The sequence below is a fragment of the uncultured Shewanella sp. genome (genome assembly GCF_947501225.1).
GTDB lineage: Bacteria > Pseudomonadota > Gammaproteobacteria > Enterobacterales > Shewanellaceae > Shewanella.
The window spans coordinates 1-115,343 of record NZ_CANMUW010000009.1; the positions used below are offsets into that span (position 1 = coordinate 1).

Annotated in this window: 103 protein-coding genes, 10 tRNA genes and 2 riboswitches (1 of these 115 running past the window's edge); of the genes, 77 read left to right on the plus strand and 36 right to left on the minus strand. The window is 46.9% G+C overall.

Features of this window, described 5'->3' with window-relative positions; all coding sequences use genetic code 11:
* Positions 1–128: 128 nt before the first annotated feature.
* Positions 129–213: transfer RNA gene (locus Q1B47_RS13545), tRNA-Tyr, on the minus strand.
* A gap of 124 nt (positions 214–337) precedes the next feature.
* On the opposite strand from Q1B47_RS13545, the gene Q1B47_RS13550 reads away from it, so the two are divergent.
* The 3 genes from Q1B47_RS13550 (at position 338) to Q1B47_RS13560 (ending at position 3,593) form a co-directional block, all read left to right on the plus strand.
* Complete coding sequence (locus Q1B47_RS13550; protein ID WP_299794640.1) at positions 338–829, plus strand: VC2046/SO_2500 family protein; 492 nt, start codon at positions 338–340, stop codon at positions 827–829.
* A 139-nt stretch (positions 830–968) separates the two neighbouring features.
* On the plus strand, positions 969–1,256 hold the full coding sequence (locus Q1B47_RS13555) for a DUF406 family protein (protein ID WP_299794643.1): 288 nt from the start codon (positions 969–971) through the stop codon (positions 1,254–1,256).
* Positions 1,257–1,424: 168 nt separating this feature from the next.
* Positions 1,425–3,593, plus strand: coding sequence for an EAL domain-containing protein (locus Q1B47_RS13560; RefSeq protein ID WP_299794646.1), 2,169 nt, complete (start codon positions 1,425–1,427; stop codon positions 3,591–3,593).
* Between the two features lie 43 nt (positions 3,594–3,636).
* Here Q1B47_RS13560 and Q1B47_RS13565 read toward each other — a convergent pair whose 3' ends face one another.
* Positions 3,637–4,122, minus strand: coding sequence for a YchJ family protein (locus Q1B47_RS13565; RefSeq protein WP_299794648.1), 486 nt, complete (start codon positions 4,120–4,122; stop codon positions 3,637–3,639).
* Complete coding sequence (locus Q1B47_RS13570) at positions 4,112–4,681, minus strand: DUF4440 domain-containing protein (RefSeq protein ID WP_299794650.1); 570 nt, start codon at positions 4,679–4,681, stop codon at positions 4,112–4,114. The genes Q1B47_RS13565 and Q1B47_RS13570 overlap by 11 nt, the downstream gene beginning before the upstream one ends.
* A 103-nt stretch (positions 4,682–4,784) precedes the next feature.
* Between Q1B47_RS13570 and smrA the strand changes: the two genes are divergently transcribed.
* The gene (gene smrA / locus Q1B47_RS13575; RefSeq protein WP_299794653.1) at positions 4,785–5,372 is read left to right on the plus strand and encodes a DNA endonuclease SmrA; all 588 of its coding nucleotides are present in this window, start codon (positions 4,785–4,787) and stop codon (positions 5,370–5,372) included.
* A 79-nt stretch (positions 5,373–5,451) separates the two neighbouring features.
* On the opposite strand, the gene Q1B47_RS13580 is transcribed toward smrA, so the two are convergent.
* The 3 genes from Q1B47_RS13580 to Q1B47_RS13590 form a co-directional block, all read right to left on the minus strand.
* Positions 5,452–7,287: a M2 family metallopeptidase gene (locus Q1B47_RS13580; protein WP_299794655.1), complete on the minus strand. Its 1,836-nt coding sequence runs from the start codon at positions 7,285–7,287 to the stop codon at positions 5,452–5,454.
* Positions 7,288–7,458: 171 nt separating this feature from the next.
* A complete protein-coding gene (locus tag Q1B47_RS13585) occupies positions 7,459–8,685 on the minus strand; it encodes an FAD-dependent oxidoreductase (RefSeq protein ID WP_299794657.1) in 1,227 nt (408 codons plus the stop codon).
* A gap of 43 nt (positions 8,686–8,728) precedes the next feature.
* Positions 8,729–10,258: an NAD(P)/FAD-dependent oxidoreductase gene (locus Q1B47_RS13590; RefSeq protein WP_299794659.1), complete on the minus strand. Its 1,530-nt coding sequence runs from the start codon at positions 10,256–10,258 to the stop codon at positions 8,729–8,731.
* 240 nt (positions 10,259–10,498) lie between these two features.
* On the opposite strand from Q1B47_RS13590, the gene Q1B47_RS13595 reads away from it, so the two are divergent.
* The 4 genes from Q1B47_RS13595 (at position 10,499) to Q1B47_RS13610 (ending at position 13,208) form a co-directional block, all read left to right on the plus strand.
* Complete coding sequence (locus Q1B47_RS13595; RefSeq protein WP_299794661.1) at positions 10,499–11,101, plus strand: protein-disulfide isomerase; 603 nt, start codon at positions 10,499–10,501, stop codon at positions 11,099–11,101.
* Positions 11,102–11,331: 230 nt separating this feature from the next.
* Positions 11,332–11,556 (plus strand): hypothetical protein, encoded by a 225-nt coding sequence (locus tag Q1B47_RS13600; RefSeq protein WP_299794663.1) that lies wholly within the window; start codon positions 11,332–11,334, stop codon positions 11,554–11,556.
* A gap of 151 nt (positions 11,557–11,707) precedes the next feature.
* Entirely contained in the window at positions 11,708–12,646 is a 939-nt protein-coding gene (locus Q1B47_RS13605) for a cation transporter (protein WP_299794665.1), read from the plus strand.
* A 94-nt stretch (positions 12,647–12,740) separates the two neighbouring features.
* Positions 12,741–13,208 carry an OsmC family protein gene (locus tag Q1B47_RS13610; protein ID WP_299794667.1) on the plus strand — a complete coding sequence of 156 codons (468 nt, stop codon included), beginning with the start codon at positions 12,741–12,743 and terminating at the stop codon, positions 13,206–13,208.
* A 130-nt stretch (positions 13,209–13,338) separates the two neighbouring features.
* Here Q1B47_RS13610 and Q1B47_RS13615 read toward each other — a convergent pair whose 3' ends face one another.
* Positions 13,339–14,712 carry a DASS family sodium-coupled anion symporter gene (locus Q1B47_RS13615; protein ID WP_299794669.1) on the minus strand — a complete coding sequence of 458 codons (1,374 nt, stop codon included), beginning with the start codon at positions 14,710–14,712 and terminating at the stop codon, positions 13,339–13,341.
* Between the two features lie 462 nt (positions 14,713–15,174).
* On the opposite strand from Q1B47_RS13615, the gene Q1B47_RS13620 reads away from it, so the two are divergent.
* On the plus strand, positions 15,175–15,810 hold the full coding sequence (locus Q1B47_RS13620; protein ID WP_299794671.1) for a TetR/AcrR family transcriptional regulator: 636 nt from the start codon (positions 15,175–15,177) through the stop codon (positions 15,808–15,810).
* Between the two features lie 20 nt (positions 15,811–15,830).
* Positions 15,831–18,110 (plus strand): acyl-CoA dehydrogenase, encoded by a 2,280-nt coding sequence (locus Q1B47_RS13625; RefSeq protein ID WP_299794964.1) that lies wholly within the window; start codon positions 15,831–15,833, stop codon positions 18,108–18,110.
* 220 nt (positions 18,111–18,330) lie between these two features.
* Here Q1B47_RS13625 and pyk read toward each other — a convergent pair whose 3' ends face one another.
* A complete protein-coding gene (pyk, locus tag Q1B47_RS13630; RefSeq protein ID WP_299794673.1) occupies positions 18,331–19,770 on the minus strand; it encodes a pyruvate kinase in 1,440 nt (479 codons plus the stop codon).
* 184 nt (positions 19,771–19,954) lie between these two features.
* Entirely contained in the window at positions 19,955–20,809 is an 855-nt protein-coding gene (locus tag Q1B47_RS13635; protein ID WP_126505221.1) for a MurR/RpiR family transcriptional regulator, read from the minus strand.
* Between the two features lie 310 nt (positions 20,810–21,119).
* Between Q1B47_RS13635 and zwf the strand changes: the two genes are divergently transcribed.
* From zwf to Q1B47_RS13655, 4 genes are read left to right on the plus strand one after another with little or no spacing between them, the layout of a single operon-like run.
* Complete coding sequence (gene zwf / locus Q1B47_RS13640; RefSeq protein ID WP_299794682.1) at positions 21,120–22,592, plus strand: glucose-6-phosphate dehydrogenase; 1,473 nt, start codon at positions 21,120–21,122, stop codon at positions 22,590–22,592.
* A gap of 12 nt (positions 22,593–22,604) precedes the next feature.
* The gene (gene pgl, locus Q1B47_RS13645) at positions 22,605–23,303 is read left to right on the plus strand and encodes a 6-phosphogluconolactonase (protein WP_299794684.1); all 699 of its coding nucleotides are present in this window, start codon (positions 22,605–22,607) and stop codon (positions 23,301–23,303) included.
* Positions 23,304–23,312: 9 nt separating this feature from the next.
* On the plus strand, positions 23,313–25,139 hold the full coding sequence (gene edd, locus Q1B47_RS13650; protein WP_299794686.1) for a phosphogluconate dehydratase: 1,827 nt from the start codon (positions 23,313–23,315) through the stop codon (positions 25,137–25,139).
* Between the two features lie 17 nt (positions 25,140–25,156).
* A complete protein-coding gene (locus Q1B47_RS13655; RefSeq protein WP_299794688.1) occupies positions 25,157–25,798 on the plus strand; it encodes a bifunctional 4-hydroxy-2-oxoglutarate aldolase/2-dehydro-3-deoxy-phosphogluconate aldolase in 642 nt (213 codons plus the stop codon).
* A gap of 84 nt (positions 25,799–25,882) precedes the next feature.
* Here Q1B47_RS13655 and eco read toward each other — a convergent pair whose 3' ends face one another.
* A complete protein-coding gene (gene eco, locus Q1B47_RS13660; protein WP_299794690.1) occupies positions 25,883–26,458 on the minus strand; it encodes a serine protease inhibitor ecotin in 576 nt (191 codons plus the stop codon).
* Between the two features lie 456 nt (positions 26,459–26,914).
* Between eco and dmeF the strand changes: the two genes are divergently transcribed.
* The 3 genes from dmeF to Q1B47_RS13675 all read left to right on the plus strand — a co-directional run bounded on the left by dmeF (position 26,915) and on the right by Q1B47_RS13675 (position 29,788).
* A complete protein-coding gene (dmeF, locus tag Q1B47_RS13665; RefSeq protein ID WP_299794692.1) occupies positions 26,915–27,955 on the plus strand; it encodes a CDF family Co(II)/Ni(II) efflux transporter DmeF in 1,041 nt (346 codons plus the stop codon).
* A gap of 27 nt (positions 27,956–27,982) precedes the next feature.
* Positions 27,983–28,402: a MarR family transcriptional regulator gene (locus tag Q1B47_RS13670; protein ID WP_299794694.1), complete on the plus strand. Its 420-nt coding sequence runs from the start codon at positions 27,983–27,985 to the stop codon at positions 28,400–28,402.
* A gap of 354 nt (positions 28,403–28,756) precedes the next feature.
* Positions 28,757–29,788 carry a GGDEF domain-containing protein gene (locus Q1B47_RS13675; RefSeq protein ID WP_299794696.1) on the plus strand — a complete coding sequence of 344 codons (1,032 nt, stop codon included), beginning with the start codon at positions 28,757–28,759 and terminating at the stop codon, positions 29,786–29,788.
* Positions 29,789–29,867: 79 nt separating this feature from the next.
* On the opposite strand, the gene Q1B47_RS13680 is transcribed toward Q1B47_RS13675, so the two are convergent.
* Positions 29,868–32,558, minus strand: coding sequence for an acetate--CoA ligase family protein (locus Q1B47_RS13680; protein WP_299794698.1), 2,691 nt, complete (start codon positions 32,556–32,558; stop codon positions 29,868–29,870).
* 381 nt (positions 32,559–32,939) lie between these two features.
* Positions 32,940–33,884 carry a lipid kinase YegS gene (gene yegS / locus Q1B47_RS13685; protein ID WP_299794700.1) on the minus strand — a complete coding sequence of 315 codons (945 nt, stop codon included), beginning with the start codon at positions 33,882–33,884 and terminating at the stop codon, positions 32,940–32,942.
* A 254-nt stretch (positions 33,885–34,138) separates the two neighbouring features.
* Positions 34,139–34,316, plus strand: a riboswitch (cobalamin riboswitch).
* Between the two features lie 145 nt (positions 34,317–34,461).
* Here yegS and Q1B47_RS13690 point away from each other — a divergent pair.
* The 19 genes from Q1B47_RS13690 to Q1B47_RS13780 all read left to right on the plus strand — a co-directional run bounded on the left by Q1B47_RS13690 (position 34,462) and on the right by Q1B47_RS13780 (position 52,172).
* The gene (locus tag Q1B47_RS13690; RefSeq protein ID WP_299794701.1) at positions 34,462–35,577 is read left to right on the plus strand and encodes a cobalt-precorrin-5B (C(1))-methyltransferase; all 1,116 of its coding nucleotides are present in this window, start codon (positions 34,462–34,464) and stop codon (positions 35,575–35,577) included.
* Positions 35,577–36,233 (plus strand): precorrin-8X methylmutase, encoded by a 657-nt coding sequence (locus tag Q1B47_RS13695; RefSeq protein WP_299794703.1) that lies wholly within the window; start codon positions 35,577–35,579, stop codon positions 36,231–36,233. Before Q1B47_RS13690 ends, Q1B47_RS13695 begins: the two co-directional genes overlap by 1 nt.
* On the plus strand, positions 36,230–37,486 hold the full coding sequence (cbiE, locus tag Q1B47_RS13700) for a precorrin-6y C5,15-methyltransferase (decarboxylating) subunit CbiE (protein WP_299794705.1): 1,257 nt from the start codon (positions 36,230–36,232) through the stop codon (positions 37,484–37,486). The genes Q1B47_RS13695 and cbiE overlap by 4 nt, the downstream gene beginning before the upstream one ends.
* On the plus strand, positions 37,483–38,241 hold the full coding sequence (gene cobI, locus Q1B47_RS13705; protein ID WP_299794708.1) for a precorrin-2 C(20)-methyltransferase: 759 nt from the start codon (positions 37,483–37,485) through the stop codon (positions 38,239–38,241). Before cbiE ends, cobI begins: the two co-directional genes overlap by 4 nt.
* Entirely contained in the window at positions 38,241–39,767 is a 1,527-nt protein-coding gene (locus Q1B47_RS13710) for a cobalamin biosynthesis protein (protein WP_299794710.1), read from the plus strand. The genes cobI and Q1B47_RS13710 overlap by 1 nt, the downstream gene beginning before the upstream one ends.
* Positions 39,764–40,261: an NAD(P)-dependent oxidoreductase gene (locus tag Q1B47_RS13715; protein WP_299794712.1), complete on the plus strand. Its 498-nt coding sequence runs from the start codon at positions 39,764–39,766 to the stop codon at positions 40,259–40,261. The genes Q1B47_RS13710 and Q1B47_RS13715 overlap by 4 nt, the downstream gene beginning before the upstream one ends.
* Positions 40,239–41,054: a sirohydrochlorin cobaltochelatase gene (locus tag Q1B47_RS13720; protein WP_299794714.1), complete on the plus strand. Its 816-nt coding sequence runs from the start codon at positions 40,239–40,241 to the stop codon at positions 41,052–41,054. The genes Q1B47_RS13715 and Q1B47_RS13720 overlap by 23 nt, the downstream gene beginning before the upstream one ends.
* A complete protein-coding gene (gene cobJ, locus Q1B47_RS13725) occupies positions 41,051–41,896 on the plus strand; it encodes a precorrin-3B C(17)-methyltransferase (protein ID WP_299794716.1) in 846 nt (281 codons plus the stop codon). The genes Q1B47_RS13720 and cobJ overlap by 4 nt, the downstream gene beginning before the upstream one ends.
* Positions 41,893–42,666, plus strand: coding sequence for a precorrin-4 C(11)-methyltransferase (gene cobM, locus Q1B47_RS13730; protein ID WP_299794718.1), 774 nt, complete (start codon positions 41,893–41,895; stop codon positions 42,664–42,666). Before cobJ ends, cobM begins: the two co-directional genes overlap by 4 nt.
* Positions 42,663–44,030: a uroporphyrinogen-III C-methyltransferase gene (gene cobA, locus Q1B47_RS13735; protein WP_299794720.1), complete on the plus strand. Its 1,368-nt coding sequence runs from the start codon at positions 42,663–42,665 to the stop codon at positions 44,028–44,030. Before cobM ends, cobA begins: the two co-directional genes overlap by 4 nt.
* Complete coding sequence (cbiB, locus tag Q1B47_RS13740; RefSeq protein ID WP_299794722.1) at positions 44,020–44,925, plus strand: adenosylcobinamide-phosphate synthase CbiB; 906 nt, start codon at positions 44,020–44,022, stop codon at positions 44,923–44,925. Before cobA ends, cbiB begins: the two co-directional genes overlap by 11 nt.
* Complete coding sequence (gene cobD / locus Q1B47_RS13745; RefSeq protein WP_299794724.1) at positions 44,922–45,992, plus strand: threonine-phosphate decarboxylase CobD; 1,071 nt, start codon at positions 44,922–44,924, stop codon at positions 45,990–45,992. The genes cbiB and cobD overlap by 4 nt, the downstream gene beginning before the upstream one ends.
* Before the next feature lie 248 nt (positions 45,993–46,240).
* Complete coding sequence (locus tag Q1B47_RS13750) at positions 46,241–46,978, plus strand: LuxR C-terminal-related transcriptional regulator (protein ID WP_299794727.1); 738 nt, start codon at positions 46,241–46,243, stop codon at positions 46,976–46,978.
* 391 nt (positions 46,979–47,369) lie between these two features.
* Positions 47,370–47,555, plus strand: a riboswitch (cobalamin riboswitch).
* A gap of 97 nt (positions 47,556–47,652) precedes the next feature.
* On the plus strand, positions 47,653–48,423 hold the full coding sequence (locus tag Q1B47_RS13755; protein WP_299794729.1) for a DUF4198 domain-containing protein: 771 nt from the start codon (positions 47,653–47,655) through the stop codon (positions 48,421–48,423).
* Between the two features lie 9 nt (positions 48,424–48,432).
* On the plus strand, positions 48,433–49,038 hold the full coding sequence (cbiM, locus tag Q1B47_RS13760) for a cobalt transporter CbiM (protein ID WP_299794731.1): 606 nt from the start codon (positions 48,433–48,435) through the stop codon (positions 49,036–49,038).
* Positions 49,031–49,591 (plus strand): hypothetical protein, encoded by a 561-nt coding sequence (locus Q1B47_RS13765; protein WP_299794733.1) that lies wholly within the window; start codon positions 49,031–49,033, stop codon positions 49,589–49,591. Before cbiM ends, Q1B47_RS13765 begins: the two co-directional genes overlap by 8 nt.
* Complete coding sequence (locus tag Q1B47_RS13770) at positions 49,588–50,349, plus strand: energy-coupling factor transporter transmembrane protein EcfT (RefSeq protein WP_299794735.1); 762 nt, start codon at positions 49,588–49,590, stop codon at positions 50,347–50,349. The genes Q1B47_RS13765 and Q1B47_RS13770 overlap by 4 nt, the downstream gene beginning before the upstream one ends.
* Before the next feature lie 34 nt (positions 50,350–50,383).
* Positions 50,384–51,061: an ABC transporter ATP-binding protein gene (locus Q1B47_RS13775; RefSeq protein WP_299794738.1), complete on the plus strand. Its 678-nt coding sequence runs from the start codon at positions 50,384–50,386 to the stop codon at positions 51,059–51,061.
* A 208-nt stretch (positions 51,062–51,269) separates the two neighbouring features.
* Positions 51,270–52,172: a helix-turn-helix domain-containing protein gene (locus Q1B47_RS13780; RefSeq protein WP_299794740.1), complete on the plus strand. Its 903-nt coding sequence runs from the start codon at positions 51,270–51,272 to the stop codon at positions 52,170–52,172.
* A 113-nt stretch (positions 52,173–52,285) separates the two neighbouring features.
* Here the strand turns inward: Q1B47_RS13780 and Q1B47_RS13785 are convergent, their stop codons facing one another.
* The 4 genes from Q1B47_RS13785 to Q1B47_RS13800 form a co-directional block, all read right to left on the minus strand.
* Positions 52,286–53,215, minus strand: coding sequence for a transporter (locus Q1B47_RS13785; RefSeq protein WP_299794742.1), 930 nt, complete (start codon positions 53,213–53,215; stop codon positions 52,286–52,288).
* Positions 53,216–53,981: 766 nt separating this feature from the next.
* Positions 53,982–54,257: a tetrachloroethene dehalogenase gene (locus tag Q1B47_RS13790; RefSeq protein ID WP_299794744.1), complete on the minus strand. Its 276-nt coding sequence runs from the start codon at positions 54,255–54,257 to the stop codon at positions 53,982–53,984.
* A gap of 12 nt (positions 54,258–54,269) precedes the next feature.
* A complete protein-coding gene (locus tag Q1B47_RS13795) occupies positions 54,270–55,694 on the minus strand; it encodes a reductive dehalogenase (protein WP_299794746.1) in 1,425 nt (474 codons plus the stop codon).
* A gap of 126 nt (positions 55,695–55,820) precedes the next feature.
* Positions 55,821–56,732, minus strand: a complete 912-nt coding sequence (locus Q1B47_RS13800) for a LysR family transcriptional regulator (protein WP_299794748.1) — start codon at positions 56,730–56,732, stop codon at positions 55,821–55,823.
* A gap of 360 nt (positions 56,733–57,092) precedes the next feature.
* Here Q1B47_RS13800 and Q1B47_RS13805 point away from each other — a divergent pair, with 360 nt between their 5' ends.
* From Q1B47_RS13805 to Q1B47_RS13830, 6 genes are all read left to right on the plus strand, one after another.
* Positions 57,093–58,202 (plus strand): tetratricopeptide repeat protein, encoded by a 1,110-nt coding sequence (locus Q1B47_RS13805; protein ID WP_299794750.1) that lies wholly within the window; start codon positions 57,093–57,095, stop codon positions 58,200–58,202.
* 37 nt (positions 58,203–58,239) lie between these two features.
* Complete coding sequence (locus tag Q1B47_RS13810; RefSeq protein ID WP_299794752.1) at positions 58,240–59,760, plus strand: reductive dehalogenase domain-containing protein; 1,521 nt, start codon at positions 58,240–58,242, stop codon at positions 59,758–59,760.
* Positions 59,760–60,068: a hypothetical protein gene (locus Q1B47_RS13815; protein ID WP_299794754.1), complete on the plus strand. Its 309-nt coding sequence runs from the start codon at positions 59,760–59,762 to the stop codon at positions 60,066–60,068. Before Q1B47_RS13810 ends, Q1B47_RS13815 begins: the two co-directional genes overlap by 1 nt.
* A 65-nt stretch (positions 60,069–60,133) precedes the next feature.
* Positions 60,134–61,303, plus strand: coding sequence for a 4Fe-4S binding protein (locus Q1B47_RS13820; RefSeq protein ID WP_299794756.1), 1,170 nt, complete (start codon positions 60,134–60,136; stop codon positions 61,301–61,303).
* Positions 61,304–61,348: 45 nt separating this feature from the next.
* The gene (locus tag Q1B47_RS13825; protein WP_299794758.1) at positions 61,349–61,567 is read left to right on the plus strand and encodes a hypothetical protein; all 219 of its coding nucleotides are present in this window, start codon (positions 61,349–61,351) and stop codon (positions 61,565–61,567) included.
* A gap of 67 nt (positions 61,568–61,634) precedes the next feature.
* A complete protein-coding gene (locus Q1B47_RS13830; protein ID WP_299794760.1) occupies positions 61,635–62,510 on the plus strand; it encodes an AraC family transcriptional regulator in 876 nt (291 codons plus the stop codon).
* 57 nt (positions 62,511–62,567) lie between these two features.
* Here the strand turns inward: Q1B47_RS13830 and Q1B47_RS13835 are convergent, their stop codons facing one another.
* Positions 62,568–63,290, minus strand: a complete 723-nt coding sequence (locus Q1B47_RS13835) for a transporter substrate-binding domain-containing protein (RefSeq protein WP_299794762.1) — start codon at positions 63,288–63,290, stop codon at positions 62,568–62,570.
* Between the two features lie 252 nt (positions 63,291–63,542).
* Between Q1B47_RS13835 and Q1B47_RS13840 the strand changes: the two genes are divergently transcribed.
* The 8 genes from Q1B47_RS13840 to Q1B47_RS13875 all read left to right on the plus strand — a co-directional run bounded on the left by Q1B47_RS13840 (position 63,543) and on the right by Q1B47_RS13875 (position 74,941).
* Positions 63,543–64,112, plus strand: a complete 570-nt coding sequence (locus tag Q1B47_RS13840; protein ID WP_299794764.1) for a histidine phosphatase family protein — start codon at positions 63,543–63,545, stop codon at positions 64,110–64,112.
* A gap of 1,775 nt (positions 64,113–65,887) precedes the next feature.
* Complete coding sequence (locus Q1B47_RS13845; protein ID WP_299794766.1) at positions 65,888–66,550, plus strand: GntR family transcriptional regulator; 663 nt, start codon at positions 65,888–65,890, stop codon at positions 66,548–66,550.
* A 45-nt stretch (positions 66,551–66,595) separates the two neighbouring features.
* Complete coding sequence (gene prpB / locus Q1B47_RS13850; RefSeq protein ID WP_299794768.1) at positions 66,596–67,474, plus strand: methylisocitrate lyase; 879 nt, start codon at positions 66,596–66,598, stop codon at positions 67,472–67,474.
* 137 nt (positions 67,475–67,611) lie between these two features.
* The gene (prpC, locus tag Q1B47_RS13855) at positions 67,612–68,736 is read left to right on the plus strand and encodes a 2-methylcitrate synthase (protein WP_299794770.1); all 1,125 of its coding nucleotides are present in this window, start codon (positions 67,612–67,614) and stop codon (positions 68,734–68,736) included.
* Positions 68,737–68,802: 66 nt separating this feature from the next.
* The gene (gene acnD, locus Q1B47_RS13860; RefSeq protein WP_299794772.1) at positions 68,803–71,409 is read left to right on the plus strand and encodes a Fe/S-dependent 2-methylisocitrate dehydratase AcnD; all 2,607 of its coding nucleotides are present in this window, start codon (positions 68,803–68,805) and stop codon (positions 71,407–71,409) included.
* A 111-nt stretch (positions 71,410–71,520) separates the two neighbouring features.
* Entirely contained in the window at positions 71,521–72,723 is a 1,203-nt protein-coding gene (prpF, locus tag Q1B47_RS13865) for a 2-methylaconitate cis-trans isomerase PrpF (protein WP_299794774.1), read from the plus strand.
* Between the two features lie 339 nt (positions 72,724–73,062).
* Positions 73,063–74,154, plus strand: a complete 1,092-nt coding sequence (locus tag Q1B47_RS13870) for an NADH:flavin oxidoreductase (protein ID WP_299794776.1) — start codon at positions 73,063–73,065, stop codon at positions 74,152–74,154.
* A 289-nt stretch (positions 74,155–74,443) separates the two neighbouring features.
* Positions 74,444–74,941: a VF530 family DNA-binding protein gene (locus Q1B47_RS13875; protein WP_299794778.1), complete on the plus strand. Its 498-nt coding sequence runs from the start codon at positions 74,444–74,446 to the stop codon at positions 74,939–74,941.
* Positions 74,942–75,083: 142 nt separating this feature from the next.
* Here the strand turns inward: Q1B47_RS13875 and Q1B47_RS13880 are convergent, their stop codons facing one another.
* Positions 75,084–75,698 carry a riboflavin synthase subunit alpha gene (locus tag Q1B47_RS13880; protein WP_299794780.1) on the minus strand — a complete coding sequence of 205 codons (615 nt, stop codon included), beginning with the start codon at positions 75,696–75,698 and terminating at the stop codon, positions 75,084–75,086.
* 32 nt (positions 75,699–75,730) lie between these two features.
* On the opposite strand from Q1B47_RS13880, the gene Q1B47_RS13885 reads away from it, so the two are divergent.
* The 9 genes from Q1B47_RS13885 to Q1B47_RS13925 all read left to right on the plus strand — a co-directional run bounded on the left by Q1B47_RS13885 (position 75,731) and on the right by Q1B47_RS13925 (position 78,382).
* The gene (locus tag Q1B47_RS13885; RefSeq protein WP_299794782.1) at positions 75,731–77,107 is read left to right on the plus strand and encodes an MATE family efflux transporter; all 1,377 of its coding nucleotides are present in this window, start codon (positions 75,731–75,733) and stop codon (positions 77,105–77,107) included.
* Between the two features lie 186 nt (positions 77,108–77,293).
* Positions 77,294–77,370, plus strand: a tRNA-Met gene (locus Q1B47_RS13890).
* A 2-nt stretch (positions 77,371–77,372) separates the two neighbouring features.
* Positions 77,373–77,449: transfer RNA gene (locus Q1B47_RS13895), tRNA-Val, on the plus strand.
* 179 nt (positions 77,450–77,628) lie between these two features.
* A tRNA-Met gene (locus Q1B47_RS13900) sits at positions 77,629–77,705 on the plus strand.
* A 2-nt stretch (positions 77,706–77,707) separates the two neighbouring features.
* Positions 77,708–77,784: transfer RNA gene (locus Q1B47_RS13905), tRNA-Val, on the plus strand.
* A 38-nt stretch (positions 77,785–77,822) separates the two neighbouring features.
* A tRNA-Met gene (locus Q1B47_RS13910) sits at positions 77,823–77,899 on the plus strand.
* A 2-nt stretch (positions 77,900–77,901) separates the two neighbouring features.
* A tRNA-Val gene (locus Q1B47_RS13915) sits at positions 77,902–77,978 on the plus strand.
* Between the two features lie 201 nt (positions 77,979–78,179).
* Positions 78,180–78,256: transfer RNA gene (locus tag Q1B47_RS13920), tRNA-Met, on the plus strand.
* A gap of 49 nt (positions 78,257–78,305) precedes the next feature.
* A tRNA-Met gene (locus Q1B47_RS13925) sits at positions 78,306–78,382 on the plus strand.
* Positions 78,383–78,447: 65 nt separating this feature from the next.
* Here the strand turns inward: Q1B47_RS13925 and Q1B47_RS13930 are convergent.
* Both Q1B47_RS13930 and Q1B47_RS13935 read right to left on the minus strand, forming a co-directional pair.
* Positions 78,448–78,648 (minus strand): CPXCG motif-containing cysteine-rich protein, encoded by a 201-nt coding sequence (locus tag Q1B47_RS13930; RefSeq protein ID WP_299794784.1) that lies wholly within the window; start codon positions 78,646–78,648, stop codon positions 78,448–78,450.
* A gap of 206 nt (positions 78,649–78,854) precedes the next feature.
* Entirely contained in the window at positions 78,855–79,154 is a 300-nt protein-coding gene (locus Q1B47_RS13935) for a hypothetical protein (protein WP_299794786.1), read from the minus strand.
* Between the two features lie 288 nt (positions 79,155–79,442).
* Between Q1B47_RS13935 and thrS the strand changes: the two genes are divergently transcribed.
* From thrS to rplT, 4 genes are all read left to right on the plus strand, one after another.
* Positions 79,443–81,371, plus strand: a complete 1,929-nt coding sequence (thrS, locus tag Q1B47_RS13940; protein ID WP_299794788.1) for a threonine--tRNA ligase — start codon at positions 79,443–79,445, stop codon at positions 81,369–81,371.
* Between the two features lie 3 nt (positions 81,372–81,374).
* Entirely contained in the window at positions 81,375–81,917 is a 543-nt protein-coding gene (gene infC, locus Q1B47_RS13945; RefSeq protein WP_299794966.1) for a translation initiation factor IF-3, read from the plus strand.
* An 86-nt stretch (positions 81,918–82,003) separates the two neighbouring features.
* On the plus strand, positions 82,004–82,198 hold the full coding sequence (rpmI, locus tag Q1B47_RS13950) for a 50S ribosomal protein L35 (RefSeq protein ID WP_011496149.1): 195 nt from the start codon (positions 82,004–82,006) through the stop codon (positions 82,196–82,198).
* Between the two features lie 18 nt (positions 82,199–82,216).
* A complete protein-coding gene (rplT, locus tag Q1B47_RS13955; RefSeq protein WP_028775125.1) occupies positions 82,217–82,576 on the plus strand; it encodes a 50S ribosomal protein L20 in 360 nt (119 codons plus the stop codon).
* Between the two features lie 183 nt (positions 82,577–82,759).
* Here the strand turns inward: rplT and trxB are convergent, their stop codons facing one another.
* Both trxB and ald read right to left on the minus strand, forming a co-directional pair.
* Positions 82,760–83,710, minus strand: coding sequence for a thioredoxin-disulfide reductase (trxB, locus tag Q1B47_RS13960; protein ID WP_299794806.1), 951 nt, complete (start codon positions 83,708–83,710; stop codon positions 82,760–82,762).
* A gap of 147 nt (positions 83,711–83,857) precedes the next feature.
* Positions 83,858–84,973 (minus strand): alanine dehydrogenase, encoded by a 1,116-nt coding sequence (gene ald, locus Q1B47_RS13965; RefSeq protein ID WP_299794808.1) that lies wholly within the window; start codon positions 84,971–84,973, stop codon positions 83,858–83,860.
* 180 nt (positions 84,974–85,153) lie between these two features.
* Here ald and lrp point away from each other — a divergent pair, with 180 nt between their 5' ends.
* The 7 genes from lrp (at position 85,154) to Q1B47_RS14005 (ending at position 92,359) form a co-directional block, all read left to right on the plus strand.
* Complete coding sequence (lrp, locus tag Q1B47_RS13970) at positions 85,154–85,657, plus strand: leucine-responsive transcriptional regulator Lrp (protein ID WP_299794810.1); 504 nt, start codon at positions 85,154–85,156, stop codon at positions 85,655–85,657.
* Positions 85,658–85,835: 178 nt separating this feature from the next.
* Positions 85,836–88,364 (plus strand): DNA translocase FtsK 4TM domain-containing protein, encoded by a 2,529-nt coding sequence (locus Q1B47_RS13980; protein WP_366873606.1) that lies wholly within the window; start codon positions 85,836–85,838, stop codon positions 88,362–88,364.
* 110 nt (positions 88,365–88,474) lie between these two features.
* Positions 88,475–89,101, plus strand: a complete 627-nt coding sequence (gene lolA, locus Q1B47_RS13985; protein ID WP_299794812.1) for an outer membrane lipoprotein chaperone LolA — start codon at positions 88,475–88,477, stop codon at positions 89,099–89,101.
* Positions 89,102–89,110: 9 nt separating this feature from the next.
* Positions 89,111–90,442, plus strand: coding sequence for a replication-associated recombination protein A (locus tag Q1B47_RS13990; protein WP_299794814.1), 1,332 nt, complete (start codon positions 89,111–89,113; stop codon positions 90,440–90,442).
* Positions 90,435–90,809: a fluoride efflux transporter CrcB gene (gene crcB, locus Q1B47_RS13995; protein WP_299794816.1), complete on the plus strand. Its 375-nt coding sequence runs from the start codon at positions 90,435–90,437 to the stop codon at positions 90,807–90,809. Before Q1B47_RS13990 ends, crcB begins: the two co-directional genes overlap by 8 nt.
* Positions 90,810–90,827: 18 nt before the next feature.
* Positions 90,828–92,114, plus strand: coding sequence for a serine--tRNA ligase (gene serS, locus Q1B47_RS14000; protein WP_299794818.1), 1,287 nt, complete (start codon positions 90,828–90,830; stop codon positions 92,112–92,114).
* A gap of 122 nt (positions 92,115–92,236) precedes the next feature.
* Entirely contained in the window at positions 92,237–92,359 is a 123-nt protein-coding gene (locus Q1B47_RS14005) for a hypothetical protein (RefSeq protein ID WP_299794820.1), read from the plus strand.
* Between the two features lie 86 nt (positions 92,360–92,445).
* Here the strand turns inward: Q1B47_RS14005 and Q1B47_RS14010 are convergent, their stop codons facing one another.
* The 6 genes from Q1B47_RS14010 to punR all read right to left on the minus strand — a co-directional run bounded on the left by Q1B47_RS14010 (position 92,446) and on the right by punR (position 95,909).
* Entirely contained in the window at positions 92,446–92,781 is a 336-nt protein-coding gene (locus tag Q1B47_RS14010; RefSeq protein ID WP_299794822.1) for a TusE/DsrC/DsvC family sulfur relay protein, read from the minus strand.
* A 95-nt stretch (positions 92,782–92,876) separates the two neighbouring features.
* Positions 92,877–93,158 carry a sulfurtransferase complex subunit TusB gene (gene tusB / locus Q1B47_RS14015; RefSeq protein ID WP_299794824.1) on the minus strand — a complete coding sequence of 94 codons (282 nt, stop codon included), beginning with the start codon at positions 93,156–93,158 and terminating at the stop codon, positions 92,877–92,879.
* Positions 93,158–93,514 (minus strand): sulfurtransferase complex subunit TusC, encoded by a 357-nt coding sequence (gene tusC, locus Q1B47_RS14020; protein WP_299794826.1) that lies wholly within the window; start codon positions 93,512–93,514, stop codon positions 93,158–93,160. The genes tusB and tusC overlap by 1 nt, the downstream gene beginning before the upstream one ends.
* Before the next feature lie 37 nt (positions 93,515–93,551).
* Positions 93,552–93,941, minus strand: coding sequence for a sulfurtransferase complex subunit TusD (gene tusD, locus Q1B47_RS14025; RefSeq protein WP_299794828.1), 390 nt, complete (start codon positions 93,939–93,941; stop codon positions 93,552–93,554).
* Between the two features lie 159 nt (positions 93,942–94,100).
* The gene (locus Q1B47_RS14030; RefSeq protein WP_299794830.1) at positions 94,101–94,760 is read right to left on the minus strand and encodes a Bax inhibitor-1/YccA family protein; all 660 of its coding nucleotides are present in this window, start codon (positions 94,758–94,760) and stop codon (positions 94,101–94,103) included.
* A 246-nt stretch (positions 94,761–95,006) separates the two neighbouring features.
* Entirely contained in the window at positions 95,007–95,909 is a 903-nt protein-coding gene (gene punR, locus Q1B47_RS14035) for a DNA-binding transcriptional activator PunR (RefSeq protein ID WP_299794832.1), read from the minus strand.
* A gap of 117 nt (positions 95,910–96,026) precedes the next feature.
* On the opposite strand from punR, the gene punC reads away from it, so the two are divergent.
* Both punC and Q1B47_RS14045 read left to right on the plus strand, forming a co-directional pair.
* A complete protein-coding gene (gene punC / locus Q1B47_RS14040; protein WP_299794834.1) occupies positions 96,027–97,286 on the plus strand; it encodes a purine nucleoside transporter PunC in 1,260 nt (419 codons plus the stop codon).
* Positions 97,287–97,372: 86 nt separating this feature from the next.
* A tRNA-Ser gene (locus Q1B47_RS14045) sits at positions 97,373–97,463 on the plus strand.
* A gap of 84 nt (positions 97,464–97,547) precedes the next feature.
* Here Q1B47_RS14045 and Q1B47_RS14050 read toward each other — a convergent pair.
* Positions 97,548–99,428 carry a hypothetical protein gene (locus Q1B47_RS14050; protein WP_299794836.1) on the minus strand — a complete coding sequence of 627 codons (1,881 nt, stop codon included), beginning with the start codon at positions 99,426–99,428 and terminating at the stop codon, positions 97,548–97,550.
* 177 nt (positions 99,429–99,605) lie between these two features.
* Here Q1B47_RS14050 and Q1B47_RS14055 point away from each other — a divergent pair, with 177 nt between their 5' ends.
* Positions 99,606–100,370, plus strand: coding sequence for a helix-turn-helix transcriptional regulator (locus tag Q1B47_RS14055; protein ID WP_299794838.1), 765 nt, complete (start codon positions 99,606–99,608; stop codon positions 100,368–100,370).
* An 89-nt stretch (positions 100,371–100,459) separates the two neighbouring features.
* On the opposite strand, the gene Q1B47_RS14060 is transcribed toward Q1B47_RS14055, so the two are convergent.
* The 7 genes from Q1B47_RS14060 to Q1B47_RS14090 form a co-directional block, all read right to left on the minus strand.
* Positions 100,460–101,215 carry a helix-turn-helix transcriptional regulator gene (locus tag Q1B47_RS14060; protein ID WP_299794841.1) on the minus strand — a complete coding sequence of 252 codons (756 nt, stop codon included), beginning with the start codon at positions 101,213–101,215 and terminating at the stop codon, positions 100,460–100,462.
* A 236-nt stretch (positions 101,216–101,451) separates the two neighbouring features.
* Positions 101,452–103,344 (minus strand): hypothetical protein, encoded by a 1,893-nt coding sequence (locus Q1B47_RS14065; protein ID WP_299794843.1) that lies wholly within the window; start codon positions 103,342–103,344, stop codon positions 101,452–101,454.
* A 253-nt stretch (positions 103,345–103,597) separates the two neighbouring features.
* Complete coding sequence (locus tag Q1B47_RS14070) at positions 103,598–104,359, minus strand: helix-turn-helix transcriptional regulator (protein ID WP_299794845.1); 762 nt, start codon at positions 104,357–104,359, stop codon at positions 103,598–103,600.
* A 158-nt stretch (positions 104,360–104,517) separates the two neighbouring features.
* Entirely contained in the window at positions 104,518–106,461 is a 1,944-nt protein-coding gene (locus tag Q1B47_RS14075) for a hypothetical protein (protein ID WP_299794847.1), read from the minus strand.
* Between the two features lie 202 nt (positions 106,462–106,663).
* Complete coding sequence (locus Q1B47_RS14080; RefSeq protein WP_299794849.1) at positions 106,664–107,425, minus strand: LuxR family transcriptional regulator; 762 nt, start codon at positions 107,423–107,425, stop codon at positions 106,664–106,666.
* 157 nt (positions 107,426–107,582) lie between these two features.
* Complete coding sequence (locus Q1B47_RS14085; RefSeq protein ID WP_299794851.1) at positions 107,583–109,490, minus strand: hypothetical protein; 1,908 nt, start codon at positions 109,488–109,490, stop codon at positions 107,583–107,585.
* A gap of 240 nt (positions 109,491–109,730) precedes the next feature.
* Positions 109,731–110,624, minus strand: coding sequence for an ABC transporter substrate-binding protein (locus tag Q1B47_RS14090; RefSeq protein WP_299794853.1), 894 nt, complete (start codon positions 110,622–110,624; stop codon positions 109,731–109,733).
* 187 nt (positions 110,625–110,811) lie between these two features.
* Between Q1B47_RS14090 and Q1B47_RS14095 the strand changes: the two genes are divergently transcribed.
* The 4 genes from Q1B47_RS14095 to Q1B47_RS14110 form a co-directional block, all read left to right on the plus strand.
* A complete protein-coding gene (locus tag Q1B47_RS14095; RefSeq protein ID WP_299794855.1) occupies positions 110,812–111,696 on the plus strand; it encodes an ABC transporter ATP-binding protein in 885 nt (294 codons plus the stop codon).
* Entirely contained in the window at positions 111,693–112,676 is a 984-nt protein-coding gene (locus Q1B47_RS14100) for an ABC transporter permease (RefSeq protein WP_299794857.1), read from the plus strand. The genes Q1B47_RS14095 and Q1B47_RS14100 overlap by 4 nt, the downstream gene beginning before the upstream one ends.
* 324 nt (positions 112,677–113,000) lie before the next feature.
* Complete coding sequence (locus tag Q1B47_RS14105) at positions 113,001–113,882, plus strand: DmsE family decaheme c-type cytochrome (protein WP_299794970.1); 882 nt, start codon at positions 113,001–113,003, stop codon at positions 113,880–113,882.
* Between the two features lie 11 nt (positions 113,883–113,893).
* Positions 113,894–115,343 carry the 5' portion of an MtrB/PioB family decaheme-associated outer membrane protein gene (locus tag Q1B47_RS14110; RefSeq protein WP_299794859.1) on the plus strand. It continues 560 nt past the right edge of the window, so only the first 1,450 of its 2,010 coding nucleotides appear in the window; the start codon lies at positions 113,894–113,896; its stop codon lies off the right edge, out of view.

Sequence of the window (115,343 nt, forward strand, 5' to 3'; positions counted from 1 at the left end):
GAGAAGGATTCGAACCTTCGAAGGCTGAGCCGTCAGATTTACAGTCTGATCCCTTTGGCCACTCGGGAACCCCTCCATATTTTTCTTTATCTTACTTTAGCAGTTAACTCTATTTCAGAGTACGCAAATGGTGGAGGGAGAAGGATTCGAACCTTCGAAGGCTGAGCCGTCAGATTTACAATCTGATCCCTTTGGCCACTCGGGAACCCCTCCTCACTTGCGGCGGCAATAATAGTCACAAACGTTTGCGGAGTAAAGCCAATATTGAAATTAATTCTAAAGTTCTTGTTCAAGCGGTCGATTAATTATCAACGAGTTGATTTGTTGATGTTTTTTTATGCAGCCAGGTAAGATATTAGTTAATGAGACCCAATTAGGCTCTCGTCTCAATCGTGCGGTGGATAGCGATCGAAGGGGAGAGTTTGCACTTTTGTTGGCATTATTGTCGACAGATGCAAGAGATATGGCTCAGTTTCAATTAAATGATAAGGCATTAACGTCAGATGCAGCGCTCAGAGCTAAGTTTGAGCTACCGTCAGAGGAATGCTTGGTTGCGGACTTAACTCTCGATTCATCCCCGGTAGATAACAGCGGACAGTTTCACCTCGGAGGTACCCGGGCATTTCAGCTTATGCAGGCGTTGAAGCCGGAAGCTGTGGTCACCCGAGGTAGTGAACCGTTAGAGGTTCAGCAGGTTCTGGCTAACTGTGAATTGAGAGTCAGACAAAGATACAGTTCAAAGAGTCAAGCCGATCCTTATCTACCCGAAGGTGTCCACTTTGTGGATCAACTTTCCCGGCAGCGCCAGATGAGCCATATTTTGGCCTGATGAAACTGTAAGAAGAGAAATAACGTCGACTCATATATAGAAAATATAAGCTTTTGTGATCTAAGCCAGTGCCGCAAAGCGTAGGAGTCAGGAACTTGAAGTATAATAAGGACCATAGTTTATTTTAGGGCCTTAAAACATGAAAAATATTAAGAGTGCACAATCTGATCTAGTGAATGATACCTGCAATGATTGTGGAAGCTATGCCGACATCGGCGCCGTCATCGATGAACATGATACCCAATTGGTGATGACTTTTAGCGGAGATTCTGCCAAGGCAGACGCTGAAGCTATGCAGGAGAAAGCAACAAAACGTTTCGATGAGCTGACTACTGAGATCAAATCTGAAAATTCACAGGTGACTTTATTGCTCAACTTCGCATTTAGTGCCGAAAAAATGATTTTTCAGCTGGAAAACAGTATTTAAATTGACCTGTGTGTTGCCGAGTCGTGACATTCTCGTGTAGTCTCTTAAAGAAAAATTATTTATAAAATATATATATTACATATTGGTTTCATTATCTCTGGGCTCGCAAACCAAAGTTAATTAGAAACAATCAGCAAGCCAGTTGGCTTGCTGCTTCAAGGACTATTAGTGAAGAAACGTAAGTATCAACACTTATTGGAATTGATTGTTAATTCCAAAGCTAAACAAGAAGGCGATTTTCAAAAGACGGCTGAACTGGCTACAGAGCTTCTGTGTCAGCAACTTCATGTGACTCACGTCGGAGTATGCATCCTCTCTTGTGATAATAACCAAATTAGCAACATTGCTAACTACGGCACCTTGTTGTCTGATACTTTTTCACGCCCATCTCCTCTCAACTGTCCTGATTATATAGCCGAGCTTAAAGGGCAGCGCCTCATCGATGCGACCGATATCAACAGTGACGTGAGACTCGAAGAGCTTGCCTCTGTCTATTTTGCTCCTAAGGGAATTAAGTCAACTTTAGATATTGCAATCAGGATCAATGGTCACCTCGAAGGTGTCCTCTTTCTGGAGAGAAAAGATCACTTTCACTGGTCCGACAGTGAGATCCATATCGCATCTCAAGTTGCCGATCAGCTGGCGCTGACACTGGCGACCCGTTATGCCTATGAGAAAGATGAGAGGCTGACTCTGTTCCTTACCGCCGCGGAGCAGTCGGAGCAGATCAGTATGCTAGTCAACCTTCATACCGATATTATCGAATATGTAAACCAAGCTCATGAAGAGATATCGGGGGCAGTTAAAAGCCAGGTCATCGGCCGCCCTTTGAGTCAACTCGATTTCGTTAAACAGCATCCCGAACAGGCTAAGTTAGCACTGGCTAGAGTTCGTGAGGGCAAGCTTGCGAAAGGGGATTGTGAGATTATCCGGAAAGATGGTTCCAAATATTGGTTAAGGTATTCCGCAAAGCAATTTATAACCGAAAGAGGCAACCATTTTGCGCTAGTCAAAGCCGAAGATTGCTCAGAAGAGTTAAGGTATCAATCTGAGCTGGAGCGTTTGGCCTGGCATTGTGGGCTAACCGGTCTGTATAACCGTACCTATTTCAATCGCGAACTTGAAAAAACAAGCAAAGGTTTACTTATTTTAATAGACCTATGTGGATTTAAACGCTTTAACGATACCTACGGTCATGAGAGCGGAGATATGCTGCTGATCGAGATGGCAAGACGATTAAAGCACTTTGCCAGTGTTAATTATACTGATCAAATTGCGAGGGTAGGCAGTGATGAGTTTGCCGTTATCTTGCCCGAACAGAGCCAAGCCGATATGGAGTATATTACCACCAGACTGTATCGGCAGTTAATTCTGCCTGTGACCATAGGCAGAGAGCAGATAGATCCCAAACCGGCGCTGGCAATTGTCGATATTAACTCAGTCGAAGAGCTGTTTTTACCTCTGGCCTGTGCCGATATCGCACTGCAATATGCGAAAAAGAAACAGGGAGATACCATACAGGTCTTCAATAATGCATTACTCAACGCTTTTAAAGATAACGCACAGATTGAAAGAGACCTGCAAACGGCGTTAAGAGGGCGGGAGTTTGAACTTTACTATCAGCCTCTGAAAGATCTGAATAAGAAGGCATATATTGGTGCAGAGGCGTTGATTCGCTGGCATCACCCAAAAAAAGGGGTGCTATATCCCGGTGCGTTTATCGACATCGCCGAGCAGACCGGACTGATTAATGCCATAGGTAGCTGGGTGCTTGAAGCGGCTTGCAGGCAGCTTAATCTGTGGCAGCACCATAATATTGATATTTCCATGCATGTTAATGTCTCTGCAAGACAATTTTTCAGTGGCAACCTGTTTGAGCAGGTTTGGCAACTGGTCACCCGTTATCGGTTAAGGCCCGGCACATTAATTCTGGAGATCACCGAAACAGAGCTGATGGAAGATATTAAATATGCCACTAAACTGTGCCAGGAACTTTCTGAGCTAGGAGTAGGCCTGGCTATCGATGACTTTGGTACCGGTTATAGCTCTATGCGCTATCTGAAGCAGTTTCCAATCAGTAAGCTTAAGATCGACCGCTCCTTCATATCAGACCTGACGGTAAGCCATGAAAGCAGGGAGATCGTGAGCGCGATTATTGCCATGGCATCGGCCTTAAATATCTCGCTGACTGCCGAAGGGGTTGAAACCGAAGAGCAGGAGAGCTTCCTGTCTCAACATAAGTGTCACCAGGCGCAAGGCTTCCTCTATAGTCCGGCGCTGAGAGAGTCTGATTTCAGCCGGTTCTTGTCTCAAACAAAACCTGAGTTGCTTCACTAGATACAAGTCAGGCCGCGAACATCTTTGTTGATATGATAGAGGCTTAGTTCATACAGCACTGCTTAAACTTCTTGCCACTGTTGCATACACATGGTGCATTTCTCTTTGGGAAAATTGCTGCTTTTTGAACTCCTTGAGTATAAAACCAGCGGCCCTCGATAAGCTCAAATTGCGAACACTCATGGATCGCGTCAATATCCATCTCCTCTCGGTACCAGGCTTGAAAGCAAACTTCACCAGCCTGTGCAGAACTTCTCGTTGATAGTACATCCAATGATAGCCAGTGGGGCTCACTACTTTGTGCCAGCGTTTCGGCTGTCAAACCATCGAGGTAATCTGGGTGATGGGTCTCGATCAAGTAGTCATACTCTTTAAGGACAAATGCGCAATAGCGGCTTCTCATCAAGGCTTCGGGCGTTGCGGGCACGCCTACACCACTGTGAAATGGTTTACAGCATCTTATGTAAGTGAGCGGTATTTGATCTATGCAGTTACCACAAGGGCATAAGGTGTCAGGATTAGTGGTCATGGTTCTCGGCAGCTAAAGGTGTAAACTGACGGCCATAATACAGATTTGGGGAGGGTTTTGCATTGTAATAAAAAGGAGGTTCGGCTCTGTTATTGGTATCGACAGTTAAATACCATTTACCATCTTCACTCTTTTTGGATACGGTGACAAATTTACCGGCAAACTCACTGACAGGTTCTTCGGCATCTACCGGCGGATAAAAGCGAATCAGGTAGTAACCAATATCTGTTGCATTACTCGCTTCCATTTGACGCTCGACCACTCTGAAATCAACCTCGATGCGTGCCTCTTTATGCTTAATTTTTCCGAAAAACTTTTTATAGAGAGCGATGATATTATTTCGCCCCATGGTGATCTCTTTACTCTGATTTTCCGGAATGTAACATGCGTCTTCGGCATAAATACTCTTGACCATCTCGGCATCCAGATGCTCAAATGCCTCAGAGAATTGGGTATAGAAGCGGTTCAGTGCGACATTATCTTCGGGCATAGCAACCGTTGGCTGTACCATGAAAACCAAAGAGAGGAAGGTCGCGGCGATAAATTTAAAAAGTGTCATTAATGATTTCAAATCTACTAATACTGATGTCACTATAATAGAAGGTGTAATTTATCTAAAGTTTTAGTTCTTAACAAAGTGTGTCTAAGAGGAGAATTCAGTGGTGAATGATGATGTTTCATCCTTTCTTGACGAGATGGCAGGGGTTAAGCCTCTTAGTGGAAGTGAGCAGATAAGGCCGTTCAATAACAGTGGTATTTCGGCTTCCCAATTAGAACGACAGAAAGCGGCACAACTATCACAAGCCTTGTTAATGTTAACAGCAGATATTAATCTCATTGAACCTGTAGCGCCTGAAGAGGTGGTCAGTGTCTGCAGTGACGGTGTGCAGAGCCCCGTGTTTAAACAGTTGAGTGCCGGTAAATATAAGTTTCTTTCCGAGTTAGACCTTCATGCGTTAACCGTGCGGCAGGCCAGGGAGGCGCTCTACCACTATATTGAAGACAGATATGAGAAGGGAGAGCGTTGTGTATTGGTCATTCATGGCAAAGGATTTAACAGTAAACCGATAAAAGCTCTGATTAAGTCCTGTGTGGTTAATTGGCTGTCGAACTTAGATAAAGTGTTAGCCTTTCACAGCGCTAAAAGAGAGCATGGCGGAACGGGGGCTTTATATGTCATGTTGAGAAAGTCCGAGCTTAAGCGTATCGAATCGAGAGAGCAAAATCATAAGGGGAGCGGGTTCAGATAGACTTTTTAAGAGGTGAATATAAAAAACGCTCAACAAAGAGTGTTGAGCGTTAGCATATTATCTGTCAAACAGCTCTAGGCTACCAACCACATTGGCGATTAGCTTCACTGTTTTGTTTATCAAGCCAGACCTGCAAGGGCGCAAAGTAATCGAGAACGGCGCGGGCATCCATCTCTTGAGTGCCGGTTACCACCTCTAATGCTTCAGGCCAGGGACGACTCTGCCCCATCTCAAGCATAGTGTTGAGTTTAGCCCCCGCTTCCTTGTTTCCGTAGATGCTGCAGCGATGAACAGGCCCTTCGTTCCCTGCAACTTCACACAGTGCCTTGTGGAACTGAAACTGTAGGATATGGGCTAAGAAATAGCGGGTATAGGGAACGTTACCTGGAACATGGTACTTAGCGCCGGGATCAAAGTTCTCCTCGCCACGTAAAACCGGTGCCTTCACGCCCTGATATTTCTCTCTGAGATCCCACCAAGCCTGGTTGTACTGTTCAGGAGTGATCTCACCACTAAAGACTTTCCAGCGCCACTGATCGATCATCAAGCCAAACGGCATAAAGGCAACTTTATCCAGCGCCTGTTTCAGCAGCAGCCCGATATCTTTAGAGGCGTCAGGCACCTCGTCCAGTAAACCTATCTGTTTAAGGTAGCTGGGGGTAATCGAGAGGGCTATGGTGTCTCCGATAGCTTCATGGAAGCCGTCATTGGCACTGTTTTTAAAGATGAACGGCTGATCTTTGTATGCTCGTTGGTAGTAGTTATGCCCCAGCTCATGGTGGATAACGGTAAAGTCTTCGGCCGTCTTTTGAATACACATCTTGATGCGGATATCGTCAAGATCGTTAAGATCCCATGCCGAGGCATGGCAGACTACATCTCTGTCTTTTGGCTGGACAAATAGAGACCGTTCCCAGAAGGTGTCGGGTAACTCGGCAAAGCCCAGAGAGCTGAAGAAGCTTTCGGCCTGTTTTACCATCTTGATCTCATCATAGTCATGCTCAGACAGTAACTGAGTGACATCGTAGCCGGGATCGGCGTCCTCTGGGGCCACCTTGTCATAGATATTTCCCCAACTCTGGGCCCACATATTACCTAACAGGTGAGCGGGAATAGGTCCCTGGCCTGAGACAACCTCATCGCCGTAGGCTTCATTGAGTTCGCCGCGAACGTAGCAGTGAAGAGAGTCATAGAGTGGCTTTACCTGCCCCCACAATCGATCGAGTTCATTGGAGAATGCATCTGGTTTCATGTCATATTGGCTGCGCCATAATTCCGATAGATTGGCGTAACCCAGATCCTTTGCCCCTTCATTGGCCAGCTCAACTTCACGTTTAAACAGGGGACGCATAGGTTTGGCGATCTCACGCCAACCTTTCCAGACCTCCAGTAACTCGGCCGGATCCTGTGATTCAGCCATAATGGCCGATAATTCAGGTTGGGTCAGACAGCGCCCATCTTCGAAGCAGTACTTTCCTTTGCCGTAGAGGCCATTTAATTCGGCGCTTATTGAGGCCAACTCAGCGTTCTTTTCAGGATCAAGAGGGGCCGGTAATACCAGAGAGCTACGTAATATATTGAGTTTACGCAGGTTGACTTCGTCCAGTGGAAGTTGAGTATAGTTAGCCGCCATGGTGGCCAGCTTTACTGAGGTGGCAGTCTGCTTTTCACCCACAGCAGCAGAGAGTGCCGCTGTATCTTCGGTAATGAAGTTGCTGTATATCCACTCGGCGCGGTTGATCTCTATGGAGAGGTCACTAAGTTGTTTCTCTGATTTTTGAATAAATTGTACCGCTTCATCGGCTTTTGATTGAGCGCCGGAGGAGTCGGTTTGCGTACTGTTGCAAGCCGATACTCCGACTGAAAGAGCGATGAGAAGCGAAAGCTTTGTAAGCCTTGGAGATAAAGGTGTCATCGAATCATATCCCTTGTTATTTTTGTGTTGCGTATTTTACATCAAAATCACCTGGTTGGTCGTAAAACTTTAAGAAGGGTTGCTTCAGTGGAACTAGCGTCTAAATTTTAGCCCTTGTCAGAACCATCCTCAGAGAGCATAGATACAGATTAAGCCGGATGGCGCAGGTTTTTACTCAGCAATGCTTTTGACGAGCGCAGCGACCTTCTTTGCTGAGAGTACTGCTCCTTCGTGCAGACCATCGTAAAGGTAGGCACCGACATGGTATGTGTGGTTGTCACCGTTACTGTCGATAATCTTATGTCGATGATGAAATGCCTCAACGGTATAGAGAGGGGTGTGGTGCTTGAATGCCTGAATGATATTCTCTTTGGCGATCAGGTTGTCAATGTTATAGGCCAGGCTATATAGCTGTTTTGAAGACAAACCACATATGCGATTTAAGCTGGCGTTATAGCCCCATCCGGATTCAGTCTGAAAAAAATCAAATTCAGAAGGGTGAGCTATACCATAACGTCTGTAAACCAGTGGGTCGGCATGGAGGACGGTTTGGGCGACATTTTTTTTCCATGGGGAAAACCATGCAATTTCATCTGCCGTAGGGTCTGCTATCAAGGTTAATACCTGATCGGGGGGAACGGCTAAGACCAATTTATCGAAATGGGTATCTGTGTTATCACCACAGCTTACTGTTATCCCGTCAGTGGTGCGGGTGATCTGTTTTATATTTGCATTTAGGTTCACTGTGCCGTTTAACAGAGGTTCTATCTTCTCTATGTAGCCGTAGACGCCCCCTTTTATCCGTTTCCAGTCTGCCCAGAAATAGCGCCTGAAAATATTAAACGCTAACTCTGCAGGAATTTTCATAATTTTCTTATAGGGGATAGAGAAACAATACATAGTAAAAAGTTTTAACCAGGTGTTTTTTACCTGCTTGTTACCCACATAGTCTTCAAATGGTTTATCTCTGAGAGAAGATGTGGGCTTGAGGTATATCTGCATTAAGAGCCAGTTTGCCGAGAGGTAAACAGATGCAAGCTTGAAGAACTCCGGCAAAATGGCGATACCCTTAATGTTTCCGGTGATCATTGTGGGTGAAAGAAAGCGCTTCATATTTCGTTTAAACAGAGCCGAGCCGACTCTAAGGGGTTCAAGTTCGACGTTAAGTTCATCCATCAACGAGAGAAAGTGCTTAAAGTTGCTCGAAAACTCAACGACCCCACCCTCGAGGGTGAGCTGAGGTGGAATGCCTGCAACCTTAATATTTTTATTCACAGTGCGAATATGGCCGCCCAATATGGGTTGTTTCTCATATACGGTAACCTCGTGGCCCAATTTACTGAGGTAATAGGCTGTCACCATTCCGCTGGCTCCACCTCCGATGATCGCAAAATTCATCCCACACTCTCCTAATTACAGCTACTTGAATGATATCGGTAAACTATAGAATCAGCTCCCCAGAGAGGTTCTGGTATAGCTTTGCGCCGGTCCAGAAGGTACCTGCAAAACCTGCATAACCGGATGAGGCGTTACAAAAGTAGAGGCCCTTTAGTGAACTGTTATGATTTAATCTCCACAGGTTAAAATACTCCGGTGTCATCGCAGAACCATATGAGTTGCCTTCCGGACACCAACAGAAGTTTTCGTTGGTGGTCGGGCTTCCGGTATTTTTGTAAGCTAAATATTCCCTGAAATCCGGGACATAGTGTTTTTCGACGCTATCCAGGATTGCATCAAATATCTCTCTTTTTCTCTTCCGATACGCCCTGGGATCGCTAAGCTTTAACGCTTTAAAGTATTGGTAATCGGCTACGGTTAAAAACTCGATAATCTGTTGTCCTTCGGGTCTGTCCGAGTTGTCATGAGTTAAGAAGCCAGGGGTGGAGATCGCATAACTGGGTGTTGTGTAATCATGATGGTTATACATGGTATCGAACGCGATATTAAGGTCACGGTGAGAGGTATGAAAGATATTCCACTTGCCGAATCCGTAGTCCTCTAAATTGATGTCCTTAACGGCGCAATACGCCATAAAATTGGAGGGTGAATAGGCATAATCTAACTGCTTTCGAACTTTCCAGGAGAACTTCTCCATGCCGATCAGGTGGGCGGCTTTCTTAGGGTCCATATTGCAGATGATACGCTTTCCCTGATAGCTTACCGCTTCATTGGTGGCAAGGTCTGTCGCTTCCACCGCGACCACCCGATTATTTTCGATAATAAACTTGTCGACCTCTGTCTGATAGATGATCTGACCACCATTGTCTCTTATCGTGTCGACCAGTGAATTGATGACATGTTCGAAATGCAGGGTGGGGTAGTAGGCTCCTCTCTGGTACCCGGTAAAAAGCAGGACCCAGGCACAGAATGAAAGTTGGTTGGGCGGGAGTAAAAAATCCGGCCATTGAAGTGCCAGTAGTGTTTGTGCTTCAAGAGGTAGTTGGTGTTTGTCGAAGACCTCCTGCAAGGTATATCTTATGTTCTTAAAGGCCGTTACCGTTTGTCTCAGGTTGGTGAATATATTCCTGTAGCGTTCATCGCCCGATAACACGGCTAAGCCATCGGCGGTTCGCCTCACCTCATCGATGAACCCTGTGCATTGCGGCCCATGTGCAGGGAATAGTGATTTGAGTCTGTTGAGAAGCAGGTCTGTGTCGTAGGGGATATCAAGCTGGAAACCTGGCATCCTCATATGATCAAAGCCCTGAGAATCGAATGATTCGAAGGTCACCTGTTTATCGAGTTCCAGGCGCTTGAGTACTTTATTGACTGTCTCTCCCTCTCCGCAATTCCAGACATAGTGGAGCTGGGCATTAAATCTGTAATGCTTGCCCATAGGGAATGTATGGCCGAAACCACCAGGGTATTGATGAGCCTCAACCATGAGTACTTTGCTGCCGGATTTTGCACTGAGGGCTCCAAATACCAATGCCGATAAACCGCTACCAACAATTAAATAGTCCACATCCATTATCGACTCCGCCTGGTTGGTGAAGGGCAAATTGGGGCTCTGCTCTTGATCTCTATGAATTTTTTTCACCCATACTATGATTGTAGTGTGCATCAGACAGGCCAGCAAATGAGGTGCTGGCCTTTGAAGCGTTAGAGTTTAAAATTAATTCTGATATCGCCAAATGGTTAATTGATAATTGTATATTGGAGATAAACTAATTAGGATCACTCCAATATATTCCGTTAAAGACTTAAATTGATGAACACCGATCTATATTTTATCTATGACTCCCACTGCCCATGGAGCTATGCCGCGACCCTTCTGGTAAATGCTCTTAGTGATGCTTTCCCTGAAATGAAGATCCACATGCTTCATTGTGCCCATTTTAATGGTACAGACAGTGCGGGTCAGGAGCAGGTCGATGCAGTTGGTAAACTCAGTGGGGTAAAGTTTGGCAGAGAACATCTCCGCTATGTGAATAGCCCTAAAAATGCCACCAAAACGGCCAACCTGATGGCATGGATGCAGAATAAACAAGCCGATAAAATGCTGCCCGTATTAAATGCGCTGCAAAAGGCACACTTTATCGATGGTAACCCACTGGCTTGCAAACATGATTTTACCCGGCTCCTCGAGCAGTATAAGTTGTCTCCGTCGAATAAGGTATTCAGGGATGAGTTAAGCAGCGATGCAGAGTCAATTCTTGCCGGTATCGCCGAGATCCAGGAGATGATCGGTACGACGGCATTTCCGGTACTCCTGTTATCGACGGACGAGAGAGGGATATTTATCGATCACTCTCTCTATCTGGATAAGCCTCTAGCAGTAGTAGAAGCGGTACAAAAAGAGTTAGGCCGTTGATAAGTTAACCCTTTATGGTCTGTCAGCTGCCAGGCCAACGACTGAGCCAGACAAAGGGTGATTGATGGATTGTCTGTTATAGAGGTCACCGCATGTTCATAGGCTATTAAAATGCTTCACTTTTGAGCTCATTCTTCCTTGCTCAACACAGACTGACAGTGATAGGTTTATAATATCAATTAAATAACTCTCCGATGAATCCACTTTTTGGCTCTTATACAGGGATAACCATGGATAACGTTGACATTACAGAGTCACAAGAGATCCTGCTTCAAGTTACCAAAATTGTCGAAACTGAGTGTCCTCAGGACGCCAGCACATTACTGTCGGAGGGCTTCGTGTTGTTGGCAGTCAATACTAATGTGTTTCAAGATAGTGAAAATCGTTTCGTATACTCTCTCGGCTTCCCTAAGCCCACTGATAAACTGAGTGACTGGGCAAAATCTAATTTTTGAACGGTCATCGGTTTATCCCAAATAGCTTTGTTGTCGGCCAGCCTTTAGACACAAGTTGTCTTTCCATCTTTCGGGTGGCGTTAGCCGTCAAGATGATGTTTCGTTTCAACCTGTATATAGTGTTTAATCGTTTCTACCAATGAATAGTTTTATGAAAGATAGAATAGGCTCTGTTGAGCGGCAGTCGATATCCGTTGGGATTGTGGCCAATTTAGTCATGGCAATAAGTGGTTGGTTTACTTTTTATCTCTCAGGATCTCATGCCTTGCTATTGGACGGAAATATGTCATTTATTCTGTTCCTCTCCTCTATAGTGGCTCTGAAGATCTCGAGAATAAAAACCATACGTTCAGATAAGTTTCCTTTTGGTTTGTATGTGAGTGAAGCCCTATACTCCCTGATGAAAGGTCTGTTGCTACTGGGAGTGATCATTTCGGCATTGACCTCCAATGGCGGTAAGGTTCTCCAATACCTGGAAGGAGAGCCACTTAATATGATAAAAACCGGCCCCATTGTTTACTACGCCATAGCCATGGTGACCATCTGTTGGGGATTATCGGCATTTTATCGAATACAAAACAGTCGGATCAGGATGGGGAGCGCTATGTTAAAGGTTGACCAAAAGGCCTCATTCATCGATGGGGTGCTGTCGGCCTCAACCGGTGCCGTACTTGTGGTGATTGGCTTTATTACACCTGGTACAGCGCTGGATTTTCTCCTCTATATCGGTGATGCCTTGTTGGTACTGCTTCTCGCTATTGCGATGTTGAATCAGCCTCTGGGTATCATCAAAGGGGCATTTATTGAGCTTGCCGGTGGCAAGTTACAGGACAAGAAACAACATCAAGCCATTGAAGGCCGAGTCACACGTCGACTCGAGCAGCTGGGGCTCACTTCTCAAGCTCTTAATATCGGAAAAACGGGGAGTAGTTACCTGGTGATCATCAGCCTCTCTTTACTCGAATTGGCCGAACATGACAGCGGAGCCATCATGGATATGAAGGAGTCTTTGACTGCAGAGCTCGCAGAAGAGCTGACCTTTGTCGATGTTGAGTTAGTATTGTTTAGCATGATGAAAGCACCTCTGTAGGATAGTCAGCTGATCGTTTTATAGAAACGCCATAAATGAGCGTGATTATTTCGTTCAAATAAAAGCACTTTTAATAGAAAGGTTTGGAGAAAGGATGTCTGAGTATACTGCTGTTATTAGATGGGAGCGTAGTGAAGAAGAGTGCTTCACCGATAACCAATATAGCCGGGGTCATAATTGGGAGTTTGACGGAGGTGTTATCGTGCCCGCATCATCCTCTCCTCATGTCGTTCCGCTTCCATTTTCTGTCGAGGCGAACGTTGACCCGGAGGAGGCATTTATAGCAGCCCTTTCCAGTTGCCATATGCTGGTGTTTCTCTCTATCGCCGCTAAACGTAAATATGTTGTTGAAAATTACCTCGATAAAGCCGTAGGCGTCATGGAGGAGGACAGCAACGGCAAAACATGGGTGTCGAGAGTGACCTTAAGGCCTGAGATAGAATTTTCCGGTGAACGTCAACCGACAATAGATCAGTTGAAGAAGATGCACCATCTCGCTCACGAAAACTGTTTTATCGCCAACTCAGTGAAAACAGAGGTGACGACAGAAATTATCGCCTGATGTTCAGTTATTGATGGTGACGGGTATGCTGCCGCAGCACCTACGACATCGATTCAGGGGGGGACCGGCTATATGGCAAAAGTGATTGTTCAACAGAACAAGTAGGTATCGAATAGGGTGAGGGGCGTTTCTAGGGCCAAAATAGCCAGACAAACACTGACAGAACGACAATACAGATGAGGTTGAGTATGACCCCGGTTCTCATCATCTCCCGTTGCTTGATGTGCCCCGAAGAAAAAACTATTGCGTTGGGTGGAGTGGCAACGGGTAACATAAATGCACAGGACGCCGCGATACCTATCAATGCCGATAGGATCACCGGTGATACACCCAGCACTTCTGCGATTGAGGCAAATATAGGTACAAGCAGAGCGGTACTGGCCGTGTTACTGGCAAACTCTGTCAGAAACACCACGAAGGTGGCGACCATCAGCAGGATGATGAAAAGATCTGCCTGCTGCAGGTAATCACTTAAATTTTGAGCGAGAAATACACTGGTTCCTGTCTCCTTCAATACATTGCTGAGGCAGATCCCGCCACCGAACAGCAGTAATACCCCCCAGTCAGTTGTTTCATCGATATCTTTCCATTTTACGACCCTGGCCAGGCTTAACATGATGATGGCAAGCAGAGCGACCAGACTATCAAATCTGCTATATCCACCAAGAAAGGCGTTGAGTGGTTTGCTGAATATCCATAGGGTCACTGTGATACAGAAGATGATAAAGGTGGTGATCTTGGCGCTACTCCATCTTACCTGCTCGCGGGGAATGGTGAAGGTATAGCTCAGGTTTGGTTTCAGCATCAGATAAAGAAGGCTGACTGCGATGGGGAGCAGAAGAAGGGTGATCGGCAGGCCCAGCATCATCCACTCTGTGAAGCTCAGACCCACTTCAGCTGCCGCGATGGCATTAGGCGGACTGCCCACTATGGTGGCTATCCCACCTATGCTGGCACAGTAGGCTATTCCCAGAAGAACAAAAACATAGGTGTTGTGGTCGTCCTGCTCATCGACTTTGGCTAAAATTCCGAGTACCAATGGTAACATCATCGCCGTTGTGGCCGTGTTGCTGATCCACATAGATAGAACAGCTGTTACGGCAAATAGCATAATAACCGCAATGCTCATCTTTCCGTTGGCGAGTTGTAATACTTTATCTGCGATGACTCTATCTACCCGCTGCCGGTGTAGCGCAGCAGCAAGCGCGAAACCTCCCAGAAACAGAAATATGATTGGATTGGCAAAGCTACCCAGCGCCTCCGGGGTTTCAAGGACACCGAATATAGCGGCCAGCACAGGCACGAATAGAGCTGTGATCGATACATGAATGGCCTCTGTCAGCCACAATATGGCGATAAAGGTGAGCAGACTCAGACCCGTTACGATATCGGCTTCAAAAGGCAATGTATTTAACATGAACAGGAACAGAAGCACGTCGGCAAGAAAAATAAGGCTCTTGCGGTGTAACAACCAATCTTTGATGGCGAGCCATACGCTTCTCATATGCTTTCCTTAGCACAGTAATGTTGTGATACGCCTACGCGGGAAGAGAGAGTGATTTGGCCCACATAGTTTATGAGTTTTCCGCTGGTACTAGTATTACACAATTAAGAGTAATTACCGGAAATTAAACTGAAAAAGCGTTGGAAATATGTTGTGATAAGCACCTGCATACTAAGACTGTCAGCTGTTAAGCCTGTTTAACTGAAATCTATTGCCTTTATTCGCATTTAAACAGTTGACCGGAGCTCTTGTCCTGTTTTAAAAAGATGTTCTAATGGGTAGAAGAGCAACGGGGCTAACATCACTTAACTCGATAGGGTTTCAAACGATAAGTCTCATCGAGCTATGACTTTATTTGAAAAACTACACATAGAGTGCTTTTGACAGTTAATTTCATTTGACAAAAAGTAAACCAATGTTTAATTTAAACAGGTGTTTAAAATAGAGTCATAAGGTCACGGAATGGCAAATCGATCCGATACTAAAACTAGAATACTGGATGCTGCAGAGAAATTGTTTGCAGAGCGGGGCTTTTCTGAAACCTCCTTACGCCTGATCACCAGTAAAGCGGAGGTCAACCTGGCTTCTGTAAATTATCATTTTGGTTCAAAAAAAGAGTTGATACGAGCAGTATTAGCTCGATACCTGGATGTCTTCATGCCGATCGCGTCTTCGGAGATCGTCAGATTGCAGGCATCGGATAGCAATGCCTCACTCAACGATATTTTCTCAATACTAGTCGAACCTCTACTAGAGTTAAATAAAGTCAGAGCAGAGGGGACGAGTACTTTCCTTCAGCTTCTGGGTCGTGGCTACATCGAGAGCCAGGGTCACCTGCGCTGGTTTATTACAACACATTACGGTGAACATTTAGATCAGTTTGTGAAAGCGGTGGCCGATAGCGCACCTCATATTCCACCCGCTGAGATGTTCTGGCGTTTACACTTTACCTTAGGTACCGTCGTATTCACCATGGCTTCGGCCGATGCGTTGATCGAGATTGCCGCCGCAGACTTCAATGAACAAAACAATATAGAGACGGTGATCCGCAAAGTGATCCCATACCTCTCTGCCGGTGTGTCAGTTCCTGTTAAATAAGGCACAAAACAAAAGGTAATATCATGACTCTACTCATACTTGCACTACTTGTAATTATTGTGCTCTTTGGTGTCAAAAACATCAGGATGCAGCTTATCACTCGTCCGATTTTCTCTTTCTTCAAGAAGCTACTGCCACCTCTGTCTGATACAGAAAAAGAGGCGATGGAAGCCGGAGATGTCTGGTGGGAGGGGGAGCTGTTCAGAGGCAAGCCTAACTGGGAGACGCTTCACAGCTATGGCAAGCCAAAATTAACGGATGAGGAGCAGGACTTTATCGACAATCAGGTTATGACGGCATTAACCATGATTGACGATTTCGATATCGTACACAAGCGTAAAGACCTACCACCGGAGCTGTGGGAATACTTTAAGAAAGAGGGATTTTTTGCGCTGATCATTCCAAAGCAATATGGGGGTAAGGCCTTCTCGGCTTACGCTAACTCGACCATTGTCGCTAAACTTGCCAGCCGAAGTGTCAGTGCTGCGGTGACCGTCATGGTGCCAAACTCATTAGGTCCGGGAGAGTTACTCACACATTATGGTACTCAGGAGCAACGTGATAACTGGCTTCCCAAGCTTGCTTGTGGTGAAGCGGTGCCCTGTTTTGCATTGACCGGTCCCGAAGCGGGCTCCGATGCCGGTGCGATTCCCGATGAGGGGATTGTCTGCCGTCAGGAGTTTGAAGGTGAAGAGGTATTAGGGTTAAAGCTAAACTGGGATAAACGTTACATCACATTGGCGCCGGTTGCTACTGTGCTGGGACTTGCGTTCCAGATGCGCGATCCAGACGGCTTATTGGGTGATAAAGAAGCACTCGGTATCACTTGTGCGTTAATTCCGACGGATCACCCCGGCGTTAAAGTCGGACAGCGTCATAACCCACTCAGTATGGCGTTTATGAATGGCACCACACATGGTGAAGATGTTTTCATTCCACTGGATTGGATAATTGGTGGTCCCCAATATGCGGGCAGAGGTTGGAGAATGCTGGTGGAGTGTCTCTCTGCCGGCCGTGGCATCTCATTGCCTGCATTGGCGACGGCTTGTGGTCATACCGCGACAAAGACCACGACCGCTTACAGTTATGTGCGCCATCAATTCGGCCTGGCTATCGGGCAGTTCGAAGGCGTTCAGGAAGCATTGGCAAGAATCGTTGCCAACACCTATCAGCTCGAAGCGGCGAGGCGACTTACCACTACGGGTATTGACCTGAAAGTGAAGCCATCTGTGGTCACTGCGATAGCCAAGTACCATATGACAGAGATGAGTCGCGATGTGCTCAACGATGCGATGGATATTCAATCGGGCAAGGGGATACAACTTGGCCCCAAGAATTACCTGGGCCATGCCTATATGGCTAACCCTATTTCGATCACCGTCGAAGGGGCAAACATCCTGACCCGTAGCTTGATGATCTTTGGTCAGGGGGCAACACGTTGTCACCCATATGTACTGGCCGAGATGGAAACTGCAGCCATGGAAGACTCGGTTGCTGCACTTGAAAGATTCGACTCTCTGCTGCTTGGACATATCGGCTATGGTGCAAGAAATGCGTTTAGTTCACTGTTTTGCGCATTAACGGGCAGCCGTTTTAACCAGTCTCCTGTCAGCGGTGAGACGCAGCAGTACTATAAGGATATGAGCAGACTGTCTTCAGGATTGGCCTTTATCACAGATCTTTCCATGTTGATCATGGGGGGAGATCTGAAGCGTAAAGAGATGTTATCTGCCAGATTAGGGGATGTACTGAGCGAGTTATACTTAGCATCGGCTACTCTGAAGCTGTTTGAAGATAACGGCCGCCAGCAAGATGATCTTCCGGCAGTGCGGTTTGTGATGACGACCCGGTTACAAAAAGCGGCTCAAGCGCTGGAGGGGGCACTACGCAACTTCCCTAACCGTCCGGTTGCATGGGTAATGAGAGCCTTGATCTTCCCGATCGGCAACCACTTTAATGGCCCAAGTGATAGGATGACTATAGATTTAGCAAGAGGAATACTCCAACCCGGGCCAGCACGGGACAGGCTCACATTCTTATGCCCGGAGTTCGAGGGCGATAAAGGTGGTATAGCAGAGGTTGAAGATGCTTTCCTTGCACAATTCGAGTGTCGTAATACATACAAGAAGATCAAGAAGGCGCAGCGGGCCGGTACCTTACCTAAGAAATTAAGCAATATGGCGCTATTTGAGATGGCACTTGAGGTATCGGTGATCAACAAAGGTGAGTTTGAAGCGATTGTCAATGCAGATAAGCTCAGGCAGATTGCGATTCATGTGGATGATTTCAAAACACTGTAACGTCAGAATAAATAAGGTCTGATCACAAGATCATTCAGGAGTTAAAAAGGTACCCCGGGGGTACCTTTTTTGTATCTGGTAAAGACTCAGGCAGCTCTCTTCTTTTGGATGAAAACGAACATAAGATGTGGTAATTTCGACCAATGCCAGCTGTTTTGCGGGCTGTCAGACAAAAAAAAGGTACGCATCTGCGTACCTTTTTTATTGAGCTGAATCGAAATTAAGCGACGATCAATACCTTACAGGTATTGGTTCCGCCGATAGTTTCCATAGAGTCACCTTTAGTCATTAAGACCATGTCGCCACTCTTGAGGTAGCCTGCCTGGGTCAAAGATTCTAACGCCTTAGTAGCCAACTGCTCGGCACTAAACTTGGTAGAGTCAAAGTGTACAGGCTGAACACCACGGTAAAGCGCCATCTTCGCCAGTGTCACATCGTGACGAGAAAGAGCGAAAATTGGCAGCGCAGAGCTGATGCGTGACATTAACTGAGGTGTAGCACCTGACTCAGTTAATGCAACGATAGCCTTGACACTTTTAAGGTGGTTAGCGGCATACATAGTAGAAAGCGCGATGGTCTCTTCTGCAGTCGCGAAACTCTCATCGAGTCTGTGCTTAGAGACTTGAACACTAGGATGCTCTTCAGCACCAAGACAAACACCTGACATCGCCTGTACAGTTTCTTCAGGGTAGTCGCCAGCAGCGGTTTCGGCTGATAGCATTACCGCATCGGTACCATCGAGAACTGCGTTAGCTACATCCATAACCTCAGCACGAGTCGGCATTGGGCTGGTGATCATAGATTCCATCATCTGCGTTGCAGTGATAACGCTCTTGTTAAGTTGACGAGAGCGGCTGATCAGCTTCTTCTGTACCGCAACTAACGCAGGATCGCCGATTTCAACACCTAAGTCGCCACGGGCTACCATGACAACATCTGAAGCCAGGATAACATCATCCATCGCTTCGTCTGTGGCAACCGCTTCTGCTCGCTCTACCTTAGCAACGATGAGTGCATTACTACCTGCTTGTTGAGCAAGCTCACGAGCATAGTTAAGGTCAGCACCACTGCGAGGGAAAGAGACCGCTAAGTAGTCAACCTGAATGTCGGCGGCTGTGATGATGTCACGTTTATCTTTTTCGGTAAGCGCTGCAGCCGATAATCCGCCGCCTTGCTTGTTGATGCCCTTGTTGTTTGATAATGGTCCTGCAACAGTGACTGAAGTGTGGACTTTATTACCTTCAACACTTTCAACACGTAGTTGCACACGGCCGTCATCGAGCATCAGGATATCACCGATGCTTACATCGTTTGGTAACTCTTTGTAGTCGATACCAACTTGATTCTCATCGCCTTCACCTTTTTCAAGATCAGCATCTAAGATAAAGTGTTGACCAAGGCCTAACTGAACTTTTTTGTTGTCTTTGAAGGTGGAGACACGAATTTTAGGACCCTGTAGGTCACCCAGAATAGCAACATGAACGCCAAGTTCTTTTGCTATGTTACGCACATCGGTTGCACGCTTAAGGTGGTCTTCAGGAGAACCGTGTGAGAAGTTTAGACGAACAACGTTAGCGCCTGCCTTGATTATGCGGCGTAAGTTGTCATCGCGATCGGTAGCTGGACCCAAAGTAGTTACGATTTTGGTTCTGCGGAACATGAGATACTCCGTTAAGTTTAAAAAAATTCTGACACTATATTAACAGACAATACCTACTTTTGTAGGAAAATTACAAACAAAATGATCTAGCGCAAGTTATAATTTTTGTGAGGTGCCACTAAATATTAGTCTAAATTTGGCAGTACGGTGAATGTTGTACTGCCAGAATGGGAAGGAAAGTCAGTTACAGTATGGGATCTTTATCAATTCGTGATTCCTTTAATACCTCTTTAACGCGCTTCAAACTCTCTCTGAAGCGAGGGCCGCGTCGTAAGGTAAATCCGGTCGCTAATACATCGATAACGACGAGCTGAGCCAGACGGGAGGCCATAGGCAGGTACATATCGGTATCTTCCGGAACCTCCATGGTCACAGGTAGGGTACATTCACTAGACAGCGGGGAGTGTCTGGCCGTGATACCTATGACGGCTGCGCCGTTCTCACGAGCCAAACGAGCGATATCGATCATCGACTTAGTACGGCCCGTGTGGGAGATAAGAACGATAACATCGCCCTCACCACTGTTGATACAACTCATGCGCTGCATTAAAACGTCGTCGAAGCAGATAACCGGTACATTGAAGCGGAAGAATTTGTTCTGCGCATCGTGAGCCACCGAAGCGGATGCCCCCAGGCCAAAAAATGATATCTTCTTAGCCTGAGTCAGGATGTCTACCGCTTTATTTATTGCCGCAGTATCCATACTCTGACGAGCCGTATCGAGCGAAGCCATTGAAGATTCAAATATTTTAGTCGTATAAGAGTCGGGGCTGTCATCTTCTTCGACATGACGGCTGACATAAGGCGTACCGTTAGCTAAGCTTTGAGCAAGGTGAAGTTTAAAGTCGGGAAAACCTTTAGTATCTAACCGACGACAGAAACGGTTAACGGTAGGCTCACTTACATCAGCCATTTTTGCCAGAGTAGCGATACTGGAGTGGATCGCTGTTTGGGGTGAGGCTAAGATTACCTCAGCAACTTTGCGCTCTGATTTACTAAAATGTGTAAGGCTTTTTTGAACCTTTTCAAGGGTATTCATATGCGTACGTCCACTCGAAAGTAATGTAATTATATTTATATTTTTATGTCATTTTAGAATGAATCTAAAAGTAACAAACCCGACCTCTATGGAGAATTATCATTCAGGTATTGGTAAAACTTTCTACTATATATAGTAATTTAATCACGAAAAGCATACCAGATTTTGCCTGTGAATGCCTAGGGGACTAACTATCGCTTTTTTGCAAAATTTAGATGCAATTAACAATTTCTGTTGTTATATTACAACAAACATGTGAACTATTCATCGAATCGATGTGGCACTGTGACACAAAGGAGATTTAGGAGCTATGGGCATAACAACACCAGAAGCCAAAGCTTGTGATTTTGTATTGTTTGGTACAAAAGGGGACTTGGCTCGCCGTAAGTTGCTTCCCTCATTATATCAGCTCGACAAAGCTGGCCTTTTAAACGAAGAGACCAAGGTTCTCGGCGTTGCTAAGGATGCTTTCACCCATGAAGAGTATCAAGAGTTAGTCATCAAGGCTTTGAAGGGGTTTGTGAAAGAGGAGTTGTGTGAACAAACACTCGAACGCTTCTTAACTCGTTGTCATTACATTGGTACTAACTTTACCGAGTCCGAGGGTTACAAGGCTTTCCATGACGTTTTAGAGCCGGAAAAGCGTGTCATGGTCAGTTACTTCGCTACCCCGCCAGCCATCTTCGGTGATATATGTCGCTGCCTCCACGAACAAAACCTTATTCATCCCGATTCACGTGTCGTTCTTGAAAAACCTATCGGCTCCGATCTCGAATCCTCTAAAGTCATCAACGATCAAGTCTCAGCCTATTACAATGAGAATCAGGTTTACCGTATAGATCACTATCTTGGTAAAGAGACGGTTCAGAATCTTATCGCACTTCGATTCGCAAATTCACTGTTCGCCTCTAAATGGGATAACCGTACCATTGACCATGTGCAGATCACCGTGGCAGAAGAGGTGGGGATCGAAGGGCGTTGGGGTTACTTCGATAAAGCAGGGCAGATGCGCGACATGATCCAGAATCACCTGCTGCAGGTGTTAACCTTAGTAGCAATGGACCCGCCGGTAAACCTGGACGCCGACAGTATTCGTGACGAGAAGGTGAAGGTACTCAAATCACTTCGCCCCATCAATTCAGATAATATTTATGAAAATACTGTCAGAGGCCAGTACTCTTCCGGCTTCCTGCAAGGTTCTCCTGTACCGGGCTACCTCGAGGAGGAGGGGGCAAATACTCAATCCAATGCGGAAACATTTGTCGCACTACGTGTCGATATCGACAACTGGCGTTGGGCGGGGGTGCCTTTCTATCTCAGAAGCGGCAAGCGCATGCCAACAAAGAGTTCTGAGATCGTGGTTTACTTCAAGAACCCGCCTCATAACCTGTATCGTTCAAATTATCGTAACCTTCCGCCGAACAAGCTTACTATCCGTCTTCAGCCCCATGAAGGTGTTGAAATTCAGATGATGAATAAAGTGCCTGGGCTTGAACAGAAACAGCGTCTGCAAACGACAAAGCTCGACTTAAGTTTCTCAGATACCTTCAAAAACGAACGCATCGCCGATGCCTATGAGCGTCTGCTTCTCGAGGCCATGTTAGGTAACCAGGCCCTGTTCGTTCGGCGCGATGAAGTTGAACATTCATGGCAATGGGTCGACGGGATCATCGAGGCGTGGGAAGACAGCAACGAGAAGCCTAAATCATATCCAGCCGGTAGTTGGGGACCTGTTGCATCAGTTGCTTTGATAGCAAAAGACGGCCGTTCTTGGGACGAATAAAGGAACATGACCATGATTAAAGAGAGTGTGTTCAAATCTTTTGATGATACATCATCACTGGAGAATCAGCTTGCAGAGCGAATCGCAAACCAATTACAAGAGGCGGTCGATACCCGTGGCAAGGCGAGCCTGATTGTCTCCGGCGGCTCTACGCCACTCAAACTGTTTCAGTTACTGAGTAAGAAAAGTATCGATTGGTCTGAGGTATTTGTCACTCTTGCCGATGAGCGTTGGGTCGACAGTGACTCAGATGCTTCAAATGAAAGGTTAGTCAGGGAGCACCTTCTACAAAACCGTGCATCCAATGCCAAGTTCAGAGGCTTAAAGAATATGTTCTCTTCACCTGAGGAGGGGGCTGTCATGGCCAGTGAACAACTGGCTCACTTCCCGCGACCATTTGACGTCGTGGTGCTGGGAATGGGCAGTGACGGACACACATGTTCATGGTTCCCATGCTCTGAAGAGATCGATACAGCATTAAATACGGAAGCTGTGTGTATAGCGGTAAACCCTACCAGTGCACCAAATCCTCGCCTGTCGTTATCGAAATCCGCCATCTTAGCCAGTCGCCAAATTTATTTACACATTGTAGGTGAGCAGAAACTGTCTGTTTACCGTCAAGCGCTTGAAAATGAAGATGCTAAAAGCATGCCGATCAGGGCCGTCTTAGCTCAGCACAAGACACCCGTCGACGTTTACTGGAGCGCTTAAGGAGATATTATGCACGCAGTTGTTCAATCTGTTACCGACAGAATCATCGCTCGCAGTAAAGAGACTCGGGCCAAATACCTGGCAGCGCTGAATGAAGCTAAGTCAAACGGCGTTCATCGCAGCTCACTGAGTTGCGGAAATCTGGCCCACGGGTTCGCCGCCTGTCAGGGAGATGATAAACAGTCGATTAAGGCGCTCACTAAAGCCAATATCGGTATCGTGACGGCATTCAATGATATGTTGTCGGCCCATCAACCCTATGAGGCGTATCCGGCACTGCTTAAGCAAGCCTGTGCGGAAGTGGGAAGTGTTGCTCAGGTTGCCGGCGGTGTTCCAGCAATGTGTGATGGTGTGACTCAAGGTCAGCCGGGCATGGAGTTGAGTCTGCTTAGCCGTGAAGTTATCGCCATGTCTACGGCGGTAGGCTTATCCCATAACATGTTCGATGGTGCCTTGTTACTGGGTATTTGTGACAAGATTGTTCCCGGCCTCCTGATAGGAGCGTTAAGTTTTGGCCATCTGCCTATGTTATTCGTTCCTGCCGGTCCGATGAAATCGGGGATCCCTAATAAGGAGAAGGCCAAGATCAGACAGCAGTTTGCTCAGGGGCAGGTAGATCGCGCCGCTCTTCTTGAAGCCGAGTCTCAGTCCTACCATAGCGCCGGAACCTGTACCTTCTATGGTACGGCGAACAGTAACCAGCTTATGCTGGAAGTGATGGGGCTGCAGCTGCCAGGCTCTTCATTTGTTAATCCTGACGATCCGCTTCGGGAGGTACTTAACAAAACGGCCGCGAAACAGGTGTGTCGCTTAACCGAGATGGGCACACAATACACGCCTATCGGCGAGTTAGTTAACGAAAAATCTATCGTTAACGGCATAGTAGGCCTTCTCGCAACAGGTGGTTCCACCAACCTGACCATGCATATCGTTGCCGCTGCTCGCGCTGCGGGCATCATCATTAACTGGGATGATTTCTCGGAACTGTCTGATGCTGTACCATTGCTGGCGCGCGTCTATCCTAATGGCCATGCCGATATTAACCATTTCCATGCCGCGGGCGGTATGGCCTTCCTGGTCAGAGAGCTGCTCGACGCCGGTCTTCTGCACGAAGATGTTGACACTGTTGCCGGTCACGGTCTCAGACGTTACACCCAAGAGCCAAGATTGATCGATGGTGAGATAAAGTGGGTCGATGGTCAGAGTGAAAGCTTAGACTCAGAGGTGTTGACTAAGGTAGCTAAGCCGTTTCAGGCCAATGGCGGGTTGAAGCTGCTCAAAGGTAACCTGGGAAGGGCTGTGATCAAAGTGTCTGCCGTTCAGGAGCAACATAGATTTGTCGAGGCCCCTGCGGTTGTTATCGATGATCAAAATAAGCTGGATGCGCTCTTCCAGGCAGGTGAACTGGAAAAAGATTGTGTTGTTGTTGTCAAGGGGCAGGGGCCGAAAGCGATTGGTATGCCTGAACTTCACAAGTTGACACCTATCTTGGGTACCCTGCAGGATCGTGGATTTAAGGTTGCACTTTTGACCGATGGTCGTATGTCCGGCGCTTCAGGCAAGGTTCCAGCTGCTATCCACTTGACGCCTGAAGCTTTAGACGGCGGGTTAATTGCCAAGGTTCAAAATGGTGATCTTATCCGTGTAGATGCCTTAACCGGTGAGCTGACTCTTCTTGTTGCCGATGAAGTCATTGCAGCGCGTGTGGCTGAAGAGGTTGACCTGAGAAGTACAAGTTATGGAATGGGTCGTGAGTTGTTTGGCGCATTAAGATCAAACTTAAGTAGTCCCGAAACTGGTGCCCGCTGTACCAGCGCTATTGATGAAAACTATTAATAAGGAAGAGTTACGCAATGCTTGAGAATAACTGGTCGTTACAACCACAAGATATTTTTAAACGAAGCCCTATTGTTCCTGTCATGGTTATCAATAAGATTGAGGATGCCGTACCGCTAGCCAATGCACTGGTTGCCGGTGGGATCAGTGTCCTTGAGGTGACATTGAGAACGCCTTGTGCCCTGGAGGCTATCACTAAGATCGCCAAAGAGGTTCCCGATGCGTTAGTCGGTGCCGGTACGATTCTGAACGAAACCCAGCTGAAGCAGGCTGAAGAAGCAGGCGCGCAATTTGTTATCACACCCGGTGCGACCCCCGAGCTGTTAAAGGCCGCGATGGCTGGTAAGATCCCATTGATCCCGGGTGTTGCCAGTATCTCTGAGGTGATGACGGGTATGTCGTTGGGTTATACTAACTTTAAGTTTTTCCCGGCAGAGGCATCAGGTGGTGTCAGTGCCCTTAAAGCATTCTCAGGCCCACTTGCAGATATCCGCTTCTGTCCTACCGGTGGAATTACGCCAAGCAGTTATAAAGATTATCTGGCACTTAAAAATGTCGATTGTATCGGCGGTAGCTGGATAGCGCCAACCGATGCGATGGAGCAGGGGGACTGGGATCGCATAACACAGCTTTGTAAGGAAGCGATTGACGGTATCTAATCGATTCAGGCACCGTTCAACGGCAGCATTATTGACTGCAGGTTTTTAAAAGGCTACCCATGTGGGTAGCCTTTTTAATATCTGTTATTGGTTTGTCTTTAGTTTTGAGATATTGAACTGGCTGTCTACAGTCCAGACTCGATATCGTATTTCGCTCCCCTCTGGCAGGTAAAATACCTTAGGCAGGCGACTGTCATAGTTGATCTTTAAACTGTCGGGGATCTGCAAAAATGCCTCTTTCTTAGCTAAATCTAAGCATGCCATCATAGTGCTCGGCCCGTCACTGATATGCTTAACGCTGTAATAACCATATCCCCAGCCTTTTACAGTTTCTCGTGTGAGCTCTCCCATCAGAGAGTGCTTATTGCAGTCTACCATTCTGGTTTGTCCAATCTGTATCTCCACCATATAGTTCTCTTCATCTTCAATGGCTGGCAGGGTAAGAACATGTTGTTCCATCCCCTCTGTTGGCATTGGAAACATCTTTGATGCCTCGTGGACCTGATAATTCGAAGCGTTGTAGGTTTGTGATGCGATCATGTTTTGGCTTACGCCACCTGGATGTGTCGGGCTGGTCGCCGATGCATTAAATGGGAACAGGGTAGCAACAATGAGCGAAGTTGAGACAGAGTGTCTGATTGCTTGTTTGATTATCTTCATTATCTTAAATTCTCCAAATAGCCGGTGGCTATAATATCAATGAACAATATAGGCTAAGTTCAGCTGAGTCTGTAGTAGCTATAAACGACAAGCATTTCAAAAAGGGTTAAATTTTTTAAGACCTTTATACGTCGCCGAAGTATAAAGGTGCCGTTATCTGCGCCCAATCTTGTTTAATCACTCCCAGAGGCTAACCTTTGTCACTTCATTTGCGTATGCGATTGAATATCTTCGATTTGAGATAGCGGGCACGAAATGATGATTATTTATGTTTAGATATATACTTTGATAGTCAAAATATACTAAGATTCGATTAGTTTGATACTCAAGCTACTTGTGATTCAAGATATGTGTGCCGCACACTCTCCTGAATCAGCTTTTTTACACTTTGCCTTACGGCTAGATAGATGCCGGACGGCGTGTACCAAATTTAACTATAAGAAAGATAGGGATGATATGAACAGTAAGCCACATTCAATTAAGGCCTGGCAGCATCAGCACCATTTTGCAAATATTAATAATGATGGTGAGCGTAACACCCGTTATGTACTTTATCTCACCCTGATCACTATGATCGCCGAGATCTCGGCGGGTACAATCTTCGGCTCTATGGCGCTATTGGCCGATGGCTGGCATATGGGAACCCATGCAGCAGCATTTATGATCACCCTATTTGCGTATCGATATGCAAAGAAACATGCTAACAATCCAGAATTTACCTTCGGAACCGGAAAGGTTAGCGTACTGGGCGGTTTTACCAGTGCTATCGCCTTAGGCATGGTGGCGCTAATCATGTTAGTTGAATCTGCTATGCGGATACTCAACCCTGAACAGATCCAATTTAATGAAGCTATCATGGTCGCCTTCATCGGATTGACAGTCAATGTGATCAGCGTCTTCCTCCTAAAAGATCACCATAGTCATGATCACGGACACAGCCACGGACACAGACACAGCCATGGTCACTGTCATGGTCACTCCCATGCTCACTCCCATGCTCACAGTCATCATGATGAAGAGCACGCAGATCATGAAGGGGAGTCTGCGAAATCGGGGCATCATGACCATAACCTTCGTGCGGCCTATTTTCATGTGCTGGCCGATGCGCTGACCTCAATATTAGCGATATGTGCACTCTTGCTGGGTAAGTTATATGGTTTGAACTGGTTGGATCCTGTGATGGGGATTGTAGGCTCGATCATCATCAGCCGCTGGGCATGGAATCTGCTGAAGCAAACTTCTCCTATCCTGTTAGATACCAGTATCGAAGAGCAATATAAGAATCGGATAATTACCGAGATCGAGTCGGAAGATGATCATCAGATAGCAGATCTGCATATTTGGCGGGTCAGTGCAGACCACTACGCCGCTGTGTTATCTATCGTGTCGCATCAGCCCAGGGATGCCGAATACTTTAAGGCTAAACTAAAGAAATTTGAGCGCTTGAGTCATTTGACCATTGAACTTAATACCTGTCGTCAGGCAGAATGCATCTAGAGAAGAGGTCGTAAATCAAGAGAGTGTATGAAGTCTACAGAAGATAAGCTTAACCATGTGATGGTGGAGTTTTATGAAAAGCTCTCCTCCTGGGAACAAGCGGTAGTCAAGGATAAAGGCTATTCGTTACCACTGGTCCATACTGTGGAGATCCTGGGAGGTCATGGGCCGATGAGAATGAAGGAGCTGGCTGAGAAGATTGGAGTGACAACCGGGACTTTAACCGTCCAGATAGACAAGATGGTCAATCTGGAACTTGTGACTCGTAAGCCACATGAGTCTGATCGTCGCTCCATTCTAGTTGAGTTAACGAGTAAGGGGCAGGAGATGTATGAGGAGCACGATGCCCTGCATCTTCAACTTACCGGTGAACTCACGGCCAAGTTTTCCGCTGACGAGCGGGCTCAACTGCTTAGCTTTCTGCAACGGGTGAACGCAGAGTTTTAAGCCTGAACATTCAGCCTGATACCTGTTGCAGGTATCAGCGCTTCCCACCTGATTTTCCAGTCTGTTTTATCTGTCATTCCCTCATTACAACAAATTGCTTCTCGGTGAGGAAAAAATACCCTGTTTTAATCATTTCAGTATCATAGGTCACTATGTGAGTGTGCTATATTGTTATGGAAAATCAGGTATTATGTAGCCAGATGTAAATAAGAGGTGACTCAGGCGGTTTTATTCAGGGCGAAAAGATTAGAAAAAGAAAGTCATTAAAAAATTCACGGATCTATAGAAAAGGGTAACTGCGCGGTTACTTATCCTTGAGTTGAAACAATAACAATATCCCTTTGGCGGTGAAGCATGAACTTAGCTAAACATCTATCGGATACAGAAGTATCGGCAAAAATCCTCAGGCATGCGGTGCCTAAAATGTCTGAACTCAATATCCCGGTTACCCCGGAAAACTATGCCGTATGGTATGAATACTATCTGGGAATTAATCTTGATTTGAAGCGTGCGATAGATGGGCTTATTGCCAACGGAATCGCCTTCAGTACCGAAGTTAATGCGGGGTTACACAAAAACTATATTCAGGAGCAGTCTCCGGAAATTATTGAAAATGTGCATATAGAGACACAGGTACTGATCAATAATCTCTTGAATAAAATTAGTCAGATGAGTTCAGGTACTGCCAGTTTAAATGATACCCTGTCTGAATTTCATCAAGATCTGAAACAGAGTCCGGATGCCGATGTATTATCTAAGCTTGTCGATAGCCTGGTCGATGAGATGGACAGTGTGATCAGTAGTAATAAACAGATGGAGGCCAGTCTTAATGCGATGAGCAGCGAGGTCAGTTCGCTGAAATCTGAGATGGAAAACCTCAATGTACTGGCGCTGACAGATCAGCTCACCTCACTGCATAATCGTCGTGCTTTTGAGGAGGAGGTGCTGTTACATATGCAGCGTTTAACTAAAACTCAACAGCCCAGCAGCTTGATGGTGATCGATATCGACCACTTTAAGCAGTTTAATGATAATCATGGTCATGTTATCGGTGATAAGGTATTAACCTATATTGCACTGGCGCTTAAGCAAGCGGTAAAAGGCACCGACTTTGTAGCCCGTTATGGCGGCGAGGAGTTCGTAGTTTTACTTCCCGACACCGAACTCAGTGACGCGTTAATCGTTGCCGAGCAGTTACGGGGTAAAATTAGTGAGCGAAAATTGACGGTTGGAAAAGATCAAAAGCTTTCTCTGGGAGCGATTACTGTCTCCATCGGCGTCGCGACGCTCAACATCAGTGATGACAGGGAGAGTTACTTTGTCAGAGCCGATGAGGCACTGTATCGAGCAAAATCTTCCGGCAGAAACTGTGTCAGGAGTGAGTAGGGGTTATCTCAATGATAAAGGCTCAACTTGAGCCTTTATCGAGTAGCCATATTGGAAAGCCAAAACAGGATCAGGCTTTTTACTTCAACTGCATATCCATCTTGATAAGATGTTCCTCCATATCAAACGTGACCGTAAAGCCCAAACGCTTGGCTAAGTTTGCCATGTTACGGTTTTCGAACATGGTAAATCCGGTAAGTAACTGGGTATCATTGTCTTTGTAGTAGGCAATAAGCTTTTCAAGCAGCAGTTTCCCGAGGCCTTGTCCCTGATGATCGCTTCTGACCGCCATGGCAAATTCAGCTTCTGTGTTATCGGGATCGATAGAGGCCCTTATCGCGCCCAGTGTGATATCTTCACCGTCATCCCCTTTTGCTGTCGCGATAAAGGCCATTTCTCGTGCGTAATCGATCTGGGTCAGAACCGCCATCTCCTCATGGGTCATCTTAGAGCGTACGCCGAAATAGCGCTTATACCTGTCTTCATCGGAAAGCGAGTTATCGAATGCCAGGTGTTTAGGTTCATCTTCCGGGAGTATTGGCCGTAGCATCACATCCCGTCCATTCTTGAGTGTCGCTGCTTGTTCCAGCTCTTTGGGGTAGGGGGATATAGCCAGTCTTGATGCATTATCTACCGGTGTATCGTGAAGCTGAATATTAACATCCAGTAAGGTGACATGTTCGCCGGCGCAAAGTACTGGGTTAAGGTCGAGACTGGCAATTTCAGGGCAATCAATAATCAGGTGAGAGATTTGGGTCAACATGACACACAAGGCATTCATGTCTAAGCCCAGGGGCAGGTGTCTGTCCCGCAACTTCTGTGTTTTCAGTGCCTGAATGACCATATAACGAGCCAGAGTCATATTCAGTGGAGGGAGTGCCACGGCCGCGTCTTTGGTTGGTTCCCACTCCGATCCCCCCTCTCCAAGTAAGATAGCCGGACCGAAGACGGGATCATTAATAACTGCTACACGGATCTCCTGAGCACCCGCTGTCAATGCCATCTTCTGTACTATCAGTCCTTCAAGTTTAGCGTCCGGGTTAGATAGGAGTACACGTGAGCTGATCGCAGATGCCGCCTGTATCACTTCTTCTTCACATGTCAGGTTGAGCATGACACCGTGTACATCGGATTTGTGATGTATATCGGGAGACTGCACTTTCACCGCTACCGGGTAGCCTATCTTATTGGCTACGGTAACCGCCTCTGCTGGCGTGTTAGCAACATAGGTATCTATGGTGTTGAGGCCATAGGCACTGAGGATCTCCTTTGACTCATGGGTTTCGAGAATTCGTTTGCCCTGGTTCAGCGCCATGGTAAGCCTTTCTCTGGCTTGCTCTGCGTTGGTCGGGATATTGTCCGGGATCGATTGCGGCACCTCTTGCAACAATTTCTGGTTTCTTCGATATTCCACCATATGCATAAAGGCACCCACGGCACCTTCGGGGGTTCTATAGGTTGGGATCCCGGCTCTGTTGAATCGTTTTCGGGCCGGATAGGCAGAGTCCTCTCCGCTCCAGTTGGTCAACACGTTGACCTTGTTTCGTTTGGGGTGTTTGGCAATCATCTCTGCGAGCGCTTCGGCTATCTCAACACTGTCTCCAAGAGCGGAGGGGGAGTGCAGCACTAAGATGGCATCGGCAGCATCGCTGTCCATCATGATCTCTACGGCCCTGGTGTAGCGACTTGCATCGGCATCGCCGCCAATATCAATCGGGTTTTGTCCGGACCAGGTAGAGGGCAGCAGCTCATTAAGCTGGGTTAAGGTGTTATTATCGAGCTGTGCAGATTTGCCGCCGCCCAACATCAGTTGATCCAGGGCCAGCACTGCGGGTCCGCCGCCGTTGGTGACGATCGCGAGTCTCTCACCGAGTAGCGGGGATGAATGGGCAAGGGTCTCCACTGCCGCAAACAGCTCGATAAGGTCGTTGACCCTGAGCATACCGGCGCGCCTGAAGGCGGCTTCATAGACGGCATCGTTACCCGTAACTCCACCTGTGTGGAGTTTAGCCGCGGTAGTGCCCTCAAGGCTACGACCGGATTTGATCACTAAAATGGGTTTATTACGTGATGCAGCCCGGGCCGCGGAGAGGAAGTGACGCTTTTCATTGATCGAGTCGACATAGAGCATGATCGCATCGGTTCTCGAGTCCCGCCCCAGATAGTCCAGCAGTTCATCAAAATCAATATCGTTGGCATCGCCAAGAGAGATAAACGAAGAGAATCCTATCCCCTTATTGTTGGCCCAATCGAGTACAGTCGTGCATATTGCCGCAGACTGCGACACAAAGGCGATCTTTCCGGGCTGCGCACTGGCATGGGCCAGGCTTGCATTCAGGCCCAGGTTAGGCAGCATCATCCCCAGGCTGTTAGGGCCAAGGATGCGCATACCATAGCGCTTTGCGTTCATCTGCGTCTCTTCCAGAAAGCTCATCCCCTCATCATTGAAATGATTGGCCATGCCTGAGGCCATTATGATGGCCACCTTACAACCAAATTGAGCCAAGGTTTCCACGATTCCGGGAACTCTGAAAGCGGCAGTACAGATGATGGCGAGATCGGGCTTTAGGGGAAGGGCTTCGATGTTAGGGTAGGCGAGTACGCCGAGTACGGCTTCATACTTAGGGGTTACCGGCATGATGGGGCCGGAAAAGCCGCCGGCGATAAGGTTTTTCATCACCACGTTACCGGCACGTTTATCAGTATTTGAAGCGCCGATAATCGCAATTGACTTGGGTTTAAACAGAGTATGCAGTGTACGTTGACTCATTCACTTTTCCCCCTCGATAAGCTTAAATATGAGTGTACCCTATATGATGAATAAATCCCCGTAATTTTAGTGGGATAAAACGACGTTTTATATCTGTTACCGGGTTGGTATTTGCCCGTTTAAACAAGGGATGGTTAATGCTCTAACGACTATTTAGCTAACTTGTTATCACTTGTGTTGAAAAATATTGATAGCTTATTTTGAGTCTGAAGGCCGTAATGTATGGCTATCTATGACGTGGTTAATAATAGCTTACTACCTGTTCTCTAGATTGTTGAATATAATTGAACGCTGTTGACTGAGTCAGTTAAAGCACCGTTTGGCTTGCCTTAGCCTGTTTGTCCTAAGCCAAGCCATTGATGGGAATTCCGCTGGAAGAATCTAATTTGAGTTCGCTACCATTACCTTACTGTTATCGGGTAACACCAGCCTTATAGCCTTAGGGAGTATGACAAATTTATGCCTCCTGTCGCTGGTGGGTTCACCGTCCAGATTTACAGGAAGAGGCTGTGTCGATTGTATCTCCAGTTCCCTAGCCTGAAAGCGCTGTACATACTCGCCATCTATCGTCGGATCGAGTAGCTCATCGACCACCTGTCTGAGCGCCGCAGGCGGAAAATCTTTAAGGAGTAAAATATCTAGAAGACCATCATCGAGGCAGGCATGAGGGGCAAGCTGTTGTCCGCCGCCGGCCATGCGACCATTACAGATTGCCCCCATTAAACCGGCTCCCTTCAGAGAGATAATGTTTCCATCCGCTCCCTTTGCGCTGACATCTCCCTCGTAGGGGGTAAACTTCATTGCCTGGAGTAAGCCCGAAATGAAGTAGGCTTGTCCTCCTAATAAGTTTTTTAACTCGACAGGTGTTTCGACCGTGACCTTGGCGCCGAACCCTGCTGAGGCGACGTTGATGAAATATCTGCCATTGGCGGTGCCCAGGTCGATATCCTTTGCCTCTCCGTTAACAGCCAGTTTGAGTGCCGCATCTATCTGGTTTGGTATGCCGCAAGCGGTGGCAAAATCATTGGCAGTCCCTAGGGGGAGTATTGCCATCTCTGGCAGAAGAGGATCCGCTGAGTAGCTGTATCCGCTTTTTTCAGCCAGTTTTGCTACTGCATCGGCTAACTCATTGACGGTTCCGTCTCCGCCCCCGGCAATGATTCGAGTCACACCCAGAGCTACCGCTTCATCGACGAAACGTGCGATATCTCCCTGTTCCCAGGTGGAGCGAACCAGGAGTCGATGACCCTGTGAACGTAATTGATAAACTGATTGGCGGATCGCTTCGATACCGGCTTTCTTTCCGTTCAAGATTAACATTTTCATAGCGGCTTCATCACTTTCGACTCGTTTGTTTAAGCCTACTACAAGCTCGGTAAGATCACAGCTACCGGATCTTTCAAATAAATACAGATCTATGAACAAGGTAAGCTCTTGTTTATTTGCTCCTAATCGTCTTTGTAATGCTGGTTAATTAATCTACGGCAGATGTCGTTTTTATCGGACCAAGATCTCACTTTATATCTCATACGAATTTTACTGTGAAAAGTCACAGTGAAGCTGAGATCAGATTCATTATAAGATTTTAACATTATCAGGGAGCCACACGGCTTAAAGGGGGAACCGGATGAAAATTCCGGACTGTACCCGCAACTGTAACTGGAAAGTTTAGCTGCCAGACCACCGGACTTGACCGGGGTGGCAAAGCAAACAATATAACCAGAAGTCAGGATACCCGCCTTGATAACGCAGCTGAAAACTGGGCGGGCGCTCTCGGTTTTGTGAATTCATTCGTGTCTTTACCTACCTGGTTTTCAGCATCTATTTTCCCTTTGGAACGAGTATAGATGCAGAACTTTCTTAACCTTCATGTTGTTGCCGTTCTCACCGGTGGAGAGATGGTGTGACGGTAACAAAAATTCGTCGCAGCCTACATGGTCGGGAGCTACGTAAAGGCTATACCACAGGTGCCTGTGCTACAGCCGCAGCGCTTGGCGCCTTGAACAGAATATTCGATGACTCTTCAGCCGATGAGATCTCAATCCTGTTACCCATAGGTGAACGGGCAACATTCAGTTTACTGCATCACGAGATCGGGGAGGGTTTTGCCATAGTAGGTGTGATCAAAGATGCCGGTGACGATCCCGATTGTACCCATGGCGCTGAGATTATCGCCAAAGTTTGTGTCACTCATCAACCCGGTGTGCGCTTCTTCGCAGGTTCGGGGGTGGCAACAGTGACCCTTCCCGGACTGGAGCTTGAAGTCGGAGAGCCCGCCATAAACCCGGTTCCGAGAAAGATGATCGAATCTCATCTTATCCCCTTACTGAGTCATTATGGATTCAGTGGTGCAGATGTCACCATCAGTATTCCCGGTGGAGAGGAACTCGCGAAACAGACAATCGGCGAGAGGCTGGGATTAAGAGGCGGGCTATCGATTTTGGGCACCCGCGGGACGGTCCACCCCTATTCAACCTCCGCATACGCCGCTTCGGTGCGTCAGGGCGTTCAGGTTGCGGCGAAACAGAACCTGAGACATATGGTGTTAACGACCGGTAGTCGCACCGAGAAGCAGGCGATGCTTATTCACTCTACGCTACCACAAACCTCGTTTATTCAGGCTGGAGACTTCATCGGCGTGGGGCTTCGTGCCAGTGCTAAATACGCAATGACTCACGTGGAGCTGGTGGTAATGATAGGTAAGCTTTGTAAATTAGCCTGCGGAACCATGATGACCCACGTCACTGGCAGGCAGATCGATTTTACTCACCTGGCAGAGCTACTTAGAGGGCATACTCAGGATCCGGCTGTTATCGGTGAGGTCGCACAAGCCCGCACCGGGCGCCAACTGCTGTCTATCGTCGAGCACCATGAGTTCAGCAGGGCCTTTCTTACCGATATCTGCCGCCAGGCCGCAATACACAGTTTCATCTATGCCCATAAGAAATTAGTCGTATCGATACGCCTGATTGACTTTGATGGCAGCACATTAGCTCAGGCTACTTACGGAGACTCCTGATGGACCCTATGACCCAAATTACCAGTAAGGGCAGAGATATCGAGGCCAGTTCATTCTCGATTATCGATGCCGAGATCGCCGATAATTATGGCGACCTTAAATTTACACCACAGCAGTGGTCTGTGGTGCGCCGCGCCATTCATACCAGCGGTGATTTCGAGTTTGCTAAGCTGTTTCACTTCAGCGAAAACGCCATCGATTCGGCGTTTGAGGCGATTAGAAAGTGCTGTCCGATTGTAGCCGATGTCTCAATGATAACGTCTGGTCTCAGCCAGAGAAGAATGGACAAATTTGGTAACTCTGCCCATTGCTTTATCGGTGAAGAGAGTGTGATCGCTCGCGCCATCGAAACCGGTGGCACGAGGGCCGTCGAGGCGATGCGTGAAGCCAGGGACCTGGGGCTGTTAGATGGCGGTATTGTCGGGGTCGGAAACGCGCCTACAGCGCTATTTGAGCTATTGAGAATGGTCGATTCCGGTGAGGCAAGACCTGCCTTGATTATCGGAATACCGGTAGGGTTTGTTAAGGCTGTCGAGTCGAAAGATGCCCTTATTAAACAGGATAAGGTTCCTTTCATCGCATCAAAGGGGCGTAAGGGGGGCAGTCCTCTTGTCGTTTCCACTTTGCATGCACTCATGGTCGAGGCCGCCAGATGACGGGCAGTATTACCTTAATTGGCATCGGCGACGATGGCTGCCTCAGTCTGACGAGCCGAGCCATCAATGCGGTTGCTCAAACTGAGTTACTAGCCGGCGCCACACGTCATCTGGATTTCTTCCCCCAGTATCAAGGCGAAAGGTTAGCGTTTGTCCGTGGTTTAAATGATTATCTCGCACGGATCGTGGAGGCGGCAAAAGATCGTGATATCTGTGTGTTGGCGTCCGGCGACCCCTTGTTTTTCGGTATCGGTAAAAGGCTGCTCAGTCTGGCCGGTGAAGCGGACACACAGATCGAAGTCGAGGTGATCACCTCGCCAAGCAGTGTACAACTTGCCTGTGCAAAGGCTTTGCTGCCCTCTGATGATATCAAGGTGATATCGCTCCATGGTCGACCTATTACCGGGCTGGTTGCGCGTCTGCAGTCTGGCGATCATTTTGCACTGCTCACCGATAACGACCATAACCCAGTGGTCATCGCCAGGCACATGCTTAGTTATGATGAGACTCACTGGCGTCTGGTGCTATGTGAGCATCTTGGAGGCACTAAAGAGCGGGTTCGTGAGTTTACGGTCGAAGAGCTTGCCTCTGTCTCTGTCGATGATATTGAGTCTCTCAACGTGTTACTGCTGCAGCGTAAAGGTCAGGCGTATTGGGGCGGCTTTGCTATGCACAGTCCCGATAGCGCCTATCGGGTATTGACGCCGTTAAATGGCTTGATAACCAAGGCCACTACGCGTGCACTGGTTGTGGCGCGCTTAGGGGTAAGAGCTGAAAGTATTGTCTGGGATATAGGTTCAGGCTCGGGGTCTATCGCCATTGAGGCTGCGAAGCAGGCCAGCAATGGCAGTGTCTATGCCGTCGAGTGTAACCCCGAGTGTTTCGATGTTATCAAGCAAAACCGTAAGCGGCATAGAGTCGATAATCTTACTCTCATTAAGGAAAAAGCACCCGCCGGCCTCGATGCATTACCGGCTCCCGACGCCGTATTTGTAGGCGGCAGTCGCGGACAGATTGCCGCCATAGTAGAGCAAACGTTTGCACGCTTAAAAGCGGGGGGAACAATGCTCCTCTCTGCCGTAACGCTGGACAGTGTCACCCAGTTTTTTGACCTGTGTAAATCTAATCAATATCACTATGAAGTAGTGATGTTACAAAGTTCAGTATCCCGGCCTTTAGCGCACTACCAGCGTTATCAGGCTGACAACCCTATTCACCTGTTTGTTATCACTAAAGAAGGCAAAAACACATGACTCAGAAAATCGGAAAACTTTATGCAATAGGTGTGGGGCCAGGTGACAGTTCGCTGATGACTCTTAAATCGGTAGAGTTATTAAAAACTATCGATGTCATCGCCATTCCAGAGAAGAATCGGGGTAAGAAAGACTCATTTGCCTGGTCAATCGTGCGCGGTGCGGTAGATGAAGAGCAGATGCAGGGGCTGCGTAGTTATCTGTGGTTCCCGATGAGCAAAGATCACACCATCACAGTCCCCGCCTGGCAAGAGGGGGCGGCAACCATCGCCGAACACCTTAATGCGGGTAAAGATGTTGCCTTCATTACCGAGGGGGATCCGTCGGTCTTCAGTACCTGGGCTTATCTGCAGGAGGAGTTAAGTGAACATTTTGAGCAACTTGAGGTTGAAATTGTGCCGGGGGTTACCTCATTAACGGCGGTGCCGGCGGCGACTCAGATCCCACTTTGTGATGGTGAAGAGCGTTTTTGTGTGGTACCTGCAACTTATGGCGTCAGCATCCTCTCTGAGCTGGTTAAGGAGTTTGACACTATCATGCTGCTTAAGAGTGGCCGCATGGTGCCGGAGCTTATTAAGGTGCTCGAGCCCCTGGGACTACTTGAGTGTGCGACCTATGTCTCCTATGCCACCGATCCCCGTCAACGTGTCTTTACCGACCTGAGAGAGGTTCCCGAAGAGTTTTGTTACTTCGCCACCGTGCAGATCTCGGTTCGGGTACGCAAGGGAGTTCTGCGCCACGGTGGGCAGGCTTAATGACAATTGCGGTTCATGCCATCACCAAAAATGGTGTAGCACTAGGGCGAAGATTGGTTGAGCTGATGCCGGAGATAGAGCTTTTTATTGCCGACCAATTCCCGGTAAAAGGTGACGAAGCCGGTTTCAGCCTGCCGTTGTCATCACATTTTGACCGGCAGTTTGACCGCTTCAGCCATCATGTCTGCCTGTTTAGTGTCGGCATTGCCGCCAGAGTCATTGCTCCGCGCTTGAAGGATAAACGCAGCGATCCAGCCGTTGTCTGTGTCGATGAGCAGGGACTTCACGCCGTGGCATTTTGTGGGGGGCATCGAGGCGGCGCCAATGAGTTATGCGAACGTGTTGCATATATCTTAGGGGGGCAGGCGGTTGTCACTACGGCGTCGGACTGCGCCGGGACACTCTCGGCTGACATGATGGGGGCTCATCTCGGTTGGACTCTGGATCCGGAATTTGAGAAATCGATCACTCCGGTCAGTGCTGCCATAGTAAATGCTGAACCTGTCGTTATCTGTCAGCTAAGCGGTGAGCAGAGCTGGTGGAGGTTGCCGGAGGCTCTACCTGCACATCTGGAGCTGACAAGCGATATCGGGCGATTACAGCAACAGGAGGTGAGGGCCGCGATCCTTATCAGTGACAGGACAGGCTTTGAAGCTGAGCTAGCTTTGAATCCGCAACTTGAACTGGTGGTATGGCGTCCAAGATCGCTTTATATCGGCGTTGGTTGCGATCGCAATACGCCGCAATCCGTGATTGAAAGAGGCCTGGCTCAATTTATGGCTGATAACTTCCTCGCAATGGACTCGATCGCCTCACTGGCCTCTATCGATCTAAAAGCGGATGAATCCGGGATCATTGCTGCGGCGGGGCGACTTCAGCGACCCTTTAAGACCTTTACACCACAGATTCTCGAGCATGTTACGGGAATTGAAAACCCGTCTGAAACGGTAAAACGATGTGTTGGTGTCTCTTCTGTTGCCGAGGCGGCGTGCCTGCACGCATCCGGGCAATCCCGGTTACTGGTCGCCAAGTGTAAGTATAAATACGAAGGTTTTAATATGACCTTAGCCGCCTGTCGTGGTGAGTTTCCCAAGCCGGAATCGAATCATGGCAAAAAGCAACTTCGCTGCCATAAACCCATGAAGGCATGCCCCAACCGTCCCATAAAACACTATCTGTTTCACTTGATTGTTTGCGAAGGAGGGCGCTGTGATGTCCCCGGCCAGACGGGTTTAGCTCATCATCTGAGAACCCTGCTGAAACGTTGTGGTTTAGCGAGGGGAGATAGGCGCATTAAGGTTAGCCGAAGTCACTGCCTGGGTTGCTGTCGTAAGCGGGTGCCTATGGTGATCTACCAGGGGCCGGCTCTGGCTGAGCTGAGTGTCAACCACGGCTTGTGGCTAAAAAGAGTCGATAAATTATCGGATGAGCAGTGGCAGGCGCTGTTCGAGGCGCTGGCCTCAGACACTTCGTTAAAGCAGTGTCTTCCCGCTGAATATTTCAGCCCGTTGGAGCCGACCCCATGATGCCGCTAATTTTGACCAAGCCTCTTAAGGTACTGGTTATCGGCGGTGGCAATGCTGGCCTGATCAAAGCGCGCAGCGCACTGCGTTACCAAATGGATGTGACGCTTATCTCAACCGACTTCTCTGTCGATGCGAACGAGGTGCCATGCCGTCGAGTTCGGGCCGATTTTTATCGAATGTCCGTCGGGGAGCTGTCTGATTGGGACCTTATCTACTTAGCGATTCCCTGGCCGGAAAGCAGAGAAAAGCAGGCATATATTGAGAGGTGGGCTGAAACGATCAAAGAAAGTAACAAACTGCTCTGCGTATCTTGTCGCCCAAGCCTTGGAAATGTCGTTAATCCCTGTAGCAGACGAGTCGCTGACTACACCCTGACACTATCGGGTGGCGATATGCGCCCAAAAAACACCAAAACGTTAACTGAACAATTATCGCAGCGCTTTGCGCTAATGCTTAAGGATAAAGTGATAAATGAAAAGATTGAGACATTATAAGAGGGGCACGGCCATCGTCCTGTGCTGCTTCGGGTCTGTCAATCAACAGGCAAAATATGAAATGCTGCGTAAGCTCTATACGGCGCAGTTCCTCGACGCCGATCTGTTTATGGCGCTGAGCTCTCGCAGTGTGCTCAACAAACTGGCCGATCCGGAGCTTAAGACACTGCCTGAGCAGCTTGCCGCGCTTGACAGAGCCGGTTACCAGAAGATATGTGTCGTCTCCTGTTACCTGTTTCCCACCGAGGAGCATCAACAGGTGATTAAGACCATCGAAGGGTTCAGGGGCTTTAGTCTGTCGAAGATTGAACATACGTCTGCGATCTTACATCAGGTCAAACATGCCAACCGGATATTGGCTGCGATAAATACCCGATTTTCCACTGAACAAGATGAACACAACCTGTTTATCTACCATGGTGCTCCCAACTTGGATGCTTCGGGATATAGCAGTATCTGGTACGCAGAATCTCTGTTAACCAGGTTGTCGAATCGTAACTCGGTTTGCTCACTGGAGGGAGCACATCCTTACCCCTTTATTGCCGACACTATCAAAGCTGAAATCTCAGGTGCGCTCAGAGTCAGGCTCATTCCCCTGCTGTTGGTATCGGGTAATCACTTCGAGAATGATGTGAACAAGATTGCCGATGATTTAGGCCTGTACACCCAAGTTGAACATGCTGAGCCTGTAACCGGAGATAGGTTCTGTTTAATCGATCTTCCGGAAGTCAAAAAGGCACTCATAGAGCAAACCTCTGAATGTTTGGAAAAATTAGGAGTTCCTCGCGTATGAGCCATAAGTTAAATATGACGGGTAGGTTGAGTATCGTGGGCATAGGTCCCGGCAGTGAAAAATTACTGACCCCTATGGCGCGTGAGGCTATCGAGACCGCCGATTCGGTCGTGGGTTACAAGCCTTACATCGACTCTCTGCATTTTGTCATCACAGAGCAGGATATTACCGCCAACGGTATGACCAGTGAGGTAGAGCGGGCCAGAGTCGCCGTCGAGCAGGCGCTGTCAGGGCGAAAGGTCGCGGTTGTGTCATCCGGTGATGCCGGTATTTATGCCATGGGCTCCTTGGTTTATGAGTTACTCAAGCATAGCGGTTGGCGTGAAGGGGACGCACTCAAGGTAGAGATGATACCAGGCGTAACAGCTGCCACCTCTTGTGCTTCCCTGGTTGGTACGCCGTTAGGGCATGACAGCTGCACTATCTCACTGTCCGATCTGCTCACTCCATGGGAGCTAATTCAGCGACGTGTTCATGCTGCAGCCGAGGCAGACTTTGCCATTACATTTTATAACCCGCGTTCACGTCGTCGGCAGGACCATATTCGTGTCGCAAGGGACATTCTACTGCAACACCGCGATGCCGATACTCCTGTAGCTATCGTGAAGGACGCTTACCGGGAGGAGCAAAAAATTACGCTATCTACCCTGGGCGAGTTTGTGGAGTGTGAGTTTGGTATGACCGCTGCGGTGATCATAGGGAACAGTCAAAGTTATCGCTTCGGTGACAAGATCATTACCCCTCGCGGCTACAGTCGTAAATACGATTTCGAAAATGGAAGCGTAAAACCTGGTCAGAAACGTGGCAGAAGCCTTAATACAGAAGTTGGAGAATTAGCATGACGGTTTATTTTATTGGTGCAGGGCCGGGCGACCCAGATCTGATCACGGTCAAAGGGGCTAAATTAGTCGAGCGCTGCCCGGTTGTACTCTATACAGGCTCCCTGGTGCCTGCGGAAGTGGTCGCCCGGGCAAATGATGATGCCCTGGTGTTAAGCTCTGAAGCTATGGATCTCGATGAAATTGTCGACGTGTGTAAACAGGCTCACGACAGGGGTGAGGATGTAGCCAGAGTGCAGACCGGCGATCTCTCTATCTATAGCTCACTTGCCGAAACGACCCGCAGGCTCGATGAACTTAATATCGATTGGCAGGTTGTACCCGGCGTAAGCAGTTTCCAGGCGAGTGCGGCCGCGTTGGGACAGGAACTCACCTTACCCGAGGTGTGCCAGACCATCATCTTGAGCCGGGCCTCGGGTCGTACGCCGGTACCTGATAAGGAAAACCTCAAGTCGTTAGCTGCCCATGAAGCTACTCTTTGCCTTTTCCTCTCAATATCACTTATTCGTAAGGTGGTACGTGAGCTTAAGGAGGTCTATTCGGGTGATTGGCCAATCGCCGTGATAGAGAAGGCTTCTCACCCGGAGCAACGCATTATTCGCGGTACACTGGACACTATCACTGAGCAGGTTGAAGCGGCAGGGATCAAGGCTACCGCCATGATCATCGTCAGTAAGGTTCTAAAAGAACAAGACTTTAACGATTCAAAGCTCTATGACGCGACATTTTCCCACGGCTTTCGCCGAGCCAGAACCATGGAGGCAAGCTCATGAGCGTCGGAAAAGTATATCTGGTTGGCGCAGGCCCCGGTGATCCCGGCTTATTGACCTGGCGTGCGATCAAGTTGATGTCAAGCTGTGATGTGGTCTGTTATGACCTGCTTGTCAGTCCGGCTATTCTCTCTTTAGTTCCTGCCGATAAGGCCATGATGCCAGTCGGTTATCGGGGGTATTGTGGCAGCAGTATCGAGTATGGCATGCACCCGGATGTTGTTGCTCAGGCTTTGGCGGGCAAGACTGTGTTGCGCCTTAAGTCAGGCGATCCCTTCATCTTCGGCAGAGCTACAGAGGAGTGCCGTTGCCTGACTCATCACGGCATTGATTATGAGGTTGTGCCCGGTATCACTTCCGCATTAGGAGCCGCCGCCTATGCAGGCTTCCCGTTAACCAGCAATGGTATGGCATCTGATGTTACTTTTGTCAGTGGACACAGGCCATCGAAAACCTTGACCAGTTGGGCCTCTATGGGGAAGAGCTCTGGCACATTAGTGCTCTATATGGGGGCTAAGAAGTTAGTCGTTCATGCACAGAAGTTGATTGCCGAAGGGCGCGATCCTGACACGCCTGTGGCGCTGGTCTCATCGGCGACCAGTTATCGACAGAAACTGTTTACGACAACCTTAGGCAGAGTCGATGAGGTGATGGATGCCGATATGCATAGTGATGGCAGCCCTGTGTTGGTGATCATGGGTCAGGTTGTCGAATTGTCATCGGAGCTGGATTGGCGCAGTAAATTACCTCTGGCAGGACGTTCGGTGATGGTGCCAAGCCAACTGGGTGAGATGGAGGAAGGGCTGCGACTAGCCGGTGCAGAGGTGATAAAAGGCCCGCAGACACAGCTGAAATATGGATTTAATCCCATGGATTGGACTCGTATCATGGCGTCAACTTCACTATGGCTCAATGATGAAGATGCGGCCAGGGCACTGATGGCAACAGCAAGTGAGCATAAGCTGGATATCCGTCTCTGGCCATGGCAAATATCGGGTAGGGGCTCAGCTGTAACCTTTCTTGCCGGGAACGGGATCTTTATCGATGAAAGTGAACAGGCGCCGGAGTCATCACTGTCTCTGGTCTCCGGCACAGAGGAGGCTGGATTATGTGGCTGCCAGTTAAAAGTCATGGTGCCAAAGTTTTCTATGGATCAGCTAGACATCTGTTGGGTGGATGACAGTGAGGTGATGGAGATGCTGTTAACCCGCCCGGATCTGTTTAATTGGCGCTATCTGGTAACGACAAAACCAGAGCTATCAAACATTTTGCGTCAGCAAGGGATAGCACATCGGCTGATGGCAGCCGAAAATATCCCCGGACAGCTGTCTGACTTGATGCCGGAGCTCTGTCGTCATGTGGCCTGAACCTCTCTACTGCGCCGCCATAGTCACGCTTGCCCTGCTGCTGGACAGAGTGTTGGGTGAGATGACCCGGTTTCATCCTCTGGTGGGATTGGGGCGCTATGCCACCTGGATCAGGCGCAGGTTATGGAGACCGAGCAGGGCAAGGGGCGTAGTTGCGTTGACAGCCGTGCTGTTGCCGATAATCCCTTTTCTCTTTCTTCCACGCCTTTGGTGGCTAGATGTCGCCATACTATATCTGGTCATAGGCGGGCGTAGCCTCTGTGAGCATGGTAATGCTGTCGGACAAGCGTTGGAGGAGGGGGATCTGCCTCTGGCGCGTAGTAGGGTTGGCATGATTGTCAGCCGCAAGACAGAAAACTTGACCGAACAACAGGTTGTCAATGCCACTCTGGAGTCGGTATTGGAAAATGGCAACGATGCACTCTTTGGTGCACTATTTTGGTTTTGTGTCGCCGGCGCTCCCGGAGCGCTGCTCTATCGATTCAGCAATACATTAGATGCTATGTGGGGCTATAAGAATAAGCAATATATTCATTTTGGCTGGGGGGCGGCTAAATTAGACGACCTGCTGAATTATATCCCTGCTCGATTGTGTGCTCTGGCCTATGCCATCGCAGGTCACACCAGACTTGCCATCAGCTGTTGGCGTGACCAGGCTCCTCACTGTTCGAGCCCTAATGGTGGTGTGGTGATGGCTGCAGGCGCCGGAAGTCTGAATATCACCATGGGGGGAGCGGCAGAATATGACGGATACCGCTGTGATAAACCCGTGTTGGGCATGGGAAGAGCGGCCCGGGCCAGCGACATTCGTCGTGCCTGTGATCTGGTATGGAAGAGTGCCTTGTATTGGCTCGCACTTTTACTGTTATTAGCGTTAGTGGGGAGCATATTATGAGCTTACTACATCACGGTGGCCGCCTGCTTGATATGGCCGAAAGGTATGGCATAGAGGAATCAGACTGGCTTGACTTATCGACAGGGGTGAGCCCCTGGCACTACCCGGTGCCGGATATTCCGACGTCAGCATGGAATCGTTTACCCGAGGATGAGGATGGTCTCAGTACTGCCGCAGATCGCTATTATGGTGGCTGCAATGCCTTACCTGTCGCGGGGTCTCAGGCGGCGATCCAAACCTTGCCACAAGTGCTCGGGGTAAAGCGGGGAGGGCCCGGCAGAGTACTGCTGCCTGAGGTCGGTTATAAGGAGCATGAGCGTGCGTGGCGCATGCAGGGCTGGCAGGTGGAGTATTATGGTAAAAGCCCTGAACTAAGTGGCCAGGCCTATACTCAACTGCCAACAGCCGAGCAGATAGCGCGCTGCGATGTTTTGCTGCTTATCAATCCGAACAACCCGGCCGCAGGTTTAATTCCGGTAGAGCAAATGACCAGCTGGCTGGAGGTTTTGACACGCAATGGTGGCTATCTGATTGTCGATGAGGCTTTCATGGATTCAACACCAGAACATAGCGTAAATGGCTTAGATAGTCAGAATTTAATAGTCCTGCGTTCGATAGGTAAATTTTTCGGACTGGCTGGCGTGCGGGCAGGCTTTCTCTTCGCTCCTACGAGGATAAGAGAAGCTGTGCAGGAGTTCCTGGGGCCCTGGTGCCTCAGCGGGCCCGCCAGGTATATCACAGCTAAGGCATTAGCCGATACTGAGTGGCAGCAGTTGCAAAGTGTCAGGCTAAAACGCGCGAGTACGCGTTTACGGCAACTGCTTTTGAGTTTAGGGGAGCCGGTTGCGGGTACTTCACTCTTTCAATGTGTGTATCTGCCACAGGCACCAGTTTGGTTCGAACATCTGTGCCAACATGGGGTATTGACCCGACTGACCGACGAAGGTGATGCCCTTCGCTTTGGTCTTCCTGCCGATGAGGAGCAGTGGGCCAGGCTATCCGTTGCGCTTCAGTCTGTATTAACAGATATGGTATTAACTGAAATTGCCCCTTACCAGCTGTCATAGTGACTGAAACCGCTAATTTGTGCCGATAAAATCTGTGATCTTGTGGCGTCTGAAATTATGACGCCATGAGTCACAATTTCAGCTGCCATCGGTATGACCGCCAACAGATATGATTTATATTATTAATATCTGTTTTACGAGAGTTCACAACTGATTAATGACACGTTATACCCTTTGGTAATATTAACGGAAGTTCTAAGTTGTTTTCTTTATTTGTCACCTCCCGCCATTATCTAAGGAGTTAAATTTTGATTAAGCCAGAAGATATTTGCCGGGAAGATATTGCCCACAGGCTTACCCAATTTTGTAATAAATATCAAATATCTGATATTGCTTACTGCATCGACCTGGTAGACCATAAGCAGAGGTTCTCGCACTACAGCTCTAAGAACATCGTTCATCAGAAAGTAGCCGGAAGAAAGCACATCTATGCAAGTTCAGCCAATGCGCTTACATTCTGGCGATGTTGGGGGAATCGCTGGATAGTCAAAGACAAAAACTTTGAGCAGGTCTTAGTCAATGATTGCCATCTTTGGGAATATGACAATGAGCTTAAAGGGAAGGCATCCCCACTCATCGATATGATAAAGTTTGGCTATCAGCACAGACTCACCTTTACAATACCATGCCCATTTTCTCCCGAAATGATAGGCAGGTTTTCTCTGTTGATCGATAGTGACCTGATAAAAGATGAGCTGTTAAACGCAAGCGCTACTGTGATGGAGGAGCTGGAATACCTGCATATGAAAATCGCGAGTGCCCATGGAAAGGAGATCAATCCACTCGTTGACTTTAATATTGTCAAACCCGTATCCAGAAATATCCTGTCACTACTCTCAAATGGTTATAGCAGGGCCGAAATAGCCGACACCTGTCACCTAACCGAGCGCGGTATCGACTATCATATCGATGTGCTTAAAGAGACCCTTGCGGCAAGAAATATGGCTCACTTGATCAAGGTAGCAAATACTAATTATCTTATCTGATAGTTTCTGATAGTTTCTGATAGTTTCTGATAGTTTCTGATAGTTTCTGATAGTTTCTGATAGTTTCTGATAGTTTCTGATGGAAAAGTGAGACAGGTGGTATGGTCTCTCCGATTCTTGACAGAAATATGAACTTCTATTTGATCAAAGTTGCCAATACTCATTATCTTATCTGAGTGACTCACTGACCCGGCCTCATCGATAGTCCGGGACTATGTTTACCTCTAACTCTATGCCTTTTCTACTGTCTATGATTGGCAAAACCAGTGACAGAACTCTCACTTTATCGCTGCTGTAAAATTTACTGTGAAAAGTCACAGTGATGGAGAAAAGCGAATGACCTAAAATACTGTTATTGAGGAGCCGAGAGGCTTATACCTTTGTCAAATAACAGGTTTTCACTCTGTGAAGCGTGTTTTTTTGATTACATTGGTATTAGGGGAACCGGATGAAATTTTCGGACTGTACCCGCAACTGTAACTGAGAAGCGAACTACATATCCACTGGCTCAGGCCGGGAAGGCGTAGTAAGCGTTGATCCAGGAGTCAGGAAACCCACCTCAATGACAACACTGGAATCTGGGCGGGATCACTCAGTCAGCAGTCAATATTCACTTCATGAATGTTCACGTCAGATTTCAGATCGGTTTTCGATTAACGCTATGGTTATCTTTAATGAAATCAACCTTATCTGTGAGCGCTATTATTACCGCCCTTTGGCTCATTTCGAGTGATGTCTGTGCACATTTCCTCGCTTTTTTCCCTGAAAAACAAGTTATCGATGCCGGTGACTCACGTAAGCTTCATTTTCCCATCCATTTTACCCACCCCTCAACTCAGGGACCCTTGATGTCTATCGAGAGACCCGTATCCGCGGGTTATATGGTTAATGGGACTCGTGTGGATCTCACCGAGGAACTCAAACCCGTCAGCCGAGATGGCAAAAGCAGCTGGCAATTGAGTATGGCGCTGCGCAGACCGGGGACATATACCTTCTTTACTCATCAGGCGCCCTATCTGGATCCCACTGAGGATGTGGTTATCACCCAATATGCCAAAGTCATCGTCGATGCCTTTGCCGCAATGGGTGAGTGGCAGCACACCTTAGGTAACCCGGTGGAGATCATTCCACTCACTCGCCCCTTCGCTCTGTGGACCAATAGTCTGTTTACGGGGCGGGTGTTGAGTGACGGCAGACCCGCTGCAAATGTGTCGGTAGAGATAGAATATTACAACGATACAGGCGTGAAAATACCGTCCGATGCATGGGCATCGCAAGAGGTTCGTACCAACGGTATGGGAGAATTCTCGGTTAGCTTACCTTTTGAGGGATGGTGGGGGATCGCCGCACTGGTGGCCGATGATAAACCGATCACAGTGCAAGGTAAAAAGTATGAACATGAGCAGGCCGGTGTTATTTGGTTACAAGTTCAGGATATGAAGTAGGGAAAGAATATGCATATAGCCGATGGAGTATTAGCCACCCCGGTATTAATCACCGGAATAGTCATAACTTTAGCCGGGACCACACTAGGTTTAAAAAAGCTCGATGATGACAAAATAGCTTTTGCAGCCGTGCTATCGGCTTGCTTTTTTGTGGCATCGCTCATCCATGTACCGCTAGGGCCATCGAGTGTGCATCTGATTTTCAATGGATTAATTGGACTTCTATTAGGTTGGCTGGCATTTCCTGTCATGCTGATCGCCTTGCTGTTACAGGCGATGTTCTTTGGGTTTGGTGGTGTTGTTGTACTGGGAGTCAACTGTTTGAATATCGCCCTGCCGGCGGTAATGGTTGGCGCGCTGTTAAGGCCATTGAGAGCCAGGATCCCGGTACAGTTACTGGGATTTCTTGCCGGTAGTATCGCGGTCTTATTGACGGGCTTAATGGTGTCGCTATCGCTATACCTCTCGGGAGATGCCTTTAGTACAACTGCAAGTCTTGTATTTTGGGGCAATCTGCCGCTCTCAATATTGGAAGGAGTGATATCAGGTTTCATTATCGTACTCATTACTCAGCTTAGGCCTGAAATTCTTCAGGGAGTCCTCTCCGATGTATAAATATATATATATTTCTCTATTGTTATTTTTTTGTCTGAGCAGTACGGTGCAGGCTCACCGAACTAAGGTTTTTGCCTGGGTTGAAGGCACGGCAGTTGTTGGTGAAGTCTATTTTGGAGGAGGGGAGTCCGCCAATGGTTCTAAGGTTGAGTTGGTGAAGGGTAAACAGCTTGTAGCTACTGCATATGCCGATGAGAGTGGAGTGTTTAGATTCGAGGAGATAACCGGTGCTGATTACCGGATTAAAGCCGATGCCGGGCAGGGGCATGTGGCGACATTTGATATCAGTGCCGATGAGTTTTCCCGGATAAACGGATCACCAGACGAGCCATCAGCTACACAAGCGCTAGCATTCAAATCCTCAGAACCATACAAGGCATCTCGAAACTGTGAAGTGATAATTGAGGCCGCCTTGGTTAAAGCTATTCAGCCTCTTCGTAATCAGTTGGATCGATATGAAGAGAATATACGCTGGCACGATATCTTAGGAGGGATCGGATATATCATGGGACTGTTCGGACTCTGGTCGTTGATGAGAGCCAGACGCAGATGATTGACTCCCTCCTTGCAACGAAAACGTGTCGTATTAACTCTATACCTATCCCGCCAAAGCTCAGGCTTGTGCTGATAGCATCTCTGGCATTGGCTACTGTGCTGACCACAAACTGGTTAACCTTAGGCTTATTCATGGTATTGGTGCTTTACCTGTGGCAGCAAAGTAACTTAACTGCGGAGCAAACTGTTAATCGCCTGTTGGCAATGGACTGCCTTGTTGTATTCACCGTTATTTTGCTCCCATTTAGCGTACCCGGTGAGTCTCTGTTTAATATCTTCAGTTTTTCAGTCTCTAAGTCGGGAACTGTGATGGCTCTGATGATCATTTTAAAAGCTAATATTGTGATGTTAACCGTTATGGTATTGAGCGATGGAATCGATCCATTTACTCTGGGCAGGGCTTTGGTGGAATTGGGTGTGTCGAGACGTTTTGCCCTCCTGTTGCAGTTTACCGTTCGATATATCGGGCTGTTGGATCTGGAGTTTAATCGATTACGTCAATCGATGAAGGTACGTGGTTTTAAGGGCGGAAATAATATGCATACCTGGCGTTCATATGGATATATGTTTGGTATCTTGTTGGTACGCTCATTTGACCGAGCGGAAAGAGTAACACAGGCGATGAAGTGCAGAGGGTTTAGGGGGCACTTCTTCTCTCATGAGCGGGTGCAGGTGTCAAAACGTGAGTATGCACATTTTCTCTTTTATCTTTCGCTAACCGGTTTAATTTTTTCAAGCTCATTTATCACAATCTAATTATTCAGATTTCGCTACTCTATATTAGGTCACTATGTCATCTTCAATACCAATTTTACCACCCATGATAGCGCTTAAGGGAGTCAGCTTTCGGCATGCAGAAGCGAGTGTAACTGCTAACGAGTTGGATTTTGAGCTCTATGAGGGAGAAAGCGTCTCTATATCCGGGGTTAACGGCAGCGGAAAAAGCACCTTACTCTCACTCATCATGGGGCTTAAAACTGTGAGCTCAGGAGAGGTTTGCCTGTTTGGTCAGAGCTGTCAAACAGAAGCCGACTTTTCGCGCTTCAGAACCCGTATCGGCTTAGTATTCCAGGATCCTGACGATCAGCTTTTTTGTCCGACAGTAATTGAAGATGTCTGTTTTGGACCTCTAAATCAGGGCTTGACTCGTATTGAGGCCTTAACAATAGCAAGAGGGGTGCTTAAACAGTTAAATATTAACAGCCTGGAGAACCGAATCACTTATCAGCTATCCGGCGGTCAAAAGAGGCTTGTTGCGTTAGCTTGTGTGTTGGCGATGAGGCCGGAGATCTTGTTGTTAGACGAGCCAACCAACGACCTGGACCCGACAAATACACAGCAGCTGATAGCTGTTTTAAAGGAGCTGTCACTGCCTATGATCTTAATATGTCATGATGCCGATGTTCGTGCTGAGCTCGCAGATAAAGAGTACCGGCTTGAGATGGGAGAGATAATAGCTCTGCCTTAGCTTTATGTGATCTCAAATTAACATAACCCTGCCAAAAGTGTTAAAATATCTAACATTCATATCCAACATATCACTATTAAATTTATCTAAAATCAATATTCTATAGGGCTAAACTCCTGAGATAACTTTTGAAACGATAGTATTATGCTGGTCATTTATAAACAGCCGTTCAAATTAACAGCTGGATCTACGCAGATATGAGGGGCTTATGAAGAAAGAGATAGTTAATGTGGAGTTCGTTAACTGTTTTAGCCAGGGAGAGTTTGTTGTCACGACGATAGCTGACTTCTTTGCAAAAGAGTCAGAATATAATGTGCATCCTTATACTCCTCACAGGCTCACCTTTTTCGCTATTGTATTTTTTACCTCGGGTAAAGGCATTCACAGTATTGATTTCACCGATTTTGAGTATGAAGGTGCCTCTCTTTTTTTTATCTGTAAGGGGCAGTTACATGCTTTTGAAAAAAATGAAGATGCTCAGGGCTATGTCATCTATTTTACCGAAGAGTTTATTAACAAAAATGTCAAAGGGTTAAGCGATAAACTCTACTATAAAATGTTTAACTATGCTCTGAACTCCCCCCAGTTACCAATATCAGAAGAGGACAATGCCAGAAAGGATGCTATCTCACTCTTCGATATCATGTACCATGAATACAGTCGACCGGATGACATATGTCAGGAGGAGATCATTCGTGGTTTGCTGGGGGTGCTATTGAGTTTTGTAGAGCGAATACAGACAAAGAATAACGTGTTTTTGAGTGACCACCAGGCCCATGGGTTATTCTTGAATCTTCAAAAGATGATTGAGGATAAAATATTTGAATCGCGCATGTCTAATTATTATTGTGAACAATTAAATGTTAGCTATAAAAAATTAAATTCAGTCTGTAAAGAGTTTACCGGTATGACGGTAAGACAGTTTATCGACGCGCGTTTAGTGTTGGAAATTAAAAGATTTCTAGCTCACTGTGACTTTAGTATTAAAGAGATCTGCTACAAGACAGGTTTCGATGAGCCAACAAATATGACAAAGTTTTTTAAGTCCCAGACAGGTTTGTCACCTAAAGAGTTCAGGCAAACTATTGCTAAAGAGAATAAAAAAGCTTGAGTGTTTACCTTTAAAGTTAACCCAGAACCGATTGCTGTAGGCCTGATTTAAAACATCTTGTTCAGAGTTGGAATAGGCAGCGCTAGTGGCGCTGCCTTAGATGTAGGAGGAGTTTAGAAAGACTTTGTCAGAGTAAATACCACTGACGAACCTTCAGTCATATTTTTTGCACCAAACTCGTTGGTGTATCGCAGATTACCCTGAAGTAGCCAAGGTAGATAGAGCACGTTTAATTCACCACCGATGCCGTATCCCTCTTTTCTTTCACTGGCCAGAGTGCCAGGTCCATCCTGACTGTCATCACTGATCTGCCATGTGGCACAGTAACTGATCCCCGGACGGATGAGCCAGGTATTGTCGAGCATAAACTGTTTGCCGATGCCGCCTTCAATAGTAAACTCAGAACCAGGTCTGACATCGGTCTCGTCCTGCTCTCCATTTATAATAGTGCGGGTTAGGGCACTGACTGACCATGACTTGTCTGAGTCAAGATAGTAGGTACCACCCAGCGTCATCATTCCTGACCAGTATCCCTTACCCGGCGAAGATGCATCTGTCGAGTCATAATCTCCGGTAGGTGCGATCACGGCCAGCCCAAGAGCCGCTTCGTAATTTTCACGATACCAAAACAGGGCAAGCGGTTCTAAAACAATATCGCCGGCAGAGAATGAGCTGGAGTCATTGACACCGAATTGAGATATGGAGATATCAGTATCTACCATTGGAAGCAGAACATTGTAGGCCCAGTTGGCACCAAAAATCTTTTTCTCTGTAACATGTACCAGCCTGTGAACCTGAGAGAAAACATCCAGGTTAACGTCTAAACCAGAGTTATCACCTTGATTATCATTGATAGTATCGGCATTGTACCAGGTGTTATACATGCGATAGTGGATACCCGGTGGTGGTGGAGTACCTGCAACGACCCCCTCACCGCCCATAGGGTAGTGTGAACCTGATGTTGCTGCAATAACTGAACCTGAACTTAAAATTAGACCGGTGATGCCTGCAAGAGATAATAGTTTAGTTTTTAATGTGCTCAATTTTAATCTCCATTACTTTTGTTTGATTTATTAATTTTTGACAATACGAATCCATCACACAATCGTTAAAAGTGTGTGGGTAATATTGGTGGTGTAAACTTAATTGTAAAATATAGTTTGTTGATATTTCTGGTTGAGTGAGCCTGCAATATAGATGTTTTGTTAATTTGAGATTACGATACGCCCATATATTTGCGTCGTCAATTAACCAAAGGTTAATATAATGCCATTACTTTGGTTTGATAGGTCCGACAGTTAAGTTTGCGGAATGGAATTATTGTTGATGTTGGTCATTTTTGTTGAGTGGTGTCACGTTGTTTGTATTGTTGAGAACTTGGGGTTTAATTATTTTTATTTGTTATTCCGCTTTATGGAAAACTCATTTCCATAAAATGTAATTTTGTTCTTTGAGTGTATTTTGAAATTTGTGAGGGTAATCTTGTGATTAATCATTTTACTTTAGGTTTAACCTTTTAATTGGCGGGTGTATATTTGGCGCGGTTATACATTGAAGCCTGCTAGCGCATACATACAATAACTAAGCAGTAGGTATTGTTAATGGTGATAAAATGAAAAAAGATTATTTCAGGTAAAGGTGTAGATACGTAGAGTTGAATTGAATTTTATTTAAGTGGGTGGAAACCGTCATCAACTGAGCATTTAATCGATTGGATGAGGCAAACTATATAGTTTGATTGAACAGGTTAGGCTCTAAGGTAATGACCATAGAGCCCACTTGTATATAATAGTAACTGGAATTAGTTGCTTATTTACTGGATGGCTGAATAAATTTTCTCCAGGTATAGAGCGCCAATATTATTGCCGGAAGGCCAAAGTTAAGCAGCCCCATAGCACCCGATTGAGGTTCACCTTCGGCAAAGGAACCCCATGACCAGCCTATACAGATCCAGGCAAATGCAAAGGTAAAGAATAAACCTGAATTCGCCTTCCAGTTTAATTTATAGCGACCTTGAAGGTACAGATAACCCCAAATTGCGCCGGTAGTCATCATGCCTAACAGATACCACATTAATCCCATCATAGGTTATCTCCTCTAAGTAAAGTCGCCACTAAAACCACTACGCCAGAATTTTTCAACGGCTTTTTCATCGTTGGTATTACCATAACCAAACAGAATATCGGCTTGTTTCATCATGCTGTGAACCGGGCCGGCGGTGAAGGTATTTGAGGCATCGATGAGTCTATGGTGCCAGAAATCGGGTTTATTCCATGGACAAGATGCGATACACGCGCCGCAGTCACCACCATTTTCACACCAGAACTTGAAACACTTCTTGGAGTCGTTATGGAACTTCCGCATGCCAGCCTGACCTTGCCAGTTATAATCCGGGTCATCATGTCCGTCGAATGTTGAACTCATCGATGGTTTATCATCCATGCTGATCGCATTTCCGGGGCATGACTCTGCACATCTCTTACAATTTTCACAGAAGGATAAGATGCCGAAATCTCTCGGTTTGTCGTAGGCAGCATCATCGAGTTCGAGATTTGTATAAACTTTAGATATGCGTACTCTCGGCCCCAGGTTCGGAGCGATAAGCGCACCGTTACGGGCACCTTCACCTAATCCGGCCGCGATAGCGTAAGAGACCGAACTACCGAGATCGTTACCCGAACCGACAGCCATATACCCCAGCTCTCTTAAGAACTTAGCCATACCGCCACCCTGAATCGTATTATGGGTGTAACCCATAGCTGCAGTGGCGGATGCTGGGATCATAGGCGCCGTTGCCATCGCATCGTAATCCATATCGGTTAGCATAACGATGACGCTCTTAGGTTCGAATGGAAAATCCTCCTCCCAGGTCAGGGTCTTCTCTTGTGTGATGTCATAGAGGGGATCATAGTCCCAACGTTTGTCGCGTCTACATATACCGACTCTCACGGCACCAAATGTCTTTGCTGCCGTCCTTATCGCACTTAAAATTTCAACAGAATCTTTGAAGGGGTACTTCTCTTTCGCAACCTCTGATTGATCCCAGCCAAATGTTCCCTGATTAGGTACACCCATAGACTCCAGCGGCGCTAAGATGTTCATTCCGTGCCAGCACGCTTGTTCTAAAGCATAGTCGAGCTGGGTATAGCCTACTTTATCGTTATCAGCTCGTTTATGGGCCGTTGCGAATTGATAGATACCTTTCTGGAAGTTGAACGAGTTTTCGCCGGTTTTAACCGGCCCTTCAGAATCATTGCTCAGGCTTAAGTTACGTTCGGGGTACTTTTCGCCTAGCGCTTTACTGCCGGCAAACGTCAGTAAGACGTCACGTTGATCTTTTCGTTTAAATGATGGCGAAATCTCAATGGGATAACCATCTTGTTCGACGCCTTCCACTCTGTGTTTTATCCAGCTTCCGGCGCCGGCAACGGCACTTACACCCGCTATGGTTCCGGCGCTTAATTTAAGTAACTGTCGCCTGTGCTGATCTATGATCTGTTCATCTTTTTCTTGTTCTTTCATCTTCACCCTTTATGTATCAATTTAGAATTTAAGTTGACATCTTGATCTTAAATCTAATACCTAAAAGGGGGTATTTGTTTGTTTGGAAAAAAGTATTCTACTTTTTGCAATAGTATAAACGGAGGGCTACTCAAACGACTGCTTTAATAAGATGCTTATCTCTTTCTTAAAAAAATCCAATACAACTTTTACTCTGTGGGGAAGATATTCTCTGCTTGAAAACAGTGACCACATATAAATATCCGTTCCATAGTTCCCATCGAATAATAGTTTTAATTTTCCGGATTGAATCTGATCATTACACATCTCTCTGGGCACCCAGGCGATACCTTGGCCGCTAATTGCTGCTGATATGCAAAGTTCATTACTCTCAGATTCCAGCGGGCCATTAACATTAATGCAACTGGAGTGGTTATCCTCAGTCCATAGCCAAACATGGCCGGGTTGAACTCCTTTCGAGGAGAGTAAGCAGGGATATTGACCTAGCTGTTTTGGATGTATCAATTCCGGGTGTTTGTCGATAAATTCCGGACTGGCCATAAACAGACGTTTCATTGTGGAAAGCTTATGCCCAACCATAGTGCTGTCCGGTGGATTATTATGGGAGACAAAGAAAACTAAATCTGCCTGGACCTCCATGGGATTTAGACGACTCTGGTAGGAGATGAACTTCAATTGTAACCCAGGATATTCTTGATAAAACTTATTAAGCATGTCGTTACAGGTCAAGTTAATAAAATCCAATGGCGCTGCTATGGTAACGGTGCCGGAAGTATTTCCCTGGAGTTGACCTATGCTTAACTCCAGGGCCTCAATCTCTGAGAGGATCTTTTTACTTCTGTGTATCAACTCTATTCCTGCATCTGTGAGAGACAGGCTGCGGGTGGTTCGTTCGAATAAGCGTGTACCAAGGTGCTGTTCGAGTTGAGCCACATGCCTGCACACCTTAGATACGGGAATATTCAATACTCGTGCAGCCCCGGTCAAACTGGAACATTCAGCAACAGTGTTGAATAGGGCTAGATCTTCCGTCTTCATTATTTACCGTAAATTCATAACCAAAAATTTGATGTTATCGGCTTAGCCTGTTAACAAAAAGGTTGAAATGTGGCTGAAAAAGGTTGTTTTTGTCCTTTGCGCCAGAAGGTGAAGTAACGCAGGTTTTTAAGCGGGTAAACAGAAGTGTATTAAGGTGAGGATTATTTAATATTTATCAGCTTAAAAATAATTGCACCATATTTATGTGAACCTCTTCCCCAATATTTAAATAAACGGATCTGCTTCATGTTTTTACCAAATAGCTCATTTCTACCATTTTTCGACAGAATTGAACCTTTTGCCCGTTACCGCTTTGATTATTATATTCAACGTAAGTTTCATTCAGTGGCTGGACGGTAAATGATTGATGATAAATGGTTGGGCTTGCTCAATTTTATGCAGCAAGAAACCCATAGTTTTAAATGTGATAAGCCTATTCTAGATTCGCTGAATGATAGAGTGGGACTCCTTAAAAATCAATTCGGTAACGTTAGTAACATTAATAATCCTCAATTTATCGATTGGATAGAGCATGAAGCATTCAGTGCCGTGCTGAATGATATTTTCAAGGATGAACTCTTTAACAAAGATGAGCTAGATAAATTATTTAACGCGCTTTTTAAGGCTAAGCTTTTTCAGCTTGCACTAAGTCTAATCTCAAATAACAAGCCAATATTCTCAGCCGGTGATTTCGATATCAAAAGTGGGATGGTATTTCATCAGCTGGGGGAGCTGGACCAGGCTGAAAAAGCGTTTACTCAAGCCATTACTCATTCTCCAGCTAATTATTTAGGCCATTTTCATCTGGGTTATCTCCACCTGGCTCGAGGTGATAATGAACAGGCGATTAACTATTTCACCGAATGTACCAGACTCGCCCCTGAATTTGCCGGTGGTTTTCAAAACCTGGCCGGGTGTCAATATCAGGCTGGTGAATTTGAGTCATCAATTAAATCGTGTACGCGGGTATATGAGATCAGTCCCACCCTAATAGCCTGCTATATCACCGCCATAAGTAGCTGCCTGGCACTTAAGCGACCAGTAGAAGCTAACAGCTGGTTAGAACGTGCAGAGGTAAATGAGGTTTATAACCCGGAACTGAGTCGATTGAGAGGCATTTGGGCACATCAAACTCAACAATATTCAGATGCAGTCAAAGCACTCAGTGAATACCTGAAAGTAAGGCCCGACGATATAGATGTGCTTGCCATTCGCGCGCAGGCACTGGCCGCAGCCAAACAGTGGGAACCTCTGCTCCCTGAACTCAAAATCTTGCTCGAACTCGATCCCCATGACGTCTGGGCGCTGGAACAGCTGTTTCTGGCAAATTACCACACCGAGCAGTGGCAGCAAGCCGGGGTGGCTATGTCTGCGCTGTCAAAGATGTCGACACAATTTAAACAAAAGTACCTTAGTCAAATGGATGAGATAAGAAAGAATCTAGCCATTGCGATGATGGATGTTGAATAAAAACAGTAGATAACGATGTAAAAGTCAGAGGTTAGTAATGAAAGATGATACACAGTTAGAAGATGAGGCGACCAGTTATTCTCGCCGAAACTTCCTTAAGTTAGGTGGTATTGCTGCTGCCACCGCCACAGTCGGTACCGGGGCTGGTGCCGGATTTGTTCTCGGCAGAGATCCCGATGCGAATATCGGTTGGGGACGAACCGAGGCTGGTAAGGATATGTATTTCAACCGTGAGGCATTTGAGGTGGACTTTCCACCGACGATGGAGGTGGTTGGCAAAATAGAACGCCCGGAGTGGGAAGACTACCTGTTCAATCGCGCATTTAGTCTGGTTAAGTCGATTAAAGGGGGCTGGGTTCCAACAGATGACTGGAGAGAGATCCCGGATCTCAGGGTGAGAGAATATTACGCTAAATACCCGAAACGTTGGGAAGAGATGTTGTTGTCATTCAGCGAAAAAGTGAAGCATGACAAAAATATCGAAAAGCACCGTGATCGCTTTGCACTTGCCTGGGCATATTCAGGCGCATACAGCAAAGGTTTGCATGCGGATTTTCCGCCCGAGCCAACAGAGCATCCGGATATCGACGATTTTAAGTGGGTGCAACGTGAGCCGAAAGAGTTTAAGTCCCCTAAACATGCCTCTAAGTTGATAAAACAGATGGCATTTAAGTTTGGTATGAGCCTGGTTGGCATCACCAAGCTGGACTCAAATTTCGTATTTAAAAATATGATGCGGGGCATGCCTGAATGGGGAGATGAGATACCAAAGCACTGGAAGAATGTCATCGTTTTTGGTGTGCCGATGAACTGGGATCCTATGTATGCCGCCGTGGGATATTCAACCTCCTATGACGCCTATTATCGCGCCAAAATGGCATCAGGATTAATGGCTGCCTATCTAGGTGAACTTGGGTATGCTGCGCGTCCTCAGTTTCCGGGTAACAGCTATGAGGTGATTATGCCACCTCTGGCCATGCTTGCCGGGCTGGGGGAGTCGACCCGAAACGGTATCTTGATGACACCGGAAGTTGGACCCAACATCCGACTCGCTGCTGTGATAACAAACTTAGATCTGGAGCACGATAAGCCGATCGATCTCAATATGAAGCACTTCTGCGAAAGCTGCAAAATATGTGCAGATGCCTGTCCGAGCGGTTCCATCAGCAAATCAGATAAGCCCGATGATGTGGTTCGCGGTATACGTAAGTATGAGTTTAACCAGGATGGGTGTTGGAGGTTCTGGAATCAGGGACCAACGCCGAGTGGACTGGGCTGTCGTGTCTGTATCGCCGTGTGTCCTTATACGAGGAAAAATAACTGGATCCACGCGCTGGTTAAGCAAGCCGAGCCAAGAGACCCGACCGGGGTGACGCGAAATGCATTATTGGCTATGCAGCATAACTTCTTCTATTACCCGGATGCTGAGTCGTTTCATCCTGAATGGAGTGGCGGTAATTTCGCCAGTTATCACCAGCCACCCGAATGGATGAGAAGTGAAGAGTATCTGAAGGTCGAGAAGACCTGGGAATATGACGGCAACTGGGAGGGTTTCTAATGTTTCCTCAATCAACGTTATTGGATCCACTGTTTTGGATGGTGTTAGGCGCAATTCAGGTCCTGGTGTTTGCCGGTGCGGGGCAGTGGGCTAAAGAGTACCACCTGGGTATGAATTGGTGGAAATGGTTAGTTGTTGGTTTCTGGTGGCTGAGTTTTATCTTGACCGTCGCCGGAGCATTCACTCTGCTCGGCGAAAATGAAGGCAACGCCGGCTGGTATGTTCTGGGCTTTGTCGGTACCGCTTTGGTGATTGGCGCTGCCGTGATCTACAAGGTTCTGCTGCATTTGAAACCTAAGCATCAATGAATCGCTGTTAACCGGCAATAGTTAAACGAAGCCCTGAGCCTGGTATCAGGGCTTTGAGAGGTGTTATGTATAGTAAGAGACGTGCCGATTGGCTAAAAAAGATAGCCAGCCTGATCTCCATCGGATTAATGCTGTTGGCCTGGGTCGCTGGGGGTGTTCGAATAGCGGATAACCAACAGGAGATGGTTAACCAACTACTCATCGAAGGCGATAGCTTAAAAGAGATCCATACCACTCTGTTTTTGGGAGCGGCTGACGCTCAAGTGAGTCCGGTCGAATTTATTGGGTTAGGCAGCGGAGTAGGGTATGGCGGCAGAACAGAGGTTGGCCTGACGGTATCACCGCAGGGTGAAATTCAACGCTTAGCGGTCATATCATCTAAAGATACCAGCTCATATTTAGACAAGGTGCTTCAATCCGGTTTGATGGAGTCGGTGCTTGGGAAAAATGTTGAGGAGCCGCTGCACATAGACGCGGTGAGCGGGGCGACTGTATCGAGCAATGCACTGTCACAGGCAGTGGAACTGGCGGCAGATTCGGTGAGAATCGAGCTTTTTGGCTTTAGTCTGGTTGAGGATAAACCTGCTATGGCTCATTTTCGTTGGCTCGATGGGATGGCCATAGTGATGTTTGTTATGGCTGTGTGGGTGAACAAGAGCCGTCACCGGAAAAAGTTCTTGTTCAATTGGGTACTCTTGCTTACCTCAATGTGTCTATTTGGCTTTTTCTCCTCCAGTCTGGTCTCGTCTTCGACTATGGGGATACTGATTTCAGGGACCTGGATGACGGGCCTGGGAAGCTATACCTCATTGATATTACTCTCACTGGTGCTCTTATATATTATCGTGAGCAATAGAAATGTTTACTGTTCCACCTTGTGCCCATTCGGTGCGACTCAGGAGTGTTTAGCTAAGCTTGGAAATGCAAAAACAACCAGCCTGAATCACCCGTTTTTTGAGTGGTTTCCCAGAATGCTGTTACTGACAACTTTATGTTTAGGCCTCTATTTCAGAAACCCGGCATCATTTTCCTATGAACCGTTCGGCATCATGTTCGGAATGATAGGCTCCCTATACCTCTTCGTTTTAACGGCGGCAACGGTGATCACCTCCTTAGTCGTCAAGCGGCCCTGGTGCAGAACTATATGTCCGATGAACCCGGTGACTGATTTTGTCAGGTTTAACAGGCAATGGATTAAGTCGATATCAAACAGACGCCGTGGCAAGCGTAACTAAGCAGCTCGACACATGGGTCAATTGGAAACCTGAAGGTAGATTTTTATGAGAAAGAAATTTTTATTCGCTTTTTACATCCTGTCGTCATTGATTGTCTGTTCTCACCTTGCAGTCAGGGTCAATCTGATATCAGACTTTCGCACAAGTAACACACCACTGTTCGTCGTCTCTCACTCTACCTCCTCTGATACGGAGCTGGTGCCGGTTAAGGAGACTATCGATTATAGAGAGTGGGCTGAAAAGTTTGAAGAGCAGACCAAGTGAGTCATCGTTTAGGTGGTAACTTAATCCTGGTCTGCACTTCATACAACCAGAGCCGGATGGAGCAGTAATGAGTGAAGATATGATATTTGGCGTCGAGTTTCCCAGATCTAAAGCGGATTTCGACTTTGCAATGCATACCATGCAGGAGTTTTACAGTAACTATGAAAGGGGCCTGTTTACCGATCCTCACCGCCTTTTTTTTAACGCGATCATCTATATCAGCCATGGACATGGCAGGCACTTTATCGACCATCAGGTATGCCATATAAAACCGGGGACACTTCTTTTTGTCTCAAAATATCAGGCGCATAGATTTGATTACAATCCCGATATCCGCGGCTATATCATTCCATTTTGCGATAATATCTTATTTTATGGAGAGGAGGATCCCTACAAGAGCAGGATCAGATCGGCTTTTGAAGATATCAACTTCATACATGAAGATGAGGATAGCTGTGGTTTTTTCTTCGAGCAGTTATGGACCGAGTACAAGAAGCTGCACTGCAAGCTGACGGAAGAGGTGATACGCAACGCTCTGAGAACCCTGGTGTTAAAAACCTTGGTTCGCCGGCATCAATCCAGTTTAGATTCTAATCATCAGACAAATTATTCGGCCGATTATTGTAAGTTTCATAAACTGATTAAGACGCACTTTGTCTATACCCGTACCCTTGAAAAATATGCGGGTATGATGGGACTGACTACCAAAAAGTTGAATCAGATAGCCAGAGAGAATACCGGTAAATCGGGAAAGGAGCTCATAGACTCATATGCGATGTTAGAGTCTAAAAGGTTGTTAGCCTATAGTCAGGAACCTATCTCATCGATTGCACTGAAGTTAGGTTTCAGTGAGCCCACCAATCTGACAAAATTTTTTAAGAAGCATAGCGGACTCACCCCTAAAGAATTTCGTAATCTGTGTCTCTACCATGGCAATAAGTAACGCTGGGTTGGGATACCGGCTTTGGTCGTGATTAAACGGTGTGCATATATTTAACGGTTAAAGACTATGGTTTAAATGCTTTCTTAAAATAGCTTCGATGCTCCCCTCAGCCCTTAGTTTGTCGGCAGCCGAGCGTACACGGTCGACGGGAAACGCTTTACTCTGTGATTGAACTTTGGGGATCTGTAACCAGGCTTCAATTTTTTTCATGCTATATCCGGGGAACTCGAAGGCGTCCTGTAAACCCAATTTATGGCTCTCATAAAGAGCCGTAGTATCTATGGTCAGAAAGGCACTGATCCTGTGTGAGTTCAGCATTTTTAAACCCTGACTGAAATCATTTATCTTGTGCATCACAAGCCGGTCGTCATTCAGCATCCCGGGGCAGAAGTTAGTGCCTCTGAGGTAGCCAATATTCTTAATTTTCTCCGTGTTGTATATATCATCACGCTTTTTGAGTCTATCTCCCTTGCGTGTTAACAAAATGACATTTTGCACAAACAGCTTAGCCACATACTCCACCTTATCATCGTTGTCGGCGTTTCTGCTGAATATTGCAAAATCCACCTCACCACTTTTGGTGTAATTAACGACTCTGGAGTAGGGCAGTAAGGTGATATCTATCTCTATGCCGGCTTCATCTGCTATGGCCGTTACGACTTCCGGGATAATGCCCTTGATGGTCTGGTTTTCAATGTAGCCGAATGGCTCATACTCGATGGAAGCGAATGAGTAGGTCTCTGCGTTGGAGTAGATGCAAAAGAGGAGAGCTGATAGCAATGTCAGACACCTGGTTCGCAAGTTCTTCATTCTTTTGCTTCCATTGCCACGGGTCGGTGTGAGTAAGTATAGCAAGGATAATTAGCGTGATTATCATCCTGACAATGGCATACTCATGGCGTCCAATCAGGCAAAATCCAGATAAACACTGTGAATTATCCCATATCTTGTGCTCAGGTTTCGGTGATAAAATTAACTGCCAATATTAGGATAATCTCCAGCCTCCATCGTTCAGGATTCGATCTATTAAGCATGAAAATACTCTTTTGTCGTCACGGTGAAACTCAGTGGAATACAGAGGGCAAACTACAGGGTCATCTGGATAGTGGTTTAACTGTCAAAGGGGAGTCCCAGGCGCGGCGCTTAGGAGAGCAATTGGCACTTCATCAACCCGATTTAATATTAAGCAGCGATCTGGGTCGTGCTATGGCGACGGCAAAGCTAGCCAATCATAGCTTAAATATCCCCATCGAATCGTCGTCCCTATTGCGTGAGCGTTGCTTTGGCGAGTTACAGGGACAAGATTATCGTGAGTCTCAGCATTTATGGGAGGCTTACGAACGACGCTTCGTCAGCAATGAGGTGGATATAAATGGGGCTGAATCAGCGACCGATGTGTTGAGCAGAGTGAAACAGTTCTTGCGCGGATTATCGAGTACAGATGTGAAAACCTTGGTGGTTATTGGCCATGGGGAGTGGTTACGCGTCATTCAAAACCTCTTCGCCGGCGAGCAAGCCTGGTCTAATCGTCAGTTACTGCCGGGTAATTGCGACATCATCGAATTTAACCTGCAAAGCTTTCAGCTTGATGCGCTAACCTGAAAACCCGCTTTAGCTTCTGGCTGAGTTGGTAATAGATAGTTTTTTTGAAGGTTATACCTTCATTGTTATCTATCACAAGCGGTGAGCTTATGTGCAGATACTTCTGTGGCTCGGTGAATAGAAACCTCGCCATGCCATCAACGGCCACTGCCGCATCTACACCTAGTGATTTCAAGCAAGCATTCTCTTCGATTGAGGTTCGTTAAAATAACTGGATGCTTGTACAGTTATAATTTGATTGCAGCAATATACAGATTTTGCTTCTCGTTATGTAAAAGAAACAATTCTCGGTTTTACCAATATAGTGTTGAAAAGTGATTGATTTGTGCTTTTTGTGGTTTACATAATGACCCAAAGTGTTTCTCGGTTATCTAAATTCTCGGTTTTCCCCTCCCTCAGCCCTTTGCTTGACAACAACCTTGATGGTAAGTTACTAAAATAATAGTGAATTAATTGTACTCTTTGTTGTTCAACACCGTTAGTTACAAAGGGTTTATCGGAATTTACGCTAATAAGCTGTTATGTAACTTCTTAGTAGTTGGTAAGGTAGATATGAGTATTAGCAGGTTACATGTATTGTTGAAAACAGAAACGCAAACACTACATTGTTCAACAATTGGGGTTGAACACGACAAAATTGAGCTATTTTATCAATATCCATTGGGGAGTAACACCAAAGTAACACAAGGTGATATCGGAAAGGACTATTTTGAACCGGCACATTTTCCTGATCATATATCCTTTCATAGTGATGGCACGATACATTCTAAATCACGAAATGAAAGAAAAAGAAACAATATAAAAACTCATTAGAAGTCGGGGTCAACGTTTTTGACCTGAAGCGAAATCACTTTCTACCGATTCTCGTTGAAAGTATTAATTTAGAGAGTGAACTAGCTTCACTTTCTAGGTTGAAACCTTGCAGTGAAAGGATCATGTCAGAAAATTCGGTGGTATTTGATGTATCGGGCCTTAAATCGTGTAGTGTAATACTGATTAGTAAATGTGAACGCACAAATCCGATTAACATGTTATCAGATCACGGTTTTCAGCATTTGAAATATGTAAATTACTGTGTGTGGAATGGTGTATTCCTTAATCACGCGAAGAAAAAGCTGAGTTTGAACAAATCTGAGTTTTCCACTGAACTTGTGCTTGCAATCGTCGAAAATATTTGGGAAGGAAAATTCAAAACGCTTACTAGCAACTCCCACTCTGTTAAAGCGCAAGGAATATCGCAAACTATATGCATGCCTCCATTGTCAGAAATTAGTAAAATGAAACCTTTATAGCTATCCACCAGTTACATTACAAGGCCTTAAAGTCGGATTCGTTACAGTTGGCTCGGTTCCACTTCGCTACACATTTTAGCCAACTTTTACTCACCCGTTAACGCGGCGTTACCGCACATCTAAGTGCCATATTTCCCTACTCAAAACTTCTGAGCTACAGTCATAGCTCTAACCCGTTTCTGTTCAAATGTGACTCACACAATACTCAAACTGCGACTGACAAAAGACACCTTTCCTCTGGCCCAACAACCCGAACAGGCAGAATTATGACCTGTTACTCGGTTCAAACCTCCTTCTGCTTATCTAACAATCTGTTTTATCGAAACTTCCTTCAAGTTATCACACCTAATAGATGATTCTACATCCTGTATCGGAACGATTCTCCGCCATTTTTTGTCGACAATGTACCGGTTTATTATTGACCAATGCCATTGTCTAGGGTTATATTGTCGACAATCTCATTTGTAATGAATTTGTAAATATATGACCTTTTTCAACGAACAGCCTGTTACAGCGGCGGATAAAACATTTTTTCAGATGCGAAAAGATATTGTTGAGGGTGAGATCGAGTCAGGCGCTAAACTCAGTGAGACAGAGTTGTCGACAAAATATGCCGTGAGCCGTGCCGTCGTACGGGAAGCCATCAACCGTTTGGAGTCCTGTAATCTGGTTGAGCGTAGGGCGAATGTCGGCGCGCGGGTTGTGACCTTGACTCCGGCAGGCTTAGTCGAGCTGTATCAGGTTCGGGAGTCTCTGGAGGGGATGGCGGCCAGATTGGCGGCAAAAAATATGACCGATCAGGAAATATCCGATCTGAACACACTCTTGAGCAGTCATTTTCAAAAGGTTAAGAGTGGTGAGTCCTATTATCAGGAGGCCGGTGACGTCGATTTTCATTATCGCATCATCCAGGGCAGCAAGAATAACCATCTCATCTCTATGTTACTTGACGGGATCTACCACCTGGTTCGCATGTATCGGGTTCAACTGGGAATGACAGGCCCCAGAATCACCACGGCATTCGATGAACATAAGCATATCGTTCAGGCCATATCTAACCGGGATGAGGAGTTGGCCGAGATGCTGATGCGTCGTCACATTTTATATTCGAAAAATAGTGTCGAAAAGAAGCTTAAAGAACATTGATTAATAGTAAACAGAGTTTGTATCCAGCTCTGAGGGAGAATAAACATGAGTGCAGGAAAGAAGTTTCGCCAAGCCTTGGCTGACAATAAACCACTTCAGATAGTGGGCACCATCAATGCTTATACAGCGATGATGGCAAAGCAGATTGGTCATCAGGCTATCTATCTTTCCGGAGGTGGAGTCGCTAACGCCTCCTATGGTCTGCCGGATCTGGGGATGACGTCACTGAACGACGTGATTGTGGATGTGCAGCGTATTACATCGGCCTGCGATCTTCCTCTGCTGGTGGATATCGATACCGGCTGGGGCGGAGCATTTAATATCGCCAAGACCATACGGGATATGGAAAAAGCCGGTGCGGCGGCGGTACATATGGAAGATCAGGTGGCACAGAAGCGTTGTGGCCATCGCCCGAACAAGGAGATCGTTTCGACGGAAGAGATGGTCGATCGTATTAAGGCGGCTGTCGATGCCCGCACCGATCCTGATTTCTTCATCATGGCGCGGACCGACTCATTTGCTCAGGAGGGACTGGAAGCAGCCATCGCCCGTGCTAAGGCGTATGTAGAAGCCGGAGCCGATGGCATTTTCGCCGAGGCAGTTAAAACCGAAGAGCATTACAGCGCCTTTGCCGACGCATTGGATGTGCCTATTCTTGCCAATATCACCGAATTTGGACAGACAGAACTGTGGAACAAAAAGGAACTTGGTGAGTGGGGGGCAGATATGGTGCTCTACCCATTGAGCGCGTTTAGAGCCATGAACAAGGCGGCCGAGATGGTGTACAGCTCGATACTCGAAAATGGCGATCAAAAAGCGGTGGTCGATAGCATGCAGACCCGTATGGAGCTATATAACTATCTCGGTTATCACGAGTATGAGCAGAAGTTGGATAGCCTGTTCGCAGAAGGAAAAAACCTGTAACTCAGGTTAGATATGTTTGATTAACACCCTACAGCTTATGTGTTGTGGCCAGCCTGATAAATACCAAGATAGGTAATCATCAGGGCTTTTATACTAAGTGGCACATGAGAGCAGATAAATAATAGAAGGAACACGTTATGGTAGATAAGAAACTCGGTGGTGCAGGTCTTCGTGGCCAAAGCGCAGGTGAAACAGCCCTTTGTACAGTTGGAAAATCAGGTTCAGGTCTGACCTATTGTGGATATGATGTTTCAGATCTGGCCGATAATGCGACATTCGAAGAGGTGGCTTATCTGCTGTTTAACGGTGAACTGCCGAATCAAACTCAGTTGGACCACTACAAAACAGAATTGTTTGCTCAGCGAGATCTGCCGCAGGCCCTGAAAGAGGTTCTGCAACGCATTCCTGCCGACGCCCATCCTATGGATGTGATGCGAACAGGCTGCTCATTCCTTGGCAACCTGGAACCGGAAACTGATTTCAGTGAGCAGAACAGAGCTGCAAACCGTTTGCTCGCGGCGTTTCCTGCCATCATGTGTTACTGGTACAAGTATTCTCATGAAGGTGTAGAGATCGATTGTGTCACTCAGGAAGACTCAATCGGCGGGCACTTCCTTCACCTGCTAAACGGTAAGGCGCCTTCTGAGCAGCATCGCCGCGTGATGGATGTGTCTTTAATCCTTTATGCCGAGCATGAGTTCAACGCATCGACCTTTACCGCTCGCGTCTGTGCATCTACCTTGTCTGATATGTTCTCCTGTATCACAGGCGCTATCGGTACCCTGCGTGGCCCGCTTCATGGCGGCGCCAATGAGGCAGCGATGGACATGATCCAAAAGTTCAGCTCGCCGGAAGATGCCAAGACACAGATGGCAGGCATGCTGGAACGTAAAGAGAAGATCATGGGCTTCGGTCATGCAATATACCGTACATCGGACCCACGCAACGTGATCATCAAGGGCTGGTCTGAAAAGCTGGCACATGAGTTCGGTGACACGTCACTTTACGATATCTCTGTGGCCTGTGAAGAGTATATGTGGGACACCAAGAAGCTGTTCTGTAATGCAGACTTCTTCCATGCATCGGCTTATCACTTTATGGGCATTCCGACTAAGTTGTTTACGCCAATATTTGTCTGTTCACGACTCACAGGTTGGGCCGCTCATGTGATGGAGCAGCGCTCTAACAACCGCATCATTCGACCCAGTGCCGACTACACAGGTTCAGAGCCAAGAACCGTCACACCTATCGGTGAAAGATAAGCAGTAGGGCCCTGATAACCTGTTTTCAGGGCCCGATATCCTCTCGTAAACGAAGCGGAACAAGCGATGAATACCTCATACCGTAAGCCCTTACCGGGTACTGATTTAGATTATTTTGATACCCAGGCCGCCGTGGATGCCATCAGTCCCGGTGCCTACAGCAAATTGCCCTACAGCTCTCGAGTGTATGCCGAAAACCTGGTGCGCCGCTGTGAACCGGCTAAACTCACCGACTCGCTCAGGCAGATCATCGAACGTAAACGGGACCTGGATTTTCCCTGGTATCCGGCGCGGGTAGTGTGCCACGATATCCTGGGACAGACGGCCCTGGTCGATCTGGCGGGGCTTCGTGATGCGATAGCCGATAAAGGCGGAGATCCTTCAAAGGTGAATCCTGTAGTACCGACTCAGCTTATCGTCGATCACTCACTTGCCGTTGAGCATGCCGGATTTGAAAAGGATGCCTTCGAAAAAAACCGCGCCATCGAAGACAGACGTAATGACGACCGTTTTCACTTCATTAACTGGACCAAGACGGCATTTGAAAATATCGATGTGATCCAGCCGGGTAACGGCATCATGCACCAGATAAACCTGGAGAAGATGTCACCCGTCGTTCAATCCCGTGACGGCGTTGCATTTCCCGACACTCTGGTCGGTACAGACAGTCATACACCCCATGTCGATGCACTGGGTGTGATAGCTATTGGTGTAGGTGGATTAGAGGCCGAAAGCGTGATGTTAGGGCGCCCATCCTATATGCGTCTGCCGGATATCGTTGGTGTCGAATTGGTCGGTAAGCGTCAAAGCGGCATAACGGCGACCGACATCGTTCTGGCGATCACCGAGTTTCTGCGTAATGAGAAGGTGGTTTCCAGCTACCTTGAGTTCTTCGGTGAAGGTGCGGCTAATCTCACCTTGGGCGATCGCGCAACGATCTCGAACATGACACCGGAATTTGGCGCTACCGCCGCCATGTTCTATATCGACGATAAGACTATTGATTATCTGAGACTGACAGGCCGTGATGAGCAACAGGTAAAGCTGGTCGAAACCTATGCGAAGCAGAGCGGGCTTTGGGCCGATAGCCTGAAAGAAGCTGAATATGAGCGCGTCCTGCGTTTCGACCTGTCATCGGTTGGCCGTAACATTGCCGGGCCATCAAATCCTCACCGCCGCGTATCTACCAGTGATCTAGCCGATAAGGGGATTAGCGGTGTTGTAGAAAATGAAGCAGGGCTGATGCCCGATGGTGCCTGTATCATCGCCGCGATCACCAGCTGCACCAACACCTCTAACCCGCGTAACGTGATTGCCGCCGGCCTGCTGGCGCGCAACGCAAACGCTAAAGGGTTAACCCGTAAGCCTTGGGTCAAGACCTCACTCGCACCGGGTTCGAAGGCGGTGCAGCTATACCTTGAAGATGCAGAGCTGTTACCAGAGCTTGAAGCGCTCGGCTTCGGTATTGTCGGCTTTGCCTGCACGACCTGTAACGGCATGAGTGGTGCGTTAGATCCGGTTATTCAACAGGAGGTGATCGACCGCGATCTATATGCGACGGCGGTACTTTCCGGTAATCGAAACTTCGATGGTCGTATTCATCCCTATGCAAAGCAGGCATTTTTGGCATCGCCACCTCTGGTTGTCGCCTATGCAATTGCGGGCACCATACGTTTTGATATCGAGAAAGACAGCCTGGGAATGGACAGTAACGGCAATCCGGTAACACTCAAGGATATCTGGCCATCGGATGAAGAGATCGATGCGGTGATCGCAAAGAGTGTGAAACCCGAGCAGTTCCGTAAGGTGTATGAGCCGATGTTCGACATCAAAGTCGAGTATGGTACCGATACCGATCCCCAATATGAGTGGCGTCCACAGAGCACCTATATCCGCCGTCCACCCTATTGGGAAGGTGCATTAGCAGGGGAGCGCACCATGAAAGGTATGCGTCCGCTGGCGGTCCTTGGCGATAACATCACCACCGACCACCTGTCACCGTCGAATGCTATCATGCTCGACAGCGCCGCCGGTGCGTATTTGGATAAGATGGGGCTACCTGAAGTCGACTTTAACTCCTACGCAACGCACCGTGGCGATCATCTGACGGCTCAGCGCGCAACCTTTGCCAACCCTAAGCTGTTTAACGAGATGGTGACCCAGGTTGGCAAGAGTGGTGAAGTCGAGTTCAAGCAAGGATCTTTTGCCAGAATTGAACCCGAAGGCGAGGTGTCTCGCATGTGGGAAGCGATTGAGACATACATGGAGCGTAAGCAGCCGCTGATCATCATCGCCGGCGCCGACTATGGTCAGGGCTCCAGCCGTGACTGGGCGGCGAAAGGCGTTCGTCTTGCCGGTGTTGAGGTTATCGTTGCCGAGGGCTTTGAGCGTATTCATCGCACTAACCTGGTCGGAATGGGGGTGTTGCCACTCGAGTTTACCAATGGTGATAATCGTCATACCTATCAGATCGACGGCACCGAGACCTATGATGTGTTTGGTGAGCGTACACCCGGGGCGGCATTGACTGTGGTCATGACACGCAGAAACGGTGAGCGGGTAGAGATACCGGTCAAGTGCCGTTTAGATACTGCCGAGGAGGTCTCTATCTACGAGGCCGGCGGTATATTGCAACGTTTCGCTCAGGATTTCCTGGCGTCGACAGTAGCATAACAGCTAGCAGTTGATAACTGCTTGTGTCGCCGGATTTGAGCCATTTGCTCAAATCCGGCGCACTCTTAACCCTCAAAGTTTATCCGACAGGATTGTAAACGGTGATACCTTATGACTAGCAAAAAGGTTTATCTTCCTCAGATAAAGGTGCCGGCGACCTATATGCGCGGTGGCACCAGTAAAGGTGTGTTTTTTAATTTAACCGATCTACCGGATTCGGCGCAGACAGCAGGCAGCGCGCGTGATGCCTTGCTGCTGCGGGTTATCGGCAGCCCGGATCCCTATGGAAAACAGACCGACGGTATGGGCGGTGCCACCTCCAGCACCAGTAAAACAGTTATCGTGGCGAAAAGCGAAATGGCAGATCACGATGTCGATTACCTGTTCGGTCAGGTGGCTATCGATAAACCCTTTGTCGACTGGAGCGGAAATTGTGGAAATCTCTCTGCCGCGGTGGGCTCTTTTGCCATCGCCAGTGGTCTGGTAGACGCCAGCCGCATTCCTGAAAATGGTATCGCTGTGGTAAGAATTTGGCAGAAGAATATTGGTAAAACCATTATTGCCCATGTGCCTATCACCAACGGTGAAGTGCAGGAGACAGGTGATTTTGAACTGGACGGGGTGACATTCCCGGCGGCGGAGGTGCAGGTGGAGTTTATGGATCCCGCCGATGGCGAAGGTGCGATGTTCCCGACAGGGAACCTGGTCGATGACCTGGTCGTTCCTACCGATGTGGTCGCCGGCGGCGTGCTTAATGCCACCATGATCAATGCCGGGATCCCGACGGTATTTATCAATGCAAAAGATTTGGGTTACACGGGTGCCGAATTACAGGAGGCTATCAATGGCGATGAGAAAGCCTTGGCTATGTTTGAAAGCATACGTGCACACGGCGCTGTGAAGATGGGCTTGATAAAGCATATCGATGAAGCGGCGGGGCGGCAGCATACACCTAAGGTGGCGATTGTAGCCGAGCCGGTTGATTATATCTCATCGAGCGGAAAGCCGATTAGTGCAGACGAGATAGACCTGAATGTGCGCGCGCTTTCTATGGGTAAGCTTCACCATGCCATGATGGGAACCGCTGCGGTTGCGATCGGTACCGCTGCGGCGATCCCCGGTACGTTGGTTAGTTTGGCGGCGGGTGATGTCGAAAGAGAGAGTGTTCATTTTGGTCACCCTTCGGGTACATTAAGGGTCGGTGCTCAGGCAAGCAAGCTTGATGGTGAGTGGAAAGTAAATAAGGCGGTGATGAGCCGCAGCGCCAGAGTGCTGATGGAGGGCTGGGTAAGGGTACCGGCAGATAGCCTCTGACCGTTTTGTGGAGAGATTAAACGACAGGCCTGTTCGTTAGCTAAGGCCTGTTACCTCTTTACTCCGTTTTTATCGAAAAGTGTAACGCCTCTTTGTCCTCTGTTGGCTCTTTTTATCTCCTGCGCCGCTCGTGATATCTCTTTTTGTACTCAATTCCAATCTTTGAACGTCCCCTCAAAGATTGTCTTTGTATCAAATTCAACAATCCCTTTTAGGTAGAATTAACGGTTTGCACTGAAAGCTCACACTGTAGGGCTTACCAAGCCGGCAAGGCGTGGGCCTGGCTGGATGTTGCCGAGCGTTTAAATGTTCGAATGAGATTGGAAGAGAGATTAAAGCTTGAAGAGTTTATTTGATGAAAATTATATCGGAACGATGAAATTAAAGAATCGTTTTGTCAGAAGTGCCACATGGGAAAATATGACAACAGAAGATGGTCATATGACAGAGAAGTTATTTGGCATCTATGATGAACTTTCCAAAGGTGAAGTAGGTTTAATCGTAACCGGCTACGCAAATATCGTGGAAGAGGAGCAGCCAAATCCCGGCATGATGGGGATATATGATGACTCCTTTATAATTGAATATCAGAAGCTTACATCCCAGGTTCATGTCAATGGTAGTAAGATTGTGATGCAGCTTGCCTATGGCGGGACTAAAACGACCCACAATGTCGGCCAGAGGGTGATCTACGCCCCGAGTGAGGTTTGTGAAAGAGGGACTAAAACACTCGGCAAAGCGATGACAAAGGATGAGATAGATTACATTGTCCGTGCATTTGCCCAAGCGGGCAGACGAGCCAAGGAAGCGGGGTTTGACGGGGTAGAGCTACACGGAGCGCACACCTATCTAATCAATCAGTTTTTGAGCCCATATTATAATCGGCGAGATGATGAATATGGTGGCTGTCTGAATAACAGAATGAAATTCTTATTGGATATCTATTGTGAGACGCGTGCAGCCGTAGGCGATGATTACCCTATATTAGTTAAATTAACGGCGTCTGAGTTTTTTGAGGGGGGATTAACATTTGCTGAAACCCGAGAGATCTGTAAAAAGCTGGAGCAAGTTGGTGTCGATGCGATTGAGATCTCAGGTAACATCCATGGAAAGGCTAATACTTTGGTGGGGGAGACATTAGACGGCCATAAAATTCATGAAGAGGGCTACTTTTACGAGTACGGAAAAGTTATCAGCGATGAGGTCGACCTGCCAATTATTACCGTCGGAGGACTTTCTGATATTAACACCATCGAAGAGATAGCTGATAAAACAAAGATACAATGTTTCGCACTGGCAAGACCTTTACTTGCAGAGCCTCACTTAATTAAGCGCTGGAAAACGGGGGACAGGGCTCCGGTCAAATGTGAACATTGCTCCAAATGCAGAACCCGCAGAGGGAATTTCTGTGTGGTTCATAATAAGCGATAATTATTCCGCGCATAGCAGGTTACTTCAGCGAGAGTCCTGCTATGTACTCTATGCCGCTCCTTAATATCTTCCATCAATTAAGCTGCCGATATCATCGCTCTTTGATAGAAATAAAAAAAAGGCTCGGGGAGAGTAGAGTTAAACAGACAAATGTTCATATTTTGAGTGGGTGAATCTCAGGTTTTATTGTTATCATTACCATATCTATCAGACTCAGGAATTCGATGGTCTGGTTTTCTCCGGTAAATACCGATTTTTAAAGATACTACCTGCGATATTTGGACACCCCATGATTGAACAGCAACAGAATAACCCACTTCACGGTTTAAACTTAGAGACTATGCTCACCGAGCTGGTTAAGTTTTATGACTATAAGGTGCTTTATGCAGCCCTAAAATTGGAGTGTTTTAACCTTAATCCAAATATGCATGGCTGTATAAAATTCCTTAAGAAAACAGAGTGGGCGAGGGAACGTGTAGAGGGGTTTTACCTTTACCGGTTTAAGCGCATGCCTAAAGGAAGTGAGGCGCAGATGAGACTCAAGCCCCGCGAACGCGGTTTCGCAGATGGTATTGTACCGCGTAAACCTCAAAAGCTTACGGTAGAGTTGGTTGAAGAGATGCGCGCAAAGGCGGAGGCGAACTATAAGGCGATGAAAAAGAGCGGTCAGCGTCCCCGTTATGGCAATGATAAACCAAGACAGCAAGACTCGTATGCTCAAAACCGTCGAGGTAGCGCTAAACGACCAGCAGCATCGCAAGATCCCAAAAACCCTTGGGGGAAATAGATAAGAAGTAGCTACATAGTGTCTGGTTCACCGGGCACTATGTTGTTCGTAAATCAGGCTTCCTATCCATCAACGGAGCGGGGGAGAAGTCAGACGTTAATGGTTAATGGCAATCAATCTTCGCCCCCTATGACCTGATAATTTACACTTTTTCCCGCTTGGCGAGTACACGCTCAACCGTGTCGACAATAGCCTGGGTTTGGCTATCTATCTCTATATTCAGCATGGCTCCAACTTCAGCCTGACCCAGGTTAGTCAGTTTTAATGTTTCCGGGATCAGGTGCAACATGAAACTGCTGTCTGTAACCTCACCAACGGTCAAGCTGCAACCATTTACGCCGACGAACCCCTTATAAAGAATGTAATTCATCCACTTGGGGTCAACCTCCAGTTTAATATCGTAGTGGCTATCGGTATTACTCACTTCGAGTATACGAGCCTGTGTGTGAACATGCCCCGACAGAATATGTCCGCCAATTTCACTTCCGAAGGTCAAAGATCGTTCTATGTTTACCATTGAACCAAGAGTTAAATTTGAGAGGTTGGTCACAGTCAATGTCTCTTCCATTACATCGAAAAACACCCTATCATCTTCAATTCGTGTAACCGTTAAACAGACACCGTTGTTAGCAACGCTAGCGCCTGTTATGAGCCCCTCACGTAACTCGGGTTCCATCGCGATCTCAAGCGTATTTAAGCCATCTTTCTTATTTATCGCAACCACTTCGCACGTGGCTTGAACTATACCTGTAAACATTTTTTCTCTCATTAGCATTAAAGGCAGTTTTCATGAATCAATTCGGCTTTCAAGCCAAACGTTTAGTGCAACTTGCACTACCTGTTCTTATCGCCCAGGTTACACAAACCATGATGGGCTTTATCGATACTGTAATGGCTGGTCGCGTCAGCGCGGTAGATATGGCCGCCGTGGCCGTCGGAACCAGTCTGTGGCTTCCTGCACTACTATTTGTCCAGGGCCTTTTGATGGCATTTACTCCGGTGTTTGCCCATCACCATGGCGCAGATAACCAAAAAGCAATCCAACCACTTGCACATCAAGCTGGATATATTGCCATAATCGGCAGCATAGGTGTGATCGTGTTTCTCACTTTTGCGCAAAATATCTTTACCATGATGGAATTAGAACCAGAACTTGCCAGGTTGAGTATCGGATACCTTCATGGGTTTGCCTGGGGCGTGCCTGCCTTCGTGCTTTATCAGGTGTTAAGAGGGTGTAGTGAGGGGATCTCCTATACCTTGCCTACTATGGTTATAGGCTTTGTTGGTTTGGCGGTGAACATTCCTGCTAACTATATTTTTATCTACGGTCACTTTGGTATGCCTGCACTGGGTGGGGCCGGTTGTGGAGTCGCCACGGCACTCGTTTTCTGGGCTATGTTTATAGCCATGATTATCTATATGCAATGTCATAAGAAGTTTGCTGAACTGGCACCGTTTAAATCTTTTCATAGGCCCGACTGGAAAACCATGTGGGATATGACTAAGCACGGCTTTCCCATTGCTATGGCACTATTTTTCGAGGTGAGCCTGTTTGCCGTCATAGCACTCTTGCTGGCACCGCTTGGCGCTAATGTTGTTGCGGGACACCAAATTGCACTTAACTTTTCATCTATTGTATTTATGTTGCCACTGTCTATAGGTATCGCCGTGTCTATTCGCGTCGGATATTATCTGGGGCAAGATAAAGCGCATATCTCGGCATTAATAACTAAAGTAGGGCTGAGCCTCTCATTCACACTGGCAATCATCACGGCGATCATCACAGTGCTATTCAGAACTGAGATTGCGTATCTGTATAATGATAACCCGCAAGTGGTCGCATTAGCCGGTAGCCTCATGTTCTTAGCCGCACTTTATCAGCTGTCAGACTCGGTACAGGTCGTGGCAGCCGGTGCTCTTCGCGGGTATAAAGATACACGAAGTGCACTCTATATCACCTTAGTATCGTATTGGGCGATCGGTATGGTGCTGGGTTACATACTCGCAAGAACCGATCTGATAGTTCCTGCTATGGGCGCTCACGGTTTCTGGATCGGACTGATCGCCGGCTTAACCAGTGCAGCAGTACTTTTTGCAATCAGGTTGAGGTATATTCAAAAATCCGGAAAGTTCAAGGAGCTAATCACTGCCAGTGGCGCAGATTAGGGCTTTAAATGAACAATTTGGCTGGGGGGCCATAGGGCCCTTCATCATATATGTCGTATAAAAGAGCAAGTTGCACAGCAAATCTACACTTAATCATAAAAAACGTTTTTTTACTTGCAACCTTAACTGTATCCCGTATTATAGCGCTCGTTCCAAGGCAACAGCCAAACGAACAAAGTAAACAGTCGCGGGATGGAGCAGTTTGGTAGCTCGTCGGGCTCATAACCCGAAGGTCGTTGGTTCAAATCCGGCTCCCGCAACCAATACAACCGTAGCTCAGTTGGTTAGAGCACTACCTTGACATGGTAGGGGTCGGTGGTTCGAATCCACTCGGTTGTACCACTTCTTTTATTGCAGAAGTAAAACAGTAGTTAACATGTCGCGGGATGGAGCAGTGTAAAAGCTACTCGGACTCAGCTCTTTATAAAACAAGGCGAAGGTCGTTGCCAAGTTTTATAAAAAGTAATTCGGCTCCCGCAACCAATTCTTTTATTGAAGAATTCAAATATCAATTATAATGTCGCGGGATGGAGCAGTTTGGTAGCTCGTCGGGCTCATAACCCGAAGGTCGTTGGTTCAAATCCGGCTCCCGCAACCAATACAACCGTAGCTCAGTTGGTTAGAGCACTACCTTGACATGGTAGGGGTCGGTGGTTCGAATCCACTCGGTTGTACCACTTCTTTTATTGAAGAACCAAAACATCAATTATAATGTCGCGGGATGGAGCAGTTTGGTAGCTCGTCGGGCTCATAACCCGAAGGTCGTTGGTTCAAATCCGGCTCCCGCAACCAATACAACCGTAGCTCAGTTGGTTAGAGCACCACCTTGACATGGTGGGGGTCGGTGGTTCGAATCCACTCGGTTGTACCACTTCTCTTATAACAGAATCAAAACAGTTATTTCACAAGCGTTATACGGACGCGTGATGGAGCAGTGTAAAAGCTACTCGGACTCAACTCTTTATAAACAAGACGAAGGTCGTTGCCAAGTTTTTGTAAAAAGTAATCCGGCTCCCGCAACCAATTCTTTAATAACGGAATAAAAATAGTTATTGCTAAAGCGTTATACGGACGCGGGATGGAGCAGTTTGGTAGCTCGTCGGGCTCATAACCCGAAGGTCGTTGGTTCAAATCCGGCTCCCGCAACCAATTCTTTAATAACGGAATAAAAATGGTTATTGCTAAAGCGTTATACGGACGCGGGATGGAGCAGTTTGGTAGCTCGTCGGGCTCATAACCCGAAGGTCGTCGGTTCAAATCCGGCTCCCGCAACCACTTCTCATAAGAGAAAGTCATGCCAGCGAAAGCTGGTTTTTTTGTGCCTCGAATCCAGCAAGCCGCTAATAGATCTGTTCATCCCCAGAGTCGACAAATAACTCAATCTTATGTCGTTGTTCGTCGATATGGATCCTGAGGTGGATCGGATTACAACATATCCGGCAGTCATCGTAGTAATCTTGATCACCGCTGGTACCGTCTACATCAATATGTTGATGGTGTCCACAATGAGGACAACTAATAGTTTGAGTGGCATACCTCATCTCATACTCCTTAACAATAATGATTGGCTTACAAGAGTAATAAGCATCAGCCCGTGTGCTCTCTAATACAGTATAGTCTACCCGGATTTTAGTTGACCGTGAGAGAGGGGCTGTCGCTGATGATAGGCAATGACAAGTTAGCGTTAAGCGCAATTTAAGCTGAACATATGAGCATGAGATGAGTATTCATTAAAACTGGGGGAAACTCACCAGGCTGTAGTGGCTTGATTACTAACTGCCAGAACATTTAGTGTCCCCCTATTGTGATGAACCGGCGCCTCATTAGCCAATAACTGATCTAGTTGTGCCTGTAGATTTGCATCTATCTCAATTATCAGGGTGTTGAGTGACAATAGATCCATTGGTTGACTGTCTATAAGGTTTGCCTCCACCAAAGCATAATTGGAATGAGTCGCTCTAGGAGTCTCGATGGAATGTGTGAGTGATATCTCCTGTGCCGGGGAGGGAGTGAGTATTGCGCCGGTTAATATCAATAGATCTATCATGTTATTTCTCCGCTCTCTTATGATGTATTCAGAGTAAGTTCGTCAAGTGAACAGATGATGACAAAATGATTTTGATAAGGTGACAATATGAATGCGCCTATTTCTGTTTTTCAGAGGGAGAATCACGTCATGGTGCTTGCGCTGCTATAGTTAGATCTCGTAGAATTAACCGCTTGTGCCTAAGGTGATTAAGACTCTTGTAATGGCTTATCCCATTGGTGCTTTTCTTTTTATTATTTAATTAGCAAGTGGCCCTACGTGGGGGTCACCACTGGATAAGGAAATTTCATGCCTGTTATTACACTTCCTGATGGAAGCAAACGTGAGTTTGCCAACCCTGTTTCTACTCTTGATGTTGCTGCCGATATCGGCCCTGGTCTAGCCAAAGCATGTATTGCCGGACGGGTAAACGGTGAGCTGAAAGATGCCTGCGATATCATAGATACCGACTCAGAGCTCTCTATCATCACAGCTAAAGATGAAGAGGGTGTAGAGATCCTCCGTCACTCATGTGCTCATCTACTTGGTCATGCATTCAAACAGCTATGGCCTGAAGCTAAGATGGCTATCGGTCCGGTTATCGACAATGGTTTCTACTATGATGTCGATCTCGATCACAAGCTCACTCAGGAAGATATCGATGCGCTTCAAAAGCGTATGATGCAACTTGCTAAGACTAACTACAAAGTAGAAAAGCGTGTAGGTAGCTGGCAAGTAGCCCGTGATACTTTTGAGGCTCGCGGCGAAACATACAAGATGGAAATCTTGGATGAAAACATCAGTAAAGATGACGAGCCAGCGCTATATCATCATGAAGAGTATGTTGATATGTGCCGTGGTCCTCATGTTCCGAACATGAAGTTCTGCCAAAACTTTAAGCTGATGAGTGTGGCTGGAGCATACTGGCGTGGTAACTCTGACAACAAGATGCTACAACGTATTTACGGAACAGCCTGGGCTGACAAGAAAGCCCTTAAAGTCCACCTTAACCGTCTGGAAGAAGCGGCTAAACGTGACCATCGTAAGATAGGCAAACAGCTTGATCTTTACCATATGCAGGAAGAAGCGCCTGGCATGGTGTTCTGGCATAACGATGGTTGGAGTCTGTTCCTTGAGCTTGAGAAGTTTATTCGCCAGAAGCTGGGTCAGTACACCTATCAGGAAGTTAAAGGTCCTCTGATGATGGATCGGGTACTTTGGGAGCGCTCGGGACACTGGGACAAGTACTCTGAGGCTATGTTCACCACGAATTCAGAAAATCGTGAATATGCCGTCAAGCCCATGAACTGTCCGGGTCATGTACAGATCTTTAATCAGGGTCTGAAGTCATACCGTGATCTGCCGTTGCGTATGGCTGAGTTTGGTTGTTGTCACCGTAATGAGCCTTCAGGTTCACTACACGGCCTGATGCGCGTTCGTGGTTTTACCCAGGATGATGCACACGTATTCTGTACAGAAGAGCAGGTTCAACAGGAAGTTAGTGCATGTATCAAGATGGTATATGACACTTATGAAACCTTTGGCTTTAAAGATATCGTCGTTAAATTGTCTACTCGCCCTGAAAAGCGTATCGGTGATGATGATATGTGGGACAGAGCCGAAGAGGCTCTCAAGCTCGCGTTGAAAGCCAATGATATCGAATTTGAGATCTTACCTGGTGAAGGTGCGTTCTACGGTCCTAAAATTGAGTTCACCTTGCATGACTGCCTCGATCGTGCATGGCAGTGTGGCACGGTTCAGTTAGATTACGCATTGCCTGGACGTCTTGGTGCCACTTATGTCGCCGAAGATAACAGTCGCCAGACACCTGTGATGATTCACCGTGCTATCTTAGGTTCACTTGAGCGCTTCTTAGGTATTCTGATCGAAGAGTATGCCGGTAAATTCCCTACCTGGTTAGCACCGATGCAAGTTGTTGTAATGAATATTACCGACAAGCAGTCTGATTATGTCGACGATGTGGTCAATTTCTTCAAAGAAAACGGAATTCGTGCTTCTAAAGACTTGAGGAATGAGAAGATAGGCTTTAAAATACGCGAGCACACCTTAAGGCGTGTTCCTTATTTATTGGTCGTTGGTGATCAAGAAATGGATAATAAGGAAGTTGCGGTGCGAACCAGAGATGGTGTTGACTTAGGCAAGATGCGAATCGAAGATTTCGCCGCTAAGCTCAAAGAACAAATTTCGCTCCGTAGTCTCAATTTGTTGGAGGATTAGGTCATAAAGATCAAGAAAACAGCAGGGCGCCAGGCGGCCCCGAATAGAATTAACGAACTCATCACTGGCGTTTCAGAAGTACGTCTGAACGGTTTAGACGGTGAGGCTCTTGGAGTCTTAACCATTAGGGAAGCACAAGAGTTAGCTGATGAGGCAGGTGTAGACCTTGTTGAAATTAGCCCTAACGCTGAGCCGCCTGTTTGCCGTATAATGGACTACGGAAAGTATCTTTTTGATAAAGCAAAAGCTCAAAAAGAACAAAAGAAGAAGCAGAAACAGATACAGGTGAAGGAAGTTAAATTCCGTCCCGGTACTGATGAAAACGATTATCAGGTAAAACTACGCAACCTGAATCGTTTTCTAGATGACGGTGACAAAGCGAAAGTAACGCTGCGTTTTCGTGGTCGCGAAATGGCTCACCAAAGTCTTGGTATGAATCTTTTGAATCGTATTAAAGACGACTTGGCTGAGATAGCAGTAGTTGAGTCTTTCCCGAAAATGGAAGGGCGTCAAGCTGTGATGGTACTCGCGCCGAAAAAGAAATAGTAAGGCCACAAATAAAAGTAGCAGGGGTCTGTTAAGGTCTCTGCTCGCCTTGCGTTTTATTAATATCCCAATGCGGAGTTTTAGCAATGCCTAAAATGAAAACAGACAAGGGTGTAGCGAAGCGTTTTAAGAAAACCGCCAATGGTTTCAAGCGTAAGCAAGCCCATTTACGTCATATTTTGACAAAGAAGAGCACTAAGCGTAAACGTCACTTACGTGCTAAATGTTTAGTAGCTAAGTCTGATGTGCCAGCAATTGCACGTCAACTACCATACGCTTAATTAAAGGAGCAATGAACAATGCCTAGAGTTAAGCGTGGTGTAACCGCTCGTGCTCGTCACAAGAAAGTACTTAAATTAGCCAAAGGTTATTACGGAGCTCGCTCACGTACTTACCGCGTTGCAGTTCAAGCTGTAACTAAAGCTGGTCAATATGCTTACCGTGACCGTCGTCAGAAGAAACGTCAATTCCGTCAACTTTGGATTGCACGTATCAATGCGGCTTCTCGTCAAAATGGTCTGTCTTACAGCCGTTTCATCAATGGTTTGAAGAAAGCCTCAATTGAAATCGATCGTAAGATCCTGGCTGACATCGCTGTTTTTGATAAAGTTGTATTCGCAACTTTAGTTGAGAAAGCAAAAGAAGCATTAGCTAAGTAATTAGTTAGTACATCTATTTAAAAGGGGACCTTCGGGTCCCTTTTTTGTGTTTGGGACACTTAAAATAATTGGCCAAAGATGGAATCAAATTGTGGATGTCTTTGAATGTTGGAAGGGTGATAGGGCATTTTTCCGGCAAAAAAATAGTAGGCAATTGCCTACTATTTTTTAGTTGAGGTTACTTTACTTAGAATCTAAGTAGCGTTCGGCATCGAGTGCTGCCATACAGCCTGTTCCGGCAGAAGTGATAGCCTGTCGATAATGCTGGTCCATCACATCACCAGCGGCAAAAACACCTTCGATGCTCGCCTGTGTGGCGTTGCCATCCAGTCCACTTTGAACCTTGATATAGCCGTTGTTCATCTCCAGCTGACCTTCAAACATCTGAGTGTTAGGCTTGTGACCGATAGCAACGAAAACACCCATCACCTCAAGTTCACTGATAGAGCCATCTTTAGTGCTCTTCATCTTAAGACCGGTTACCCCCATATCATCACCAACAACCTCATCTAACGTGTTGTCCAGGTGAAGTATGATATTACCGTTCTCGACTTTGTCCATCAGGCGCTTCGTTAAGATCTTTTCGCTTCTGAATGCATCGCGACGGTGGATAAGATGTACCTCTGAGGCGATGTTACTCAGGTACAGTGCCTCTTCGACGGCTGTGTTACCACCACCGATAACGGCGACCTTCTGGTTACGATAGAAGAAACCGTCACAAGTTGCACAGGCGGAAACACCCTTGCCTTTAAATGCTTCCTCAGACTCGAGGCCAAGATACATGGCTGAGGCGCCAGTTGAGATAATGAGAGCGTCACAGGTAAAGTCACCGTTATCGCCTTTCAGTTTGAAAGGGCGAACCTTAAGGTCAACTTCATTGATGTGATCAAAAACAATTTCAGTCTCAAACTTTTCTGCATGCTTTTGCATGCGCTCCATCAATGCCGGACCGGTCAGATCGTCAGCGTCTCCAGGCCAGTTCTCAACTTCGGTGGTGGTAGTTAATTGCCCACCTTGTTGTAAACCCGTCACTAATACAGGTTTCAGGTTTGCGCGAGCGGCGTATACTGCGGCTGTGTAGCCAGCAGGGCCTGAACCCAGGATTAGTAGTTCACAATGTCTAGCTTGACTCATTCTTATCTCCGTACCTTTAGCGAATTGCTGGGATTGTAGGGAATTTAATGCATCGGGTAAAGGCAATATTTTAGATTGCCCTAATCGAAAAAGGGAGCCAGAGGCTCCCTTTGATTGTTTTAACTAAAACCAGAAACGGGTCTTGTATTAGTTAAGCAGGATAGTCGGGTCGACATATTCCATGTTAAGCGCTTCGGCAACTTCGCTACATGTGATCTTACCGTGCATGACGTTAAGACCGTTGAGAAGATGCTTGTCCTGTAGCAGTGCTTCTCTGTAACCAAGCTCTGCTAATTTGATGATATAAGGCAAGGTTGCATTGTTCAGGGCAAATGTTGAAGTACGGGCTACCGCGCCTGGCATGTTAGCAACGCAGTAGTGGACTACGTCATCGACGATATAAGTAGGATCCTGATGCGTGGTGGCATGAGAAGTTTCGATACAACCACCTTGGTCGATTGCAACGTCTACGATTGCAGAACCTGGCTTCATGCGCTTGATGTGATCTTTCGTCACCAGCTTAGGCGCAGCGGCACCTGGAACCAATACACCACCGATAACCAAATCGGCTTCAAGGACATGTTTCTCAATAGCGTCAGCCGTTGAATAGATAGCCTTAACTTTATTATCAAACTGAATGTTTAAACGTCTCAGAGTTTCGATGCTACGATCAAGGATAACGACTTCCGCACCCAGGCCTACAGCCATCTGGGCAGCATTTGTTCCTACCATGCCACCGCCAATAATCACGACCTTTGCTGGTTCAACACCTGGTACTCCGCCCAATAACATACCGCGGCCACCCATGTTCTTTTCCAATGCCATCGCACCCGCCTGGATAGACATTCTACCGGCAACTTCAGACATAGGAGCGAGAAGAGGGAGTGCACCGCGATCATCGGTTACAGTTTCATAAGCGATACAAACTGATCCACTTTTGACTAAATCTTCAGTCTGTGGAAGATCCGGAGCAAGGTGGAGGTAGGTAAACAGAAGTTGATCTTCGCGTAACATTGCGCGTTCAACTGCCTGTGGCTCTTTCACCTTTACAATCATTTCCGCTTTAGCAAATACTTCTGCAGCGGTAGCTAAGATTGATGCGCCAACATCGATATAGTCTTGATCTGTAAAACCAATCCCATTACCTGCGCTAGCCTCTATAAAGACCGTATGACCTTTATTAGTCAATTCACGTACACTTGAAGGGACCATTCCAACACGATATTCGTGGTTTTTGATTTCTTTAGGTACACCAATTATCATCTTCGAGCCTCAAATTGCATAAAAACCCATTTTATATGGGTGTAATTGTTATTTTGTCGTGTCCTGAACGTGCTTGTCTCAGGGAAATCTAGTATAGTATCAGTTCGGCAGTTTATGCTGCTGAAGTTTTGACATACGTAGTGATAAATGTTGTTTTAGTAATAAAGCAAGGTTAAAAATATGGTTGATAATAAAAAGAGTCCTATAAAAGACTTAGATCGGATAGATCGAAACATACTTAATGAGTTACAAATTGACGGTCGCATTTCCAATGTTGAGCTTTCAAAACGTGTAGGCTTAAGTCCCACCCCTTGCCTTGAGAGAGTTAAAAGACTCGAAAAACAGGGGTATATCAATGGATATACGGCATTAGTTAATCCCCATTTCCTGGGTGCATCCTTGCTTGTATTTGTTGAAATTACGCTTAATCGTGATAGTTCGGAAGTGTTTGACAAGTTTAATCGTGCTGTTCAACTACTCGATGACATTCAAGAGTGTCATTTAGTATCCGGCGATTTTGACTATCTGTTGAAAACGCGAGTATCAGACATGTCTGCATACCGCCGCTTATTAGGTGAAACTTTACTCAAACTGCCATCGGTTTCAGACACGCGTACATACGTTGTGATGGAAGAGGTGAAGCAAACGAATAAAGTAGCAATAAACGTTACTGCAGAATCTTAATATCTGAAGCTAACTCAAAAAGGAGCCGCATTCGGCTCCTTTTTTATGCTGTTTATTAATCCATCGTTTACATGAAATAAAGTAGAGTTAATGCCATTGCCGGGCTTAAATCGCTGCAAAAGGAGGTTATTTTTGATATCTTAGACCGACCTGACTTATTCTTTTTATGGGTTTTCATTTGTCTAAGGGAAATAGTATTAAAACGCTAAGCGGAGTCCAGCGTCTCCTCGAGGGGGGCCTGATTTTTTGCTGCATGCTAGCAACCTACGTCTTACTTGCCCTCAGCAGCTTTCACTCCTCAGATCCCGGTTGGAGCCAGTCTCATTTCGAGGGTGAAATTCAGAATGTGACCGGTGCGGTAGGTGCCTGGTCTGCCGATGTACTCTTCTATTTTTTTGGTTACACGGCTTATCTCATCCCTATAGTGATAGCACTGACAGGCTGGTTACTGTTTAAGAGGACTCATAAGCTTCTCGAAGTCGATTACTTCTCTGTCGGATTGAGGCTCATTGGTTTTCTGTTGATTGTATTCAGTTTAGCCGCGCTTGGTAGCATGAATGCCAATGATATCTATGAGTTTTCAGCAGGTGGTGTTGCCGGAGATGTGATACGTGATGCCATGTTGCCCTATTTCAACAAGCTGGGTACGACCTTACTGCTGCTCTGCTTTGTAGGGGCGGGCTTTACTCTGCTCACCGGGATCAGTTGGTTGACCATAGTAGACCTTACCGGCTTCTCAACCATCTGGGTATTTAAATTTTTGTACTCGCTGCCTGAACGATTTAAGCGTGATACCGGTGAAACTGAAGATACCCGTGGTTTCATGTCGGTCTTTGACAAGTTCAAGGAGAAGCGTAATCAGTCCCAGGTTCCGGAGTTTGATGATGAAACATTCGATGACCGGGATTTTGAAACTGAATATGAGCAAGCTCACCCGCACAATTTTGAAGAAGATAGCAGTGATGAATTGACTTCGTTGCAGAGAATTGAACCTCAGTTACGCAGTGAAGATGAGATATTCGATGACGAGGTGCAGTTGAGCCAGTCAATCTCGGCAGCCGATGAGGAGGTCGAAGAGATTGATTTCGACAGCCAAAAATCGAGTGGCAAACTAGAGCCTGTTAAACCAAAGGTTTCCCAGGAAGCTAAAATTGTCGACGGTATAGTCGTGTTGCCAGGGCAAGACCTGGAGCAGGCTAAAAAACCTATTGCGCCATTGCCGGATATCTCCTTGTTAGATGTGCCCAACAGAAAAGCAAACCCAATCAGCCGGGAAGAGTTAGAGCAGGTTGGGGCGCTGGTAGAGGTTAAACTTGCCGATTTCAATATCATCGCCAAGGTGGTGGGTGTTTTCCCCGGTCCCGTTGTCACCCGGTTCGAGCTTGAGTTGGCGCCGGGCGTTAAGGCGTCTAAGATCACCAATCTTTCAAAAGATCTGGCTCGCTCTCTGTTGGCTGAAAGTGTACGTGTAGTAGAGGTTATCCCGGGTAAAGCCTATGTCGGCCTCGAGCTTCCCAATAAATTCCGCGAAACTGTCTATATGCGTGATGTATTAGACAGCCAGACTTTCGCAGATAGCAAGTCGCATTTGAGTATGGTTCTTGGGCAGGATATTGCCGGTGAGCCAGTAGTGGTTGACCTTGGTAAGATGCCTCACTTGTTGGTTGCCGGTACAACAGGCTCGGGTAAGTCTGTCGGTGTAAACGTGATGATCACCAGTTTGCTCTACAAGTCCGGTCCGGAAGATGTTCGATTTATCATGATCGATCCTAAGATGCTTGAGCTTTCTGTATATGAAGGGATCCCTCATCTTCTGTGTGAAGTCGTGACAGATATGAAAGAGGCGGCAAACTCACTGCGCTGGTGTGTGGGTGAGATGGAGCGTCGATATAAATTGATGTCGGCGCTGGGCGTTCGAAACCTGAAAGGGTACAACGCTAAGATAAAAGAGGCAAAAGAGTCCGGTCAGCCAATCTTTGACCCTCTATGGAAGTCATCAGACAGTATGGAGCCTGAAGCACCTGAGCTTGATAAACTCCCGTCTATCGTCGTTGTTGTGGATGAGTTTGCCGATATGATGATGATTGTCGGTAAGAAAGTCGAAGAGCTCATCGCGCGAATTGCGCAGAAGGCACGTGCCGCAGGCATACATCTGATACTCGCAACACAACGTCCTTCGGTGGATGTTATCACGGGCCTGATTAAGGCCAACATTCCTACGAGAATGGCGTTCCAGGTATCCAGCCGTATCGACTCGCGCACCATTTTAGATCAACAAGGGGCTGAAACCCTGCTTGGAATGGGTGATATGCTCTATCTGCCTCCAGGTACCAGTGTGCCTATTCGTGTTCATGGGGCTTTCATTGACGATCATGAGGTTCATGCGGTTGTCGCCGATTGGCACAGTCGCGGCAAGCCGCAATATATCGATGAGATTCTGCAGGGCTCGACAGAAGGGGAGCAGGTACTGTTACCGGGCGAAACCAGTGAGGCGGAAGAGGAAGCTGATGCGCTCTATGATGAAGCCGTAGCCTTTGTTACTGAGACGCGCAGAGGATCTATCTCCAGCGTGCAACGTAAGTTCAAGATAGGTTATAACCGAGCCGCTCGCATCATCGAGCAGATGGAGGCTCAAGGTGTCGTGAGTTCCCAGGGGCATAACGGCAACCGGGAAGTGCTTGCACCGCCACCGCCGAAAACCTTTTAGCTCGATGGCACTACGACTAAGCATGAATAGATATTAATCTCCTGCCAATGCAGGAGTCATCTCCAATAGCGTTATGATATTGGTGTTATGAACAGTTTTAAGGACAGACAATGAGAAAGACCTTATCAATACTCGCTATCAGCCTTCCATTAATAGCATCTGGTTATGCTCAGGCAAACGAGTCTGGAATGTTAAAAGCTAAACTAGCAGAGATCGCGACGTTAAAGGCTAACTTTACTCAGACCGTAACTGACATTAATAATAAAGAGATCCAGAAGGGAAGCGGCGTATTTGCCCTGGCGTATCCCAATCAATTTTACTGGCATCTTACTGAGCCCGATGAGTCGCTAATCGTTGCCGATGGCACTGATGTGTGGATCTATAACCCCTTTGCCGAAGAAGTTTCAGTGATGGACCTTAATCAAGCCATCGATGCATCGCCCATTGCTCTTCTGGTTCACCGTGATGAGGAAACCTGGTCTAAATACAGTGTGACCAGTGAAAATGGCTGTTTCAGCATCTCGCCTAAGAGTCTGGATGCAGGTGTTCAGTCTGTCGATGTATGCTTCGAAGAGGACACCCTGACGCAGATGGTACTTCAGGATCAGCAGGGTAATGTAAGCCAATTTATCCTGTCGGAGCAAACCGCAATCGATGATGATGAAGCTTCACTGTTTAAATTTACCGTGCCTGATGATGTCGATATCGATGATCAGCGACTGAATACGGTTAACTAAGGGTTATTAGTGTCAAGTTTTAGTTTCGATTTTGCACCCGATTTCAGGCCTCTGGCTGCTCGAATGCGGCCGGAAAACCTGTCTCAGTATATCGGCCAATCTCACCTGTTAGGGGAGGGAAAGCCACTTCGTAAAGCCCTGGAAGCGGGGCGCGCTCATTCGATGATGTTTTGGGGGCCGCCAGGCACCGGAAAGACCACGCTGGCTGAGCTGGTAGCACACTATGCTAACGCCCATGTGGAGCGAATTTCTGCAGTGACATCAGGTGTTAAAGAGATCCGAACGGCTATCGAGCATGCTAAAAATGTTGCCGAGTCCCGGGGACAGAGAACGCTGCTGTTTGTCGATGAGGTACATCGTTTTAACAAGAGCCAGCAAGATGCTTTCCTGCCTTTCATCGAAGATGGCACGGTTATTTTTATCGGTGCTACAACCGAAAATCCCTCATTTGAGATCAATAACGCCCTGCTGTCCCGTGCCCGTGTCTATCTGATAAAGAAGCTGACTAACGATGAGATCGTACATATTGTCAAACAGGCATTGAGCGATGAAGAGCGGGGCTTAGGAAAGCGAAAGCTAAAGATCCCTGATAATATTGCGCTTAAGCTGGCTAATGTCTGTGAAGGAGATGCACGAAAGGCACTCAACTTAATTGAGCTGATGAGTGATATGCTTGCCGATGGCGGCAGTTTCACTGAAGAGATGATCATTGAGGTTGCCGGGCAGCAACTTGCCGGCTTCGATAAGAATGGCGATCAATATTACGATCTGATATCAGCCGTACACAAATCTATTCGTGGTTCTGCACCCGATGCGGCCCTTTATTGGTTTTGTAGAATGCTGGAGGGAGGGTGCGATCCTCTTTATATCGCACGTAGGTTACTGGCCATTGCATCAGAAGATATCGGAAATGCCGATCCTGTGGCGATGACAGTTGCACTTAACGCCTGGGAATGTTTTCACCGTGTAGGACCATCGGAAGGGGAGAGAGCGATAGCTCAGGCTATCGTTTATCTGGCAAGTGCACCTAAGAGTAACGCTGTCTACACGGCATTCAAAGCTGCCAGGCAGTTAGCCCGTGAAACCGGTCAGGAAGCCGTGCCGGAGCATCTACGCAATGCCCCCACACAGTTGATGCAAGATCTTGGTTATGGCGAAGGCTATCGTTATGCCCACGATGAGCCTAACTCCTATGCAAGCGGAGAGTGTTATTTCCCTGAATCTCTTGCCGATTCACGTTTTTATTACCCGACTGAACATGGTTTTGAAAAAAGGATTAAAGCAAAACTGGAGCAATTAGCCTTGCTCGATTCAGGCAGTGAGATTAAACGGTATGAATAATATTCTATTTGTTGCACTGGGCGGTTCGATAGGTGCAGTTTTTCGCTATCTGATCTCAATTTTAATGCTTCAGCTATTTGGCTCAGCATTTCCTTTTGGTACACTGTTAGTCAATGTCATCGGCTCTTTTCTGATGGGTATAATTTATGCTCTGGGCCAGATCAGTCAAGTGAGTCCTGAACTTAAGGCATTGGTTGGTGTTGGGCTTTTAGGGGCACTTACTACATTTTCAACTTTTTCCAATGAGACCCTGCTATTGATTCAGGGTGGTGCTTGGTTAAAGGCATTTTTTAATATCGCTCTGAACCTGAGTCTATGTATATTCATGGTCTACCTGGGACAGCAGTTGGTTTTTTCTCGCATTTAACTATTAAGAATATAAAACATGTTAGATCCAAAATTTTTACGTACTGAATTAGAAGCTACGGCCGAGCGCCTGGCAACCCGCGGTTTTATTCTAGATGTTGAGCGTCTAAGTAAGTTAGAGGAAAAGCGCAAGTCGCTGCAGATGGCGACTGAAGAGCTGCAGGCTTCCCGTAATGCGATATCTAAATCCATTGGACAAGCGAAAGCTAAAGGCGAGGATGTCGCACCCATTATGGCTAAGGTAGGCGATCTCGGTTCACAGCTCGACGCTAAGAAGCAGGAGTTGTCCGAGCTGCTTGAAGAGCTTAATGCTATCGCCATGAGCGTACCTAACCTTCCCGACGAGTCAGTGCCTGCAGGTATTGATGAGAGTGAAAATGTTGAGGTCAGACGTTGGGGAACGCCAAAAGAGTTTAATTTTGAAGTTAAAGACCATGTTGAGCTGGGTGAAGTCTTAGGCGGTTTAGACTTTAAAACAGCGGTTAAGATCACCGGCTCGCGTTTTATCGTGATGAAAGGACAGATTGCCCGTATGAACAGGGCTCTGGCTCAATTTATGCTGGATCTTCATACCACTGAGCATGGTTATACCGAGGCCTATGTGCCGTTGTTAGTCAATGAAGAGAGTCTGCTTGGCACGGGCCAACTGCCTAAGTTTGGCGAGGATCTTTTCCATACCAAACCTGCAACCGAAGAGGGGCAAGGTTTAAGCCTTATTCCGACTGCGGAAGTGCCATTGACCAATATCGTTCGCGATACCATTGTGGATGAAGATGAGCTACCGATTAAAATGACGGCTCATACACCATGTTTCCGTAGTGAAGCTGGTTCATATGGTCGTGATACCCGTGGTTTGATTCGTCAACATCAGTTCGACAAGGTTGAGTTGGTTCAACTGGTAAAACCGGAAGACTCGATGGCAGCACTGGATGCGTTGACAGGTCATGCCGAAACCGTTTTACAGAAGCTGGGACTGCCTTACCGCACCGTTGTGCTGTGCACCGGTGATATGGGCTTTGGTTCAAGTAAAACTTTCGATATCGAAGTCTGGCTGCCGGCTCAGAACACATATAGAGAGATCTCATCTTGCAGTAACATGCAGGATTTCCAGGCGCGCCGCATGCAAGCACGTTATAAGGCTAAGTCAGCCAAGAAGCCTGCGCTGTTACACACATTGAATGGTTCAGGCCTCGCTGTTGGACGTACCTTGGTTGCCATCATCGAAAACTACCAGAATGAAGATGGTAGCATCACGGTTCCAGATGCACTGCGCCCATATATGGGTGGTTTGGAAAAGATTGGTTAAAAGCACAATGCCCGGGCACTTCATTTTAATGAGAGTGCCTCAGGGCGGCAGTCAAGTGACGACTGAATAAAGAAAGCTAAAAAGTCATTAAAAATAATAATTAAAATAAGGGATTAAACACAATGGATAATGGTAGGCGCTACTTTCAGTGGCTTACCTATGTGGCGATCATCTGTGTTTTCGGCGCTATCATGTTCGCTGCATTCGGGAAGGCTGCTCTACTTGTCATAGAGAACATTACCTGACTTTTATGTCACCAAGAATATTAAAACCGAGGTATCTGAATTGATGTCTCGGTTTTTTATTGGTGTTTAAAAATAGCTGATTCTGACTAGATACACTTTGCCGGTTTTGGCAGTCCGGCAACCTTAGTCGCTTGCTTGGCCGGTCCAGTGGGGAAAAGGGTATAAAGGTACTTAGAGTTTCCCTTATCGGCACCCAACTTTTGGCCGATGGCTTTAACAAGTACACGTATTGCCGGGCTCGTCTTGTATTCTAAATAGAAGTCACGGACAAAGTGAATGACCTCCCAATGAGCAGGGGTGAGCGTTATCTGCTCCTGTGTTGCAATGATCTCAGCAATCTCTTCATTCCACTGTGAAACCTGCTTCAGGTAACCCTGATGATCGGTTTCGATCTGCTCGCCTTTATATTCAAAACTATTCAACTGCTGTAAACCTCTCAGAACTGCGCGATCCATAACTGGTGTGAGTAATCATAAAGAGTTACTCCAAAATTATTCAAAATAGGTGAGTACGATGCCTACCAGGCGATCACCTTGTCGTGTTTTAGAGTCTCTTGTACGAAGGTGTCGTAATCGATAGCGGTATAATCTTTTAACCGCTGACTCAATCCACGAGCTTCGACGTCGTCTTTGAGTACCATCAATCTCATACCGACCAATCTCTCACGCCACGTGGACAATAGCAGGCTATTAACGCCATTGCCGGACAATAGTATTGAGTCCTGTTTATCCATGTATTTAATGCAGCATGCAAGCGCGTTATCTTGTTTTATAGATGTTTGAATATGGTGCAAAATCATCAGAATACTAAGACCTCATCAACCTTTGACAACTCCTCGGTTATTACCGATGGAGAAACCTTATCAACTTCAATGGTGAGCTGTGTCGATTCGAGCCCATACTCAGCCAAAGACTCTTCGCAGACAAGTACCGTTTCCACATCATAGAGAGGGAGTGCACCGAAAGTAGCAATATAATCTTTTGCGCCAACACGTTCCGGTTGCTGATCTTTGATAAGATTAAGTACACCGTCATCGACGAAGATTAAACTTACCTCCTGCTCGAAGCTGGCACTCAAGAGTGCCAGATCTAATGCTTCTCTGCCATGTGGGGAGCCGTGCGGGGCTCGCCGAAACAGTATCGCGACTTTTTTCATTTCGATTTACTCATAAATATTCATTCAGCACAGTGGCTTAAAAGCTGATCACTCTGTCTGCGGCCTCTATACCCGTAACAAGTTCACCTAAACCACCCATCTCAAATGGCTTATCCATATTCCACTGATTGAGCTGGTTCTCACTGGCTTCACTTTTAGACAGGACACCACGCCTCAGAGCGGCAGAGACACAGTTGACCAGTTGAGTGCCATATCTGTTATTTAGCGATATCCAGGCTTCGGTAAGGTTAAATTCATCGGAAGCGGGGCTGTTAAGCGTGTTGGTATTGAGTACGCCATCTTGATAGAAGAAGACCCTCTCAATTTGGTGTCCCGACTCGAGTGCAGCCTCGGCAAAGCGGTAGGCATTATAGCTGGCCGAACTGGCATAGGCTGCGCCGTTGACCTGAATGATGAATTTACTCATTAACAAATTACTATATTGATGGTAGATAAACGGGCAAAAAAATAGCCCCTATGATGGGGCTATTCTAACTGAAAACCGGCTATTGAAACATGTTATTTTGGAACTGGCATTGATAGGTCGGTTAAACCAATACCCAGCGATCCAAAAAAGTATCTCTTGTTAGTCGTCGCCACCAACACCCATCAGGTGTAGCAGTGCGATGAACAGGTTGAGGAAATCCAGGTACAAGGAGATAGTTGCACGGATATAGTTTGTTTCACCGCCGTTAACGATCCGACTCGTATCATAAAGGATAAAGCCAGTCATCAGCAGAGCAATACCCGCGTTCAGTGCCATAAATACTACACCGCTACCGATGAAAATATTTGCGATACCGGCGACGATGGCGATGATCAAACCTGCCAACAGGAAGCCTCTCATAAATGAGAAGTCTTTCTTCGTCGTGATGGCATAACCTGAAAGAGTGACAAAGACAACTGAGGTCAAGCCCAGCGCCTGCATGATGAGTTGTGGCCCGTTTGCCATACCGGCGTAGTGGTTCAGGATATAACCCAGTGAAGCACCCTGCATACCGGTGAAGGCAAATACCCAAAACAGGCCTGCGGCCGAGTCAGCCTTTCTTAAGGTTACAAATAAGATCGCCAAGCTACCTAGCGACATACCGATAGAGAGCATTGGGCCAATCTGTAATGCCATGGCTAAACCTGCACAAACTGCAGAGAAAGCTAATGTCATCGACAGTAACATGTAGGTGTTTTTCAGAAGCTTATTCACTTCCAGTGTGGAAGCTCCTGTAGAATATAGTGTTTGTTGTGTCATATTGCTCTCCGAAAACCTTTTTTGACGTTCACTAACCTCCATTTAGATTAGCCGGAATGAAAAGAGTTCCATTAGCTTTTCATTCGGCGCTAAATAGCCGTTCGGTTAGTGCTCAAGTAAATCTTAAGTCATTGAATCATACATCAGCTGGATAAAGGGTTAAAGTGACAAACTCGTTTTTCAATGACTGTGTGGCCTCTATTTTTCTGAACCTTAATTGAAGCTTAATTATGTCCAGATGTTGTGTTAGTTAAACCAGTCTTTGTGTAGTTTATCGCTATCACCCAGGTATTCCAGTACCCATGACATGGCAGGTGACATGTTGGCGCCGTTCCATGCCAGACAACAGGGGCTGGGGGCTTTAACCGTGACAAGCTCTTTCTCTATCAGCACACCGGCTTTGATAAATGGCTCGGCAAAATGCATCGGCATATAACCAATACCCAATCCCTCCCTGAAACAGTTAATTGCTCTGATCCAGTCCGGTACAACCAAACGGCGTTGGTTTTCCAGCAACCAGGTCATACGCTTGGGGATCTCTCTGGAGGTATCTTCGAGACAGATCGAGGGGTATTGGCGTAGTTCGTCATCGGTCAGAGGCCTGTCAATCTCAGCCAAAGGGTGTTTCTTGCCGACCAAAAACGCCCACTTTATGTCACCCATATCTTTAAAGTGGTAGTCACCGCCGACAGGAATAGCCGTTGTCGCACCAATAGCAATATCACTGCGTCCATTGGCAATTGACTCCCATACCCCGTTAAAGACTTCGATGCGAATGATCAGCTCAACATTGGTGAAGTGACGATAGAAATCTGCAATTAACACACTGATCTTGTCGGCCCTGACCATGTTATCTAATGCAATCGAAAGTGTGGGTTGCCAGCCATTAGATACACGCTTGGTATCATCTTTCATGGCTTCCATGTTGGTGAGGATAGAGCGGGCCTGTTTTACAAAATACTCGCCGGCCGGTGTGAGGGTTACACTACGATGGTGGCGTTCAAATAATGTGGCACCAAGTTGCTCTTCTACCTGTTTTACCGCATAGCTGACGGCAGATGGAACTTTGTGCAACTTGTTGGCTGCAGCGGTGAAACTCCCGACACGAGCGACCATGTCGATTAATTGGAGTGATTGTTCAGAAAGCATACCAGCAGTTCCTTGCTGTGAAAATTATTGATGGCTGATGTTAAAAATAAACGTTTCACATCATTTTGGCAAGTATTTAGACTCCGGTTCCTCAGTAAACATCAGATTAGTTTTTATATGAATCCAGTTAATAACATCAAATACTTCTTCTTTCTGGCTTACCTTGCATTGCTCAGCATGCTCGGTTTTATTGCGACAGATATGTACCTACCGGCGTTTAAGGCGATAGAAGATACCATGCAAGCCACACCTGCACAGGTTGCAGGCTCTCTGACCAGTTTCTTAGCCGGTCTTGCAATAGGGCAACTCATGTATGGCCCCTTGGTACAGCGTATAGGAAAACGCAATTCACTGCTATTAGGGCTGATGATTTTTGCGTTAGCAAGCTTCTCACTGGCCTCCAGTGAAACAGTACTCTCATTCAATATCGCGAGATTCTTTCAGGCTCTGGGAGCCTGCAGTGCCGGGGTGATATGGCAAGCAATTGTCATCGAGAAATATGACGCGGTTAAGGCTCAGAGCGTATTTTCTAACATCATGCCTCTTGTCGCGTTATCTCCGGCGTTAGCGCCTTTACTGGGTGCATTTGTACTCGAAAGCAGCGGCTGGCAGAGTATCTTTATGATCTTAACCGCTTTAGCCCTGTTTTTAATGTTACTCACTGCCCTGTTCGTGCCTGAAGAGAGTGTGACGGCCACAGCAGAGGAGGGGACGAAGAAGCTCACTTATTGGAGCTTACTGAAAAACCCTAAGTATTTAGGCAATGTGATTATTTTCGGTGCCTGTTCGGGCGCATTCTTTGCTTATTTGACTGTATGGCCGATTGTTATGGAGCAACATGGGTATCAGGCTAAAGAGATAGGCTTGAGTTTCATTCCGCAGACCATCATGTTTATTGTAGGCGGCTATGCGAGTAAGCTTTTAATTCGTAAGGTAGGTACAGAAAAGTCACTCAGCGTTCTATTGACAGCCTTTGGCCTGTGTGTGGTGGCGATTGTCTCTTGCTCGTTGATATTTAAGCTCGACAGCATCTTTCCTCTGTTGATCTCATTCTCAATCCTTGCCGGTGCAAATGGTGCAATCTATCCGATAGTGGTGAACAGTGCACTACAGGAGTTTACCAAGCACGCAGCAAAGGCAGCTGGTTTACAAAATTTCCTGCAGATAAGCATCGCTTTTGGTGCTTCGAGTCTGGTCGCTATCTGGGCGGGCTATGGCGAAGTGGCTATCGGGTTCGGGATCTTAATCTGTTCTTTCGGTGTAATTGCCGGATATAAGTTAAGAAACAGCAATACATGGGAGAAGGTTAGAGATGAGTTTGTTATGCCGGACCCTGCACGGGTAGCATTGAAACAAGATGAGCTTGATCTTGACTGAATTTTATCCGAACTCCTGAATTTAGACAAAAAACTCAGATAAGGACTTTACAACGTTATCGAGTCGCTATATTATTCGCGGCGTTCGGAGAGATGGCAGAGTGGTCGAATGCACCGGTCTTGAAAACCGGCATGGGTTTGTAGCCCATCTAGGGTTCAAATCCCTATCTCTCCGCCATATTCAGAAAAGCCCGATATCTTACGATATCGGGCTTTTTGCTGTCTGGTGTTCAACTAGATTTGACTAAAATACTATGTCTCATTACTCCGGATTTGGGTGGCAGGACATGCATGAGTAGGGATCTGGGAATGACTTACTCATGTTCCAGTCGGAGTTTGTGGCACTGAGGATCTCTGTATAGGGAGAGTAATTACCGGCAGCATCTCTGGGAATAGTCGAAGCTGGAATAGTATAGTTGTGCCAGTTACCTTCCAGGTTTTCTGCACCACTGATCCACTGTTTTGCAGAAGCCTCACCATGATTCTTCGGAAGCTGGTTCTCAGAGTGACACCAGTAACAGCGAGCTGTTTCACCGTGTCCCTCAGGAGCCCCGTTGCTGCCATGGCAGCTGGCACAGTAGTAGGGTTGAACGGTATCAAAGCCATCGACACTATTTACAGGCCAAGGGAAACCGCCGTGGCCGTTCGGGGTTTTATCGTTATGGCAAGTTTCGCAATCGGCGATGCCCCAGCCAAAGTGTGATGCTTTCAACAGTGGCAGTGTTGATGTTTCTTCAACAGGAAGTGAAAGGGTACGAAGGGTTACAATATCGCTGCCATCATTTGCTTCACTGAAGTCACGTTCTTTGGGAAAGTTTCCATTGAACTCCTCCATATCGAAGATATCATAATGACTCTTGTAGGTTAGGTGGATCTGCTCGACGCCTTGATTCATCACCCATACATCGGTCATAAGGTGAAGCATGTTCCCGCCGAAGTAGGTATTCCACTCTTCCCAACACGTTTTATGGCTCACCTTAGGCTCACCGTCAGGAGTCCCGTCGATACCGAAATTACATTTTGCAAATGGTGCAAAGTCAGTAATTGTTGCTTTCTCTCCCAGACGGGTTGTCCAGCCTGCACCTACTCTGGAAGCGGTTCCTTTTACTCTGAACAGGGCGTAATGTTCTACAGGGGCTTTACTGGCAACAGTAGGCCAATAATTAATGACAAAGTCGTGTCCCAGGTCTTTTGCCGACAAAAAGGCGTCAATTCCTGTGATAACGCCGGGCTGGAAAATATCGGGTCTAAGATTATGTGCACTAATCTCCAAATCTTTCACTAATGTTTGATATGTTTTGCCGTTGTCTATGGAGGCCACCAGCTCGGGAAGTACTACCTTATTGCCCGCCTGCTGGTAACGGTTCATCTGTTGCTGCATGGCCCATTTGCGTCTGGCCGTCATCTCTGGGTTTAAGGGTTGAAACCTCAGATGCATTCCGGGCTGTACCCAGAACTGATCCATACGTTCATAGTTAGCTTCACCTTCGGGGCCGACGCCGTCGAGACCGCCTGTTATTCTGCGTAACTCCCCACCATCAAACTTAAATTTAAAGTGCCAGTCCGGGCTGTTGAAACTATTGATATCTTGTGTATCGAAGATACCGTCACCGTTTTGATCCCAGGATACAGTGAATCCGTATGTATCTAATCCTGTTTCATTGTAAGGAGTTATACTGTCTAATTTGATATCTTCGCGAGTTAAGGCCAGATAGCGTAAAACATCAAATACAGAGTAGTGACCATCGACGAAGATATCGGGTCTTGCGGTGCCTTTGCCAAGTCCATCTGGGTTAGTTTGCAATAAGGCGTTCATTTTTTCAGCGTCAATAACAATAGCCGGTTCCAGCACATTCACAATGTTAAGTGCTTTAGCATCAATTTCATCGATATGCCCGTCACTATTAATATCCTTTGCTTCGCCACTTAAGCGCCATTTCTTGTATTTATCATCAAACACACCGAGTCTAACGATAATATTGCCTACAAATTTAGCTGAAGGAGTCACATCGATCGTAGAGTACGCTGTTGCGGGAGAAGTGGGTAAAGTAGGCTCGGTCGGGGTCGTTGTCTCCTCGTTACTGTCACTACAGCCTGTTGCACATATTGTTGATAAGAGTATCGCTAATGGTAATCTGTTCATCGGTTACTTCTCTATTATTAAGGAGTAAGCATTTTTCACCTGTAGTACATTTCAAACACTGGTATTTCTGACAGTTAAAAGATTTTGGCGTATTTAATTGTGATGTCTGTCGTGAAATGCTCTCATGGAGTACTTAGAATTAAATTGTTTTCTATGACTTTATATTTGGTGAATAACTTGACTGAGAACTGCCCAATACCAATTGACTTCATTAAAGATTTAATGGACCAATTGGAGGTGTTAGGTGTAAATGGTTTTATTTATGGCACAACATCCGATATCAACCAAGGTCAGGTGCATCCCTTCAGAAAACTGGAGAAGCGGTTACCTATAAAGATGGCCAATTGTTGTTATGGAATTTTTTCTGATGAAGGTACTCGTATCTTTCGTGATACTTACCTTAGACTGTTTGCTGGTAATGACGAGGGCTTTTTTGAGAAGAAAGTTATCGGCCCAAACCTGTGGCGACAACCGGATAAGGGGCAACCTCTGCTGATAAAATTGATGGAAAAAAACGGTATTAACACCCGTATTGCCTGGTTGTTACCATCAAAATTTCACAAGAGTTGGGTTAATGTGTTTATCTTGCACTCTTCACTGAGTCAGCAGCAGATGAAAGAGGCGCTTGAAAAACATGGTGACAAAATTCAGAGACTTTTGGAGGTTTATAGTGAATATTTTTCCAGTAAATATATACATCTTTTAAACCCTGTCACTAATTTTAAATGCCTGACATCAAAAAGTATTAATATTTTGCAATTGGCCGCAGAGGGCACCTCAAGTCCGGATATTGCTAAGTCACTCTATTTAACTGAAAGGGGAGTTAACTATCATATCGATAGGATGAAGGTGTTATTCGGCGCTAAGAATAGGGTGCAGTTAATTAGTCGTGCCTTTCAGATGGGAATACTCAACGAAATGCCGCAACCTTCCTTAATATAGTGATTAGTTCATGTGTTATTTTTCTTGTGAATTGGGAATCACTCCTCCCTCAATTTTAGAAAGATTCGGAACTTAAGACTATAAGCGTGTTAATCCAGTACCCCCAATGTATGAGCCAGATTAACCAACTGAGCGCGATTCTTTGCATGAAACAATTCTTTCAGTCGAGTGAGGTGGTAATTCACACCGCTTTCAGAAAGCATGAGTTGGTTACTGATCTCATCGCAGGCATATCCCTCTGCTGTCAGTGCCAAGACCTGCAAGCTCTTGTCAGACAGACAGTTAAAGTTTGTGATTGGGTTTATCTGAGTGATAAATTGCTCGTTGAGTGAGCTTGAAAACAGTTGCAGCTGGGCATTTATCTCCTCCATATTATCGTTAAGTATCTGAGTCAGCTCTTGACGTTCCAGATTGGAAAAGAAGACAAATACGGCTGTCCAGTCGCAATGGTATTTGACCGGAAAGTACCAAACCCCGCGACTGTTGAGCTCATATTGCTCCATCAACTTCTTAAATTGTGCTCCTTTACCTCCGCTATAGTCGGGATCGCGCCAGATATTGAGCCCCATGACATTTTTCTCCTGATAGCCGGCATCGGTACGGGCAAAGGACTGCAGGTAATCGTGTCTGAAGCGCCTTATCTTCTCACTGGAGAAGACACTGTATTGGGCCTTCTGCATCTCATTTGGCACACGACGGCTCAACTTTTTAAAATCTATGCCCTGAGGCATTCTGCTTTTTGTGGTGATGCCATAAAAGAATTCAGTGATCCCATATTGACCCATATAGTCACGGATTAGCTGTATCTGCTGTGCTGAAACCTGACAAGGTTTTGTATCTATCATGTCCATAAGATTAATTTTTTCGTATTTGTTATCCGGTTAAGTCCAACATTATTCGTTTGCCAGTATGGAAATAACAGTAATCTCTGTGCTGTATTTTTATTATATGAAATTTAAGAGCCTGATACATTAGAGTATACAGGCTCCTGTTGTTGATTTTACCGCCAGTAAACTCTTTTAACCATTGGATGTTAGCCGTAAGAGTTATTTTGAACAGTAGATAAAATTTAGAGCTTTAATCAGTCTGCCGGGTTTTTATGGCAGGTCATACAGGAGTAAGGGTCCGGGAACACCCGGCTCATGTTCCAATCAGAGTTAACCGAACTCCATACTTTCTCATAGGCCTGATAGTTACCGTCTTTGTCTCTGGGCAGGGCATTAAGCTCGTTGGGGTCATTGTAGATGAAATCATTAGCCTTAATATCATCGCCTTGATAGAGTCTTTGCGTCGAAGCGTCACCATGGTGAGCCGGTTTCGTCTCTCCACCATGACACCAGAAGCAGCGAGCGGTCTCACCGTGCCCACTTGGTGCGCCATTGTTACCATGACAGGTTGCACAGTAATAAGGCTGAGTGACGTCGAAACCATCACTGCTGTTTATCGGCCAGCTGTATCCGCCATGGCCTTTAGGGTCTTTAGCCTCATTATGACACTCGGTGCAATCGGCTATCCCCCAACCAAAATGGGTCTCTTCGAGTATCGGGCCCTGACCATCCTCCGGTAGTGGGAATACCTGCAGCGTCATTATATCGCTGCCATCCTCCTGTGGACTAAAGTCACGCTGCATGATCTCTTTGCCTGAATACTCAGTCATGCCAAACAGTTTATAGTGCGATTTAATTGCGGCCATGGCAAAGCCTACCGGCTGGTTCATTACTCCGACATCGGGCATGATATGCAGTGCATTGCCACCGAAGTTGGAGTTCCAGTCCAGACGGCAGTGCTCTGGATCGACCACAATGTCTTGGCCGCCACCTGCGGGTGATGAGAAATCACATTTTGAGTGAGCATTAAAGTCTCCCTGTACCGCCATATCACCATATGCGGTAGTCCAGCCTCTACCTACTTCAGATGCGACATCCAGTGCTCTGAACAGGGCAAAATGACCGACTTCGGCACCGGTAGACAGAGAGGGCCAGTAGTTAAACGCTATATCGGTGCCGGTGTCCGCCGCCGAAAGGAATATGTCCATCTTGGTTATTACACCTTCCTGGAAAATATCCGGTCTCATGTTGTGAGGTGTCACCTCTAAATTTATCAGATCCGTAGGCGCTTGCGTCATTGATGGCACCAGACGGAGTAGGGGGAGTATCACCTTGCCGCCATTTTCTGAAAGCCTTGCCATCTCTCTGTCTTGAACCCAATGTCGGCGCTTTGTCATCTCAGGTGAAAAAGGCTGGAAACGGATATTCATTCCCGGTTGGATCCAAAACTGATCCATTCGCCCGTAGGTCACTTCACCCTGAGGTCCGAGGCCATCTAGTGTGCCGTTGAGCTTAGTTAGGTCGCCACCATCGAAGGTGAACCGGAAATGCCAGTCCTTGCCCATGTAGTTATCATAATTGACCAGGTTATCGTTTAGATCATTATCCTGCTCATCGAATATGCCATCTCTATTGCTATCCCATGACAGGGTGAACTCATAGGTATCCCGGCCACTCTCTTGCGGTGAGATGACTGACTCGAGCTTAAGGTCTGGGCGGGTTGCGGCAAGGTATCTGAGTGCATCAAACACAGAGTAATGACCATCTTTAAAAATATCACCTCGGGCACTACCTGCTCCAAGCCCATCCGGGTTGGTGCTTAGCAGTTGATGCATCTTAGCGGCATCTACGACAATAGCCTTTGTTTCAGGGTTATAGATGCCATCTTTATGGGCATCTCGCTCATCGATATGGCCATCTCCGGTGAGATCGCGTGCATTTTCACTCTGCAGCCAATCTTTGAGCGGGTCGGGGTAGCGGCCCAGGTAAACATTAAAGGTGCCTTCGAATTTTGCTTCGGGTTTAATGTCCAATGTGAGGTATTTCGGCTTTTCCGGCTCAGGAATAACGGGTGACTCTGTGGTGTCGTCACTACCACAACCAGTTAACAGGCCGAGTAGTAGCGCACTGCTCAATATTTTTTTCATTATCATCTCTCGTGGTGTTAATCGGATCCGCGTTTATTTGAGTTAAATTGGCCGAGTTAAGCGTAGCGAAACTTGATAATTGAAACCCTAGTCAGATTTGCAGGATTTTGAATTTGCTGGGGAGGCTGTGATGCCTATTTGAAAAGAGGGGAAAGCGTGACGAGCTGCAAAGAATAACCACAGCTCCTCACACTGAGTTGTTTAGCTGGATAAAAATCTGAAAGGTAAGTTTCAGCATTTCAGGGGATCGAGATCAATCCAAGACCCCTAATGAGTGAGCAAAACTCACCAGCTGTGCTCGGTTCTTGGCATTGAAAAGCTCTTTTAGACGGTTCTGGTGATAGTGCACGCCGCTCTCTGTCATCACCAATTTTTCGCCTATCTCCTCGCATGAATAACCTTGTGCGGTGAGCTCCAGCACCTGTATAGCCTTTGGAGAGAGGCAGTTGAAATTGCTGATGGGATTGAGTTGAGCAATGCACTGCTCATTGAACAGGCTGGAGTAGAGTTTTAGTTGGTAGTCAATTTGCTCACGATTAGCGTTCAGTTTCTGGCTTAGTGTTTTTCTGTCCAGTGGAGAAAACATAACAAACACAGCGTACCAATCAGGGTTGTACTTGATTGGCAACAGCCACAAGGCACGACTGACGATACTAAATTCATCCATCAAGCGCTTAAACTGTTCACCTTTTCCACCGCTATAGTCGGGATCTCGCCAAATATTTAGTCCGGGTAGGTTTTTATCGAAGTAAGCTTCATCACCGGAGGCAAAGTGTTGCAGATAGCGATGTCGATATATCCTTATACTGTCACTGGAACAGATGCCATATCTTGCCTTAAGCATCTCTTTGGGCATGCGTCGACGCAGTTTTTTAAATTCGTTGGTTGCAGGCATTAACGCCTTTGTTGTAATACCATAAAAGAATTCACTCACCCCTTGTTCGGCTAAAAATTCACTGGCGAGGCGAATATGTTCAGGGTCGATGTCGCAAGGTTTTGTGTAAATACTGGTCATAGAAAATACTGGTTAATGAATGTTGTTAAACGCTGTAGCGGAATTTTAAGTCAACTTAATGGAAGCGAGACTACCCATGGCGATATCCATTGTCAAAGAGGGCTTGGTGAGTTTGCAACACAAGCCCTTATATCTAGATTAACTCGCTATAAACCGACTTAATTTGGGTTTGGATGACAAGTCATACAGGAGTAAGGATCGGGGAATACCCGGCTCATATCCCAGTCAGAGTTTACTGAGCTCATCAGATCCGTATACTCCTCATAGTTCCCCATGGAGTCTCTGGGTAGGGAGTTTAAATCTTTAGGGACATTCGTATTGTATATGTGGGTGTTGCTCTTAATTTCTCCCTTATAGTCCTGATATCGACGCTGAGTCGAAGCATCACCATGGTGTAAGGGGCGGTTTTCTTTTGTGTCATGACACCAGAAACAGCGTGCGGTTTCGTTATGTCCCTGCGGTGCACCATTGCTCCCATGACAGGTGGCACAGTAGTAAGGCTGAGTTTTATCGAAGCCATCTTTCGAATTGATAGGCCAACTGTGGCCACCATGGCCCAATGGATCTTTACTCTCATTGTGGCACTCGGTGCAATCGGCGATTCCCCAGCCGAAATGAGTAGACTTGAGTATTGCATTGTCAGGTTCTGAATTATCAGGTAGCTCAAAAACCTGAAGCGTCATGATATCCGAGCCATCTTCGGCCTGGCTGAAATCACGCTCCATGATATCTTTACCTGAGAATTCAGGCATGCCCCATACCTTGTAATGAGACTTAATTTCGGCATAGACATATTCTACTGGCTGATTCATCACCCATACATCGGACATGATATGCACTGCCCAGCCACCGAAGTTAGTTCTCCAGTCTATGCGGCAATGTTCAGGATCCACCTCTAAATTCATATTTCCACCCGCTGGTGATGAAAAGTCACATGTTGAATTACGAGTGAAGTCTTTTACGATTGCCATTTCACCGTAACCGGTTGTCCAGCCACGGCCAACATCTGATGCGACACCGTTAATCCGGAACAGAGCAAAGTGTTCTATCTTGGCGCCGGTAGAGAGAGTAGGCCAGTAGTTGAAGGCAATATCCTGTCCCGCATCGGCGGCGGATAAGTAGACGTCCATCTTAGTGATCACGCCCGGTTGAAAGATATCAGGGCGCATGTTGTGGGCTGTCACCTCCAGGTTTTTGATTACGGTTGGCTGTACATCCTTCTTTTTGTAGTCAATTGCCATGGTCGGCACGATAACCTTGCCGCCGGCTTCTTCGAGGCGAGCCATCTCTCTATTCTGAACCCAGTGTCGTCTCTGGGTCATCTCGGGAGAAAAGGGTTGGAAGCGAATGGTCATCCCCGGCTGGATCCAAAACTGATCCATTCTGGAGTAGGTGAGCTCGCCCTGTGGACCGATACCACTGATGGTACTGTCGATTTTTTTGAACTCTCCGCCATCGTATTTAGACCTGAAATGCCAATCTTTGCCCTGAAAATTAGCATAGACATCGTTATCCTGTTCATCGAATACACCATCGCCATTACTGTCCCAGGATATTTCAAATTCGAAGGTATCACGGCCGCTGTTTTCCGGGGTGACGATATTCTCGATTTTCAGATCATTACGGGTGTAGGCAAGATAGCGCAGGGCATCGAATACCCCGTAGTGGCCGTGAACGAAAATATCTGGACGAGCTGTGCCAGCCCCTAAACCATCGGGGTTTGTCATCAGAATCTGATGCATCTTGGCCGCATCAATTCTGATTGTGGCTTCTTTCGGGTTATATATGCCTGCCAGGTGTGCATCTCGTTCATCTATCCAACCATCTTTGTTAAAGTCGACATCAGGGCCATCCGCTTTGGGCTTGTCTTTATTATCCAGGTCACTGTTATCATGTATCCAGTGTGTAACCGGATCTTCGTACCGGCCCAAATTTACATAGAATTCACCGGTGAATTTTGCCTCGGGCTTGATATCCATGGTGAGGTATTTGGACTTTTCTGGTTTTGGCTCTTCAGGTGTTACAGGAGCTTGTGGCGAATCATCGCTGCCACATCCGGCTAACATGCTTAGCAAAAGCGCGCTATATAGCTTTCCTTTCATCTTCATCTCTCTCGGTGTCAAACTGGTTAGAGTTTTTAGTTCACAAATTACTTCTGAATTTGCTGACACGAGATTAGCCGATGCGATCCGCCAAAACGCTACGACTAGTCGTAGTGTTTTGGCAGGGAAAAGAGAGTTGTGATGTGGATATGATTTTAACCGGAAGTTGAATAATTGTTTTTTGTTTGAATGGTGAGTTGAATCAATCCAAGACCCCTAATGAGTGTGCAAAACTCACCAGCTGAGCTCGGTTCTTGGCATTGAAAAGCTCTTTGAGACGGTTCTGGTGATAATTAACGCCACTTTCTGAGATCACCAGATGCTCACCAATCTCTTCACTCGACAACCCTTGTGCAGTTAGCCGTAATACCTCCAGCGCCTTAGGCGACAGGCAGTTAAAGTTAGTGATGGGGTTTAACTGGTTGATACACTGATCATTGAATAAAGTTGCATAGAGCTGCAACTGTCGTTCAATTTCTTGTCTGTGTTTTTTAAATGTGGTTTGTAATACCTCACGGGGGTGATCGGACAAAAGAACAAACGCACCTTGCCAGTCAGGGTTGTATTTGACAGAAAGTAACCAGATTGCGCGGCTAACGGCACCATGTTTATCCATCAGGCGCTTAAACTGTTCGCCTTTTCCTCCGGAGTAATCAGGGGAGGGAGGCAGGTTTGGACCCAGTTGAACTTTATTTGAATAGGCGCCATCTCCGTTGGCGAAGTGTTCGATATAATATTTTAAAAAGCAGCGTATGCTCTCTCTGGAGAAAATTAATTGGTTAGCTTTACACATTTCGCCGGGTATCCGCCTCTGCAGCCTCTTAAAATGGTTAAGAGAAGGCCCTTTATCTTTGGTAGTGATGCCATAAAAAAAGTTGGTTATCCCATACTTGCGTAGCACTTCACTGGCTTGACTGATGTAGATAGAATCGATGTTACAGTGTTTAGTCTTTGTATAACTCATAAATATTGTTGGTTTTTCCTATATCCTGATCCAGGCTGGTATCTGACAGACTATGGCGAAGGAATCTCTACTGTTCCCTGCGTCTTTGGTATTGCAAAGGCTTGCATCCCACTTAATGCAAGCCTTTATCTATAACCTGACTTAGGCAATCTTGATTTTAATTAGGGTGACACGTCATACAGGAGTATGGATCGGGGAATACCCGGCTCATATCCCAGTCAGAATTGACCGAGCTCCAAATTTCTTGATATTCGCTGTAGTTACCATCCTTGTCACGAGGCAAGACAGAGAGATCATTGGGATCGTTAGGATCCGGCACACCACCTTGTGAGGAGTTATAGATCTTGTCGTTACTCTTGATCTCATCGCCCTGATAAAGCTTACGGGTCGATGCTTCGCCATGGTGCTTCGGGGTATTACTGTCGCCGGCGTGGCACCAGAAGCAGCGGGCGGTCTCTCCGTGCCCTTGAGGCGCACCATTGTTTCCGTGACAAGTGGCGCAGTAGTAAGGCTGAGTTTTATCGAAGCCATCGCTACTGTTTATCGGCCAACTGTAGCCGCCGTGTCCTTTAGGGTCTTTACTTTCGTTGTGACACTCTGTGCAATCGGCAATCCCCCAACCAAAATGTGTCTCTTCTAGTATTGGCCCCTGGTCATCTTCCGGCAGCGCGAATACCTGAAGGGTCATTATATCGCTGCCATCCTCCTGCGGGCTAAAGTCACGCTCGGCGGTGGCCTTACCACTGTACTCCTCCATACCAAATAGCTGGTAGTGATCGCCATAGAGCGCGAGCGCGTACTCTTCCGGCTGGTTTATCACCCACACATCAGACATGATATGCATCTTGGTGCCACCAAAAGAGGACTGCCAGTCAAGTCGGCAGTGCTCAGGGTCCACTACCAAGTCCTGGCTACCGCCCGCTGGTGAGGAGAAATCGCATTTTGAGAGTGGGTTGAAATCGTTGTCAGTCACCATCTCTCCCCATCCTGTAGTCCAGCCACGGGCCACCTCGGAAGCGAGGCCGTCTACCCTGAACAAACCAAAATGTTCGACTGTGGCACCGGTTGATAGTGATGGCCAGTAGTTAAAGGCGACATCCAGTCCAGAGTCGGCTGCAGAGAGGAAGATATCCATCTTAGTGATGACCCCTGGTTGAAAGATATCCGGGCGCATGTCATGGGCGGTGATCTCAAGGTTTTGGACCACTAAGGGTTGAGTGTTTATGGATTTCATCACTATCAGTTGTGGCAATATAACTTTTCCACCACTCTCCTGAAGACGGGCTATCTCTCTGTCTTGTACCCATCGGCGACGCTGGGTCATCTCAGGAGAGAAGGGCTGGAAGCGAATGGTCATGCCGGGCTGGATCAACATCTGGTCCAGCCGCTCGTAGTGGGCCTCACCTTGAGGGCCGAGTCCATCCAGTGTGCCGTTAAGGGTGGTCAACTCTCCGCCGTCAAACTTGATGCGGGTGTGCCAGTCTGTACTTTGATAGTTGGTGTAGATGTCGTTGTCCTGCTCGTCGAACGCACCGTCGCCGTTACTGTCCCAGGAAACGCTGAACTCGAAGGTGTCACGCCCGGTATCAATCGGCGCTTTGATGTTATCCAGCTTGAGATCGCTGCGCATCAAGGCCAGATAACGAAGGGCATCGAATGTGCCATAATGACCCTCTACAAAAATATCAGGTCTGGCTGAGCCTGCGCCCAGTCCATCTGGATTAGTTCTAAGTAGTCGATCCATCTCATTTGCATCGACAATAATCGGGCTCTCCTTTGGGTTGTAGACACCATCAAGGTGGGCGTCGCGCTCATCGATATGTTCGTCCTGATTAAGGTCTCTGGCTTTATCGCTCTGCAACCAGTCTTTTAGCGGATCGGGATAGCGGCCCAGATACACTTCAAACTGCCCCTCAAATTTGGCTTCGGGCTTAATATTCACAGTCAGGTACTTAGACTTCTTGGGGGAGGGTATTGGATCGACGGGTTGCTCTTGTGAATCGTCACTACCACAAGCGGTTAGCAGACTGAGCACCAAGGTACTTAGCAAAAAATTTCTCATCATCGCCTCTCATTTTAATTATCGTTTAGCCTTGACCAGGCGAAATGAGTTTAAGGTAGGGTTGAAGATCAAACCTTAGAAGAAATATTAGGATTTTTTTGCCAAACGGATAGATGTGATCTGTATTGTAAATTTTGTTAATAAAATTGACTGTTACGATTATTTATTGAGGGGAAGGGTGGAAAGAGGAGGGGAGTTACCGAGTGCCCGGATGAACACTCGGTTAAGTGACTACTACTTTCATTACTGTTCTGCGTATATCGCCTCGGCGAGCAGTCTGGCGGCCTGAGGAATGTTAGGCCCCGCTTGCTTGGTAACGGCAGAGTCGATAAATCTAACGGCATTGTTGTTAACGGCATTAACCTTATCAGCATCTTGGCGGGATTTTACCTCGGCTATGGTTGTGGTGCCGCTTCCGGCCTGCGGCCCCTCGAATATCGGGCCGGTAGCATCGGGCCACATAGGCAGTAATATCACATCCGGGTTTTGTTTTACCACTTCCGGCCAGGTGACCATAGGGGCTATGCCATCACGTTCGGAAAAGATAGGTTTAGCGCCAACCAGCTCAATCAGCTCGGTCATATAGGAGTGTTTACCCGGCACGCATTTATAGAGGTAGTTTATCTCGTAATAGACCTCGGGTGAGTCTTTTTCGGTGAACTCGGCCGCTATCTCCTTTAACTCACCTTGAATCGATGCAACCAGCTCATCTGCTTGCTGCTGGTGGTCGATGGTCTTACCCAGTAGCTGTATCTTGGCATACACCTCCTCAAGACTTGATTCCTCCATATGGATAACCGGTATCCCAAGTGCCTCCAGCTTTGCCTTTAACCTGAGTTGTAAGCCGGTGGCGGTGAGTACTAGATCGGGATCGAGGCGGGTGATCTTGTCGATTGAGATATCGGTGAAGCCACCGACCACCTCGATACGCTTTTGCTCTACTCTCAAAGGAAGCTCTGGTGGAAACCTTGCATAGCGCGTAACCCCGACTAAGTCATCGATGGCACCGATCTCTGCGACTGTGTGACTCCAGTTAGGTGCAAGGGAGACGATTCTGAGTTCTTGTCCCTCCTGGCTGAAAACCGTGTGGGGGCCGATTATCAGTAACAGCCAAATTAATATCTTTATCGCGCGCATGTGAGATCTCTATTTTCCAATATATGAGCATGATGGGGAGATTGGCGCTAAAGACAAGCGAGTTAAAACCGGTTTGTGTACAAGCACACAAATATGATTGGCGATATAAAAGTCTGTTAAAAACCCCAGTGTTTTTTCTCATTACACTGCAGACAATACAGGTCTATTTGCCGATTTTGAGGTTGTATTGTCAGTTATTTTGAGTGTGCGTGGCCTGACTCACTGTTACGGTGACGCTGTTGCGGTCAATAACATAAACTTGGATATTCAGGCGGGTCAGTGTTATGGCTTGCTTGGGCCAAATGGCGCCGGTAAGTCAACCACTCTTGAGATCCTCGAGGGCGTGCTCAAGCCCACACGCGGTGAGGTACTGTACCGGGGCTTGCCAATCGATAAAAACTTTAAGCAAGAGATCGGCATTCAGTTTCAATCGACTACCTTGCCAGACCATCTGACCGTATATGATTGCCTGAAACTCTTCTCAAGCTTCTATCAGAGTCATACACCGATTCCTCATCTGATAAAACAGTGTCAATTATCAGATATCGAAGACCAGTTTCATTACACCCTCTCCGGGGGACAAAGGCAGCGACTCCTGTTGGCGCTGAGTCTGATCAACGATCCGGCGTTACTCTTTTTAGATGAACCTACGACCGGGCTGGATCCACAGGCGAGGCTACATTTCTGGCAGTTGATCAGAGAGGTTAAACAGCAGGGTAAGACCATCATCTTAACCACCCACTATATGGAAGAGGCGGAGCAACTGTGCGATCAGATTGCGATCATGGACAGAGGGGAGTTTATCGCCGAAGGCTCGCCGGACACCTTGCTTAAAGACAACTTCCTGCCACAGATAGTCGAGCTCAATGGTGAATATACGGAGCAAGACTTTGATGGCTTACCGGTAAAGGTAAGCCAATGCGCAGGGCAAACGCGTGTGGAGTGTCACTCCTTCAACGATCTGCTCCCCATACTTAATACGTCGCCGGGCTCCTCTCGTGGCATGGCTGTACGTAAGCCACACCTCGAAGATCTGTTTTTAAAGCTAACCGGTAGTGAGCTTCGACTATGAATGCACTGTTTGCACTTATAACCGCACGTAACCATGAGTTCCTCCGTGACAAGTCTGCGCTGGGGTGGTCGCTTCTGTTTCCCATCATCATAGTGATCGCGCTGGTGTTGGTATTCGACGATGATAATCCGACGCTCTATCAACTTGGTGTCTATGGCGATGTTGATCAGATAGCGAAAATAACGGTGTTAAAACATATTGAAATCATCCATTACAACGATCTTGAACAGGCCAAGCATAAGGTATCCAGACACTTAGTCGATGGATTGATTAGCAGTGATACCTACTGGGTCAACCCTGAAAGCGCGCAAGGTTACATCCTGAAGCAGCTTATTCTTGGCAAGTTGCCTCAATTGCAGCAAGAAGCCATTACAGGTAAAGCCGTGCGTCATGTCGAGTGGATCCTGCCCGGCATCATCGGCATGAACATGATGTTCTCGGCCCTCTATGGGGTGGGGTATGTCGTGGTCAGATATCGAAGAACCGGCGTACTCAAGCGCCTGCAGGTAACGCCACTGGCCGCTTGGCAGTTTCTGGCATCACAACTTATCTCCAGACTGGGTGCCACAGTCCTTTCAGCCATATTAGTGTTTGCGGTTATTGCCATCCTGTTCGATATCCGTTCTCAAGGCAGTGTGGCGCTTCTGGTACTGAACACTCTGCTGGGCAGCGCTGCCATGATCAGTATTGGCCTGTTGGTGGCCAGTCGCACACGTTCGGACGAGCTGTGCAATGGCCTGCTCAATATTCTCTCATGGCCGATGATGTTCCTGTCGGGGATCTGGTTCTCTTTGGAAGGCAGCAAGCCCTGGGTCAGGTTTATGGCCGATTGCCTGCCGCTGACACATATGAATGACGCTAATCGGGCCGTGATCATAGACGGTGCAGGCCTGTTAGATATTGGCGATCACCTGCTGTTTCTGGTTGCGATTATCCTGATCTGTTTGGGAGTGGCGAGCCGCAGTTTTCGCTGGGACTAATTCGAGTGGTTCAGAGCATAGCAGTGCCCTGACTACTGAATATAGGGGGGGAGTAGAGTTTCATTCTTTGTTTTATAACGCTTTATACCTTAAGCGTACTGTTTAAGGAGTTATTTATGGTGCCAGGATTATTCAATTATCGATGATATGAATAATTTTGATGGCATAGTTAACATTAAAGTAAAGTGTGTAATAAATAACAGAGAAATTAGCTCTCTCATCCTCTAGCCTTGCTACTGAAATATTATTTTTCAGTTAGTTAGATTTTAATAATTAAAAACATTACGGCAGATGACGATGAAAATATTTAATGTGATGAGTGTGATGCTCGTGCTTTTATCAGGCGTATCTATGGGGGCCAGCGCCGATCCCCTGGATACATTAATGAAAAAGTTTGAAGAGGGTAAGTATTCTAAGAAGGGCGCTGATACTTGCATCATGTGCCATAAGCGCTCCGATAAGGTGATGGCTATCTTCGATAGTGTGCACGGGCAAGCTAACAGTAAAAGCCCTATGGCAGGCCTTCAGTGCGAAGCCTGTCATGGACCTCAAGGAAAGCACAAGGGTAAGAACGAGCCTATGGTGACTTTCGGTGAAGGGTCTCCCTTAACGGCTGAGATGCAAAACTCGGTCTGTACCGCCTGTCATAACGACACCAGTCGCGTGGCCTGGCACACATCCCTGCATGCGGAACAAGATGTCAGCTGTGTAAGCTGTCATCAACTGCATGTCAGTAAAGATCCTGTGCTGGTTAAGGACCAACAGGTAGAGATATGTAGCGAGTGTCATATCAGTGCAAAAGCCGATATGAACAAGCGTTCGAGTCACCCTCTTAAATGGGGCGATATGACCTGTAGTGATTGTCATAACCCTCATGGTTCGATGAGCGATTCGGCATTGAATGAAATTGATGTTAATCAGACCTGTTTCGAATGCCATGCTGAAAAACGCGGCCCATTCCTTTGGGAGCATGCGCCTGTGATGGAAAATTGCGCTAACTGTCATGATGCCCATGGCAGCGTAAATGAAGCACTACTGAAATCAAGAGTGCCAATGCTCTGCAAGCAGTGTCATGCCAACGACGGACACGCAGGCACAGCGCCAGGTGATAACTCGAGCATTCAAACCGGCGGTCAAGGTTGTCTCAACTGTCATGGTCAGATACACGGCTCGAATCATCCATCTGGTAAAGCATTTCAGTTTTAAGGGAGCGTAAAATGAAATTTAAATTAAGTCTTATCACATTAGCGCTGGCAACCTGTAGCAGTGGTGCTTTTGCCTTCGATTTTGGCGTCACATCGGCCAATACACAGTCAAGTACCAACGCAAAATGGGCCTGTAAGAAGTGTACCAGTAAAAAATCTGTAATCGGGCAGGCCGGTGTCGAGCTTGGCTCCATGAACAGCGATGACGATCATGCGGCCAACAACCTCAAATATACCGATGGGTTCGCCGCCGGCGTCAATGCCGACCTTGTTTATAACAACAAGGGATACCGCACCGAAGTGGTAGCCGACCAGCTAGGCAGCGAGCAGGGCTATGGGGCAGTTAAAACCGGTAGGCTTGGTGTATGGAATGTTGAGGCCAGCTTCGATGAGAAGCGACGCTATAACGCTGATAACGCCGAGAGTATCTGGCTAGCCGATGGTAACTCTCTTATCGAACAAGATGAGATGGTAACGCAGCAACTGGTCAAGGAGCGTAAAAAATCTGTCATCGAGGCAAAGCTGAAACTGGATAATGTAGCCAGCTATATTCGTTTCTCAAACGAAGATAAAACCGGCAAACAAACATCGAGCATGACCAACGGCAGCATCAAGGCTATCAATATTGCCGCGCCTATCGACATGCAAACCCAGAACATGGCGGCGGGTATAAGCCTTAGTGGTCAGAACTGGTTAACAGAGCTGAGTTACAAAGGCAGCTGGTTCGAAAATGATATCGATTCATTGCAGCTTAATGGCATGGGTTACCCGGTAAGCTCGCAAGCGCCGGACAACCAGTCTCAGTTCGTCACGCTCTCTGGGCGCTACTCACTGAGCAGGACCCATTTCAATGGTCGTGTTACTCAGGGCAGCATGACCCAGGATGCCGATTATGTAACGCTTACCGGCGTCACATCAGGACCGGGTAACGCCGATACACAAGTCGATACCTTAGATGCGAACTTCAAAGTTACCAGCACTGTGATGTCAGGTTTAAGGCTCAGGGCGTCGATCGATTACTCCGACAGAGATAACAGGACCGATGTCAGGATGTATGAGCAATACACCTATGATGATCTCAGTGGCGATTTTCAGGCAAATACCCCACTCGATACTACTCGTACAGCGTATAAAGCGAGCGCGAGTTACAGCATAGCAAAGGGTCAACGTATCGAGGCCGGGTATGATCGCATCGAAACCGAGCGCACAAATCAGGATCGTGAAGAGACCGATGACAACATTTTCTGGGCACAGTGGCGGGTCACTGGCTTGGATATGTGGGATATTCGCTTAAAGGGGCTTTACTCCGATCGCGGTGGATCCGAGTTCGTCTATGACCAGCTAAGCGAAAGTGGTGAAAACACCCTGATGCGTAAATATTATCTGGCCGATAAGAGGAGCAGCAAAGCCGAGCTGTTTGTCAGCCATGCGCCACTCGATACGCTAAGTCTTAGCTTCAGAG

Excerpts from the sequence above, each read along its gene's own strand:
- Q1B47_RS14100 (WP_299794857.1), top strand. The coding sequence starts at position 111,693 with ATGAATGCACTGTTTGCACTTATAACCGCACGTAACCATGAGTTCCTC.
- edd (WP_299794686.1), top strand. The coding sequence starts at position 23,313 with ATGCACGCAGTTGTTCAATCTGTTACCGACAGAATCATCGCTCGCAGT.
- Q1B47_RS14075 (WP_299794847.1), bottom strand. The coding sequence starts at position 106,461 with ATGAAAGGAAAGCTATATAGCGCGCTTTTGCTAAGCATGTTAGCCGGA.
- Q1B47_RS13775 (WP_299794738.1), top strand. The coding sequence starts at position 50,384 with ATGTCATCTTCAATACCAATTTTACCACCCATGATAGCGCTTAAGGGA.
- punR (WP_299794832.1), bottom strand. The coding sequence starts at position 95,909 with ATGCTTTCTGAACAATCACTCCAATTAATCGACATGGTCGCTCGTGTC.
- Q1B47_RS13840 (WP_299794764.1), top strand. The coding sequence starts at position 63,543 with ATGAAAATACTCTTTTGTCGTCACGGTGAAACTCAGTGGAATACAGAG.
- Q1B47_RS13755 (WP_299794729.1), top strand. The coding sequence starts at position 47,653 with ATGAAATCAACCTTATCTGTGAGCGCTATTATTACCGCCCTTTGGCTC.
- Q1B47_RS13885 (WP_299794782.1), top strand. The coding sequence starts at position 75,731 with ATGAATCAATTCGGCTTTCAAGCCAAACGTTTAGTGCAACTTGCACTA.
- Q1B47_RS13810 (WP_299794752.1), top strand. The coding sequence starts at position 58,240 with ATGAAAGATGATACACAGTTAGAAGATGAGGCGACCAGTTATTCTCGC.
- Q1B47_RS13695 (WP_299794703.1), top strand. The coding sequence starts at position 35,577 with ATGGACCCTATGACCCAAATTACCAGTAAGGGCAGAGATATCGAGGCC.
- Q1B47_RS13805 (WP_299794750.1), top strand. The coding sequence starts at position 57,093 with ATGATTGATGATAAATGGTTGGGCTTGCTCAATTTTATGCAGCAAGAA.
- serS (WP_299794818.1), top strand. The coding sequence starts at position 90,828 with ATGTTAGATCCAAAATTTTTACGTACTGAATTAGAAGCTACGGCCGAG.
- Q1B47_RS14060 (WP_299794841.1), bottom strand. The coding sequence starts at position 101,215 with ATGATAGATACAAAACCTTGTCAGGTTTCAGCACAGCAGATACAGCTA.
- acnD (WP_299794772.1), top strand. The coding sequence starts at position 68,803 with ATGAATACCTCATACCGTAAGCCCTTACCGGGTACTGATTTAGATTAT.
- cbiB (WP_299794722.1), top strand. The coding sequence starts at position 44,020 with ATGTGGCCTGAACCTCTCTACTGCGCCGCCATAGTCACGCTTGCCCTG.
- Q1B47_RS13675 (WP_299794696.1), top strand. The coding sequence starts at position 28,757 with ATGAACTTAGCTAAACATCTATCGGATACAGAAGTATCGGCAAAAATC.
- Q1B47_RS13550 (WP_299794640.1), top strand. The coding sequence starts at position 338 with ATGCAGCCAGGTAAGATATTAGTTAATGAGACCCAATTAGGCTCTCGT.
- zwf (WP_299794682.1), top strand. The coding sequence starts at position 21,120 with ATGGGCATAACAACACCAGAAGCCAAAGCTTGTGATTTTGTATTGTTT.
- tusB (WP_299794824.1), bottom strand. The coding sequence starts at position 93,158 with ATGATTTTGCACCATATTCAAACATCTATAAAACAAGATAACGCGCTT.
- Q1B47_RS14005 (WP_299794820.1), top strand. The coding sequence starts at position 92,237 with ATGGATAATGGTAGGCGCTACTTTCAGTGGCTTACCTATGTGGCGATC.
- eco (WP_299794690.1), bottom strand. The coding sequence starts at position 26,458 with ATGAAGATAATCAAACAAGCAATCAGACACTCTGTCTCAACTTCGCTC.
- prpF (WP_299794774.1), top strand. The coding sequence starts at position 71,521 with ATGACTAGCAAAAAGGTTTATCTTCCTCAGATAAAGGTGCCGGCGACC.
- Q1B47_RS13620 (WP_299794671.1), top strand. The coding sequence starts at position 15,175 with ATGGCAAATCGATCCGATACTAAAACTAGAATACTGGATGCTGCAGAG.
- Q1B47_RS13815 (WP_299794754.1), top strand. The coding sequence starts at position 59,760 with ATGTTTCCTCAATCAACGTTATTGGATCCACTGTTTTGGATGGTGTTA.
- Q1B47_RS13880 (WP_299794780.1), bottom strand. The coding sequence starts at position 75,698 with ATGTTTACAGGTATAGTTCAAGCCACGTGCGAAGTGGTTGCGATAAAT.
- pgl (WP_299794684.1), top strand. The coding sequence starts at position 22,605 with ATGATTAAAGAGAGTGTGTTCAAATCTTTTGATGATACATCATCACTG.
- Q1B47_RS13590 (WP_299794659.1), bottom strand. The coding sequence starts at position 10,258 with ATGGATGTGGACTATTTAATTGTTGGTAGCGGTTTATCGGCATTGGTA.
- Q1B47_RS13670 (WP_299794694.1), top strand. The coding sequence starts at position 27,983 with ATGAAGTCTACAGAAGATAAGCTTAACCATGTGATGGTGGAGTTTTAT.
- Q1B47_RS13720 (WP_299794714.1), top strand. The coding sequence starts at position 40,239 with ATGAAAAGATTGAGACATTATAAGAGGGGCACGGCCATCGTCCTGTGC.
- rpmI (WP_011496149.1), top strand. The coding sequence starts at position 82,004 with ATGCCTAAAATGAAAACAGACAAGGGTGTAGCGAAGCGTTTTAAGAAA.
- cobA (WP_299794720.1), top strand. The coding sequence starts at position 42,663 with ATGAGCGTCGGAAAAGTATATCTGGTTGGCGCAGGCCCCGGTGATCCC.
- pyk (WP_299794673.1), bottom strand. The coding sequence starts at position 19,770 with ATGTTCCGCAGAACCAAAATCGTAACTACTTTGGGTCCAGCTACCGAT.
- Q1B47_RS13680 (WP_299794698.1), bottom strand. The coding sequence starts at position 32,558 with ATGAGTCAACGTACACTGCATACTCTGTTTAAACCCAAGTCAATTGCG.
- Q1B47_RS13610 (WP_299794667.1), top strand. The coding sequence starts at position 12,741 with ATGTCTGAGTATACTGCTGTTATTAGATGGGAGCGTAGTGAAGAAGAG.
- Q1B47_RS13595 (WP_299794661.1), top strand. The coding sequence starts at position 10,499 with ATGAACACCGATCTATATTTTATCTATGACTCCCACTGCCCATGGAGC.
- Q1B47_RS13930 (WP_299794784.1), bottom strand. The coding sequence starts at position 78,648 with ATGAGGTATGCCACTCAAACTATTAGTTGTCCTCATTGTGGACACCAT.
- cobM (WP_299794718.1), top strand. The coding sequence starts at position 41,893 with ATGACGGTTTATTTTATTGGTGCAGGGCCGGGCGACCCAGATCTGATC.
- yegS (WP_299794700.1), bottom strand. The coding sequence starts at position 33,884 with ATGAAAATGTTAATCTTGAACGGAAAGAAAGCCGGTATCGAAGCGATC.
- Q1B47_RS14065 (WP_299794843.1), bottom strand. The coding sequence starts at position 103,344 with ATGAAAAAAATATTGAGCAGTGCGCTACTACTCGGCCTGTTAACTGGT.
- Q1B47_RS13770 (WP_299794735.1), top strand. The coding sequence starts at position 49,588 with ATGATTGACTCCCTCCTTGCAACGAAAACGTGTCGTATTAACTCTATA.
- Q1B47_RS13715 (WP_299794712.1), top strand. The coding sequence starts at position 39,764 with ATGATGCCGCTAATTTTGACCAAGCCTCTTAAGGTACTGGTTATCGGC.
- Q1B47_RS13605 (WP_299794665.1), top strand. The coding sequence starts at position 11,708 with ATGAAAGATAGAATAGGCTCTGTTGAGCGGCAGTCGATATCCGTTGGG.
- Q1B47_RS13570 (WP_299794650.1), bottom strand. The coding sequence starts at position 4,681 with ATGACACTTTTTAAATTTATCGCCGCGACCTTCCTCTCTTTGGTTTTC.
- Q1B47_RS13585 (WP_299794657.1), bottom strand. The coding sequence starts at position 8,685 with ATGAATTTTGCGATCATCGGAGGTGGAGCCAGCGGAATGGTGACAGCC.
- Q1B47_RS13600 (WP_299794663.1), top strand. The coding sequence starts at position 11,332 with ATGGATAACGTTGACATTACAGAGTCACAAGAGATCCTGCTTCAAGTT.
- Q1B47_RS13795 (WP_299794746.1), bottom strand. The coding sequence starts at position 55,694 with ATGAAAGAACAAGAAAAAGATGAACAGATCATAGATCAGCACAGGCGA.
- punC (WP_299794834.1), top strand. The coding sequence starts at position 96,027 with ATGAATCCAGTTAATAACATCAAATACTTCTTCTTTCTGGCTTACCTT.
- Q1B47_RS14085 (WP_299794851.1), bottom strand. The coding sequence starts at position 109,490 with ATGATGAGAAATTTTTTGCTAAGTACCTTGGTGCTCAGTCTGCTAACC.
- lrp (WP_299794810.1), top strand. The coding sequence starts at position 85,154 with ATGGTTGATAATAAAAAGAGTCCTATAAAAGACTTAGATCGGATAGAT.
- thrS (WP_299794788.1), top strand. The coding sequence starts at position 79,443 with ATGCCTGTTATTACACTTCCTGATGGAAGCAAACGTGAGTTTGCCAAC.
- Q1B47_RS13555 (WP_299794643.1), top strand. The coding sequence starts at position 969 with ATGAAAAATATTAAGAGTGCACAATCTGATCTAGTGAATGATACCTGC.
- tusD (WP_299794828.1), bottom strand. The coding sequence starts at position 93,941 with ATGAGTAAATTCATCATTCAGGTCAACGGCGCAGCCTATGCCAGTTCG.
- cbiM (WP_299794731.1), top strand. The coding sequence starts at position 48,433 with ATGCATATAGCCGATGGAGTATTAGCCACCCCGGTATTAATCACCGGA.
- trxB (WP_299794806.1), bottom strand. The coding sequence starts at position 83,710 with ATGAGTCAAGCTAGACATTGTGAACTACTAATCCTGGGTTCAGGCCCT.
- rplT (WP_028775125.1), top strand. The coding sequence starts at position 82,217 with ATGCCTAGAGTTAAGCGTGGTGTAACCGCTCGTGCTCGTCACAAGAAA.
- cobI (WP_299794708.1), top strand. The coding sequence starts at position 37,483 with ATGACTCAGAAAATCGGAAAACTTTATGCAATAGGTGTGGGGCCAGGT.
- Q1B47_RS14050 (WP_299794836.1), bottom strand. The coding sequence starts at position 99,428 with ATGAACAGATTACCATTAGCGATACTCTTATCAACAATATGTGCAACA.
- cobJ (WP_299794716.1), top strand. The coding sequence starts at position 41,051 with ATGAGCCATAAGTTAAATATGACGGGTAGGTTGAGTATCGTGGGCATA.
- Q1B47_RS13790 (WP_299794744.1), bottom strand. The coding sequence starts at position 54,257 with ATGATGGGATTAATGTGGTATCTGTTAGGCATGATGACTACCGGCGCA.
- cobD (WP_299794724.1), top strand. The coding sequence starts at position 44,922 with ATGAGCTTACTACATCACGGTGGCCGCCTGCTTGATATGGCCGAAAGG.
- Q1B47_RS13655 (WP_299794688.1), top strand. The coding sequence starts at position 25,157 with ATGCTTGAGAATAACTGGTCGTTACAACCACAAGATATTTTTAAACGA.
- Q1B47_RS14030 (WP_299794830.1), bottom strand. The coding sequence starts at position 94,760 with ATGACACAACAAACACTATATTCTACAGGAGCTTCCACACTGGAAGTG.
- Q1B47_RS13830 (WP_299794760.1), top strand. The coding sequence starts at position 61,635 with ATGAGTGAAGATATGATATTTGGCGTCGAGTTTCCCAGATCTAAAGCG.
- cbiE (WP_299794705.1), top strand. The coding sequence starts at position 36,230 with ATGACGGGCAGTATTACCTTAATTGGCATCGGCGACGATGGCTGCCTC.
- Q1B47_RS13615 (WP_299794669.1), bottom strand. The coding sequence starts at position 14,712 with ATGAGAAGCGTATGGCTCGCCATCAAAGATTGGTTGTTACACCGCAAG.
- Q1B47_RS13635 (WP_126505221.1), bottom strand. The coding sequence starts at position 20,809 with ATGAATACCCTTGAAAAGGTTCAAAAAAGCCTTACACATTTTAGTAAA.
- Q1B47_RS14070 (WP_299794845.1), bottom strand. The coding sequence starts at position 104,359 with ATGACCAGTATTTACACAAAACCTTGCGACATCGACCCTGAACATATT.
- Q1B47_RS13800 (WP_299794748.1), bottom strand. The coding sequence starts at position 56,732 with ATGAAGACGGAAGATCTAGCCCTATTCAACACTGTTGCTGAATGTTCC.
- Q1B47_RS13765 (WP_299794733.1), top strand. The coding sequence starts at position 49,031 with ATGTATAAATATATATATATTTCTCTATTGTTATTTTTTTGTCTGAGC.
- crcB (WP_299794816.1), top strand. The coding sequence starts at position 90,435 with ATGAATAATATTCTATTTGTTGCACTGGGCGGTTCGATAGGTGCAGTT.
- prpC (WP_299794770.1), top strand. The coding sequence starts at position 67,612 with ATGGTAGATAAGAAACTCGGTGGTGCAGGTCTTCGTGGCCAAAGCGCA.
- Q1B47_RS14090 (WP_299794853.1), bottom strand. The coding sequence starts at position 110,624 with ATGCGCGCGATAAAGATATTAATTTGGCTGTTACTGATAATCGGCCCC.
- dmeF (WP_299794692.1), top strand. The coding sequence starts at position 26,915 with ATGAACAGTAAGCCACATTCAATTAAGGCCTGGCAGCATCAGCACCAT.
- Q1B47_RS14105 (WP_299794970.1), top strand. The coding sequence starts at position 113,001 with ATGCTCGTGCTTTTATCAGGCGTATCTATGGGGGCCAGCGCCGATCCC.
- Q1B47_RS13580 (WP_299794655.1), bottom strand. The coding sequence starts at position 7,287 with ATGACACCTTTATCTCCAAGGCTTACAAAGCTTTCGCTTCTCATCGCT.
- Q1B47_RS13935 (WP_299794786.1), bottom strand. The coding sequence starts at position 79,154 with ATGATAGATCTATTGATATTAACCGGCGCAATACTCACTCCCTCCCCG.
- Q1B47_RS13710 (WP_299794710.1), top strand. The coding sequence starts at position 38,241 with ATGACAATTGCGGTTCATGCCATCACCAAAAATGGTGTAGCACTAGGG.
- Q1B47_RS13565 (WP_299794648.1), bottom strand. The coding sequence starts at position 4,122 with ATGACCACTAATCCTGACACCTTATGCCCTTGTGGTAACTGCATAGAT.
- tusC (WP_299794826.1), bottom strand. The coding sequence starts at position 93,514 with ATGAAAAAAGTCGCGATACTGTTTCGGCGAGCCCCGCACGGCTCCCCA.
- ald (WP_299794808.1), bottom strand. The coding sequence starts at position 84,973 with ATGATAATTGGTGTACCTAAAGAAATCAAAAACCACGAATATCGTGTT.
- prpB (WP_299794768.1), top strand. The coding sequence starts at position 66,596 with ATGAGTGCAGGAAAGAAGTTTCGCCAAGCCTTGGCTGACAATAAACCA.
- Q1B47_RS14080 (WP_299794849.1), bottom strand. The coding sequence starts at position 107,425 with ATGAGTTATACAAAGACTAAACACTGTAACATCGATTCTATCTACATC.
- Q1B47_RS13825 (WP_299794758.1), top strand. The coding sequence starts at position 61,349 with ATGAGAAAGAAATTTTTATTCGCTTTTTACATCCTGTCGTCATTGATT.
- Q1B47_RS13780 (WP_299794740.1), top strand. The coding sequence starts at position 51,270 with ATGAAGAAAGAGATAGTTAATGTGGAGTTCGTTAACTGTTTTAGCCAG.
- Q1B47_RS13845 (WP_299794766.1), top strand. The coding sequence starts at position 65,888 with ATGACCTTTTTCAACGAACAGCCTGTTACAGCGGCGGATAAAACATTT.
- Q1B47_RS13875 (WP_299794778.1), top strand. The coding sequence starts at position 74,444 with ATGATTGAACAGCAACAGAATAACCCACTTCACGGTTTAAACTTAGAG.
- Q1B47_RS13820 (WP_299794756.1), top strand. The coding sequence starts at position 60,134 with ATGTATAGTAAGAGACGTGCCGATTGGCTAAAAAAGATAGCCAGCCTG.
- lolA (WP_299794812.1), top strand. The coding sequence starts at position 88,475 with ATGAGAAAGACCTTATCAATACTCGCTATCAGCCTTCCATTAATAGCA.